The sequence below is a fragment of the Pseudaquabacterium rugosum genome (assembly GCF_038066575.1).
Classification (GTDB): Bacteria; Pseudomonadota; Gammaproteobacteria; order Burkholderiales; family Burkholderiaceae_C; genus Pseudaquabacterium; species Pseudaquabacterium rugosum.
On the sequence record NZ_JBBUTF010000008.1, the window covers coordinates 113,540 to 226,685 of the forward strand.

Sequence of the window (113,146 nt, forward strand, 5' to 3'; positions counted from 1 at the left end):
CCAGCCGCTGGGTGTCGACGCCGCGCTTGATCGAGCCGGTCTGCAGCCGCACGCGCTGGGCGCGGCGGGCCTGCTCCAGCTCGGCGCCGCTGAGCACCGCCTCGCGCAGCCGCTGCTCCATCGGGCCGGCGTTGCGCCGCGGCAGCCAGGGGCCGTCGTCGAACTGCCAGGCGATCCATTGCGGCGCTTCGGCCACCTTCACGCGCAGGCCTTCGGCGTCGAGCTCGGCGCCGTGGTCGGAGGCCAGCGTGGCCGTGCAGCGCACGCTGCCGCCGCGTTCGCTGCGGGTGACCTCCCAGCCGTCCGTCTGCAGCGTGGTCTGACCGCCGGTCAGGAGGGTCGCGGCACCGGCCATCGGGCTGCAGGCCGCGGCCACGAGCAGGGGGATCAGGCGGACGGCGGGAATCAGGGTCATGGGGACACGCACGGTGAGCCGCCGGTCGCGGAATGCGCCGGCTCCAGCGCCGCGAGCTTACGCTGGCCGGCGTCCAGTCCGCCCTCGCGGTGCCTGCGCCGGTGGTCTGCGTGCACGGCCGCACGCTGACAATCGCCCGGCTTGTGGCCTAATAGAGGGTTTGCCACCCACCACGCCGGAATTCCCGCATCAGGAGAACACGATGGCTCTGAAGATCCGTACCGAAGCCGACCGCAAGGCCACCCCGCGTCCCGCCCTGCCCAACGGCGTGCAACTGCCCGTGGCCCGCGGCCAGAAGCGCAGCCTGGAGCGCGGCGTGCACACCCGCAGCAAGAAGAACGTCGGCAAGCGCGCCCACCAGGGCTGATCGGCCCTGACGGCCGGCGTGCGGGGCCGCAAGGCCACTGCCGCCGTGCCGCCACCGCTTCCTGCAGGACCGCCGCCCGGCCCCCTCGGCCGTGCGGCGTTCGTGTTTCTGGCGCAGCCCCGGCGCCGGTGGTCGTCCACCGGCCGCACATTCCGGGCCGCCGCGCCGCCACCGTCGTGCCGCCACCGCCATGATCCGCATCACCGAAATCCGCCTGCCGCTGGACCACGCCCCCGACGCGCTGCGCGAGGCCGCACGCCAGCGGCTGGCCGTGGACGCGGCGACGCTGGGCGAGGTGCGCGTCTTCCGCCGCGGCCATGACGCCCGCAGCAAGCGCGCCGTGGTGCTGATCTACACCGTCGACTGCACGCTGGTCGCCGCCACGCCCGAGGCGGCACAGGCCGCCGAGCAGGCGCTGCTGCAGGCCCGCGCGGCCGACCCGCAGATCCGCCCGACGCCCGACACCCGCTACCGATTCATCGGCCACGCGCCGGCCGATTTCGCCGCTGGCGGCCGGCCGCGGCCCATCGTCATCGGCTTCGGCCCCTGCGGCCTGTTCGCCGCGCTGATCCTGGCCCAGATGGGCCTGCGGCCGATCGTGCTGGAGCGCGGCCGCGCGGTGCGCCAGCGCACCCAGGACACCTGGGGCCTGTGGCGCAAGAGCGTGCTCGATCCGGTCTCCAACGTGCAGTTCGGCGAAGGCGGCGCCGGCACCTTCAGCGACGGCAAGCTCTACAGCCAGATCTCCGACCCGCGCCACCTCACGCGCAAGGTGCTGACCGAGTTCGTCAAGGCCGGCGCGCCCGACGAGATCCTCTACGTCAGCAAGCCGCACATCGGCACCTTCCGCCTGGTGTCGATGATCGAGAAGATGCGCGCCGACATCGAGGCCCTCGGCGGCGAGATCCGCTTCGAGCAGCAGGTCACCGATCTGCTCGTCGAGCCGGTGCGCGATGCGGCGCCGGACGGCCCGACCCAGCGCGTGGCCGGTGTGGTGCTGGCCTCGGGCGAGCAGCTGGCTACCAGCCACGTCGTGCTGGCCCTCGGCCACAGCGCGCGCGACACCTTCGCCATGCTGCACGCGCGCGGCGTGGCGATGCAGGCCAAGCCCTTCGCCATCGGCGTGCGCATCGAGCATCCGCAGGGCCTGATCGACCGCGCCCGCCACGGCGCCTCGGCCGGCCATCCGCTGCTGGGCGCGGCCGACTACAAGCTGGTGCACCACGCCGGCAACGGCCGCGCGGTCTACAGCTTCTGCATGTGCCCGGGCGGTACCGTGGTGGCCGCCACCAGCGAGGTGGGTCGGGTCGTCACCAACGGCATGAGCCAGTACTCGCGCAACGAGCGCAATGCCAATGCCGGCCTGGTGGTCAACATCAGTCCCGAGGACTACCGCAGCGATCCGGGCGCGGCCACGCCGGTGCATCCGCTGGACGGCATCGCCTTCCAGCGCCACTGGGAATCGCGCGCCTTCGAACTCGGCGAGGGCGGCTACTTCGCGCCCGGTCAGCTGGTCGGCGACTTCCTCAAGCGCCAGCGCTCCAGCGTGCTCGGCGAGGTGCTGCCCTCGTACAAGCCCGGCGTGCGGCTGACCGACTTCGCGCAGGACGGCCGCGAGGCGCTGCCGCCCTACGTGCTGCAGGCCATGCGCGAGGCCTTGCCGGCCTTCGGCCGCCAGATCGCCGGCTTCGACCGCGCCGATGCGGTGATGACCGGCGTCGAGACGCGCACCTCCTCGCCGCTGCGCATCCCGCGCGGCGCGCGGCTGCAGAGCGTCAACACCATCGGCCTCTATCCGGCCGGCGAAGGTGCGGGTTATGCCGGCGGCATCATGTCGGCCGGCGTCGACGGCATCGAGGTGGCCGAGGCCCTGGCCGCCGACCTGCTGGGCCTGGCCGAGGTGCCGGCGCCGATGCGCGCGCGCGGCGCCTCGCTCGACAAGGTCGGCTGACGCACCGGGAGGCGGTCCGTCCGGGGTCGCCCGGCGATCCCTCCGGCCGACGTGAGTTCCTGCGCGGCCGTGGCTGGACGGGCTATCGCAAGCCCTGAGGCGATGGCTGTCAGCGCTACGCAAGAATCAGGCGCATGGACAAGATCTGGCTGCAGCACTATCCCGCCGGGGTTCCGGCCGAGGTGTCGGTCGAGGCCTGCCCCACCTTGCTCGCGCTGATGGACGACAGCTTCCAGCGCTACCACGAGCGACCGGCCTGGCGCTTCATGGGCACCGATGTGCGCTTCGGCGATGTCGATCGCCACTCGCGCACGCTGGCCGCCTGGCTGCAGTCACGCGGGCTGCAGCCCGGTGACCGGGTGGCCATCATGTTGCCCAACGTGCCGCAGTACGCGGTGGCGGTCGCCGCCATCCTGCGCATCGGCTGCATCGTGGTCAACGTCAACCCGCTCTACACGCCGCGCGAGCTCGCCCACCAACTGCAGGATTCGGGGGCCAAGGCCATCGTCATCCTGGAGAACTTCGCCGCCACGCTGGCGCAGGTGATCGCCGGCCTGCCCACGCGCACCGTGCTGCTGGCCGCGATGGGCGACATGCTGGGCCTGGTGAAGGGCACGCTGGTCAACAGCGTCGTGCGTCACGTCAAGAAGATGGTGCCGCCGTACACGTGGCCGACGGACGCCGGCGTGCAGGTCGAACGCTTCCCGGCGGCGCTGTCGGCCGGTCGCCACCTGCCCTGGCAACCCTTCGAGGCGCGGCCCGACGATGTCGCCGTGCTGCAGTACACCGGCGGCACCACCGGCGTCAGCAAGGGCGCGGTGCTGCTGCACCGCAACCTCGTGGCCAACGTGCTGCAGTGCGAGGCCTGGTACCAGCCGGCACTGCACCAGCTGGGCGCCGACACGCAGCTGGTCACCGTCTGCGCACTGCCGCTCTATCACATCTTCGCGTTCAACGTGAACATGATGCTGAGCCTGCGCGTCGGCGGCCTCAACGTGATGATCCCGAACCCGCGCGACCTGCCGGCCCTGCTGAAGGCGCTGCGCGCGCAGCCCGTGCACAGCTTTCCGGCCGTCAACACGCTGTTCAACGCGCTGGCCAACCACCCGGACATCGACACCGTCGACTGGAGCCAGCTCAAGATCTCGGTGGGCGGCGGCATGGCGGTGACGGCCGGCGCTGCACAGGCCTGGCTGGAGAAGACCGGCTGCCCGATCTGCGAGGGCTACGGTCTGTCCGAGACCAGCCCGGTGGTCAGCTGCAACCCGGTCGACAGCCGCGCCTACACCGGCAACATCGGCTATCCGCTGCCATCGACCGAGATGGCGCTGCTCGATGACGACGGCCGTACCGTGCCACCGGGCAGCCCCGGCGAGATCGCGGTGCGCGGTCCGCAGGTGATGGCCGGCTATTGGCAGCGGCCGGACGAGACGGCCCGCGTGATGACGGCCGATGGCTGGTTCCGCACCGGCGATGTCGGCGTGGTCGACGAGCGCGGCGCCTTCCGCATCATCGACCGCAAGAAGGACATGATCCTGGTCAGCGGCTTCAACGTCTATCCGAACGAGGTCGAGGACGTGCTGAGCCAGTTGCCCGGGGTGCTCGAATGCGCGGCCGTCGGCGTGTCCGACGAGCATTCGGGCGAGGCGGTCAAGCTGGTCATCGTGCGCCGCGACCCGGCGCTGACCGAGGCCCAGGTGCGCCAGTTCTGCGAGGGCCATCTGACCGGCTACAAGCGCCCGCGCGTCATCGAGTTCCGTGACGAGCTGCCGAAGACGCCAGTGGGGAAGATCCTGCGTCGCGAGCTGCGCGGGCGCGTGTCATGATGGCCGCGCACTTTCCCGCCTCACGGCCGAGGACGCCGTCACGATGGTCACCGAAGTCCGCATTGACACCGCTCTCCTGGCCCATACCGAGTGGCGTCTGACGCGCACCGATGCCGGCCGGCGCGAGATCCGCGAACGCGCCCATGCGCTGCCCCGCGCCGCCCGCAACCTGCTGCTGATCGTCGATCCGGCGCGTGACGCGACCCACTGGCTGGCGATGGTCCACGGCAGCCGTGTCGAGGACCTCGGCCAGCTGCTCGACCTCGGTCTGATCGCCACCGCGGCCGAGCCCGGCGAGAGCCAGTGGCCGCTCGACAGCCGCCTGCCCGAGATCGACAGCGGGCCCAGCACCCTGGCACCGGCCCTCGCCGGCTGGCGCGCCCAGACCCGTGCGCTGCTCGAACCGCTGGGTTACGGACCGCTCTACGAGCGCCTGCTGATCCACTCGCGCGAGCGGTTGGGCCTGATCAAGGCCTACCGGATGACGCTGGCCATCGAGCGTGCGGCCGATGCGTCGGCGCTGTCCGAGGTCGCCGTCGAACTGGTCGTGCTGGTGCGCCGCGCCGAGGGCGAGGCTGCCGCACGCGAGCTGCTGCGCCAGCTGGCGCGCCACGACGCGGCGGCCTGAGCGGCCGGCTCAGCGCTGCCGCTGCAGCGTCAGGCCCCGTGCCAGGACCGACAATCGCGGCCATGGCCACGCGTTTCCATGTCGATGTCCCTCTGTCCGCCGGCGTCCAGATCGTCCTGCCGCCGAATGCCACCCGCCATGTGCAGGTGCTGCGCCTGCAGCCCGGCGCGGCGCTGACCCTGTTCGATGGCCTGGGCGGGCAATGGCAGGCCGAGGTGCTGGCCATGGGCCGCCGCGAGGTGACGGTCCAGGTGCTCGCACACGCGCCGGTGGAATGCGAACTGCCGGTGGCCGTCACGCTGGCGCTCGGCATGCCGGCCAACGAGCGCATGGACACGGTGGTCGAGAAGGCGGCCGAGCTCGGTGCGGCCGGCCTGCAGCCGCTGGTGTGTGAGCGTTCGGTGCTGCGCGTGGCGGGCGATCGGGCGCAACGCAAGTCCGAGCACTGGCAGGCGGTGGCCGTCTCGGCCTGCGAGCAGAGCGGTCGCAACCGCGTGCCCGAGGTCGCCGCGGCGCAGCCGCTGCGGGACTGGCTGCGGGGCTGGGCGGCTGCCGTGCCTGGCGGGGTGGACGGCCCCGCCTCCCCCCAGGGCCTGCTGCTGAGCCTGGATCCGCAGGCCCCGCCGCTGTGGTCCTGGTTGGCGGGGCGCCCGCGGGCCGTCGGCGCGGACTGCGCGTGGCAGGACCGCCCGCGCATCGTGTTGCTCAGCGGCCCCGAGGGTGGTCTGTCGTCGACCGAACAGGCGGCCGCGGTCGAGGCCGGCTTCCAGCCGGTCAGCCTGGGGTCGCGCGTGCTGCGGGCCGACACCGCGCCGCTGGCGGCGCTGTCGACGATCGCCTGCTGGGCGGCGGCCCGGATCGACCCGTCGGCCTGAGCAGGGCCGGTCCGTCGCGGCGGGCGCCTTGTCGCGCGCACGCGCGCGATCGGCCGTTGGCGGCCGGACTGGAGCCGGCAGCCGGTGGATGCGGAGGCCTTGGCCGTGACGGGCTGCACACGGAAGCGCCCGGCCTTCGTCGGGCGGGTGGCCGGGCGGGGGCGCAGCCGGTCGTGGCGTCACCCGCCGGGCGCAGAATCGGCCGCCATACCCAACACACAGGAGGTCATCATGGGTCTGCTCGATTCAATGCTCGGACAAGCGGTCAACGGTGCGCTCGGCCAGGCGCTCGGTGGCCAGGCCGGCGGCGGCATGCCGCCGCTCATGCAACTGGTGATGAGCCTGATCGGCGGTCAGCAGGGCGGCGCCGGCGGCCTGGGCGCGCTGGTCTCGCAGCTGCAGCAAGGGGGCCTGGGCGAGGCCGTGCAGAGCTGGGTCTCGACCGGCGCCAATCTGCCGGTGTCCGGCGAGCAGATCGGTGCCGCGCTGGGCCAGGGCCGTCTGGGTGAGCTGGCGCAGCAGTTCGGTCTGCCGGCCGACGCCCTGGGCGGCCAGCTGGCGCAGCTGCTGCCGCAGGTCATCGACCAGATGACGCCCAACGGCCAGCTGCCGGCCGCCGGCGCCCAGCCGGACCTGGGCGGCCTGGTCGGCGGCCTGATGGGCATGCTGGGCCAGAAGGGCTGAGCGCTGCCCGCAGCGCCCGGTTGATCAGCCGGCGGCGGTCCCGGCCTCGGGCGTGTCACCTGCGCGTGGCTCGCGCGGGGTGCGGGCGCTGCCGCTGACGAGGTCGAAGCGGAACAGCCGGCACTCGATCGCGCCGTTCCACATCGGCACGCGGCGCGTCTCCTTCAGCCGCAGCGCCTGCGGCAGCTTCAGGTCCGGGCTCAGCACCCAGGCCGTCCAGCCGGTGTAGGCCCGCTTCCAGTGGGCGGCCAGTGCGGCATAGAACTCGCCGGCCGAGGCGCCGGCATCGAAGTCCTCGCGGCTGCCCTGGCCACGCGGGCCGCGCATGTCGTCATCGCGCACGCCGTGCGTGCCCTTGGCCTCGATGCGCTCGCCATACGGCGGGTTCAGCACCAGCAGGCCGCCGGCCGCCGGGGCCGGGCGCTGCAGCGCATCACCGGTCTTGAACTGGATCGCGTGGCCGACGCCCGCGCGCTGCGCGTTGCGCTGCGCGAAGTCGGTCATGCGGAAGGCGACGTCGCCGGCGTGGATGGCCACGGCCGGCGCGTGCACCCGGGCCTTGGCCTCGGTCTTGAGGCGGGCCCATTCGCCCAGCAGCGGGCGGAAGGCGCGCAACTGCTCGAAGGCGAAGCGGCGCTGCAGGCCCGGGGCGATGCCGCAGGCGATCTGCGCCGCCTCGATGGCGATGGTGCCGGCGCCGCAGCAGGGGTCGAGCAGGGCGCCGTCCTCGGCCCGGCCCTGCCAGCCGGCGGCCGCCAGCATGGCCGCGGCCAGCGTTTCCTTCAGCGGCGCCTCGCCCTTGAGGCCGCCGTCACGCTCGTCGCGCCAGCCGCGCTTGAACAGCGCCTCGCCGCTGAGGTCCACGTACAGCGTGGCCAGATCCTCGGCCAGGTGCAGCACCAGCGACAGGTCCGGGTGGCGGGTGTCGACGCTGGGGCGCTCGCCGGTGGCATCGCGCAGCACGTCGCACAGCGCGTCCTTCACCCGCAGCGTGGCGAAGTTCAGGCTCTGCAGCGGCGAGCGCTGGGCGCTGGTGTCGATGCGGAAGGTCTCGCGCGGCGTGATCCAGTCGACCCAGGGCACGCGCCGGGCCAGCGCGTAGAGGTCGTCCTCGTGGCCGTAGGGGCCGTGGGCCAGCGGCCACAGCACGCGCTGGGCGAGGCGGCATTCCAGGTTCAGCCGCATCGCGCCCACGCCGTCGGCGCGCACCCGCACGCCGCCCTTGAGCTCGATCACCGGCCGGCGCGAGGGATCGGCCGGCACCACCGAGCGGTCGACGCCCAGCAGGCGGGCGCACTCGTCGGCCAGCAGCGGCTCGACGCCGGCCGGGCAGGGCAGGAACAGCGAGACCGGCTCGCCGCTGGCCACCGGTGCCAGCGCGAGCTCCGGCCGGCGCAGCGGTGGGCCGCCCGGTCGGCCACCCGGTCGGCCGCCGGGGCCGGGGCCCGGTCGCCCGGGGCCGCCCGGACCCCGGCCTTGCGGGCCGCCGTGGGGGGCGTGGCCCGGGCCCGGGCCACGTCGGGCTCCGTGAGGGGCGGGGCCGTCATCACGGCGGTGGCGCGGCATGCCGCCGATCGGCGGCTTGGGAAATTTGGGGGTGGTCACGGCAGGAAGCCTCCAGCGCGGACGGCCTGCACAGGGCAGGCATCGCGGGGTACGGGAAGACGGAACGTCAGGCGGACGGGGCCGGCTGGGCCGGGCCCGTCCGGGGAATGCTCACAAGGCCTTGCGCAGATTGGCCGGCGCGATCTTCAGCGCCTCGCGGTACTTGGCCACGGTGCGGCGGGCGACGGTGATGCCCTGCTCGCCCAGCATGTCCGACAGCTGGCTGTCGGACAGCGGCTTGGCCTGGTCCTCGTTGGCCACCAGCTGCTTGATCAGCGCGCGCACCGCGGTGCTCGACGCGTTGCCGCCGGCCTCGGTGTTCAGGCTGGAGCCGAAGAAGTACTTCAGCTCGAAGGTGCCGTAGGGCGTGGTCATGTACTTGGCCGTGGTCACGCGCGAGATGGTGCTCTCGTGCAGGCCCAGCTCGTCGGCGATCTCGCGCAGCACCAGCGGCTTCATCGCGATCTCGCCGTGGGTGAAGAAGCCCTTCTGCCGCTCGACGATGGCCTGGCTGACGCGCAGGATGGTGTCGAAGCGCTGCAGGATGTTCTTCATGAACCAGCGCGCCTCCTGCAGGCGTGACGACAGCCCGCTGGCCGAGCCGTTGCGCTGGCCGCGGATGGCCTGCGCGTACAGGTCGTTGATGCGCAGCTTGGGCATGACGTCCGGATTGAGGGTCGCCTTCCAGCCGCGCCCCGACTTCAGCACGATGACGTCGGGCACGATGATGTTGGCCTCGGCGCGCGCGAACGGGCGGCCGGGCTTGGGCTCGCAGCTCAGGATCAGGGCCTGGGCCTCGCGCAGCAGCTGCTCGTCGGCGCCGGTGGCCTGCATCAGCTTCTTCGCGTCGCGGCGCGCCAGCAGCTCGAGGCCGGCCTCGGCGATGCGGATGGCGACCTTGCGTGCGGGACTGCGCGGCTTGTCCTTGAGCTGCAGCACCAGGCATTCGGACAGGCCCGAGGCGCCGACGCCGGTGGGCTCCATGCTCTGCAGCCATTTCAGCGCGCAACGCAGGCGGTCGGCCAGCTCCTCGCGTTCGTCGGCCTGATCGGGATCGTCCGGATCGATGCCGAGCGCGCTGCCCAGACGCTCGGCGATCTCGGCGAGCGGGTCGCCCAGATAACCGTCTTCGTCGAGAGACTCGATGAGCACCAGCACCGCGGCCTGGTCCTCCTCGGACAGCCGCATGCCCAGCAGCTGGCGCCGGAGGTGGTCCTGCAGCGTCGGTCCCTGGTCGGCCGACTCGATGGGCTCGAAGTCGTCGTCCCCGCTGCCGCTGCCGGTGTTGCCGGAGGGCAGCTCGCGGATGCCGTCGAAGTCGTCGCGCTCGGTGCCGTTTTCCCAGTCGTCGCGCTCGGTGGCGCCGAAGTCGGCGTTGTCGACCCCGGCCGGCTCGTCGCCGCCGGAGCCGTCACCGGCGGCGCCGTCCTCGCGCTCGGCCAGGCGTTCCTTCTCGCGCTGGCCGGCGGCGTCCTGGCTGGACGACAGGCGCTCCAGCCCGAACTCCATCGGCGCGTGGTCCTCCTCGACGTCGAGGAAGGGGTTCTGTTCGAGCATCTGCTCGATTTCCTGGTGCAGCTCGAGCGTCGACAGCTGCAGCAGCCGGATCGACTGCTGCAGCTGCGGCGTCAGCGCCAGGTGCTGGGACAGGCGGACCTGCAGGGACGGTTTCATGACTGCTTGCTTCCGTCCGTCACATCTTGAAGTGTTCGCCGAGGTAGACGCGCCGCACGTCGGGATTGCCGACGATCTCGGTCGGCGTGCCCTCGGCCAGCACACGGCCCTCGCTGATGATGTAGGCCCGGTCGCAGATGTCGAGCATCTCGCGCACGTTGTGGTCGGTGATCAGCACACCGATGCCCCGCGCCTTCAGGAAGCCGATGATGCGCTGGATCTCGATCACCGCGATCGGGTCGACCCCGGCGAAGGGCTCGTCGAGCAGGATGAAGCGGGGCTGCGAGGCCAGCGCGCGGGCGATCTCGACGCGCCGGCGTTCGCCGCCGGACAGGGACGGCGCGGGCGCGTCACGCAGCCGGGTGAGCGACAGGTCGTCCATCAGCTGTTCGAGCTGGCGGTCGATGGTCGCGCGGTCCAGGGCCTTGCCCTGGGCATCGTGCTGCAGTTCGAGCACGGCGCGGATGTTCTCCTCGACGCTGAGCTTGCGGAAGATCGAGGCTTCCTGCGGCAGGTAGCTCAGGCCCAGGCTGGCGCGGCGGTGGATCGGCTGGTGCTGCACCGGCTGGCCGTCGATGTGGATCTCGCCCGCATCGGCACGCACCAGGCCGACGACCATGTAGAACGTGGTGGTCTTGCCTGCGCCGTTGGGGCCGAGCAGGCCGATGACCTCGCCGGCGGCCACGCGCAGATGGACTTCCTTGACCACCTGCCGGGCACCGTAGCGCTTCTGCAGGCCGCGGACCTCGAGCCGGCTGCCGCCGTCGGCGGTGCGGGTCGCGGAGGCGGTCGTCATGGGCGGTCCGCGCCGGACGGGCCGGTCTTCAGCGGCAAGGGCACCTGGGGCGCGGCGGGCACGGTGGCCCGCGGCTGGATCACCGCGCGCACGCGGCCGCCGGGATTGCCGGCGCTGGCCGCACCGCCGCTGACGCTGATCTGCTCGGCCACGTTGTCCCAGACGATCTCGCCGCCGGTGATCTCGTCGGCCACCGTCGTGCCGCGCAGGCGCCGCACGACCGCCTGGCCGACGAAGCGCAGCGTACCGGCCTTGCCGTCGTAGTCGATGCGGGTGGCGCTGCCCTCGACGGTCTCGTCGCTGCCGTCGCGCTTCTGGCGGTACTGGGCGGGCTTGGCCGTGCTGCCGCTGGCGGTGGCCGAGGGATGGCCCTCACGGCTCTCGCGCAGCTCGATCTGTTCGGCGCGCAGCACCAGCGTGCCTTGGGTGATGACGACGTTGCCGCTGCACTGGCTGACCTGTCGGGCCAGGTTGACGGTGCAGGGCTTGTCGGATTCCAGCGTGAGCGGCTGGGTGCGGTCCGCCGAGGCGGCCATGGCCGGCAGGCTCAGCAGGCCGGAACCGGACAACAGGACGACGAGGACGGAGCGCAGGGACGACATGAGCGGCACAGAAATTGCATGCCATTCTAGTCCGATCTCGCTGCCTTGGGGCGGGCCGTGGCGCGAATTCCGTCTCGCCGCGCAGTATGCGTGGCCGGGGCGAGGCTGACCAGCGCCCGGCGGCCGGAGGATCAGGCGCGGACCTGGGCGATCAGCTGATTGGTCACGCTCAGGGCGCGATCCGGGCCGCCGCTGATCGACGGCGAGGTCATCCAACGGCCGTGCACGCCGATCGTCGGCACGCCGTCGATGCCGTAGCCCTGGGCCAGCTGGCGCGCCTTGGCCAGCTTGCCGGCGATGCCGAAGCTCTTCATCGCGTCCAGGATGCGGGTGGCGTCGGCGCCGCTGGCCGCGGCCCAGGCACGGATCTCGTCATCCTTGTCCAGGCGCTTCTTGTCGACGTGGATCCACTTGAAGACGCTGGTGTGCAGCTTGTCGATCTGGCCCAGGGCCTCGATCGCGAAATAGAGCTTCTGGTAGTTCTCGTGCCAGGCCTGGAAGGCCACCGGGATGCGGGTGAACGCGACCTTGTCGGCCGGCAGCTGGCGGACCCAGGACTCGAGCGCCGGCTCGAACGCGTTGCAGTGCGGGCACCAGTAGCCGAAGAACTCGACCACCTGCACCTTGCCCGCGGGCATGGCCAGCGGCTCGGCCACGCGGCGGAAATCGCGGCCTTCCTGCGGGGATCCTTGCGCGTGGGCGAGCAGGGCGGGGGTGCCCAGCGCTAGGCCGGTGGCCAGTTGACGGGAGACGAAGTCGCGACGGTTCATGCCTGAGGGTCCTCGGAGGGATCGATGCGTTGCGCGGTTGGAGCGGGGGCGCGGCCCGGGGTTCCCCGGTGGCGCGCACGGCGGCGGCGAAGCGCGGGGGCCACGGCCGGTGGCGGGATGTGGATCAGCGCAGCTGGGCCTCGACGCGCACGAGGGCGGTGTCGATGCCCGCCTCCTGCAGCGGCGCCTGGGCCGCCACGGCCTCGTCGCGGCTGTCGAAGGGGCCGACGCGCACGCGGTAGAACAGCCGGCCGGCCTGCTCGCGCTCCGTCACGCGGGCGGAGACGCCGAGCATGCCCAGACGGGCGCGCTGGGCCTCGGCCTCCTCGGGCCGGTTGAAGGAGCCGGCCTGGACGAAGAACACCAGCGGGCGCGGCGCGGCCGCCGAGGCCGCGGATGCGCGCGTGCTCGCGGCACTGGCGCGTGGCGTGGCGGCGCTCGCCGCCGCGGGCGGGCTGGCCGGGGGCAGACCCGTTCCGGCGGCGGCGGGCGGCATCCCTGGCGTCCCCGGCGGGGTGGTGGCCGCTCCGCCCGGCTGGGCCGCGCCCGGGCCGCCCGTGCTGGAGGCCGGGGGGGCGGCCGGGGTGGCTGCCGAGGCCGCATCGGCCGGCGGCGTGCGGCGTCCGCCCAGGCTGGCGTTCGGATCCCAGTGGCGGTTGCGCTCGGCCTCGGCGGCATCCTGCTCGGCGCTGCGCTGCGGCACCTTGTTGACGAAGGGCACCGGCGCCTTGGTCACGTACAGCGCGACGGCCAGCGCCGCGGCCAGGCCGATCAGCAGACCGATGATCAGGCCGACGACGAAGCGGCCTCGGGGCAAGCGGACGTTACGGTTCACCAGGACTCCGGTTCGCGGCGGCGGCGGACAGGGCTCGCGGAAGGCCGGGGCGCGGGGCGGCCCGGCGGGGATGGACGGCGCGGGCCGGACTCAGACGGCGGCCGCGGGTTCGCGGGCCATCTGCTGCGGCGCGCTGACGCCGATCACGTCCAGGCCGTTGGCCAGCACCTGGCGGGTGGCCGCCAGCAGCGCCATGCGGGCGGCCGCCAGCACCGGGTCGTCGACCAGGAAGCGCTCGGCCGCATACCAGCTGTGCAGGGCCGAGGCCAGGTCGCGCAGATAGAAGGCGATGTCGTGCGGCGCGACGCCCTCGGCCGCGCCCGACAGCACCGCCGGCCAGGCGGCCAGCTTGAGCATCAGCGCGAGTTCGGTCGGCGCGGTCAGCGGCGCCAGATCGGCGGCCGCATCGACCGTGCGGCCGGTCTTCTCGCCGTACTGGGCCAGCACCGAGCAGATGCGGGCGTGCGCGTACTGCACGTAGAAGACCGGGTTCTCGTCCGAGGCCTTGAGCGCCAGATCGACGTCGAAGACGAACTCGGTGTCGGCCTTGCGGCTGATCAGGAAGAAGCGCACCGCGTCGCGGCTGGTCCAGGTGATCAGGTCGCGCAGGGTCACGTAGCTGCCGGCCCGCTTGGAGATCTTGACCTCCTCGCCGCCCTTCATCACGGTGACCATCTTGTGCAGCACGTAGTCGGGCCAGCCCAGCGGCACGCCGACACCGGCGGCCTGCAGGCCGGCGCGCACGCGGGCGATGGTGCCGTGGTGGTCCGAGCCCTGCACGTTGACGACCTTGTCGAAGCCGCGCTGCCACTTGTTGATGTGGTAGGCGACGTCGGGCACGAAGTAGGTGTAGGTGCCGTCGGACTTGCGCATCACGCGGTCCTTGTCGTCACCGTAGTCGGTGGACTTCAGCCACAGCGCGCCGTCGGCCTCGTAGGTCTTGCCGGCGGCGCTGACGCGGGCCACCGCGTCCTCGACCTTGCCGTCGGTGTAGAGGCCCGACTCCAGGAAGTAGTGGTCGAAGCGCACGCCGAAGGCCTGCAGGTCCAGGTCCTGCTCGTGGCGCAGGTAGGCGACGGCGAACTGGCGGATCGAGTCCAGGTCGTCGATGTCGCCGCTGGCGGTGAAGGCGCGGTCGTCGGCATGCACCGTCTCGCGGCGCAGGAAGGCCTCGGCGATGTCGGCGATGTAGTCGCCGTTGTAGGCGCTCTCGGGCCAGCCGGCGTCGCCGGGCTTCAGGCCCTTCAGGCGGGCCTGGGTGCTGGCGGCCAGGGTGCCGATCTGCACGCCGGCGTCGTTGTAGTAGAACTCGCGGTGGACCTGCCAGCCTTGCGTGGCGTACAGGCGGCAGATGGCGTCGCCGAGCGCGCCCTGACGGCCGTGGCCGACGTGCAGCGGGCCGGTCGGGTTGGCCGAGACGAACTCCACCATCAGCTTGCGGCCGTGGGCCGGGCGGTGGCCGTAGCCCGTGCCGCCGGCCAGCACCTCGTGCACCACGGCCTGCTTGGCCGCGTCCTTCAGGCGCAGGTTGATGAAGCCGGGGCCGGCGATCTCGAGTGCGGCGACCCAGCGCTGGACGGCCGGCTGCGCGTTCAGCGCGTCGACCAGCGCGGTGGCCAGCGCCCGCGGGTTCTGCTTCGTGGCCTTGGCCAGCTGCATCGCGGCGGTCACGGCATAGTCGCCGTGGGCGGCCTGCTTGGGCGACTCGAAGGCCGGGGTGTACGCCGCGTCCGGCGCGATCTGGGCGACGGCTGCTTGCAGGGCCTGCAGCAGCTCTTCCTGGGCTTGGATCATGGGGCGGGATTCTACGGGTGGGGGTGGACGGGCGGCGCGCCGTCGCCAGCGTGCGCTGTGTCGCGGCTCCGGCGCCCGTGCGCGGGCGGTGGCCGGGCCGGGATGCGGTCGGGCATCAAGTCCGCCCGTGCGTCGGCCGATACACCGCCTGAACCCCGCTGCACCCATGTCCCTGCCCTTGACCGTTCCCCTGCCCGATCTGCTGCTGGAGTCCGTGCCCGGCCTGCCGGCCCGCATCGGTCGCTACCGTGTCGTCCAGCGCCTGGGCGAGGGGGCGACCAGCGAGGTCTTCCTGGCCCATGACGATTTCCACCAGCAAGCGGTGGCGATCAAGCGCGTGCGCGAGGCCCATTACGGCACGTCGATCGACCAGCACTACCGCAGCCACTTCTTCGCCGCCGAGGCGGCCCTGGTCGGCCGGCTGCGCCATCCGAACATCGTTCGCCTGCTGGAGGCGGTGGCCGACGGCGAGCAGCCCTATCTGGTGATGGAGTACGTGCCGGGGGTGACGCTGAAGAAGTTCTGCCGCCCCGACAGCCTGCTGCCGCTGGAGCAGGTGGTCGACATCGGCTTCAAGTGCGCGATGGCGCTGGATTACGTGGCCCGCCAGGGGCTGGTGCACCGGGACGTCAAGCCGGCCAACATCCTGGCCGTCCTCGACGGTGATCGGGTGGCCGACGTCAAGCTCAGCGACTTCGGCAGCGTCTATGACCACACGGCCGACCGCACCCAGGTCTACCGCGTCGGCTCGCTGTCCTACATGTCGCCCGAGCAGCTCGACGGCACCACCGTCGACGCACGGGCCGACCAGTACGCGCTGGCGGCGGTGCTCTACCACCTGGTGGCCGGGCGGCCGCCGTTCGACGCCCAGAGCCAGGTCGCGCTGATGCACCAGATCTGCCATGGCGAGGCGCCGCCGCTGGGCGCGCTGCGCGACGGCGTGCCGCCGCGGCTGGAGGCCCTGCTGCGGCGGGCGATGAGCAAGCGCGTCGTCGACCGACTGCCGGACTGGGAGAGCTTCGCCCGCGAGTGGTCGGCCCTGGTCACGCGCGGCGAGATCGGCGCTCCGCTGCGGGATCAGGAGGTGCTCGACACCGAGCGCTTCACGCTGCTGCGCGAGCTGGACTTCTTCCGCGAGTTCGGCGATGCCGAGCTGTGGGAGGTGGTGCGCCGCGCGCAGTGGCTGCGCCACAAGTACGCCGCGGCCATCTACCGCCAGGGCGAGGAGGGCAACACCTTCCACATCATCGCCCTCGGTCGCATCGACGTGTACCGCGAGGGCGAGCGGGTGGCGCAGCTGGGCCCCGGCACGTCGGTGGGCGAGATGGCCTATCTGGCACCCAGCCCCGACCTGCGGCTGCACGCGGCCGACGTCATCGTCGCCGAGCCGGCGACCACCATCGCCTTCACGCCGCAGAGCCTGGCGCTGCTGAGCGAGCCCACCCGCCACCGCTTCGACGCGGCCTTCATCCGCGTGCTGGTGCGCCGGCTGCATGCCGCGCACGAGGCGCTGGCCCATCCGCGCCGCATCCTCTGAGGCCGCCGCCCGGCCGCCGCCCGGCCGCCGGTGTCCACGCCGGGCCACACCGGCGCGTTGACGGATTGCCCGCCGCCTTGCGGTGGTGCTCCAATGGCCGCGGACCGACCGGTCCGCTCCGTAGATCCGTCAGAGGAAGAGGATGTCCATGTTCAAGAAGACCTTCGCCCCCGCCGTGCTCGCCCTGCTGCTCGGCGCGGTGCTCGTGCCGGCCGCTCATGCGGCCGACGCCGCCGCCTGCGAGAAGCAGGCCGTCGACAAGAACGGCAAGGCCCTGGCCGGCGCTGCCAAGAACAGCTTCATGAAGAAGTGCACCGGCGGCGCCGATGCGGCCGCCAGCTGCGAGGCCAAGGCCGTCGACAAGAACGGCAAGGCGCTGGCCGGTGCGGCCAAGAACAGCTTCATCAAGAAGTGCTCGGCCGAAGGCGCCAAGTGATGGCCTGATGGGGCCGTGCCGGGGCCGCATCGGGCCCCGGCCGGCGCCCGTGCGCCGCGGCCGTGGCCTGCGGCGTGCACGAGCGGGGACCGGGGCTGTTCCCGACGGATGCTGTCGGGGGCTCTGGACACCCGGCCCTCGGGCACCGGGGTGCGTCAAGAGCACGCCGCCGGACGACGATATCAGCGCAGCAGTGCTGCTGCGCGGCACCCGGCTCCCGGGTGCGGGCGGTCTTCCGACCGCCGCGTGGCTGCCGCCTGACCGCCGCCGCCATGAGCCCCCCCACTCCCCTGACGATCCAGCACGATCCCTGGTTGCTGCTGCTGGCCACGTGCGTGGCCTGGGTCGCGTTCGTGCTCGGGCTGGATCTGGCGCAGCGCCGCCGCGGCTTCGGCGGCCGCCTGGCGCTGGGCTGGACCGCCGGCGGCGCGCTGGCCTTGGGCACCGGCATCTGGGCCGCGCATTTCGTCGGCCTGCTGGCCTTGCAGCTGCCGCTGATCGTCACCTTCGACCGCTGGCGGACCTTCGCCGCCTGGGCCCTGGCGCTGGGGTGTGCCGGCTTGGCCCTGTCCTGGAGCGTGGCCGGGCCGGGCCGGGCCTGGCACCGGTTGCTGCGCGCCGTCGTGCTGGCCGCCGGGGTCACGGCCATGGTGCGCACCGGGCTGTCCGGGCTGTCGCTGTCGCCGGCCCCCCGCTGGAGTCCGGCGTGGCAGGCCGGGCTCGGCCTGTATGCGGTGGCGGGCTGCGCGATCGCCCTGGCCTTGTTCGAGCGCGCGCCGGATCCTCGCAGCCGCACGCGTGCGCTGGGTGGGCGGCTGCTGGGCGCGACCGTGCTGGCCGGGCTGCTGTGCGGCTTCCATCTGCTGACCGTCCTCGGGGCCGGTCTGCAGGATGAGCTGCGCACGCTGCGGCTGGACGGCCTGCCGCACGAAGGCCTGGCGGTGATGGTCGGCCTGGCCGTGCTGCTGCTGTTGACGCTGACGCTGTGCACCTCGCTGCTCGACCAGCGCATGGCCGAACGCCAGAGCGTGCTGACCGATTCGCTGCAGGCGACCAACGAGGAGCTGGCGCGGGCCATGCTCCACGATGTGCTGACCGACCTGCCCAACCGCCTGCTGCTCGAACAGCGCCTGACGGAGGGCGTGGGCCGTGCTGACGCCAGCGGCCGCCGCCTGGCGGTGCTGTTCATCGACCTCGACGGCTTCAAGCCGGTCAACGACCTCTACGGCCACGGCGCCGGCGACCAGGTGCTGCGCACCGTGGCCCGGCGCCTGAAGACCGATCTGCGCGAGGGCGACACCGTCGCCCGCGTCGGTGGCGACGAGTTCGTGCTGCTGGCCCACGATCTGGCCGATGCGGATGCCGCCCTGGCGCTCGGCCAGCGCATGCTGCGGCGCTTGCAGGAGTCGCTGCGCGTCGATGAGCGCGACGTGCGGGTCGACGCGGCCATCGGCATCGCCCTCTATCCGGACCACGGCCCGGCCGCGCGCCTGCTCGGCGCGGCCGACACCGCGATGTACGAGGCCAAGCGCGGCGGCGGCGGACGCATCGTGTTCTTCGCCCCCAGCATGGAGGTCGACGCGCGCGACCAGATGGAGCTGCTGGGTGATCTGCGGCGCGCGCTGGAAGACCCGTCCGCCAGCGGTCTGATGCTGCACTACCAGCCCAAGGTGCGGGCCATCGACGGCACGCTGATCGGCCTGGAGGCCCTGCTGCGCTGGCAGCATCCGCGGCGCGGCTGGGTCAGTCCGCTGCAGTTCGTGAACCTGGCCGAGCGCAGCGGATTGATCGACCGCCTGGGCGACTGGGTGATCCGCGAGGCCTGTGCCCAGCTGGCCACCTGGCGGGCCCTGGGCCTGGTGGTGCGGGTGGCCGTCAACCTCTCGGTGCTGCAGCTGCGCGATGTCGGTCTGCCCTCGCGCGTGCGGGCGCGGCTGGAGGAGCACCAGCTGCCGGCCGGCCAGCTGATGTTCGAGATCACCGAATCGACCGCGATGCAGGACGTCGAGGCCACGCTGCACATCCTGGATGCGCTGGCCGCCCTCGGCACCGAGCTGTCGATCGACGACTTCGGCACCGGCTACTCCAGCCTGTCCTACCTGCGGCGCCTGCCGGTGCGCGAGCTCAAGATCGACCGCAGCTTCGTGCGCGACCTCGACGAGGGCGACGAGCGCCAGCGGGCCGACGCGCGGGCCATCGTCGAGGCCGTCGTGCGGCTGGCCCACGCGCTGGGGCTGCACGTGCTGGCCGAGGGCGTCGAGACCCCGGCCCAGCGCCAGGTGCTGGTGCAGCTGGGCTGTGACGAGCTGCAGGGCTATCTGTTCGCGCGGCCGGTGGCCGGTGAGACGCTGACGCGCTGGGCGGTCGGCGAGGACTGCCCGCCCGCGCTGCGCATCGACCCGGGGGTGGCCGCCGCGACCGGCACGCCGCCCGGACAGGGGGTGCTGGCCACGGTCTGAGCCGGGCGCCTCGCACGCCCAGCCGGCCAAGGCCGCATCCGGGACCGGCCCGGGGTGGCCCTTCTAGAATCCGGACCATGAGCAAGCCCATCGTCTACACCCGCGGCCAGGCGCTGCCCGGGATCCTCGCGCGCCGCATCGCCATCATCGACGGTGCGATGGGCACCATGATCCAGCGCTACAAGCTGGGCGAGGCCGACTTCCGCGCCGGGCGCTTCGCCGACCACGCCAAGGACCTCAAGGGCAACAACGACCTGCTGGTGCTGACCCGCCCGGACGTGATCCGCGAGATCCACGAGCAGTACCTGGCCGCCGGCGCCGACCTGATCGAGACCAACACTTTCGGCGCCACCTCGGTCGCCCAGGAAGACTACGACCTGGCCGCCGTCGCGCGCGAGCTCAACGTCGCCGCCGCCCGTCTCGCGCGTGAGGCCTGCGACGCCCATGCCACGCCCGAGCGGCCGCGCTTCGTCGCCGGCGCCCTCGGCCCGACGCCGCGCACGGCCAGCATCAGCCCCGACGTCAACGATCCCGGCGCCCGCAATGTCGACTTCGACACCCTGCGCGCGGCCTACCGCGAGCAGGCCGAAGGGCTGCTGGAGGGCGGCTGCGACGTCTTCCTGGTCGAGACCATCTTCGACACCCTCAACGCCAAGGCCGCCATCTTCGCGCTCGACGAGCTGATGGAGGACACCGGCGAGCGCCTGCCCGTCATCATCAGCGGCACCGTCACCGACGCTTCGGGCCGCATCCTCAGCGGCCAGACCGTGCCGGCCTTCTGGAACAGCGTGCGCCATGCGCGGCCGCTGGCCATCGGCCTGAACTGCGCGCTCGGTGCGGCCGTCATGCGGCCCTACATCGAGGAGCTGAGCAAGGTCGCGTCCGACACCTTCATCAGCTGCTATCCGAACGCCGGCCTGCCCAACCCGATGAGCGACACCGGCTTCGACGAGACGCCCGAGGTCACCGCCGGCATGCTGGCCGAGTTCGCCCAGGCCGGCTTCGTCAACATCGTCGGCGGCTGCTGCGGCACCACGCCGGACCACATCGCCGCCATCGCGCGCAAGGTCGCGGACTACCGTCCGCGCCACAAGGCCGACCCGCTGTTCAGCGGGCTCGTCGCCGCCGCCTGAGCCTGACCTCGCCCCTGCGGCGCCCTCCCGCCGCGCACGCTGCCGCCTGCCGCGGTCGCCCTCCTGCCGGAGCGCGGCCGCCCGATCCGCTTTCGCCCGCCCGCCCGCACGCCATGACCGACTCCGCCACCTCCACGCCTGCCGCCGCCGTGCCGCCGATGCGCCTGTCGGGCCTCGAACCCGTGTCCATCGGGCAGGGCACGCTGTTCGTCAACGTCGGTGAGCGCACCAACGTCACCGGCTCCAAGGCCTTCGCGCGGATGGTCCTCGAAGGCCGCTACGAGGACGCGCTGGCCGTGGCCCGCCAGCAGGTCGAGAACGGCGCCCAGGTCATCGACGTCAACATGGACGAGGCGATGCTGGACTCGCAGGCGGCGATGGTGCGCTTCCTGAACCTGATCGCCTCCGAGCCCGAGATCGCGCGCGTGCCGATCATGGTCGACTCGTCGAAGTGGACGGTCATCGAGGCCGGGCTGAAGTGCCTGCAGGGCAAGGGCATCGTCAACTCGATCAGCCTGAAGGAAGGCGAGGCCGAGTTCAGGCGCCAGGCGACGCTGATCCGGCGTTATGGCGCGGCCACCGTGGTGATGGCCTTCGACGAGGCCGGCCAGGCCGACACCTATGCGCGCAAGACCGAGATCTGCGCGCGGGCCTACCGCATCCTGGTCGACGAGGTGGGCTTCCCGCCCGAGGACATCATCTTCGACCCCAACATCTTCGCGATCGCCACCGGCATCGAGGAGCACGCGAACTACGCGGTCGACTTCATCGAGGCCACGCGCTGGATCAAGGCGAACCTGCCGGGCGCCAAGGTCTCGGGCGGCGTGTCCAACGTCAGCTTCTCCTTCCGCGGCAACGAGCCGGTGCGCGAGGCCATCCACACCGTCTTCCTGTACCACGCGATCGCCGCCGGCATGGACATGGGCATCGTCAACGCCGGCATGGTCGGCGTCTACGACGACCTGCCCGCCGATCTGCGCGAGCGGGTCGAGGACGTGGTGCTCAACCGCCGCGAGGACGCCACCGAGCGTCTGCTGGAGGTGGCCGAGAGCGTCAAGGGCGCGGCCAAGGACGACTCGGCCAAGCTGGCCTGGCGCGGCACGGCTGAAGCGCCGGCGCCGGTCGAGGTGCGCCTGAGCCACGCGCTGGTGCACGGCATCACCGAGTTCATCGACGCCGATACCGAGGAGTGCTGGCAGGCCGTGCAGGCCAAGGGCGGCCGCCCGCTGCACGTGATCGAGGGCCCGCTGATGGCCGGCATGAACACGGTCGGTGACCTGTTCGGCGCCGGCAAGATGTTCCTGCCGCAGGTGGTCAAGAGCGCCCGCGTGATGAAGCAGGCGGTGGCCAGGCTGCTGCCCTGGATCGAGGCCGAGAAGGCCGCGATGGCCGCCTCGGGCGGTGACGTCAAGCCCAAGGGCAAGATCGTCATCGCCACCGTCAAGGGCGACGTGCACGACATCGGCAAGAACATCGTCACCGTGGTCCTGCAGTGCAACAACTTCGAGGTCGTCAACATGGGCGTGATGGTCCCGTGCCAGGACATCCTCGCCAAGGCCAAGGCAGAGGGCGCGGACATCATCGGCCTGTCGGGTCTGATCACGCCCAGCCTGGAGGAGATGCAGCACGTCGCCGCCGAGATGCAGCGCGATGCCTGGTTCCGCGAGCGGGCCACGCCGCTGCTGATCGGCGGTGCGACCTGCAGCCGTGTGCACACGGCGGTCAAGATCGCGCCGAACTACGAAGGCCCGGTGGTCTACGTGCCCGATGCCAGCCGCTCGGTCGGCGTGTGCAGCGAGCTGCTGAGCGACGAGCGCGCCGCGAAGTACATCGCCGAGCTGAAGACCGACTACGAGCGCGTGCGCGAGCAGCACGCCAACCGCAAGACCACGCCGCTGGTGACGCTGGCCCAGGCCCGCGCCAACAAGACGCCGCTGGACTGGGCCGCCTACGAGCCGCCGGCACCGAAGTTCACCGGCCGCCGCGTGCTGAAGAACTACGACCTGGCCGAGCTGGCCGCGTGCATCGACTGGGCGCCGTTCTTCCAGACCTGGGACCTGGCGGGCAAGTTTCCCGAGATCCTGAAGGACCCGGTCGTCGGCGAGGAGGCCGTGCGCGTGTTCGACGATGGCAGGAAGCTGCTGCAGCGCGCGATCGACGGCCGCTGGCTGCAGGCCAACGGCGTGTTCGGCTTCTGGCCGGCCAACACGGTCGACGATGACACGATCGCCATCTACACCGACGACAGCCGCAGCCAGGTGCTGATGCACTGGCGTCCGCTGCGCCTGCAGACCGAGCGGCCGGTGGTCGATGGCGTGATGCGGCCCAACCGCAGCCTGGCCGATTTCATCGCGCCGCGCGCCGACGCCGGCGGCAAGGACGACTGGATCGGCCTGTTCGCGGTGACGGCCGGCCTCGGTGCCGACGCGCGCACCGCGCAGTTCGAGGCGGCGCACGACGACTACTCGGCCATCATGCTCAAGGCCATCGCCGACCGCCTGGCCGAGGCCTTCGCCGAGCGCCTGCACCAGCGCGTGCGCACCGAGTTCTGGGGTTATGCACCCGATGAGCGGCTCAGCAACGAGCAGCTCATCGCCGAGGCCTATCGCGGCATCCGTCCCGCGCCGGGCTATCCCGCCTGCCCCGACCACCACGTCAAGCGCGCGATGTTCCGCACGCTGGCGGCCGAGGACATCGGCATGGGCCTGACCGAGAGCCTGGCGATGACGCCGGCGGCCTCGGTCAGCGGCTTCTACCTGGCCCATCCGCAGGCGACGTACTTCAACGTCGGCCGCATCGGCGAGGACCAGCTGGCCGACTGGGCCGCGCGCGAGGCGCTCGACGAGGCTCAGGCGCGCCGCTTGCTGGCCCCGCAATTGGGCTGATTCCGTCGCTGTCCAGGGCGGATGTCACGCCCTGGCCCGGGACTCCGTCACCTTGGGGGTGCGGTTACGCCTGGGCTCGCCTGCATGAATTCGTTACTCCTGCGGTACGGAGTCGCTGGATATGGTTCACGAACGGGCAACAAGGTGCGGCACATGCCGTGACCGCCAGCCTGTTTTGCCAACCTGCAGTCCGTGGTGCGGAAGTCTTCCCGCCCTGTCGGCCATGCTCCGTCCTGGAGTCTGGTCGGGGCTGCACCGGAGACTCCCATGCATCTTTCACCGCAGACCCCCCGGCAGCGGTTCTTCCGTCGCAGCCTGACGACGGTCTTCGCCTTCGGCGCCAGCGCCCTGGCCGTCCAGGCCCAGACCAACGCCGTGTCGCCGCCGGCGCCCCTGTCCTCGGCCAGCCGTCCCGAGCCGTCCAACCTGTCGTCCTTCGTCGCCGACAAGGCCGCGGCCATCGCGCTCGGCAAGGCCCTGTTCTGGGACCTGCGCCTGGGCAGTGACGGCAAGACGGCCTGCGCCAGCTGCCATTTCAGCGCCGGTGCCGATCCCCGCTCGAAGAACCAGCTGTCGGCCGGCACCAACGGCGCGGGCAGCGCGGCGATGGCCCAGCTCGGCGGCCCCAACTATCAATTCAAGGCGTCGGACTTCCCGCTGCACCAGCTGTCCGATCCGGGCAACCGGGACTCCGCGGTGCTGCGCAGCCTCAGCGTGGTCGCCGGCTCGCAGGGCGTGCTCAAGGAGCAGTTCCAGGGCATCCAGCCGGGCCAGGGCGCCGACCTGCGTCAGCCGGTCTATGACCCGGTGTTCCATGTCGGCGCGCTCAACACCCGCCAGGTCACCGGCCGTAACGCGCCCAGCGTGATCAATGCGGTGTTCAACCTGCGCAACTTCTGGGACGGCCGCGCGCAGACGGTCTTCAACGGCGTCAACGGCTGGGGCAAGCGCGACAGCAGCGCCCGCGTCTACAAGACGACGCCGGTCTGGACGCTGTCGGGCTGGCAGTACCGGCCGCAGGCCACCTCGGTGGTCATCAACGACGCCTCGCTGGCCTCGCAGGCCGTCGGTCCGGTGCTCAACCCGGTGGAGATGACCGCCGCCGGTCGCATCTTCCCCGACCTGGGCCGCAAGATGATGGCCCTGCGTCCGCTGGCCGGCCAGGCCGTGGCCGCCGACGACAGCGTGCTGGGCGCCCGCCGCCATGCCAGTGGCGACGGTCTGTCGGCCGAGAGCTATGCCACGCTGGTGCGCACGGCCTTCCGTCCGGAGTGGTGGAACGCGACCTCGAACCTCACGGTCGATGGCAAGAGCTACAACCAGGCCGAGGCCAACTTCAGCCTGTTCTTCGGCCTCGCGCTGCAGCTCTACCAGGCCACGCTGGTGTCGGACCAGACGCCGTATGACCGCTATCTTCAGGGGCAGTCCGCTGCGCTGACGACGCAGCAGCAGCAGGGCTTCGCGCTGTTCGTCGGCAAGGGCCAGTGCATCAACTGCCACGGCGGTGCCGCACTGACCAACGCCAGCATCCACCGCCGCCTGGTCACCGACCGCATGAGCCGCATGACGATGGGCGACGGTCGCGTGGCGGTCTACGACGAGGGCTTCTACAACATCGGCGTCACCCGGACCAGCGACGACCCGGGCGTCGGTGGCAAGGATCCGTTCGGCTATCCGCTGTCCTACAGCGGCCTGTCCAAGCGCTCGTTGCTGCTGTTCAACGCCTTCGAGCTGGCCATCGCCGACGAGATCGTGACCCCGCTGACGCGCATCGCCGTCAACGGCGCGTTCAAGACGCCGGGCCTGCGCAACGTGGCGTTGACCGCGCCCTACTTCCACAACGGTGGCATGGCCACGCTGGAGCAGGTGGTGGAGTTCTACAACCGCGGTGGCAACTTCGCGCGCGCCAACATCGCCGACCTGGACGCCGACATCAAGCCGCTGGGCATGACGGCGGCCGAGCGGGCCTCGCTGGTTGCCTTCCTCAAGGGGCTGACCGACGATCGCGTGCGCCGTCATGCGGCCCCCTTCGACCACCCCTCGCTGGTGGTCCATGGGGGTCATGTCGGGGACACCTCGGCGGTGTCGGTGGGCAGCGACGGTCGTGCGGCCGATGCCTCCTGGCTGCTGCCGGCCATCGGCCGCGGGGGCTACGACGCCGCTCGAGTTCCGGCGGGCTTCCTCGGCCTGAACTGAGGCCTCGCGGGGCCGGACGGCCGGCCCCGGCCCCGGCTCCGGCCCGGTCACTGTCCGGCCGGCCGACCGCGGCGTCGCGGCGGCCGTGCGCGCGAGCCGCGGTCAGTTCGCCGCCTGCGGCAGCGCCCTCCGGTACTGCAGCGCCTCGGCCAGGGCACCGGTGTCGACCGTGTCCTGGCCGGCCAGATCGGCGATGGTGCGCGCCACGCGCAGTGCACGGTGCAGCGCGCGCGCTGACCAGCCCAGGCGCTCGGCCGCCTGGCGCGCCAGCTGCCGCGCGGCGGCATCGAGCCGGCAGGCCTCGTCCAGGGCCTGCCCCTGCAGCACCTGGTTGCTGCCGCCCTGGCGGGCCTGCTGCCGCGCGCGGGCCTGCAGCACCCGCGCGCGGACCGCCTCGCTGGGCTCGCCCGGCGGGCCGTCCAGCAACTGGGCCGGCGGCAGCGCGGCGACCTCGACCAGCAGGTCGATGCGGTCGAGCAACGGCCCGGACAGGCGGCCCTGGTAGCGCGCGATCTGGTCCGGCGTGCAACGGCAACCCCGGGCGGCCAGCCGGGCCCCCAGCCAGCCGCAGGGGCAGGGGTTCATCGCGGCCACCAGCTGGAAGCCGGCCGGGTAGCGGGCGGAGCGGGCCGCGCGGGCGATGCGGATCTCGCCGGTCTCCATCGGCTCGCGCAGCGCCTCCAGCGCACTGCGCGGGAATTCCGGCAGCTCGTCGAGGAACAGCACGCCGCCGTGGGCCAGCGAGATCTCGCCCGGCCGCGGCGGCGCCCCACCACCGACCAGGGCCACCGCACTGGCGCTGTGGTGGGGCGCGCGCCAGGGGCGGCGGGCCCAGCCGCCGCTGTCCTGCAGCTCGCCCGGCTCCAGCCCCTGCAGGGCGGCGCTGAGCAGGGCCTCGTCCTCGTCCATCGGCGGCAGCAGGCCGACCAGGCGCTGCGCGAGCATCGATTTGCCGCTGCCCGGCGGGCCGACGAACAGCAGATGGTGTTGACCCGCCGCCGCGATCTCCAGCGCCCGGCGTGCGCTGGCCTGGCCGCGCACATCGGCCAGGTCCGGGCCGAGGGCCGGCGGCGGCCCGTCCGCTGCGCTGGCGCGCGGCAGACCGTCGGGTGGCGCACCGGGCGAGCCATCGTCGGACGGACAGTCCGGGCTCATGGCCTGCACCACCTGGGCCAGATCATCGGCTGCGCGCACCACGATGCCCTGGGCGCGGGCCGCCCGTGTGGCGCAGGCCGCCGGCAGCACGAGCTCGCGGCCGGCCGGATCCCGGGCGGCGGCCAGTGCCAGCGCCAGCGCGCCGCGCACCGGCCGCAGGGCGCCGCCCAGCGACAGCTCACCGGCGAACTCGCAGCGGTCCAGCCGTGCCCGGTCCAGCAGGCCCTCCGCGGCCAGGATGCCGAGGGCGATCGGCAGGTCGAACCGACCGCTTTCCTTCGGCAGATCGGCCGGCGCCAGGCTGACCGTCACCCGCTTGTTGTGCGGGAAGGCGTGGCCGCAGGCCGCCAACGCCGCGCGCACCCGCTCGCGCGCCTCCTTGACCTCGGTGTCGGCCAGGCCCACCAGCGTGAAGCTGGGCAGGCCGTTGGCCAGATGCACCTCGACCTGCACCGGCGGGGCCTGCAGGCCGTCGAGCGCACGGCTGTGGATCAGGGCCAGGGACATCGCGCACCTCCTGCCCGCGGCATTGTCCGGCCCGGGTCCGGCTGTCTGCACCGGGCCGGGTCCGCTGCCGTCCGCCACATCCACAGGGCGGGGGATGTGTGCACCAAGTTCATGCATGGCAATGGATTGCACGACATTGGTGCGCCATGATGCATCGGCCTGGGTCGTGTTCACCGCCATGGGGCAGGCGACGCCCGGGGGCCGCACGGTGGCACGGAAGCTGCGAAAGGAGTTCCACGAATTGTTCGTGCCGTCGATGCGGCAGCGGCACCGCGAGCCGCCACCGCATCGACACGAGGGGCGCCCTGAAGGGGGCGATTCACGGGCCGGAGCGCCGTGTGCGGGGCGCTCGACAGCCAGCCACACAGGAGTAGCACATGAAGATGGTGACTGCCATCGTCAAGCCGTTCAAGCTTGACGAGGTGCGCGAGGCCTTGAGCGCGATCGGCGTCCAGGGCATCACGGTGACCGAGGTGAAGGGCTTCGGCCGCCAGAAGGGCCACACCGAGCTGTATCGCGGCGCGGAGTACGTGGTCGACTTTCTGCCCAAGGTCAAGATCGAGGCCGCGGTGGATGACGCCATCGTCGACCGCGTGATCGAGGCCATCGAAGGCTCGGCACGCACCGGCAAGATCGGCGACGGCAAGATCTTCGTCGCCGACCTCGAACAGGTCGTGCGCATCCGTACCGGCGAGACCGGCAAGGAAGCCCTCTGACCCTCCGCCTCGCGGCGGCGTCCCGCCTGATCGGGACCGACCGCGACGCATTTCGCTGAACCTGATTCCCCCGCACGTCGGATGACGAGGGCCGGGGCGGCCACGGCCGCGCCGGGACAGAGACACGCAGGAACGACACATCATGAGAAAGCTGATCGCTACGCTCGCCCTGGGCCTCGCCGCCCTGGGCTTCGCCGGCGGCGCCTGGTCCGAGGAGGCGTCAGCGCCCGCGGCGCCGGTCGCCACCGCCACTGCCGACGCGGCATCGCAGGAGGCCGCCGCGGCCCCGGCGGCGGCCGCCAGCACCGAGGCCGCTGCGGCGCCCGAGGCGGAAGCCTCCGCCGCCCCCGCGCCGGTCGCCAACAAGGGCGACGTCGCCTGGATGCTGCTGTCCACGCTGCTGGTCATCCTGATGGTCGTGCCCGGCCTGGCCCTGTTCTACGGCGGCCTGGTGCGCAGCAAGAACATGCTGTCGGTGCTGATGCAGGTGATGGTCACCTTCTCGCTGATCGTCGTGCTGTGGGCCCTGTACGGCTACAGCCTGGCATTCACCGAGGGCAATGCCTACATCGGCGGCTTCGACCGGCTGTTCCTCAAGGGCGTGTTCGACCCGGCCACGGGGACGTTCGCGATGGCCGCCACCTTCAGCAAGGGCGTCTACATCCCCGAGCTGCTGTTCGCCGCCTTCCAGGCCACGTTCGCCGGCATCACCTGCTGCCTGATCGTCGGCGCCTTCGCCGAGCGCATCAAGTTCTCGGCCGTGCTGCTGTTCTCGGCCCTGTGGTTCACCTTCAGCTACACGCCGGTGGCCCACATGGTCTGGTTCTGGATGGGCCCGGACGCCTACGCCAGCAAGGACGTCGTCGACGCGATGAACGCCAAGGCCGGCCTGCTGTGGCAGCACGGCGCGCTGGACTTCGCCGGCGGCACCGTGGTGCACATCAACGCCGCCGTGGCGGGCCTGGTCGGCTCCTACATGATCGGCAAGCGCGTCGGCTATGGCCGCGAAGCCATGGCGCCGCACAGCCTGCCGCTGACGATGGTCGGTGCCTCGCTGCTGTGGGTGGGCTGGTTCGGCTTCAACGCCGGTTCGGCGCTCGAAGCCGGCAACTCCGCCGTCCTGGCCTTCATGAACACCTTCACCGCCACCGCGGCCGCGGTGCTGGCCTGGTCGCTGGGTGAAGCCATGCTGCGCGGCAAGGCCTCGATGCTGGGTGCGGCCTCCGGTGCCGTCGCCGGTCTGGTGGCCATCACCCCGGCCGCCGGCAACGTCGGCCTGATGGGCGCCATCATCATCGGCTTCATCGCCGGCTTCGCCTGCCTGTGGGGCGTGCACGGCCTGAAGAAGCTGCTGGGCGCGGACGACACGCTGGACGTCTTCGGCGTCCACGGCGTCGGCGGCATCGTCGGTGCGCTGCTGACCGGCGTGTTCAACACGCAGGACCTCGGCGGCCCGGGCCTCGTGACCGACTGGGTCACCGCCACCGTCGGCTCCAACGGCATCGGCGCCCAGGTCTGGATCCAGCTCAAGGGCGTGCTGATCACCATCGCCTGGTCGGCGGTGGTCTCGGTGGTCTGCTACAAGATCGTCGACCTGGTCGTCGGCCTGCGCGTGACCGAAGAGGAAGAGCGCGAGGGTCTGGACATCAGCTCGCACGGCGAGACCGCCTACAGCAAGTGAGGGTCCTCCGGTGCGCCCTCCGGGTGCGCACCGGTGCCGATCGAAGGCCGCCTGCGGGCGGCTTTCTTCATGGTGCGGCGGCCACCATCCAGGGGGGCTGGCCCGGTCCCCCCGCTTGCGGGGGGCTCGGCGCCCGACGACACTTCCGGACATGAGCGAGCCGTCGATCCACTCCCCGGCCGCGGCTGCGGCACCCGCCGCCCCGCGCACCCGGCCCCTGGCCGACTTCCCGGCCCTCGCTCAGCGGGCGGTTGACCTGCTGCTGATCCAGCGCGCGCTGGTGCGCCTGGACGAGGCCGATGCCCGCGGCATCGTGCAGTACCTGCGCGAGGTCGCCTATCCGCCCGGGGCCACCGTGCTGCGCGCCGGTGACCAGGCCAATTTCATGCTGCTGCTGCTCGAGGGCGAGGTGGCCGTGCACCCGCAGGGCGACGATGCCTCCGGCGATCCGGTGGCGGTGCTCGGCCCGGGCTCGGTGCTGGGCGAGATGTCGCTGTTCGACGGCTCGCCCCGATCGGCCACCTGTGTCGCCCTGAGCACCGTGCGCGCCGCCGGCCTGGCCCGCAAGGGGCTGGAGCGGCTGGTGGTCGAGCAACCGGCCGTCGCGGCCCGTCTGATGGCCGGTCTGGCCCAGCAGATGGCCGAGCGGCTGCGCGCGGCCGGCGACCAGGTGATGATCTACGCCCAGCTCAACGACGAGCTGCGCGAGCGCGTGCAGCGCCTGAGCCAGGAGACCGGCGCGTTCTGATCCGCCGGACCCGCCGCCGGTGCGCTGCCCGGGCGCGGTGGGGCCGTCGTGGCCGCGGCCTGCACGGACCGTCCGGTGGTGCGACACTGGCGCCGACAGCGCGCCGCCACGTGGCGCGCTCCCCGCCACGACGCCTGCCGCACGCCACCATGGTCCCCCACCTCGTCACCGCGCTGACCGGTCCGATCAACGAACTGGAAGCCCGCATCCTCGACTCGCTGCCGGCCATCGAGCGCTGGTTCCGCCTGGAGTGGATGGAGCACACGCCGCCGTTCTACTGCGCGGTCGATCTGCGCAATTCGGGCTTCAAGCTGGCGCCGGTCGACACCAGCCTCTACCCGACCGCCTTCAACCACCTGACGCCCGAGATGCTGCCGCTGGCGGTGCAGGCGGCGATGGCGGCGATCGAGAAGATCTGCCCCGAGGCCAAGAACCTGCTGCTGCTGCCCGACAGCGCGCTGGTGCAGCGCAACCCGTTCTACCTCGGCCATCTGCAGCGGCTGGTGCGCATCTTCTCGCAGGCCGGCCTGAACGTGCGCCTGGGCGCGCTCGACCTGCGCATCGACCAGCCACAGACGCTGCGTGCGCCCGACGGTGGCGAGCTGCTGCTGGAGCCGCTGCTGCGCACGCCGCGCCGGCTCGGTCTCAAGGATTTCGATCCCTGCACCATCCTCGTCAACGATGACCTGGTCGCCGGCACGCCCGCGGTGCTGGAGAACCTGCACGAGCAGTACCTGCTGCCGCCGCTGCACGCCGGCTGGGGCCTGCGCCGCAAGAGCCGCCACTTCCAGAGCTACGAGGACGTGGCCAAGAAGTTCGCCAAGCTGCTGGGCATGGACCCCTGGCTGATCAACCCGATGTACGCCACCTGCGGCGAGGTCGACTTCAGCTCGCCCGGCGGCCTGGACTGCGTGCAGGCCAACGTCGACGCGCTGCTGACCAAGATCCGCCGCAAGTACAAGGAGTACGGCATCAACGAGCGGCCCTTCGTGGTCGTGAAGTCCGATGACGGCCACCATGGCGCGGGCATCATCACCGTGCGCGACGCGCGCGAACTGCCCGACCTGCAGCAGCGCTGCGCCGACAAGGCCGCCGGCGTCACCGAGGTCATCATCCAGGAAGGCGTGGCCACCTACGAGCGCGTGCACGAGGCGATGGCCGAGCCGGTGGTCTACATGATCGACCGCTACGTGGTCGGCGGCTTCTACCGCGTGCATGCCGAGCGTGGCGTCGACGAGAGCCTGAGCGGGCCCGGGGGCCGCTTCGTGCCGCTGGCCTTCGCCGATGGCCACCAGCTGCCGCGCCCTGGCGACAAGCCCGGCGTCAGCGCCCCCAACCGCTTCTACATGTACGGCGTGATCGGCCGGCTGGCCATGCTGGCGGCCAGCTACGAGCTCGAAGCCACCGATCCGGACGCCGAGACCTACGAATGATCCGTCGCGGTCCGGGCGTGGCGTCCTCGCGTCACCCGGATTGACGTCCGCGCAGGGGCCCGGCGCACAATAGCCGTCTTTTCGGCTTTCGGCGCCGGGCGCCCGCGTCCGGCGCCTGCTGCAGTGAGCACGGCACACGCCCCCCAGGATTCTCGCGCCCTCGCGGCGCTGACGCTCGGCGCCCTCGGCGTCGTCTACGGCGACATCGGCACCAGCCCGCTGTACGCGCTCAAGGAGGTCTTCCATGCCGGCCATGTGCCGGCCACGCCCGAGAACATCCTGGGCGTGCTGTCGCTGATCTTCTGGACGATGACCGTCATCGTCTCGTTGAAGTACGTGCTGCTGATCCTGCGCGCCGACAACAACGGCGAGGGCGGCCTGATCGCGATGCTGGCGCTGGCCACCACCGCCGTGAAGGACCGTCCGGCCTTGCGCCAGACGCTGATGACGGCCGGCCTGTTCGGCACCGCCATCTTCTACGGCGATGGCGTCATCACGCCGGCGGTCTCGGTGCTGTCGGCGGTCGAGGGCCTGGAGGTGGCCGCGCCGGCGCTGCATGCCTGGGTGATCCCGCTGACGCTGGTGGTGATCACCGCGCTGTTCTCGGTGCAGCGCCTGGGCACCGGGGGCATCGGCAAGGCCTTCGGGCCGATCACGCTGGTGTGGTTCATCGTGCTGGTGGCGCTCGGCATCCCGCACATCGCGGCCAACCCCGCGGTGCTGGTGGCGCTCAATCCGCTGTATGCCGCGGGCTTCATCGGCAGCCAGCCGCTGGTGGCCTTCATCGCGCTCGGCGCGGTGGTGCTGTGCGTGACCGGCGGCGAGGCGCTCTACGCCGACATGGGCCATTTCGGCAAGAAGCCGATCCGCATCGCCTGGTACGGCTTCGTGATGCCGGCGCTGGTCGTCAACTACTTCGGCCAGGGCGCGCTGCTGCTGCGCCAGCCCGAGGCGGTGGAGAACCCGCTGTTCCTGATGGCGCCCGAGTGGTTCCGCCTGCCGCTGGTCTTCCTGGCCACGGCGGCCACGGTGATCGCCTCGCAGGCCCTGATCTCGGCCGCCTTCTCGGTGACCAAGCAGGCCATCCAGCTCGGCATCCTGCCGCGGATGCTGATCAAGCACACCTCGGTCAAGGACACGGGACAGATCTACGTGCCCTTCGTCAACTGGGGGCTGTGGGTGTTCATCGTGCTGGCCGTCGGTCTGTTCAAGAGCTCATCGAGCCTGGCCGCCGCCTACGGCATCGCGGTGACGCTGGACATGACGATCACCACCGTCATGACCTTCTACGTCATCCGTTATGGCTGGAAGTACCCGCTGCCGTTGTGCCTGGCGGCCACCGGATTCTTCTTCGTCATCGACATCACCTTCTTCGCCAGCAACATGCTCAAGCTGGTGGCCGGCGGCTGGTTCCCGCTGGTCATCGGCATCGGCATGTTCACGCTGATGACGACCTGGGTCGCGGGCCGCAAGCTGATGAGTGCGCGTCTGCGCGACGAGGCGATCGAGCTCCGGGGCTTCCTGGATGCGGTGTTCATCAGTCCGCCGACGCGGGTCGAGGGCACGGCGGTGTTCCTGTCGGCCGACACCGGCCTGACGCCGAACGCGCTGATGCACAACCTCAAGCACAACAAGGTGCTGCATGCGTACAACCTGTTCGTCACGGTGCGGCACCACGAGGTGCCGTGGATCGGCTTCGACAAGCGCATCGAGCTGGAGTCGCTGGGCCACGACTGCTGGCAGGTGGTGCTGCACTTCGGCTTCAAGAACGATCCGGACGTGCCCGAGGCGCTGAAGCTGCTCGAAGGCCGCGGCATCCCGCTCGACGAGATGGACACCAGCTACTTCCTGAGCCGCGACATCGTGATCCCGACCTTCGGTGGCGGCATGGCGATGTGGCGCGAGAAGCTGTTCGCCAGCATGCACCGCAACGCGGCGGCGGCAGCGGACTTCCTGAACCTGCCGTCCAACCGCATCGTCGAGCTGGGCGCCAAGGTCGAGATCTGAGCGCGACCCCGGCGGGGGTGAGTTCCGATGAGCCTGAGCGTCCGTCTCGTCCTGCTGTGCCTGCTGGGCCTGCCCTGGGTGACGCTGCTGGTGGCCGGTACCCGGCAGAGCCGGCGCTCGGCAGGCCTGTGGCTCGTGGCGGGCCTGGGCTCGGCGGCCGTGGCGGCGCTGCTGCTGGTGCCCTGGGTGTCCGCTCCGGGCTGGACGATGGCCGTGCTGGCCGTGCTGCTGACCGGTCTGCCGCTGGTCCGGGCCTGGGCGCTGGCTGAATCGCTGCCCAAGCGCCCGCCGCACCGTCCGATGGTGCTGTTGCTGCTGCTGGCCGCACCGCTCCAGGTGCTGGGCCGGACCTTGGCCTCGGCGGCCGGGCTGACCGGTGCGTGGGCACTGATCGGGCTGGCCGGGCCCGCCGTGGCGGCGGTCGGGGTCTGCGCCCGGATCGCGCTGTCCGGGCCGTCCGGTGGTCCGCGGCCGGCGGCGCTGCTGCTGGTGTGCGCCAGCGGCCTGGAACTGGTGGCGGTCCTGGCGGCATGTGCCGGATGGCCCGCGCCTGCGGGATCGGGTATGCCGGCCGCCCCGGTCGCGGACGCCGGTGTCCTCGCGGCGGGTCTGCTGGCGGTGGCCGTGCTGGTGCAGCTGGCCCATCTCGGCCTGCTGCTGGATCAGTGGCAGGTGGTCGAGCAGGTGGCCCGCGAGCGCTGGGCCGTCGAGGCCGAGCGGCGGGAGATGGCGGCCCGCGACACCCACGTCTGGCGCCGCAGTCTGGCCGAGCGGGAGGCCGTCCGCCAGCGCGACGCCTGGAGCCAGTTGCGCCAGCAGGTCCTCGACGGGCTGGACCAGGCCGTGCGACAGCCCTTGCGCAGCCTGTCCGAGCAGTTGTCGGGGGCGGATGGTGCGGCCGCGCCGGATCCGGCCGGCGCCGCGTCGCCACCCTGGGCCGAGTCCGCCCACGCGCTCGTCGAGGCGCTCGACGCGTGGTTCGCGCTGGCCGAGCTGCAGGAGGCCCCGGCATCGACCGTCGCCGCCGGGCCGGTGCCACAGCCCCTCGATTTCCTGCTGGGCCTGGCGCTGCAGGATCTGGCGCCGGAGGTCCGGTCGCGGGTGCGTCTGGCGCCGGTGCCCGAGGGGGTGCAGGTGGCCATCGAGCCCAATCTGTTCCGGCTGGGGCTGCGGCATCTGCTGCGCCAGGTCTGGCGCGGTTGCGGACGGATGGCCACGTTGAACCTGAGTGTCGAGCTGGACGCCACGCGCGACTGGGTCGGCCTGTGCGTGTCCTGGCCGGGCGAGTCGGTGACGGAGCCGGGTCGGGTGCAGCCGTCGGCGCAGGACCTGGATGTCGTCGCCCGCATCTGTGCGGTGCAGGGGGGCTGGCTGGCGCGCGATGACGGGCAGCCGGCCCGCTGGTGGCTGCCGGTGGCCGGCGGCGGCGGCGTGCCGGGCTGATCAGTCGGGCCGGACCTCGATCGCGATGTCGAGGGCCCAGCGGCCCGGTGGCGCCTGGCGCAGCGCGCGCAGGCCCAGGCTCTCGCGCTCGATGCGCCGCTGCAGGCGGTAGAGCGCCGCGTGGCGCTCCGGTGTCTCGATGCCGGGGTCGACCGGCTGGCCGGAGGCCGCGATCAGGGCCTGCAGCAGCGCGAGCTCCGGTGGCGCCAGCGCGATCAGCGTGCGGCGGGGGCTGACGAGGATCGCCGACGCGGTCAGCAGCAGCCAGGCGGACGTCGCGCTGCGGTCCGGGCGGCCCGGATCGCCATCCTCCCGGGCGCGACAGGCCTGTGCCAGCGCCAGCCGCACCTGTTCTGCCGTGACGGGGCGCACCAGGTGCAGGGCGGCGCCGGCCGCGACGGCCTGTCCCAGCTGCGCGGCCGGGCAGGGGCCGGAGACCACCAGCACGGGCGCGCTGGCCAACCGCCGCATGCCCTGGAGCCAGGGCCGGGCCTCGGCCGGCGAGCCCGCCAGCCACAGCAGATGGGCATGCGTGGTGATCGCCGCCGCCGGCCCGACCGGCCCGGCGGGCGACCAGGGGCGCGGGGCGGGATCCAGGGTGATGCCCAGGCGGGCCAGGGCCTGCACGAGGTCGCGGGGCGGCGCGTGCATCGCCGCGGCATGCAGGGTCATGTGCCGGGGCGGGGCGCTGGGGAGGGACGCTCCGGGGTCGCCGGTCACGGGGGGCGGGGAAGGGCTCACGGGACGGACCTGCGGGGGGCCACGGACGGGACACGATTCTGGCCCGTCCACGCCCGCTCGCCGTCGTCGCCGGTGGCCGCCCGGTCGAGGGGCGGCCACCGGCGGTGGCTCATCGGACAATCCAGTGCCGGCCGCAGGGCCGCAGAAGATCCCTTGCCCATGGATGAATTGAAGCTGCACTACGTGCTGGGTCACGACGTGCGCCAGGATCTCGGTCTGGCCCTGTCGCTGCTGGCGCCCGCCTGGTGGCTGGCCGCACGCAACTTCGCCCATGCCCGTGAGGCCATCCGCTGGCTGGCCGGATTCAACCTGTTCAGCAGTGCCGCGCTGGTGGGCGTGGGGTTTCTGCCAACGGTAGAAGTCAGGGGCTGGCACGTGGTGGTCCATCTGCTGCAGCTGGCAGCCTGGATCGCCTTGTGGCGTACCGGCGCCTGTCTGACCCGGGCCCGCGACGCGGGGTGGCTGCAGGCGCTGATGGCCGGTCTCGCGGCGGCGGTCCTGCTGTCGGCGTCGTCGAGGGGGGTCACGGTCGACATCCTGCTGGCCCTGGCCTGTGCGGCGCAGGCGCTGGTGCTGGCTTGCGGCAGCGTGCAGGTCATCCGCCAGCTGCTGCGGCTGGGGCAGCGGCGCCACGCCGTCCTGATCGGGCTGGGCGCCGGCATGATGGCCATGCTGCTGACCGTGCGCGCCTACGGCGCCTGGACCATCGGTGGCGATGTCGACCGGGTCTATCTGGTGTCGCTGTGGCTGGGCTACGCCGCCTTGCCGACCGCCCTGGCGGTCAACATGACGCTGGCCTGTCACATGTTCGGGGATCTGGTGCGTGCCATCGACCGCCTGTCCCGGCCCGTGGCGGCGCCCGAGACGCCGGTCCTCGGTCTCGTCGAGCACGTGCTGGTCAGCGAGATGGCCGCCCTGCGGGCGGGTGGACGGGCGCTGGTGGTGGCGGCGCTGGTCGCCGACGATGCCGCGGTGGGGGGCGTGCTGGGCGGGGCGCCCGGCGGGGGCCCTCCGGCCGCCGGCCAGCGTGCCCGGCAGGACGCGGAGCTGGAGCGCCTGCTGCGGCGTGAGCTCGGGGCGGCCGATCTGCTGGGGCGCACCGACGACGGGCTCTTCCTGATGGCCCTGCCACAGACCGATGCCCCGCGGGCCCGTGCGCTGCTCGACGAGCTGCGCCGCGCTGCGCTGTCGGCGGTGCAGCCCGCCCGTGGTGCGGTGTCCATCGGCGTGGGCCAGGTGGTGGTGCTGCCGGACGATGACCTGGCCACGGCGGTGCGCGTCGTGCGTGCCCGCTGCCGGGCCGACCGCATGGCCGGGCTCATGGCATGAGTGACCGGCTGCTGCGCTGGCACGACTTCGGCGGGCCGGTCTGGTTGCATCTGGGCCTGATCCTGCTGCTGCTCGGCGTCGGCTGGTGGATCGCCGCAGGCCTGTCGCGCGCCTGGCGGCGGCCCTTGCGGCTGGTGGCCGGCTTCAGCCTGCTCGAAGGTGTGGGGCTGCTGTTGGTCAGCGTCGGCGCGGCCACGGTGGCGGTGTGGCCGATGGTGCTCGGCCATGCGCTGGTGGTGCCGGCCTACGTGGTGCTGTGGCGGGCCTGCTGCGTGCTGATCGGTTCGCCGCAGAAGTCGGTCGAGCAGGCCTTGAACCTCGGGCTGGGGCTGTGCGGTGTGCTCTGGCTGGGACTGGTCGGCGACAGCATGCCGGCGGCGCGTGCCCTGTCCTGGCTGTGCAATGTCCATGTGGCGCTGCGAGGGGCCTGGCAGGTGGGGGAGCATCTGCAGCGCCACGGCCAGCAGCGGCTGGGATGGGCGTCCAAGACGGTGGGCGTGCTGACGGGGCTGCCGCTGGCCCTGGGCGGCTTCCATGATCTGGCGATGGCCCTGGCCGGCAACCCGTCGGGGCCTCCGCTGAGCCGGGAGCAGGGCAGCGCCATGATCGGCCACCTGACGACCCTGTCCGCCATGGCGATGAACATCCTCATCGTCCACCACGTCTTTGGTCGCCTGTTGAAGGCGCAGGAGCAGCTGCGTCAGGCCGATGCCGCGCCCCTGCTGCATGGCCGGGACACGGTGGTCCACCTGCTGCAGGAGGTGGTCGGCCGGCGCACGCCGCATCGCGCGGCGGTCGTGGCCTTGACCCTCCGGGAGCACGACGGTCGAGCCCCGGACTGGGGGCCGGTGGTGACGCAGGCCGTGCAGGCGGAGCTGGCCTTGCTGCTGCGCCTGCAGCTGCTGCCCGGCGAGTTGCTGGCCCACGGTGAGGCTGAGGTGCTGCTGCTCGGCCTGCCCGATGCCAGCGAGGTCCAGGCCGAGGAGCGGCTGCAGCGCCTGCGCCAGGTGGTGGCCGCCGACGTCTCGCTGGATCCCTACGGGCGTGGCCCGCTGGTCCTGGGCACCGGGCTGGCCGTTCTCGGCGCCGGCGACGCGGTGGCCGCGCGCGTGGCACAGGTGATCGCGCACTGCCGGGCGCCGCACGGAGGGATGTGACACACTGGCCCGCCCCAGACCCCGCCCGATTGCCGGAGATCCCCCCGATGAAGCTGCTGTTCGTCGCCGACCCGCTGGAGTCCTTCAAGACCTACAAGGACACCACCTACGCGATGATGCGCGAGGCCGCCCGGCGCGGTCACACGCTGATGGCCTGCCGGCCCGAGGACATCCGCTGGCAGCGCGGCGAGCGCGTGACCGCCTTCGTGCGCGACATCACGCTGACCGACGATCCGCAGGACTGGTTCGTCGCCGCCCAGCAGGCCCCTGACGAGCGACCTCAGGTGCTGGCCGAGGTCGACGCGGTGCTGATGCGCAAGGACCCGCCCTTCGACAGCGAGTACTTCTATGCCACGCATCTGCTCGGTCAGGCCGAGCGCGAGGGTGCGCGCGTGTTCAACCGGCCGGCGGCGCTGCGTGACCATCCCGAGAAGCTCGCGATCCTGGAGTTTCCGCAGTTCATCGCGCCGACGCTGGTCACCCGCGATGCCGCTGACATCCGGCGTTTCCATGCCGAGCACGGCGACATCATCCTCAAGCCGCTCGACGGCATGGGCGGCATGGGCATCTTCCGGGTCGGTGCCGATGGCCTGAACCTGGGCGCCATCATCGAGACCCTCAACCGGGAGGGGGCGCAGACGGTGATGGTGCAGAAGTACCTGCCGGCCATCGTGCACGGCGACAAGCGCGTGCTGGTCATCGGCGGCGAGCCGGTGCCCTACAGCCTGGCGCGCATCCCGCAGGGCGGTGAGGTGCGCGGCAACCTGGCTGCCGGCGGCAAGGGAGTGGCTCAGCCGCTGAGCGAGCGCGATCTCGAGATCGCCCGCGCGCTGGGCCCGGTGCTGGCCGCGCGCGGCCTGCTGCTGGTCGGCCTCGACATCATCGGCGACTGCCTGACCGAGATCAACGTCACCAGCCCGACCTGCTTCCAGGAGATCGCCCAGCAGACCGGCTGCGACGTCGCCGCGCGCTACCTGGATGCGCTGGAGCGGGCCCTGGCCGGCTGAAGTCCGCCGGGCGGCGACAATCCGCCCATGGCCATCCTGTCCCTTTCCAACGCCCACCTGGCCTTCGGCCACGTGGCCCTGCTCGACGCCGCCAGTTTCTCCCTGGAGACCGGTGAACGCCTGGGCCTGATCGGCCGCAACGGCACCGGCAAGTCCTCGCTGCTGAAGATCCTGGCCGGGCTCGAGAAGCTCGACGACGGCCTGCTGCAGCAGACCCAGGGCCTGCGCACCTGCTACGTCGCCCAGGAGCCCGAGTTCGGCGCCGGCCAGAGCGTGTTCGACGCCGTCTCCGAGGGCGTGGCCGAGGCGCGTGCCGTGCGCGATGCCTACGAGGCCCATGCCGAGGGCGCCGATCTGGATGCGCTGCAGAGCCGCATCGAGGCGCTGGACGCCTGGACCTGGGAGCAGCGCGTGACCACCACGCTGGCCCGCCTGGGCCTGGACGGTGGCCGGGCGGTCGAGCAGCTCTCGGGCGGCCTGAGGAAGCGCGTCGCGCTGGCCCGCGCGCTGGTGGCCGTGCCCGACGTGCTGCTGCTCGACGAGCCGACCAACCACCTGGATCTGGATGCCATCGCCTGGCTGGAGGAGCTGCTGCGGACCTTCAGCGGCAGCGTGGTGCTGATCACCCACGACCGCGCCTTCCTCGACAACGTCAGCACCCGCATCGTCGAGCTCGACCGCGGCCAGATCCGCAGCTATCCGGGCAACTTCAGCGCCTACGAGCGCATGAAGGAGGAGCAGCTGGCGGCCGAGGCGCTGGCCAATGCCCGCGCCGACAAGCTGCTGGCGCAGGAGGAGGTCTGGATCCGCAAGGGCGTGGAGGCCCGGCGCACGCGCAGCGTGGCCCGCATCGCCCGGCTGGAGCAGCTGCGCACGCAGCGCGTGGCGCGGCGCGACGTGGTCGGCCGCGTGCGGCTGGAGATCGACACCGGCTCGCGCAGCGGCAAGGTGGTGGCCGAGCTCGACGGCGTGTCGATGCGCTTCGCCGGGGCCGCCCATGGCGGTGGCGACAAGGTCATCGTGCGCGACTTCAACGCCACCATCCTGCGCGGCGACAAGATCGGCCTCGTCGGCCCCAACGGCGCGGGCAAGACCACGCTGCTCAAGCTCATCCTCGGCCAGCTCGAACCGACCGCCGGCACGGTCAAGCTGGGCACCCAGCTGCAGGTGGCCTACTTCGACCAGATGCGCGCCGGCCTGAACCTGGACGCCACGCTGGCCGACACCATCAGCCCGGGCAGCGAGTGGATCGAGATCAACGGCGCGCGCAAGCACGTGATGGGCTATCTGCAGGACTTCCTGTTCGCGCCCGAGCGGGCCCATTCGCCGGTGCGCACCCTGTCGGGTGGCGAGCGCAACCGCCTGCTGCTGGCGCGTCTGTTCGCGCTGCCGGCCAATGTGCTGGTGCTCGACGAGCCGACCAACGACCTCGACATCGACACGCTGGAGCTGCTGGAGGACCTGCTGGCGGCCTACACCGGCACGGTGTTCCTGGTCAGCCACGACCGGCGCTTCCTCGACAACGTGGTGACCAGCCTGATCTGCTGGGAGGGCGATCTGGGCGTCGACGGTCAGCCGCTGGACTCGGGCAGCCCGCACAGCGGCCTGTGGCGCGAGTACGAGGGCGGCATCGAGGACTGGCGCGTCCAGCGCACGCGCATGCTGGCCGCCCGCGCGGCCGGTGCCGTGGCGACGAAGCCGGCCGCCGGGGCGGCGGTGCCTGCCGCGCCCGTGGCCACGCCCGCGGCGGCACCGGCCGCCGCCAAGCGCAAGCTCAGCTACAAGGAGCAGCGCGAGCTCGACGAGCTGCCCCGGCGCATCGAGGCGCTGGAGGCCGAGCAGAAGGCGATCGACGCCCAGCTGGCCGATCCCGACATCTATGTCCGCGATCCGGCCGGCGCGGCGCAGCGCCATGCCCGCCATGCGGCGATCGATGATGCGGTGCTGGTCGCCATGGAGCGGCTGGAGGCGCTGGGCGGGCTGTGAGCCGACGGCCCGGCCGGTGTGGCCGGGCCTGTTCCTGGCCTGACCGGGCGCAGCGGTGGCGGCTGACGCGCCGTCAGGCCACGCTGTCCTCGTCGGCTTCCGGTTCGCGGTTCCAGAGGTCGCCGGCCGCCGCCGGATGCGCGCGGCTGACGATCAGGCCGGACTGCAGGTACAGCGCATTGAGCAGCCGGGTGGCCCGGTCGCGGCCGATGCCGTACCACTCGGCGATCTCGCGCAGGTTGTAGCTGCGGCGGCGCAGGCGGTCGATGCAGCGGCTCATGGCCGCGGGGATCGGCAGCCGTTGCAGGTTCAGGCCCGGCGCGACGCGATAGGCGGCCTGGCCGGCGAGTTCGGGCAGCAGCGTGCCGCGGGCGCCGTACAGCGCCACCGCCCACAGCAGCGGCGCCAGCGGCGTGTAGTAGGTCGGATTGCCGACCCGCGCCAGCTCGGGGCTGCCCGGCGTGCGCAACGCGGCCGGGGCGACCTGCAGCACGCGCAGGGTGCTCAGGTCGCCGGTCATCAGCTCGATCATGGGCAGCGGGCAGTGCACCAGCCCGTCGAGCGGGAAGATGCTGAGCGTGACCACCGTCTGCGGGCTGACCGCGACCCGGATCGCGACCGCCTGCGTGTGGCGCAGGCAGGCGGCCAGCACCTCGATCAGCTCGTGGGCGTCGCTGGCGCGCTCGAAGCGCAGCAGGTCCTTCATCAGCGAGTCGCTGAGCTCGTTGAGGTGGGTGCCGGTGTCCAGCCGCCCCTGGCCGAGCGTGGGCAGCATGCCGGTCAGGCTGGCCGGCAGCGACGGCGGGGGCTCGGACGGCGCGCCCAGGGGCTGGGTGCTGGGAAAGGCAGTGGCGGACATGTCCCCCGATCGTACGCGCGTCGTCGCCATTCGTCAGGCGCGCGCCCGGGCCAGCGCGTCACGCGTCTGCCGGAAGGCGCGCCAGAACGCCTCGTCCTGGGCGCAGGCGTGATTGATGCGCATGGCCTGGCGGCCGCCGCCGGGTCGGGTGTGGAACAGGCTGCCGGGTGCGGTCAGCCAGCCCTGCGCGGCCAGCCGGGCGGCCAGGGTGTCGGCGTCGACGCCGATGTCCAGCCAGCCGAACAGGCCTTGTGGCGGCGTCAGCGGCCGGCAGCCGGCGGCCTCGGCCAGGCGCACCGCCTGTCGCCGGGCACCGTCCAGGCGCTGCACCACGCGTTCGGCATGGCGGCGCAGCAGGCCCTGTTCCAGGCAGCCGGCGACGGCCCGCTCCAGCAGCGCGGGCGTGGTCAGGGCTGACAGCAGCTTGGTGTCGATCAGCCGCTCGGCCAGCTCCGGCGCCGCCGCCAGGTGGCCGACGCGCCAGTTCGGCGCCAGGATCTTGGAGAAGCCCGAGACGTAGACCGTGCGCCGCAGGCCGTCGAGCGCGCTCAGCCGGGGCGCATGTGGCGGTGCCAGCCAGGTGTAGGTGTCGTCCTCGACCACCAGCAGGTCATGGGCCTCGGCCAGCTGCAGGATCTGGTGCGCGGTGCCCAGCGTCAGCGTGTGGCCGGTCGGGTTGTGCAGCACGGCGGTGGTCACGTACAGCCGCGGCGCGTGCTCGGCGGCCAGGCGGGCCATCACGGCCAGATCGGGGCCGTCGACGCCGCGCGGCACCGGCAGCAGCCGCATGCCCATGCGGCTCAGGCGGGCGAACTCCACCGCCCAGCCCGGCTCGTCGATCAGCACCGCGTCGCCCGGCCGCAGCACGGTGCGGGCGACCAGATCGAGCGCATGGGTGGCGCCCAGCGTGGTCACGACCTGGGCCGGCGTGCAGGCGATGCCGAGCTCGCCGCCCAGGCGTCGCACCAGCGCGTCGCGCAGGCCGGGATCGCCGGCCGGATCCCCGTAGTGCAGCGCGTCGGCGCCCTGGGCGGCGGCGCGGCGCAGCGCGCGGTCGAGCAGGGCGCGGTCCAGCCAGGGCTCGGGCAGGGTGCCGAGGCCGGGGCCGCTGACCCGGCTGCCGTCGGCGCGGGTCTGGAACATGCCGCGGATCAGGGCCGTGGCGTCGACCGGCGCGGCCAGCGTGGCGGGGACCGCCGCCGCAGTGGCCGGCGCCTGGGCCGCGCCGGTGGCCGCGCGCACGAAGAAGCCGCGCTGGCGGCGCGCCTCGACCAGGCCCTGGGCCTGCAGCAGATCGTAGGCGGCGACCACCGTGGCCGGGCTGACCGCATGGCGGCGCGCGCTGTCGCGCACCGAGGGCAGGCGCATGCCGGGCGTCAGCGCGCCGCGCCGGATGCGCTCGGCGTACAGCGTGGCCAGCTGCGCGTGCAGCGTCGCGGCGGTGGTGCCACGGTCGAGCGTGTCGGAGGGCGGAAGCATCGGGCGGGCGGTGGACTGTGATGGTGCAGATACCGACACAGTAGCTGAATGTGTGGTGATGACTGTATTGAATCTGTATTGGTCGTCAAGCCTAGACTGAGCGTCATCCGATGCCCGCCCCAGGCGGTGACGCCGGCTCAGGAGAACCCGATGACCCCGCCCTGGACGCTGGCGCGCCGCGCCGCCCGCCTCAATCCTTCCGTGATCCGCGACCTGCTCAAGTGCAGCGAGCGCCCGGAGATCCTGTCGCTGGCCGGCGGCCTGCCGGCGCCCGAGACCTTCGCCGTCGAGCCGATGCGTGCGGCCTTCGACCACGTGCTGCGCGAGGCGCCGCTGGCGGCGCTGCAGTACGCCGCCAGCGAGGGCCACGGCCCCTTGCGCGAGCAGGTGGCCGCCGCGCTGCGTGGCCGCGGCATCGCCGAGGCCTGTGCGTCGCGGGTGCTGATCACCACCGGCTCGCAGCAGGGGCTGGATCTGGTGGCGCGGGTGCTGCTGGATCCGGGCAGCACGCTGGCCGTCGAGACGCCGACCTACCTCGGCGCGCTGCAGGCCTTCAGCCCCTGCGAGCCGCGGTTCGTCGGCCTGGCCAGCGATGGGCAGGGCGCACGGCCGCAGGCCCTCGACGCCCTGGCCGCGGCCACGCCCGATCTGCGCGCGGCCTATCTGCAGCCCAACTTCCAGAACCCGAGCGGCCGGCTGATGACGGCCGAGCGCCGTGCCGCGATCGTGGCGGTGGCGCAGGCACGCGGCGTGCCGCTGATCGAGGACGATCCCTACGGCGAGCTGTGGTTCGACGCACCGCCGCCGGCGCCGCTGGCCGCGCTGTGGCCCGCGGGCACGCTGCTGCTGGGCAGCTTCAGCAAGGTGCTGGCGCCGGGGCTGCGTCTGGGCTGGCTGCTGGCGCCGGCGCCGCTGTACCCCAAGCTGCTGCAGGCCAAGCAGGCGGCCGATCTGCACAGCCCGGGGCTGAACCAGCGGGTGGTCAGCGCGCTGCTCGACGACGGCCTGCTCGAACGCCATCTGCCGGCGGTGCGCGAGCGCTACCGCGGCCAGGCCGAGGCGATGGATGCCGCCCTGCGCCGCCACCTGCCGCCGGGCACCGACTGGCAGCGTCCGGCCGGCGGCATGTTCTTCTGGCTGCGCCTGCCCGCAGGGCTGGATGCCGCGGCCCTGCTGCCGTCGGCGCTGGCGGCCGGCGTGGCCTATGTGCCGGGCAGCGCCTTCCATGCCGACGGCAGCGGCGCGGCCACGCTGCGCCTGAGCTTCGTCACGCTCTCGCCCGAGCGCATCGCCGAGGCGGTGGCGCGCCTGGGGGCGGTGCTGATGGCCGCGATGACCGCGATGGCCGCGTCACCGACCGCGTCGCCGGCCGCCGTGTCCTGAGGCCCGCGCGCCTGAGGGCGCCGGGCCGGCCATTCACTGGCTGTACTTCTCGGCGCGGAAGTCGTCGTGGCAGGCCTTGCAGCTCTGGCCGACGGCGCCCATCGCGGCCTTCAGCGCGTCCAGGCTGCCGGTCTTGGCCGCGGCGTCGAGCTTGGCCACCGCGTCGACCATGCGGTCGTTGGCCGCCTTGAACTTCGGCGCTTCCTTCCAGATCTCGGGCTTGGCACGGTTCGGCGCGCCCTTGTCGCTGCCCTCGACGAAGGCGGTGGCCGGCAGCCGCGACAGCGTCTGCACGATGTCGGCATGCTCGGCCGCGGCCTTGGCGTCGAACGGCGCCTTGCCCTGGGCCATCGCGCCCAGACGGCCGACATGAGCGGCCATCACGGTGAAGGCGCCCTGGCGGTACTTGATCGCGTCCTCGGGCTTCTGGAACTGGGCCGAGGCGGGTGCGGACATCAGCAGCGTGGCGGACAGCGCGGCCAGCAGCGGCAGCAGGCGGGAGCAGGGCATGGGAATCCTCCGGCGGGTAGGAGCGACGGCAGTCGCGACGAGGGGGCCGGGCCGCGCCGCCGGGGCGGCGTCCGGCACAGGCGGCCCGAGTGTAGGCAGCGCCGGCCCTTCGCGGTGTGACCCGGGTCTCACTCGCCGCGGGCCTCCACCTGTGGCCTGCGCCAGGCCTCCCGCCGCGACCGGCCGCGCGCCTGATCCGCTATCGTCGAGACCGTCGCGTCGGCGCTGGCGCGAGAGGAGTCCATCCGATGTCACCGTCGTCCGCCCGTCCTGCTTCGCCCCCGGCCCCGGCCGTGGCGGTCCGCGTCTGGGATCTGCCCACCCGGCTGTTCCATCTGCTGCTGCTGTCGGGTGTCGTGGCGCTGGTGGTCAGCGGTCAGATCGGCGGCGACCTCATCGTCTGGCACATGCGGCTGGGCCTGGCCGTCGGGGCCTTGCTGCTGTTCCGCCTGGTCTGGGGTGTGGTCGGCGGGCGCTGGTCGCGCTGGTCGCGGATCGTGCGCGGTCCGCTGACGGTCTGGCGCTACCTGCGTGGCCGCACCCGGCCCGAGGACGGGCTGGAGATCGGCCACAACCCGCTGGGCGGCGGGTCGGTGCTGGCGATGATGGCCGTGCTGCTGGCCCAGGTCGGCAGCGGGCTGGTGGCCGACGACGAGATCGCCACCACCGGCCCCCTGTACCGTTTCGTCAGCGGCGACACCGCGCTGGCGGCCACCGCCTGGCACACCGGTGACGGCAAGCGCCTGCTGCTGGGCCTGATCGCGCTGCACGTGCTGGCCGTGCTCGCCCATCAGCTGCGTGGCCACGCGCTGATCGGCCCGATGCTCAGCGGCGACCGGTGGCTGCCGCCGGGCACGCCCGGCTCGGCCGACGGTGCGGCCGAGCGCCTGCGCGCGCTGGTGCTGGCGGCTGTCTGCGGCCTGGCCGCCTGGTGGGTCGGGCGGCTCGGATGAGCCGGCGGTCGGCCCGGCGGCGGCGATGCCGTCCGTGGCGGCGTGAACCCCTGCTTGCCCACGCCGCGCCGGCCCCGCTAGACTGGCCCGCCTTGCCGCGACCGCACCGAGCGCCCCTGATGACCGCCGCCTCCCGCCGATGAACGGCCCCGTCCATCGCGCCCCCGAGATCCGCCTGATCGAGCCTGCCGACGCCGCCGGCTACGACGCCGCCCGGCAGATCTTCCGCGACTACGCGCAGGCCCTCGGCATCGACCTGTGCTTCCAGAACTTCGAGGCCGAGCTGGCCGGCCTGCCGGGCGACTACGCGCCGCCGCAGGGCCTGCTGCTGTTGGCCGAGGTCGACGGCCGCATCGCCGGCTGCGGCGCCTTCCGCCCGCTGGCCGACGTCGACTACGCGAACGCCTGCGAGATGAAGCGGCTGTACGTGCGGCCGCCGTGGCGCCGCCTCGGCCTGGGGCGGCTGATCGCCCAGGCGCTGATCGACCGGGCGCTGCAGGCCGGCTACTCGGCCATGCTGCTGGACACGCTCGACGACATGGAGTCCGCGCGCGAGCTCTACAGCACGCTCGGTTTCGTCGAGGTGCCGCCCTACTACTACAACCCGATCCCGGGCGCCCACTACCTGAAGGTCGACCTCGGCTGAGCGCCGCGGTGCCGGGGCGGACGCGTCGGCCGTGAGCCGTGAGCCGTGAGCCGTGAGCCGGGCGGGGTCATCCCGCCGGTACCCCGCTGGTAACCCGCGACCGCGGGCCATCGGCTACCCTCGTGGCCCCGGTGGCGTGCCGGACGCCATCGCCGTCGCGCCGGCCGCCCGCCCGATGACTGCGCCCGCCATGACCGAGCTGAACCTCTCCGCCCTGATTCCCGAGGCCTTGCCGCTGCCGCCCGCGCTGCTGGGCGAGTCGCCCCTGTGGCATCCGGTCGAGCAGTGCCTGTACTTCGTCGACATTCCCGGCAAGGCCCTGCACCGCTGCGATGCCGACGGCGGCGACCACCGGCGCTGGTACTTCGACAGCGAGCCGGCCTGTTGCGCGCCGCGGGTCGGGGGCGGGCTGTTGCTGGCCATGCGTGACGGTCTCTGGCAGTTCGATCCGGAGAGCGGCCGCCGCAGCCGCCTGGCCGAGCCGCCCTACGACCCGGCCGGGCAGCGCTACAACGACGGCAAGGTCGATCCGCAGGGCCGCTTCTGGTGCGGCACGATCGACGACGCGCGCCGGCCGCAGGCCGCGCTGTTCCGCCATGACGCCCGCGGCACCGTGCGCATGGCCGAGGGCATCACCACGTCCAACGGCCTGGCCTTCAGCCCCGACGGCCGCACGCTCTACCGCTCGGACACCAAGGCCCACCAGGTGCTGGCCCATGATTTCGACGGTCAGGACGGCAGCCTGTCGCGCCAGCGTCTGTTCGCGCAATGGGCGCCGCGCGCCGACGGCCAGTCGCTCGACGACTACGGCGGCCGGCCCGATGGCGCGGCCGTCGATGCCCGGGGTCGCTACTGGGTGGCGATGTTCGAGGGCGGTCACATCGCCTGCCTGACGCCCGAAGGACGCGTGCTCGGCACGCTGCGGCTGCCGGTGCGTTGCCCGACGATGTGCACCTTCGGCGGACAGGACCTGCGCACGCTCTACATCACCACCGCGCGCCACGGCCGGCCGGCCGACGAGCTCGCCGCGCAGCCGCTCGCCGGCTGCCTGTTGCGCGTGCGGCTGCCCGAGCCGGGCCTGCCCGCGCACTGCGTGCTGCCGACCTGAGGCGGCGCGCCGCGCACGGCGCGCGGATCTGCCATGCGTCCGGCGGGGCTGTCAGATGTCCGTCAGTGAGTCACGGCAGCGCACGGGGCGCTGCCGTGAGGCGCACGCTCGCGTGTCGAGCGATGCGGCGTCGGCTGTCCACCCATCTCCAAGCCGGGTGTCGGAATAGCTCGACTCAAACGGGTTTTTACGTATACTCCCGCGGTTTGCCGCAACCAAGAGGATTGCACAGATGAGCGACGGACCCACACCTGCGTCGGGTTCGGGCGATGTCTGGGGTGATCCATCAGATGGGGCGGCCAGCCCGAGCTTCAAGCCGCTGAGTCGAGAAGACGCAGCACGTTTGAGGGCCCAGCATCCGCCGGTTACACCCGCGCGGATCGTCGCCTTGCAGGCGGTGGTGGGCGTGACCGTGGCCTTGATCGGCTGGTGGGTCACCGGACGGAGCGAGATCGGTGGTTCGCTGCTGTATGGAGCGGCCGCGATCGTCCTTCCCGGCGCCTTGATGGCCTGGGGCGTCGGGCGGTCTTCGCCGCAGGGCGGGGCCGGCGCTTCGGCCGTCAGCTTCCTGTCGTGGGAGACGGTCAAGATCGGTGGTTCGGTCGCGCTGCTCGCCCTGGCGCCGCAGATCGTGTCCGGTCTCTCGTGGCTGGCCCTCATCGTCGCGATGGTGGCGTGCACGAAGGTTTACTGGTTGGCGCTCGCGTGGCGTCGCCGCGCGCATTGAGTTCTAGACGTTACGGAAAACATCGACATGTCAGCAGAAGGACAGGCTGCGCACCACGGCCCCAACGCCGGTGAGTACATCCAGCATCACCTGCAGCACCTGCAGAAGAACTTCGATTTCGAGAGCGTCAAGCAGACCTCGATCATCGATTTCTCGATCTTCAACCTCGACTCGGTGGTCTTCTCCGTGGTCCTGGGCGCCCTCGGCTGCTTCCTGTTGTGGAACGCCGCACGCAAGGCCACGGCCGGCGTGCCGGGCCGCTTCCAGGCGGCCGTCGAGATCCTCTCCGAACTGGTCGAGAACCAGGCCAAGGGCGTGATCCACAACGCCAAGAGCCGCAAGCTGGTCTCTCCGCTGGCCCTCACCGTGTTCGTCTGGATCTTCCTGATGAACGCGATGGACATGCTGCCGGTTGACCTGATTCCGCAGATCTGGCATTCGGCCGGTCCGGCGCTGGGCTTCAAGGACTACATGCGTGTCGTGCCCTCGGCCGACCTGTCGACGACCCTCGGTCTGTCGACCAGCGTGCTGCTCGTCTGCGTCTTCTACAACATCAAGATCAAGGGCCTGGGCGGCTGGGGCCACGAGCTCATCTCCGCCCCGTTCGGCGCGCACCCGCTGCTGTGGCCGTTCAATTTCCTGATGCAAATGATCGAGTTCGTCGCCAAGACCGTGTCTCACGGCATGCGGCTGTTCGGCAACATGTTCGCCGGCGAACTCGTCTTCATGCTGATCGCGCTGATGGGCGGTGCGTTCACGCTGTCGGGCACCGGCATCGGGCTGGCCATCGGCCATCTCGTCGCCGGCACCGTGTGGACGCTGTTCCACATCCTGGTGATCACGCTGCAGGCCTTCATCTTCATGATGCTGACGCTGATCTATGTCGGCCAGGCGCACGACGCGCACTGACCGTCACCGGTTTCTCTCTCTCCGTTTCTTCCCTCCAACTCCACACCTCATCTCACAGGAGCAATCATGGAAAATGTTCTGGGTCTCGTCGCGCTGGCTTGCGGTCTGATCGTCGGTCTGGGTGCCATCGGCGCATCGATCGGCATTGCCCTGATGGGTGGCAAGTTCCTCGAGTCGTCGGCTCGTCAGCCTGAGCTGATGAACGAGCTGCAGACCAAGATGTTCATTCTGGCCGGTCTGATCGACGCCGCGTTCCTGATCGGCGTCGCCATCGCGCTGCTGTTCGCGTTCGCCAACCCGTTCCAGCTGGCCGCCTGATCGCGCTCACCCTTCCCCCAACGGAAAGGATCGAGCGATGAACATCAACGCAACCCTGTTCCTGCAGGCGATCGTCTTCGCGATCCTGGTCTGGTTCACGATGCGTTTCGTCTGGCCTCCGATCACGAAGGCCCTGGACGAACGCGCCGCCAAGATCTCCGAAGGCCTGGCCGCAGCCGACCGCGCCAAGAGCGAGCTGGCGCAGGCCAACCGCAAGGTGGAAGAGCAGCTGGCCTCCACGCGTGACGAGGCGACCCGCCGTCTGGCGGACGCCGAGCGTCTGGCGCAGAGCCTGGTCGAGGATGCCCGTGGCAAGGCCAGTGCCGAAGCCGCGAAGATCCTGGCCCAGGCCGAGTCCGACGCCCAGCAGGCACTGACCAAGGCCCGCGACACGCTGCGCGACCAGGTCGCTGCACTGGCCGTCAAGGGCGCCGAGCAGATCCTGCAACGCGAGGTCAACCCGGCCGTCCACGCGGACCTGCTGAACCGCCTGAAGGCCGAGCTCTGATCATGGCCGAGCTCGCAACCATCGCCCGCCCGTACGCCGAAGCGCTGTTCAAGTCCGCGCCGGCGAGCGAGGCGCAGTCGATCGCCACCCAGCTCGGCGAGCTCGCCCAGGTGGCCGCGGACCCGCAGCTGCGGGCCTTCGCGGCCGACCCGCGCACCCGCGCCGAGCAGGTCGTCGAGGTCATCGGCACCGCCGTGCGCACGGCCCTCGGCAACCGGACCCGCAATCTGCTGGGCCTGTTGCTCGAGAACGGTCGCCTCGAGGCGCTGCCCGAGATCTCCTCGCAGTTCCGTGCCCTGGTCAACGCCCAGAACGGCAGTGCCGACGCCCTGATCCAGAGCGCCTTCCCGATCGAGCCGGCCCAGCTGGACGAGATCGTGGGTGCCCTGGCGCGGCGCTTCGGTCGCCAGCTCAAGGCCACCGTGGAAATCGCCCCCGAGCTGATCGGTGGTGTCCGCGTGGTCGTCGGCGACGAGGTTCTGGACACCTCGGTCAAGGCCCGGCTGCAACAGATGAAGGTCGCCCTGACGGCCTGACGCGCCACGAGTACCGCGCCGCCCTTTCAGGCCGTTGCCTGCTGCCTGCCTCGCGCGGCAGCGGCCTGCGACCCATCAGTCGGACAGCGGGAACGCGTCATGCCCGTCATGCCCGGTCATGCCGGGGACGGACAACTTGGAGAATGCAATGCAACTGAATCCCGCTGAGATTTCCGAACTGATCAAGAGCCGCATCGAGGGTCTTGGCGCTTCGGCTGACATCAAGAACCAGGGCACCGTCGTGTCCGTCACCGACGGCATCGTGCGCGTGCACGGCCTGTCCGACGTGATGGCCGGTGAGATGCTGGAATTCCCGGCCACCGCCGCTGGCGTGGCCACCTACGGCCTGGCCCTGAACCTCGAGCGCGACTCCGTCGGCGCCGTGATTCTGGGTGAGTACGAGCACATCGCCGAAGGCGACACCGTCAAGTGCACGGGCCGCATCCTGGAAGTGCCGGTCGGCCCCGAGCTGATCGGCCGCGTCGTCAACGCGCTGGGCCAGCCGATCGACGGCAAGGGTCCGATCAACGCCAAGATGACGGACGTGATCGAGAAGGTCGCGCCGGGCGTGATCGCACGGAAGTCGGTGGACCAGCCCGTCCAGACCGGCCTGAAGTGCATCGACTCGATGGTTCCGATCGGCCGTGGCCAGCGCGAGCTGATCATCGGCGACCGCCAGACCGGCAAGACCGCGGTGGCGATCGACACGATCATCAACCAGAAGGGTCAGAACATGACCTGCGTCTACGTCGCCATCGGCCAGAAGGCGTCGTCGATCAAGAACGTGGTCCGCTCCCTGGAAGCGCACGGCGCGATGGACTACACCATCGTCGTCGCGGCCACCGCCTCCGAGTCGTCGGCCATGCAGTACGTCTCGGCGTACTCCGGCTGCACGATGGGCGAGTACTTCCGCGACCGCGGCCAGGACGCCCTGATCATCTATGACGACCTGTCCAAGCAGGCCGTCGCCTACCGCCAGGTCTCGCTGCTGCTGCGCCGCCCGCCGGGCCGCGAAGCCTTCCCTGGCGACGTGTTCTATCTCCACAGCCGTCTGCTGGAGCGTGCCGCCCGCGTCAACGCCGACTACGTCGAAGCCTTCACCAAGGGTGACGTCAAGGGCAAGACCGGCTCGCTGACCGCGCTGCCGGTCATCGAGACGCAGGCCGGTGACGTGTCGGCCTTCGTGCCGACCAACGTGATCTCGATCACCGACGGTCAGATCTTCCTGGAAACCAACCTGTTCAACAGCGGCATCCGTCCGGCGATCAACGCCGGTATCTCGGTGTCGCGTGTCGGCGGTGCGGCCCAGACCAAGCTGATCAAGTCGCTGTCGGGCGGTATCCGTACCGACCTGGCGCAGTACCGTGAACTGGCCGCCTTCGCGCAGTTCGCCTCCGATCTGGACGACAGCACCCGCCGTCAGCTGGACCGTGGCGCCCGCGTGACCGAGCTGCTCAAGCAGGCCCAGTACCAGCCGCTGCCGATCAGCCTGATGGCTGCCTCGCTGTACGCGGTGAACAAGGGCTACATGGACAGCGTCGAGGTCAAGAAGGTCCTGGCCTTCGAACACGGCCTGCACCAGCACCTGCGTTCGAGCCATGCCGCCCTGCTGGCCAAGCTCGAGAACGACAAGGCCATGGACAAGGGTGCCGAGGAAGAGCTGAACAACGCGATCACCGCGTTCAAGAAGTCCTTCGCCTGATCATGAACGCCGCCCGTGGCGCCCATGGCGCTGCCCCCCAGCGGGGACGTCTGACGCGGCCCGGCCGAGCCGGCGCCGCGCCGGGCGGCGGGTCCGATACAAGGAGCAAGTAATGGCAGTCGGAAAGGAAATCCGGGGCAAGATCAAATCCTTCGAGAACACGAAGAAGATCACCAAGGCCATGGAAATGGTCTCGGCCTCGAAGATGCGCAAGGCGCAGGACCGCATGCGTGCGGCCCGTCCTTATGCGGACAAGATCCGCAACATCACCGCCAACCTGTCCCAGGCCAATCCGGAGTACCAGTCGCCCTACATGAAGGACGACGGGGCTTCGAAGGTCACCGGGTTCATCGTCGTGACGACCGACAAGGGTCTGTGCGGCGGCCTGAACACGAACGTGCTGCGTGCGGTCACGAACCAGCTGCGTGACCTGCAGGATGCCGGTGGCAAGGCCCAGGTCGTGGCCATCGGCAACAAGGGTTTCGGCTTCCTCAACCGGGTCGGCGCCGAGGTGGTCAGTCACGTGACCCAGCTCGGCGACGCGCCGGTGCTGGAGCGTCTGATCGGCCCGGTCAAGGTCATGCTGGATGCCTTCGTCGAAGGCAAGGTCGACAAGGTCTACCTCTGCTACACCCGCTTCATCAACACGATGAAGCAGGAGCCGGTCGTCGAGCAGCTGCTGCCGCTGTCGGCCGAGCGCCTGGAGCAGACCGCCGCCGAGAAGGCCGCCTATGGCTGGGACTACATCTACGAGCCCAGCGCCGCAGCCGTCATCGACGACCTGATCACGCGCTACATCGAGGCGCTGGTCTTCCAGGCCGTGGCCGAGAACATGGCATCCGAGCAGTCGGCCCGGATGGTGGCGATGAAGGCCGCGACCGAGAACGCCGGCAACCTGATCGCCGAACTGAAGCTGGTCTACAACAAGACCCGCCAGGCGGCCATCACGACCGAGCTGTCCGAGATCGTCAGCGGCGCCGCCGCGATCAGCGGCTGATCGCAGCCGCCACGCAACGCATACTGTTTGAAGGAATCTGAAATGTCGCAAGCACAAGGCAAGATCGTCCAGTGCATCGGCGCCGTGGTGGACGTGGAGTTCCCGCGCGACCAGATGCCCAAGGTCTACGACGCCCTGAAGCTCGAAGGTTCGGCGCTGACGCTGGAAGTGCAGCAGCAGCTGGGTGACGGCGTGGTGCGTACCATCGCCCTGGGCTCGTCCGACGGCCTGCGCCGTGGTCTGGTCGTCAGCAACACCGGCAAGGCCATCACCGTGCCGGTGGGCAAGGCCACGCTGGGCCGCATCATGGACGTGCTGGGCAACCCGATCGACGAGCGCGGTCCGGTCAGCATGGAGCTGTCGGCCTCGATCCACCGCAAGGCCCCGTCGTACGACGAGCTGAGCCCGTCGCAGGACCTGCTCGAAACCGGCATCAAGGTGATCGACCTGATCTGCCCGTTCGCCAAGGGCGGCAAGGTGGGTCTGTTCGGTGGCGCCGGCGTCGGCAAGACCGTGAACATGATGGAGCTCATCAACAACATCGCCAAGGCCCACAGCGGTCTGTCGGTGTTCGCGGGTGTGGGCGAGCGGACCCGTGAGGGCAACGACTTCTATCACGAGATGGCCGATTCGGGCGTCGTGAACCTGGAGAACCTGGGCGAGTCCAAGGTCGCCATGGTCTACGGCCAGATGAACGAGCCCCCGGGCAACCGTCTGCGCGTGGCCCTGACCGGCCTGACCATCGCCGAGTCGTTCCGCGACGAAGGCAAGGACGTGCTGTTCTTCGTGGACAACATCTACCGCTACACGCTGGCCGGTACCGAAGTGTCCGCGCTGCTGGGCCGCATGCCTTCCGCCGTGGGCTACCAGCCGACGCTGGCCGAGGAAATGGGCCGTCTGCAGGAGCGGATCACGTCGACCAAGGTCGGCTCGATCACCTCGATCCAGGCCGTGTACGTGCCGGCGGATGACCTGACCGACCCGTCGCCTGCCACGACCTTCGCCCACCTGGACGCCACCGTGGTGCTGTCGCGTGACATCGCCTCGCTGGGCATCTACCCGGCCGTCGATCCGCTGGACTCGACCAGCCGCCAGGTCGATCCCAACGTCGTCGGTGAGGAGCACTACGCCACCACCCGCGCCGTCCAGGGCACGCTGCAGCGCTACAAGGAACTGCGCGACATCATCGCCATCCTGGGCATGGACGAGCTGTCGCCGGAAGACAAGCTGGCCGTGGCCCGCGCCCGGAAGATCCAGCGCTTCCTGTCGCAGCCCTTCCACGTCGCGGAAGTGTTCACCGGCTCGCCGGGCAAGTACGTGCCGCTGAAGGAAACCATCCGTGGTTTCAAGATGATCGTCGCCGGCGAGTGCGATCACCTGCCGGAGCAGGCCTTCTACATGGTCGGCACCATCGACGAGGCTTTCGAGAAGGCCAAGAAGATGCAGTGAGCGGCGCAATGAGCGGCGCATTCGGCCGCCCAGCGTCGTTGCGCTCCTCGCCGTACGGGTGTACGGCTGTGGGGCGCGCCTAGCCGGACGACCGACTGCTTGCTCCTTGCACCCCTCACAGGCTTTCTGACCCTTTTCAAGGAATCTCCATGGCAACCATTCACGTCGACGTGGTCAGCGCTGAAGAGAACATCTTCAGCGGCGAGGCCAAGTTCGTCGCGCTGCCGGGCGAGAACGGCGAGCTGGGCATCCTGCCCAAGCACACGCCGCTGATCACCCGCATCAAGCCGGGCGCGGTGCGCATCGAGCGGGCCGACAACGGTCAGGAAGAGTTCGTCTTCGTGGCCGGCGGCATCCTCGAGGTGCAGCCCAACCGCGTGACCGTGCTGGCCGATACCGCGATCCGCGGCCATGACCTCGACGAGGCCAAGGCCACCGAGGCCAAGAAGCTGGCCGAGGAAGCGATGCGCAACGCCAAGAGCGACATCGATCTGGCCAAGGCCCAGAGCGAGTTCGCGATGATGGCTGCACAGATCGCCGCGATCGCCAAGCTGCGCCGCAAGTGATCTGACGCTCCGGGTGCCGCGTGCGCCCGGGCCGGCATCCCCCGCACACCCCGCAGTCGCCCCGGCCATCGGCCGGGAACGGCTGCGGGGTGTGTCGTTTCCGGCGGTCGCCGAGCGTCCGGTCAGCGGCGGTCGACGACGTTGGCGAGTTCGTCCGGATTGGCGGCCAGGCCGTCCGGCAGCGGCCAGTGGCGCCGCAGCAGCGCATCCAGCCGCTGCACGGCTTCGTGCAGCGCCGGCTCGAGCGCTCCAGGGCGTCCGTCGGCGCCCGTCGACAGCCGTGCGGCCATGGCCTCGACGATGGCGTCCCACTCGGTCGGGGGTACCCGGCGCCGCAGGCCCCGGTCGGCGACGATCTCGATCGTGGACTCGGCCAGCAGCACGTAGACCAGCACGCCGGTGTCGTGCTCGGTGTCCCAGACCCTCAGTTTGCCGAACAGGGTCAATGCCCTGTCGCGCGCCGTCAGGCGCTGCCAGACATAGCCGGGCGGCAGCGCGGCCTCGACGCTGAGGCGGATCTCACCGAGATGGCCGCTCTCCGAGGTGCGGATCGCCGCGGCCAGGCGGGCGCAGGCGGCATCGTCGAGCCGGCGTCGCGTGTGGCGGGCGTCGCGCCACAGATGGCGCCACAGGCGCCGCCAGCGGGAGCGTCCGGCCCCGGTGGGCGTGGGCGTCGTGCCATGTGCCGTCATCACCAGCTTCCTGAGGCGCCACCGCCGCCGAAGTCCCCGCCGCCACCGGAGGAGAAGCCACCGCCGCCGCCACCACCGCCGTGGCCCGCGCCACCGCGCCAGCCGTCGCCGCCGCTCCAGCCGCCACCGGGCAGCATCACGCCGCCCGGCCCGCGGCCGGCGTGGCCCGTCTGCAGGCGCCCCAGCCAGCCCGCGGCCAGGCCGAGCGCGATCACCACCATGCCGACGGCGGCGGCCAGCAGCACCACCGCCAGCGGCGCGCCGGCCGTCAGGCCGACCAGCGTGATCAGGCCGCCACTGGCCAGCGTGCCGAGCGCGCGGCCGAAGACCGAGCTCAGCGTCAGGCCGACGATCGGCGTGGCGATCAGGTACATCACCAGCAGGTCGAAGCCCGGGCCGTCGGTGTCCAGCGGCGCGCCTGCGCCGCCCCCGACCGAGGGCGCGGGCAGGGCCTCGCCACGGATGGCGGCCATCAGCGACTGCACCCCGGCCTGCAGACCGCCCGCATGGTCGCCCTGGCGGAAGGCCGGGCGGATGCGCTCGTCGATGATCCGCTTGGCCGCCAGATCCGGGATCGCTCCTTCGAGCCGCTTGGCGACCTCGATGCGCAGCGTGCGGTCGTCCCGGGCGACCACCAGCAGCACGCCGTCACCGACGCCGCGGCGGCCGATCTTCCAGCTGTCGGCGACGCGGAAGGCATAGGCGGCGATGTCCTCGGGTGCGGTGGTGGCCACCAGCAGCACGGCGATCTGCGCGCCGGTCTCCTGCTCGAAGCCGGCCAGGGTCTGCTCCAGCCGAGCGCGGTCGGCCGGACTCAGCAGGCTGACCGTGTCGACCACCCGCTGGGTCAGCGCCGGCACCGGCTGTACGGCGTCGGCCGCGCGGGCCGCTCCGGTCAGCAGGAGCAGCAGGCCCAGCAGGCCGACCAGCATCCGGGCTGCGGTCCAGGCCCAGGCCAGGATCCGGCACCCGCCGTTGCCCGTGCCGTCGCCCGTGCCGCAGGCCCTGTCTCGCCTGCGCGGCGCCACGCCCGCCCGCTGATCGCCCATCGCCGCGCTCCGTCCGACCCGGTCCGCGCCGGCCTCAGCGGCTGGCCGGCCGGCCGCCACCGAAGTCGACCGACGGCGGCGTGCTGATGCGGGCCTCGTCACTCACGGTGAAGGCCGGCTTGGGCGCATAACCGAACATCTTGGCGGTCAGATTGGTCGGGAAACTGCGCGCCAGGACGTTGTAGGCCTGCACCGACTGGATGTAGCGGTTGCGGGCCACGGTGATGCGGTTCTCGGTGCCCTCAAGCTGCACGCGCAGGTCCTGGAAGCCCTGGTTGGCCTTCAGGTTCGGGTAGTTCTCGGTGACCACCAGCAGCCGGCTCAGCGCGCCGGACAGCTCGCCCTGCGCCGCCTGGAACTTGCGGAAGGCCTCCGGGTCGTTGATCAGCTCGGGCGTGGCCTGGATGGCCGTGGCGCGGGCGCGGGCCTCGACCACCTTCGTCAGCGTGTCCTGCTCGAAGCCGGCCTCGCCCTTGACCGTGGCCACCAGGTTGGGGATCAGGTCGGCGCGGCGCTGGTACTGGTTGAGCACCTCGGACCAGCCGGCCTGCACCGCCTCGTCCTGGCGCTGGAACTCGTTGTAGCCGCAGCCGCCGAGCGGGCCGGCCAGCGCCAGCAGCAGGGCCAGGCGCGCGGCGCGCTGCCGGTTCGAGGCGGCGGTGCCGCCGCTCAGGGGCCGGGTCGACCAGGGGGACTTCATCGGTGCGGACTCCTTCATCGTGAGCGAAGCGCGGGCACGGGCGCCTGCCCGGCGCAGCGTGGCGGCCCGTGCGGGCCCGGCGCGCAGGTGCAGGATAACTGGCCGTCGATGCGGATCCGTGACCATGCGCAAGCGGGGTCGGTCGGCCTCAGGACGCCGAGCCCCGATAATTCCGCGATGACCGCGCTGCCCACCGCCCAGCCGCCGCTGCTGGCCAACGACACCTTCCTGCGCGCCTGCCTGCGCCAGCCGACCGAACACACCCCGATGTGGCTGATGCGCCAGGCCGGGCGCTATCTGCCGGAGTACAACGCCACGCGCGCGCGGGCCGGCAGCTTCATGGGCCTGGCCACGAATCCGGCCTATGCCACCGAGGTCACGCTGCAGCCGCTGGACCGCTACGCGCTGGACGCGGCCATCCTGTTCTCCGACATCCTGACCGTGCCCGACGCGATGGGCCTGGGCCTGAGCTTCGCCGCCGGCGAGGGCCCGCGCTTCGCCCATCCGGTGCGCGACGAGGCCGCCGTGGCCGCGCTGCGCGTGCCCGACATGGAGCGTCTGCGCTATGTCTTCGACGCCGTCGCCAGCATCCGCCGCGCGCTGTGCAACACCACCTCGGCCGACGGCCAGCCGGTCGCCCGCGTGCCGCTGATCGGCTTTTCCGGCAGCCCCTGGACGCTGGCCTGCTACATGGTCGAGGGCGGTGGCTCGGACGACTACCGCGCCGTCAAGTCGATGCTCTACGCGCGGCCGGACCTGATGCACCGCATCCTGGCCGTCAACGCCGACGCCGTGGCCGCCTATCTGAACGCGCAGATCGATGCCGGCGCCCAGGCGGTGATGGTCTTCGACAGCTGGGGCGGGGTGCTGGAGCACCGGGCCTTCCACGCCTTCAGCCTGGCCTATACCCGTCGCGTCGTCGCCCAGCTCAAGCGCGAGGCCGAGGGCCGCCGCGTGCCGGTCATCGTCTTCACCAAGGGCGGCGGCCAGTGGCTGGAGGACATCGCCGCCTGCGGTGCCGATGTCGTCGGCCTGGACTGGACGACCGATCTGGGGGCCGCCCGCCGCCGCATCGACGACGCCGTCGCGCTGCAGGGCAACCTCGATCCGATGGTGCTGCATTCGACGCCCGAGGCCGTCGCGGCCGAGGCGCGGGCGGTGCTGGATGCCTTCGGCTCGCCGCAGCGGGCCGACGGCCGCTGGGGTGGCCATGTCTTCAACCTGGGCCATGGCATCAACCAGCACACGCCGCCCGAGCATGTGCAGGCCCTGGTCGAGGCGGTGCACGCCCACTCGCGCACCCTGCGCGCGCCGCGCGGCTGAGCTCCGGCCGCGCGCGCCACGGCACATTCCCGCTTGACTTATCCCCATCGGCCCGATCCACGCCGCGCGCGGCTCTGGCCCGGGCGTCGCCACTTCGGTGCGGGGCAAAATCCAACGCAAGTGATTGTGGTCAAAGGATATTCGGGTGGGATGGTCGGTGTGGATGATGCGCTGCACCACTTCGCGGCGGGACTCCTCCACGTCGGCGGGCTGAGCTTTCCCCACAAAGTTGTCCACAGGGTCGGTGCGCGTGTCCGGGGCTGAACCGGCGGCCCCGACCGAGGCCGACGGCCTGCCGCTGTGGGTGGCGGTCGAGACGCCCCAGCATTCCGGATTGACCGGTCCTCTGGCGTACCGTGCGGACCGGATCTGGCCGCCCGGCACGTTGCTGCGGGTGCCCTTGGGCCGCCGCGACGTGCTGGGTGTGGTCTGGGATCCGGAGCGGGTCGACGAGGAACCGCCCGATCCCGCGACCTGGCGCGAGGCCGGCGCCGTCTTCGACGCGCTGCCGCCGCTGCCCGCCAGCTGGTGCGCGCTGGTCGACTTCGCTGCCCGCTACTACCAGCGGGGCACCGGCGAGCTGGCCCTGGCCGTGCTGCCGCCCGAGTTGCGCAAGCTGGAGCCGGCCGGCCTGGCCCAGCGCCTGGCCCGCCTGCGCAAGCGCGAGGCCACCGCCCGCGCCCGTGCCGCGCAGGCGCTGCCGCTGGTCCAGCGGCCGGAGCCGGGCGCCGACCAGGCCGCCGCGCTGGCCGCCTTCGAGGCCGCCTGCGGTGAAGCCCGGCCGAAGCCGCAGCTGCTCTACGGCGTGACCGGCAGCGGCAAGACCGAGGTCTATCTGCGGGCCGCCGAATCGGTGCTGGCGCGCGGCCGCCAGGCGCTGGTGCTGGTGCCCGAGATCAACCTCACGCCGCAGCTCGAACAGCGCTTCGCCGAGCGCTTTCCCGGCCGCCGGGTGCTGGCCCTGCACAGCGGCCTGACGCCGGTGCAGCGTCTGCGCCACTGGCTGCTGGCCTTGCTGGGCGAGGCCGACATCGTGCTGGGCACGCGCATGGCCGTCTTCGCGCCGCTGCCGCGCCTGGGCCTGATCGTGGTCGACGAGGAGCACGACCCGTCCTACAAGCAGCAGGAGGGCGCACGCTACTCGGCCCGCGATCTGGCGGTCTGGCGCGGCCATGCCGAGGGCGTGCCGGTGATGCTGGGCTCGGCCACGCCCAGCCTGGAGTCCTGGCAGCGGGCGCTCGACGGCCGCTACCAGCGGCTGGACCTGCAGGCCCGCATCGGCGGCGGCCCGCTGCCGCGGGTGCGCCTGTTCGACATGGGCGTGCTGCCGCGTGAGCCCGGTGGCCAGGGGCCGCTGCTGGCGCCGCGGGTGCTCGACAGCCTGCGCGAGCGGCTGGAGCGCGGCGAGCAGAGCCTGATCTTCCTCAACCGCCGCGGCTATGCGCCGGTGCTGCACTGTGCCGACTGCGGCTGGAAGAGCGGCTGCCCGCACTGCAGCGCCTGGCGGGTGTTCCACAAAGGTGAGCGCACGCTTCGGTGTCACCACTGCGGTTTCACCGAGCGGGTGCCCCGCGCGTGCCCGGACTGCGGCAACCAGGACATCGCGCCGATCGGCCGCGGTACCGAGCGGCTGGAGGAGCAGTTGGCCCCGCTGCTGCCCGGCGCGCGCATCGGCCGCCTCGATGCCGACACCGCGCGCGGCAAGGGCGAGCTCGAACGCCGGCTGGCCGAGGTCCATGCCGGCGAGGTCGACGTCCTGGTCGGCACCCAGATGGTGACCAAGGGCCACGACTTCCGGCGCATCTCGCTGGTGGTGGCGCTGAACCCGGACAGCGCGCTGTTCGCCAGCGACTTCCGCGCGCCCGAGCGGCTGTTCGCGCTGCTGATGCAGGCCGGCGGCCGCGCCGGCCGGGACGCCGCCGCGGCCACGCCGCCCGAGATGTGGGTGCAGACCTGGCACCCGACCCATCCGCTGTACCAGGCCCTCAAGCGCCACGACCACGGCGCCTTCGCCGCCGATCAGCTGGACGAGCGGCGCGGCGCCGGACTGCCGCCGTTCAGCCATCTGGCGCTGCTGCGGGCCGAGGCGCGCGACGTGGACATCGCCGCGGCCTGGCTGGAGGGCGCGGCGGCCGCTGCGCGCGCCTTGCCGGTGGCCGAGGGCGTGATGCTCTATCCGCCGGTGCCGCCGCCGGTCTCGCGCGTGGCCGGCATCGAGCGCCTGCAGATGCTGGTGGAGGCGGCCTCGCGTCCGCGGCTGCAGGCCCTGCTGGCGCAATGGGTGCCGCAGCTGCAGGCGCTCAAGGCCCGCCATCGCGGCCTGACGCGCTGGGCGATCGACGTCGATCCGCTCGGCATCTGAGCGCTGCCGGTCCGCCGCCAGTCCGCTGCGCCTGGCCGCTCAGGCCTGCGCATCGGCCGGGCCCGGGACGCCGGCCCGTCAGCAAGCAAATGACGGGCCCGGACATCCTGGTGCGGCCGCGGCGCATCCCTGCCTTTCGCCGGGACGCGGCTGCACCGCAGCGCTGCCGCGGGTCGTGAGATCGCGGGTGAGCGCGCACTCAGGGCTTGACTTATCCCCATTCATGCGGATCGGCCCCCGATCCGTCGGTGCTCTCGCCATGTTGCGCCGCGGCATCGCTAAGTCATTGATTCATATGGAGGCATGGTCCTGCCTCAGGAGCGTGCAAACGACCGCCATGGCCCGTCTGACAAGCACTTAGCGTTCAGCTCAGCAGCTTGCCCACAAAGTTATCCACAGAAACCGGGGATAGTCTGAAAAGCACAGTCGGTTCAATGACTTAGGGGCGCCTGCTCATGTCCTGTGCGAAGTGCCCCCCAGAACGAGGTCCGTCGAGGTCTCTGGAGGGCGCGTGATCAAGGGCTCCGCACAGCGGATTCGGGCGCTGGTGCCGGGCGGCCGCCGCCGGCACGCGGTCCCCGCCGGGGGCGAGCGCCGCGCCCCGGGCGTGTTCAGGCGCTCATGCCGTGCGGTGCGTCAGCCACCAGGTCAGGCCGCTGAAGCTCAGCAGGGCCAGCGCGGTGCTGGCCATCACGATGCGGGCGACGCGGCCGCCGTCGGCACCATAGCGTTCGCCGAGCAGCACGGCGTTGCCGGCGCCGGGCAGGGCGGCCGTCAGCACCAGCACGCGCCAGGTGTCATCGGCCAGTGGCGCGCCGGCGCGCTGGGCCAGCCAGCCGGCCAGCGCCACCAGGGCGGGATGCAGCAGCAGCTTGGCCGCGGCGCTGGGCCAGACGCCGGCGGCCGGGGCGGCCGTCCGGCCATCGGTCGCCGGGGTGCCCTGGCCGGCCAGCCACAGCAGGCCGCCCACCGTGTAGAGCGCCACCGGCGAGGCCGAATCCCCCAGCAGCTGCAGCACGCGGTCGAGCACCGGCGGCAGGCTCCAGCCGGCGGCACCGACGGCCGCGCCGGCGGCCATCGACCACGGCAGCGGATTGCGCAGCGCGACGACCAGCGCCCGGCCGATGGCCGCGCGGCGCTCGGCGCGGTCGTGGTCCGAGGCCGGCCACTGCGCGCGCGCCAGGCACAGCGCACTGGTCAGGAAGCCGTCGACCCACAGCGTGCAGATCACCGGCCCGGCCGCCTGCGGTCCGAGCAGGGCCACCAGCATCGGCAGGCCCATGAAGCCGCTGTTCGGAAAGCTGCCGACCAGCGCGCCGAAGGCGCCATCGGCCTGACCCAGCCCCCAGTGGCGCGCGCGCGCCAGCAGCAGGCCGACCATCACCAGCGCGCAGACCGCGTACAGGCCGATGGCCACCGGATCGGCCCAGCTGGTCCACGGCGCCTTCTGGCCGAAGCGGAACAGCATCGCCGGCAGCGCCAGCGTCAGCACATAGCCGTTGAGCCCGGCGATGCCGGCACGGGTGATGCGCCCGGCGCGGCCGGCCAGCCAGCCCAGCAGCACCAGGGCGAAGAAGGGAATCGTGACCGACAGGATCAGCGCCATGACGGGCGGCAGTATCCGGCCGGTGTCCGGGCCGCGGCCGTCCGTGCGCGCCGCCGCGGACTGCAGCCCTGCATGGGCGCGCGTCCGCCGCCTGTCAGGCTGCGGCGACAGGGCGTTGTCGCCGCCTCAGCCGTTTCAGCGGGCGACGACGCCCAGGCCGGCCACCGCGGTCTCGGCCGCGGCCAGCTGCACGTCGGCCAGCGGGGCCACCGCCAGCCAGCGGGTGGCGGCCGGCGGCTGGACGAGGAAGGTGTTGCCGTCGATGTGGGCCGCACGGGCGGCGCGGGCCTGCAGCACGGCCGGATGCTCGCCGTTGGCATGCTGCACCGGGGCGGCGGTCCAGCGCGGGCTGGCCGGATGGCCGACGATGAAGGTGTTCGGATCCAGGCCGGCGGCCTGGCCCAGCAGCGGGGTGGCGACGAGGGCCAGCAGGCTGGCGGTGCGGATCAGGGTGCGGCTCATGGCGGCTCCTTGTGGGGTGATGGGGGGCCGGGATGTCCGGCCGTGCAGACATCATGCGGGTGAATCAGGGTTTCCACCAGTCCCGAACCTGGTGGAAACCCGGGTTTTTCTTCAGACCTGCTGAACAAGTCCTTCAGGCCGCGTCGGGCGCGCGTCCGGGCCCGCCGGCCGGCCGGCGCTAAGATCCGCCGCCCGCCGCGCTCGGTCGCGGCGCCGCCGTACCGCGGCCGGCCTGCGCCGTGCCCGCCCGCCCGTCGCTTCCGCGTCCCCGCGTCCCCGCGTCCCCGCTTCCCGATCGACCGCCGATCGCTCCGCCCATGGCCACCTCTCCGCCCACGCTCAATCCCGCGCAGCTGCAGGCCGTGCACCATCTGCACGGGCCCTGCCTGGTGCTGGCCGGCGCCGGCTCGGGCAAGACGCGCGTCATCACGCACAAGATCGCGCGCCTGCTGGAGGCCGGCCTGGCCCCGAAGGAGATCGCCGCCATCACCTTCACCAACAAGGCGGCGCAGGAGATGCGCGAGCGGGCGCGCGAGCTGGTCGGCGCCCGGGCGGCCAAGGATCTGGTGATCAGCACCTTCCACTCGCTGGGCGTGCGCATCCTGCGCGAGGACGGCACGCGCGTCGGCCTGAAGGAGCAGTTCAGCATCCTGGACTCCGACGACGTGCTGGGCGTGCTGCGCGATGCCGGCGGGGCCACCGACAACAAGCTGGCCCGCCAGTGGCAGTGGACGATCAGCCTGTGGAAGAACCTGGGCCTGAACAGCGCCGCCGCCGCCGCCGCCGCCAAGGACGACGACGAGCGGGTGGCCGCCCGCGTGATGGCGCTCTACGAGGAGCGGCTGGCCGCCTACCAGGCAGTCGACTTCGATGACCTGATCGGCCTGCCGCTCAAGCTGCTGACCACCGACGATGCCGCGCGCCTGAAGTGGCAGACCGGCTTCCGCCACGTGCTGGTCGACGAGTACCAGGACACCAACGCCGTGCAGTACGAGCTGCTCAAGGCCCTGGTCAGCCATCCGGACGAGCGCCGCGCCGGCCGCTTCACCGCCGTGGGCGACGACGACCAGTCGATCTACGGCTGGCGCGGCGCCACGATCGAGAACCTCAAGCGCCTGCCGCAGGAGTGGCCGGACCTCACCGTCATCCCGCTGGAGCAGAACTACCGCTCGACCAGCGCCATCCTGCGCGCGGCCAACAACGTCATCGCCTCGAACCCCAAGCTGTTCGAGAAGAAGCTGTGGAGCGATCTGGGCGAGGGCGAGCCGGTGCGTCTGGTCGAGTGCGACGGCGAGGATCACGAGGCCGAACGCGCGGTGGCCTTCATCCAGGCCATCCGGGCACGCGGCGTCGAGAGCGCCGGCGCCCAGGCCGCCCAGGGCGCCGAGGTGGTGAAGTTCAGCGACTTCGCCATCCTCTACCGGGCCAACCACCAGGCCCGCATCTTCGAGCAGAAGCTGCGGGCCGCGCAGATTCCGTACAAGGTCAGCGGCGGCCAGAGCTTCTTCGACAAGGCCGAGATCAAGGACCTCTGCGCCTGGCTGCGCCTGCTGGTCAACAACGACGACGACCCGGCCTTCCTGCGCGCTGTGACGACGCCCAAGCGCGGCATCGGCCACACCACGCTGGGCAAGCTCGGCGAGTTCTCGGGCAAGTGGAAGGTCAGCCTGTTCGAGGCGCTGTTCACCGAGAGCCTGGCCGCGCAGATGAGCGCCAAGGCGCTCGGCTCGCTCCATGAGTTCGGCCGTTACGTCAACGAGCTGCAGCACCGGGCCACGCACACCCGCGGCGGCGAGGCGGCCCGGGCGCTGATGCTGGAGTGGCTCAAGGACATCGGCTACGAGCAGCACCTCTACGACACCGAGGACAACGAGAAGGCCGCGCAGAGCCGCTGGACCAACGTGCTGGACTTCATCGAGTGGGTGGCCAAGCGCTGCGGCGGCGGGCTGGCCAACGACGGCAGCAACCAGATCCGTGAGGAGCAGACGGTGCTGGAGGTGGCGCAGACCATCAGCGTCATCATCAGCCTGGCCGAGCGCAACGAGGAGCAGGACCAGGTCACGTTGACCACGCTGCACGCCAGCAAGGGCCTGGAATGGCCGCACGTGGTGCTGGCCGGCGTCAACGAGGGCCTGCTGCCGTTCAAGGCCGACGACGAGGAGATGACCGCCCATCGCCTGGAGGAGGAGCGGCGCCTGATGTACGTGGGCATCACCCGCGCGCGCCGCACGCTGGCCGTCAGCACGCTGCGCCGGCGCAAGAAGGGCCGCGAGACCATCCAGGGCGTGCCCAGCCGCTTCATCGGCGAGATGAAGCTGCACGAGGTGCAGGTGCGCGAGGACCCGCGCGAGCGGCTGAAGAAGCTGCGCGCCGCGCTGCAGGCCAAGGTCGACACCACGCCACCGCCGGAGCGTTGAGGCCGGCCCGGACGTGAGACGGGGCGCCGAAGGGCGCCCCGTGTTCGTCCGCGTGTCCGCGTGTCGGCGTCAGGCCCGGCGGGCGGGCCCGTGCACCCGCATCACTGCTTGACGGCTTCAGCCTGGATGACGATCTTGACGGCGTCGCTGAAGCCCCACTTCAGGCCGTAGTCCATGCCGTACTGGCTGCGCACGACGGTGGCCTCGAAGTCACCGCCGCAGACCTCGCGCTTGAGCATCGGGTTCTCGTAGCAGTTGAAGTTGGTGGCCTTCAGCGTGATCGGCTGGGTCTTGCCCAGCAGCGTCAGCGTGCCCTTGATCTCGCTGACCTTGTCGCCGTTGAAGACGAAGGTGTCACCGACGAACTTGGCGGTCGGGAATTTCTCGGCGTTGAAGAAGTCGCTGCCGCTCAGGTGCTTGTCGAAGGCGGCGGTGCCGGTGCTGATCGAGCCGGTCTGCAGCGTGATCTCGACCTTGCCGGTCTTGGCGGCCTTGTCGAAGGTGACGGTGCCTTCCTTCTTGTCGAAGCGGCCCCGGTTGGTCGAGGTGCCGAAGTGGCTGATCTCGAAGGTGGCGAAGGTGTGCGACGGGTCGATCGCGTAGGTGGCCGGGGCCGCCTGGGCGGCGCTGGTGCCGAGGGCCAGCAGGGCGAGGGTCAGGGCGGTACGGGTCATCGTCGGAACTCCGGAAGGGAAGGAAAGCGGGCCGGGTCGGCCCGCCGGGGGAATCGTCGGCGCGTCGGATACCGGCCCGGGGCCGGGGTTCCGCTGCCGCGCACATCGGACGTCAGGCGGCAACGCCTGCCGTCCGTCGGGATCACAGCGGGGCCAGGCCGGTCAGCGCGAGCTTGAACTTCACCTGCACGTCGTTGGCCACCATCGAGGTGTCGGCCCATTCGCCTTCACCGATCTTGAAGTCCAGGCGCTTGATGGTGAAGGCGCCGGTGGCGGTGCTGGCCGCGCCCGACTGGGTCACGGCCACCGGCACCACCGCGTCCTGGGCCACGCCCTTGACGGTGAGCTTGCCGCGCACCTCGAACCTGCCGCCGCCCAGCGCCTTGATCGCGCTACTGGTGAAGGAAGCCTGCGGGAACTTCGCGGCGTTGAACCACGGCGCCTTGCCGACCTCGGCATCGGTCTCGGGCACGCCGAAGCTGGCCGAGCCGGTGTCGATGGTGAAGGCCACCTTGCCGGCCTCGGGCTTCTTCGGATCGAGCGTGATCTGGGCGGACCACTTCTTGAACTTGCCCTCGACGGCCACGCCCATCTGCTTGCTGACGAAGGCGATCTCGCTGCTGGCGGGCACGACCTGCTGGGCACGGACGGCCGGCGCAGCGGCCAGGACGCCGAGGCCGAGGGTCAGGGTGGCGCCGAGGCGCAGGGCGGTGGAAACGGTGGACATGAGCGGATGAGGGGGTCGGATGTCATGGGCCGGGTGCGCGCCGGTGGCGGCGCCCGGGAGGTCGGAGGCGCTCGGGCGGCGGGCTCAGCCGCGGCCGGGCAGCATGCGGCCGATCAGGCCGTCCTTGTCGATCAGCTGGTGCTTGAGGGCACCGGCCACGTGCATCGCCACCAGCAGGGCCATGGCCCAGGCGAGGCTGCCGTGCCAGGGCTTGATCGCGTCGGCCAGGGCGGGGTCGACCGGCACGAAGTCCGGCAGCGGCAGCACGCCGAACAGCACGATCGGGCGGCCGGCGGCCGAGCTGTAGGCCCAGCCCAGCAGCGGCACGGCGAAGAACAGCAGGTACAGCAGGTGATGGGTGCCGTGGGCGACGACGGCCTGCCAGCGCGGCATCGGCAGATCGGCCGGCGGCCGGTGGCTCAGGCGCCAGACCAGGCGCAGCACCGACAGCGCCAGGATCGTGACCCCGGCCCACTTGTGCCAGTTGAAGAGCTTGAACTTCAGCGGCGACATCGGCAGGGCATCCAGCCACAGGCCCATGCCGAAGGTGCCGGCGATGCCGAGCGCCAGCAGCCAGTGCAGCGCGATGGCCGTGCCGCTGTAGCGGCCGGTGGAAGAGGTGGGAGATGCGTGAGCCATGTCCGGCAGTGTGCGGGGCCGGCCGGCCTCGGCGGTTCAGACCGCTTGAGCCGGCACTTCAACTTGATTGAACGCAACAACGGGTCCTTGCGCAGGATCGTTGAATGCGCCAGAAAGTTCCGCGGGCCGGGAGCGGCTTCAACCCGCCGGAGGCGCGTGCGCTGGGCGGTGCCCGGCCCGCGCGTCGGGTGCGGCCCGGGCCGTCCGCACCGCTGGCCGCCCTGCAGGCCGCTCCGCCGCCGGCGTCAGCGCGCGGCGTCCGCGGCCTGATCGGCCGGGTCCGTGGGCAGCCACAGCCGCGCGGCGGCGGCTTCCAGCGGCCCCCGTGTGGCGGTGTCCAGCAGGTCGTGGCGCAGCAGGAAGTCGAGCGTGGCCAGCGTCGCGTCGACGGTCAGCTCGCCGGCGGCGCAGCGTTCGACGACCTCGGCGATCGGCATGCGGGTGATGGCCTGCACCTCGCCGTCCTGGTTGACCGGCTGCAGATCCGGCGGCAGGCACAGGTCGTAGACGCTGACCCACTCCCGCTGGAAGCCCTCGGGCAGGTCGCGCGCGACGTGGATGCGGCGGCCGCTGCGCAGGCCGGCCATCTGCGGCGGCCGCAGGCCGGCCTCTTCCCAACCCTCGCGCAGCACGGCCTCGCGCGGGGACTGGCCGGCGCTCACGCCGCCGCCGATCAGGTTGTCGAGCCGGCCGGGGTCGGTCGGCTTGTCGTCGGCGCGGCGGGCGATCCACAGCGCGGCCGGCCGGCCATCGGCGCCGGCCACCCAGCCGTTGCAATGGGCGCCGAAGGTCAGCGAGCCCCAGAAGCGCGCGCTGGCGCGCTCGATGCGCGCCAGCACCGGGCCCGGACTGTCCTGCGCGTCGAGCAGGGCCGGCACCGGGAACAGCTCGTCGCGCCAGGCGCGGATCAGGCCCTGGGCGCGCAGCGCCTGCGCGATCGTGGCCAGCACCGCCTCGCGCGCCTCGGGGGCGACCTGCAGCGTGATGCCGTCCTTGTCGCCGTCGCCGTCGCCGTCGATCGTCAGCCACTGCGGCCAGGCGCGCAGGGCCGGCAGATCGGCCCGCGCGACCGAGCCGGCCCGCCAGCGGCCGGACGGGGCTTCCGGCGCGGCCACCCACCATGGGCAGCGCGGGAGGGTGGCGTGCCGCGCGGTGGTGATCGCGGGCCAGAGGGCGGTGGCCGGGGTGGGGGCGGCGGCAGGCGCGATGTCGGCGACGGCGCCGGGGACGGCAGGAGAAGCGGGGGCGACCATGGCATCGAGCTTATGCGAGCGGCGGAACCGTGCCGCCGTGTCGGCTGTTCCGAGTCGCCGTCACGCCGTCACGCCGTCACGCCCTTGCGCTCTTGCCCTACTGCGTCCCCGCACCCGGCCACGCCGCCCGGCCGCCGCACCGCGCACGGCCCGGCGTTGCGCCGCCCGCTCAATCGCGCCGCAGCGCGGCCGCGCGCAGGTGCTGCCAGCGGTCCATCGCCTGCTGCCACTGCGGCTGCACCTCGGCCTCGCGGGCCTCGCGCACCGGGCCGTAGCCGCGGATGCGCTGCGACAGGCGCAACAGGTCCAGCGCCGCAGCGCTCAGCGGCTGCACGGTGGCCGCTGGCGGCCCGCCCGGCGTGGTCGACAGCGCCTGCAGCGTGCCGCTGATCTCGTCGATCAGCGTCTCCAGCCGGTCGCGCAGCAGGCGCTCGTGGCGGCGCTCGTCGGTGTGGCCGAAGGGGTCGCACCAGCGGCCGCGCAGGCCGCGGGCGTGCGCCAGCAGCTGCAGCAGCGGCCGCACCCAGGGGCCGAAGCGGCGCTTGCGCGGCCGGCCCTGGGCGTCGCGACCGGGCAGCAGCGGTGGCGCCAGGTGATGCACCAGGCGCACCGGGCCGTCGAAGTCGGCCGTCAGGCGGGCGATGAATTCCGGGTCGGTTTGCAGCCGGGCCACCTCGTACTCGTCCTTGATCGCCATGCGCTGGTGCAGTGCGTCGACGGCCGCTTCGGTCAGTGGCGTGCGGCCGCCGCAGGCCGCGGCCTCGGCCGTGCGCAGGCGGCCGATGCGATCGGCATAACGCCGGGCATAGGCGTTGTCCTGGTAGGCGCAGAGGTCCTCGGTGCGGCGGGCGATGCGGGCGTCCAGCGTGGGCCGGCGCACCAGGCGCATCACCTGCTCCAGGCCGGCGGCGGCCTGTACCGCGCCGAGGTCGAGCGCGGCGCGGCGGCCCCAGGTGAAGGCCGCCAGATTGCGCGCCACCTGCGTGCCGTTGAGCTCGATCGCGCGCTGCAGCGCCTGCAGGCTGACCGGCACCAGGCCGCGCTGCCAGGCCAGGCCCAGCAGCAGCAGATTGGCGTGCACCGCGTCGCCCAGCAGGCGGCCGGCCAGGTGCTGGGCATCGATCGCGCTCAGCCGCTCGCGGCCCACGGCCTCGGTCAGCGCCTGCTGGCAGGCGCCGTGGGCGCGTCCGGTCGGGGCCGGCGCGGCCATGGTCGCCGTGGCCGTGCCGCGGTGCGGGCCCGGAGGCAGTCCGCCGAGGCCGCCGGGGCCGGCGGTCAGCGCGTCGGCGTCGCGCTGCAGCACGCCGCGCGCGGTCGGCGTGTCGTGCAGGTCCAGCACCACGTGGCTGCGGCCGGGCTGCAGCAGCGCCAGCGTGGCGCGGCTGGCGGCCACCACGCCGTCGCAGGCCAGCAGCAGGTCGGTGCGGGCGGTGTCGACCTTGGTCGTCAGGATGGCCTCGGGCCGGGCGGCGATCTGCACATGGCTCCAGGTGGCGCCGCCCTTCTGCGCCAGGCCGGCCGCGTCCTGCGTGACCACGCCGCGGCCGTCGAGGTGGGCGGCCATGCCCAGCAGCTGGCCGATGGTGATGACGCCGGTGCCGCCGACGCCGGCCACCACGATGCCCCAGGGCCGCGGCCGGCCGTCGGCCTCGTGCAGCGCGGGCAGGGCCGGCTCGGGCAGGTGCTCGTCGGGCGGCAGGCCGGTGTCCGGCGTGCGCGGCGTCGGCGCGCGCAGGCGGCCGCCCTCGACGGTGACGAAGCTCGGGCAGAAGCCCTGCACGCAGCTCAGGTCCTTGTTGCAGCTGCTCGGGTTGATGCGGCGCTTGCGGCCGAACTCGGTGTCCACCGGCTCCACCGACAGGCAGTTGCTCTGCGTCGCGCAGTCGCCGCAGCCCTCGCAGACGCGCTCGTTGATGCGCACCTGCACCGCCGGATCCGCGGCCAGACCGCGCTTGCGGCGGCGCCGCAGCTCGGTCGCGCAGGTCTGTTCGTAGATCAGCGCGCTGCAGCCGGCGATCTCGCGCAGTTCGCGCTGCACGGCGTCCAGGTCCTCGCGCGGGTGCACGGTGACGCCGGGCGCCAGGCCGGTGCGCGCGGTGTGGCGGCTGACGTCGTCGGTGACGATGGCGATGCGGCGCACGCCCTCGGCCTGCAGCTCGCGCGTCATCGCCGGCACGCCCATCGCGCCCTCGACCGGCTGGCCGCCGGTCATCGCCACCGCATCGTTGACCAGGATCTTGTAGGTGATGTTGACGCCGGCGGCGATGGCCTGCCGGATCGCCAGCAGGCCCGAGTGCATGTAGGTGCCGTCGCCCAGGTTGGCGAACAGGTGCGGCCGGGTGCTGAACGGCGCCTGGCCGACCCAGGGCACGCCCTCGCCGCCCATCTGGGTGAAGGCCACCGTGCGGCGGTCCATCCAGATCGCCATGTAGTGGCAGCCGATGCCGCCCATCGCCCGCGAGCCCTCGGGCACGCGCGTGCTGGTGTTGTGCGGGCAGCCGCTGCAGAACCAGGGCTGGCGCTCGCCGGTGGCCGCGGCGTCGTGGGCGGCCAGCGCGCGTTCGCGGGCGCTGATCTCGTCGAGCCGGCGGTCCATGCGCGCGGCGGTGTCGGCATCGACGCCCAGATGCTTCAGGCGCCGTGCGATGGCGCGCGCGATCAGCGAGGGGCTCAGGTCGGCGTTGGCCCGCAGCAGCGTGCCGGCGGCCGGGTCGGGCCGGCTCCATTCGCCGCCGCTGTGGTCGCCCTCGGCCTCGTCGAACTTGCCGAGCACGTTGGGGCGCACGTCGGGGCGCCAGTTGTAGAGCTCCTCCTTGATCTGGTATTCGATGACCTGGCGCTTTTCCTCGATGACCAGGATCTCCTGCAGGCCGGTGGCGAAGTCGCGTGTGGTCGAGGCCTCCAGCGGCCAGACCACCGCCACCTTGTGCAGGCGGATGCCCAGGCGCAGGCAGTCGGCATCGTCGAGCCCCAGGTCGCGCAGCGCCTGGCGGGTGTCGTTCCAGGCCTTGCCGCTGGCGATCAGGCCGATGCGGTCGTGCGGGCCCTGCAGCACGGTGTGGTTCAGCCGGTTGGCCCGCACATAGGCCAGCGCCGCGTACCACTTGTGGTCCATCAGCCGCGCCTCCTGGGCCAGCGGCGTGTCGGGCCAGCGGATGTGCAGGCCGTCGGGCGGCATCACCACGTCGTCGGGCAGCAGGATGCGCACGCGCTGGGCGTCGGCCTCGACCACCGAGGCGCTCTCGACCACCTCCTGGATGGTCTTCATCGCCGTCCACAGCCCGGCATAGCGGCTGAGCGCCAGCGCGTGCAGACCGAGATCCAGGATCTCCTGCACGCTGCTGGGGAAGAACACCGGCAGGCCGCAGGCCTTGAAGACGTGGTCGCTCTGGTGGGCGGCGGTCGAGCTCTTGGCCACGTGGTCGTCGCCGGCCACCGCCAGCACGCCGCCCAGCGGCGCGGTGCCGGCGAGGTTGGCATGCTTGAAGACATCGACGCAGCGGTCGACGCCCGGGCCCTTGCCGTACCAGATGCCGAACACGCCCTGGTGCTTCTGGTGCGCCGGATCGAAGCCCAGCTGCTGCGTGCCCCAGACGGCGGTGGCCGCCAGCTCCTCGTTGAGGCCGGGCTGGAAGACGATGCGGTGGGCGGCCAGGTGCTCGCGCGCGGCCCACAGCGCCTGGTCGTAGGTGCCCAGCGGGCTGCCGCGGTAGCCGCTGACGAAGCCGGCGGTGTCGAGCCCGGCGGTCGCGTCGCGCTGGCGCTGCAGCATCGGCAGGCGCACCAGCGCCTGCACGCCGCTCATGAAGACCCGACCGTGTTCGCGGGTGTAGCGGTCATCCAGCGCGGCACGGGCCAGCGCCTGTCGTACGGCTTCGGGCAACGGTGCGTTCATGGCGCAGTCCCCAGCGGGTGGTGGTGCGGCCAGTCTAGGCAGGCGCGGGTGTGAACGGATTTCTTTCGCACCCGTGCGGTCGACAATCCCGGCAAGATCTTTGCGCAAAGGTCGCAGATGACGAAACAGTCTGATCGTGAGGCCCTGGTTTCAGGGAATACCCTTGCCGACGACGGGCCGCCCCCCGGCAGCGGCCCCGACCGCTGGGACGTCGCCATCCTGGCCGCGCTGCAGCAGGATGCCCGGCTGTCGAGCGCCGAGCTGGCCGCGCGCATCGGCCTGTCGACGGCGCCGACCTGGCGGCGCGTCAAGCGCCTGGAGCGCGAGGGCTACATCGCCGGCTACCGCGCGGTGATCGACCGCCGGCGCATCGGCCTGGACGTGCTGGCCTTCGTGCGCGTCGATGCCGAGCGCAACAACGCCTCGGATACGCGGGCGCTGGAGGACGCGATCCGCGCGCTGCCCGAGGTCGTCGCCTGCCACTACATCAGCGGCGCCGGCACCTTCGAGCTGCAGGTTCTGGCCACGGATCTGGCGGCTTATTCCCGCTGGGCGCACGAGGTGCTGTTCCGCCTGCCCAACGTCAAGGACATCCACACCAGCTTCTCGCTGGGCGAGGTCAAGGCCGATGGCGCCCTGCCGCTGGCCCATCTGGATCGGGCCTGGCCGGCCGCGCGCACGGGCCGGCGCTGAGCGCTGAAGGGCGGCGTCCCGGGCCCGACGGTCGCCGTCTCCGGCCCCTGTGTCGGGATGTATGGGGCGGTGCGCGCGTGATGTCTGCCACGGCTTGTCCGGCCTGACAGGTCTCCATCGGGGAACAAAGCCGTCGATGATGCTCGCCGGTCGCGCCAGGGGGGCGCGGCCGAGCGGGCGCCGGTGCCGAATCCCGGCACGGGAGACCACATCCATGGGCCGAGCCCTGACCTTCGTCGATCTGCCGCCGGCTGTCGCGGCCGCCGAGCCGCTGGCCCAGCACCTGCTGCTGGTCGTCGGCACGCCCGGTTCGGGCAAGAGCACGGTGGCGCGGCTGCTCGGTGAACGGCTGGGCGGCATCGTGCTGCGCCTGGGCGCGGCCGCGGCCGTGACGCCACCGTCGCCCGCGGCGCGGCGCGGCCGGTGCGCCGTGCCGGTGGCGGGCGAGCGGGTGTTGCCGCGCGTCGCGCTGGCCCTGCAGTGCGGGATGAGCGTGGTGCTCGACGTCGGCCGCCCTCTGCGGGCCGATGAACTCACGCGGCTGCAGCGGCTGGCTGCCCAGCACCGCACGCCGGCCGTGATGCTGGGCTGCCGGGCCGCGGCGCCGTGCGATGTCGGGGTCGAAGACGCTGACGGAGACCGAGAAGGAGCCGATGCCGCCGGTGTGGTCGCCATCGCGCGGCCGGTCGCCGCCGATGCCCGTGCGCCGGAGACCGCCGACGGCCCGTCGGTGCCGTCTCTGCTGGCCGCGGACTGGCCCTGCGATCTGTGGATCGACACCGCCGTGGCGCCCGGCGATCTGCTGACCCGCTGCGAGCGTCTGCCGTTGCGCGCGCGCTGACCGGCGTCAGCCGCCCGGCTCGGCCCTCAGTCCGCCTCCCGCGGCCACAGCAGCCAGACCCGCAGCGGCTGCTTCATGCGCCCGGCCAGCGCCTCGGCCGGGGCGCCGAGGCCGAAGAACAGGTCGATGCGCACCGCGCCGGTGATCGCCGTGCCGGTGTCCTGGGCCATCACCAGGCGCTGCAACGGCGTGCTCGACAGCGGCTCGGTCGTGTCCAGCCACAGCACCGATCCATAACTGAGCGCCTGCGGATCCACCGCCACCGAGCGGCCCGCCGTCAGCGGCACGCCCTGGGCCCCGCGCGGGCCGGTGCGCGGATCGGCCAGCGGCTCCTCGCGGAAGAAGATCACCCGCGGATTGGCCTGCAGCATCTGCTGCAGGCGCTGCGGCCCGGCCCGTTCGCCCCAGGCGCGGATGGCCGGCCAGCTGGCCCCTTCCAGCGTCAGCTCGCCCTGGTCGACCAGCCAGCGGCCGACCGACCGGTAGGGGTGGCCGTTGTGCGCGGCATAGGCCACGCGCACCGTCTGCTGGCGGCCGTCGGGCTCGGTCAGCCGCAGCCGACCGCTGCCTTGCACCTGCAGCAGCAGCGCATCCAGCGGATGGGCCAGCCAGGCGATCTCCAGCCCGCGCAGGCGCGCCGGCTCGCGGTCGAGCTCGGCGCGGCTCCACCAGGGCTGGCGCTGGGCCAGGTCGGGCGGCGCCCGGTGCACCGGCACCTCGAAGCCGGGCTGGCGCTGGCGCCGGGCCTCCAGCACCGGCTCGAAGTAGCCGGTGGCCAGGCCGTCGCCGCGGCCGTCGATCGCCTCCACGCGCCAGGGCGCGAGCTCGCGTTCGATGAAGTCGCGTGCATAACCGTCATCCGGTGGGGTGAAGGCCCGCGCCCGCGCGCAGACCCCGGCCCAGCCGGCCGGCGGCCGCTGGCAGCCGGCGCGCAGGGCCGGCCACAGTTCGGCGGCACGGTCCTGCTGCCAGCCCGGCAGTTGCGGCCAGTCGACAGCGGTGTAGCGGGCGCGGGGGCGGGCGGGCGGCGGGCGACGGGCCGACGGGTCGGCGGCGGTGGCCGCGCCCTCGGCGCCCGGGGCGCTCTGGGCTGCGGCGACCTCCGCGGGACGGTGGGGCGGTGGCTCGGCCGTGTCGCCGGTCCGCGCGGTGTGTGCGGTGGGGGCTTGTGCGGTGTCGGGCCCGGCCGGGGTGGTCCGCCCCGCGGCCGTGCCCGGGCCGGCGGCCGGCGCGGGCTCGACCGCTGCCGGACGGGCGTCGCGCACCGCGGGGCGGTGCACGGGCGTCGGTGCGCAGGCGGCCAGGCTCAGCGCGAGCGCCAGTGACCACCGCCGCGCCAGGGCCGGCGGGCCGTCGGACGCAGGCCGTGGCAGAAGCGGGGACAGACAGGCGGCGGCACGGGGCCGCAGGGCGTGCGTCGGGGCTGTGGCCGGCCGCACGCATCGGGATAATCGACGCATGCTGCTGATTCTGCTGGAAGCCTTCGGGGCGCTGCTGCTGCTGCTGGTGATCGTCTGGTGGACGATGTTCTCGGGCCGCCGGCGCGGTGAACGGCCGGACGAGACGGCGGACGCGCCGCGGCGCGAGGACTAGACGGGCCGGTGGGGGGGGCGCGCAGCCGGTGGGGCGCCGCGTGCAGCCGGGCGGCGCGGCGTGGGGCGGCGGTATGGGCCTGCGGCAGCCGTCGGCGGAGGCCCGCCGCGCCGCTCAATGCCTGGGTTCAGTGCCGATCAGCGCCGATCAATGCAGATGGGCGCTGTCGGCCAGCGCGAACTCCGCCACCGGCGTCTCGAACCAGTGCGCGTCGTGCGTGATGCAGAAGAAGCGGCCCTGCATCGAGCCCTGCGGCGTGCCGATCTGGGCCCAGCTGCTGTAGTCGAACGATTCGCCCGGCTGCAGCATCGGCTGGTGGCCGACCACGCCGAGCCCCCGCACGTGCTGGCGCTGGCCGTGGTGGTCGGTGATCTCCCACTCGCGCGCGATCAGCTGGGCCGGCACGCGCCCGGTGTTGCGGATCGTGATCGTGTAGGCATAACCGTAGAGATGCTGGGCTGGATCGGTCTGCTCGGGCAGCGACCGGACCAGGACGTGGACAGTGAATTCGGCTTCGGCCATGGGGGGCGATTCTAGGAAGGGCGGCGACGGCAGGGGTGGGAGCCGGGGATCGGGGTCAGGTCTTGCCTTCGCGGCGGGATCGGGGGATCGGGGTCAGGTCTTGCCTTTTGCCTGCGTCCGGCCTTCGGCGCGGGATCGGTCCGTGGCGACGCAGGCAAAAGGCAAGACCTGACCCCGATCCTGACCCCGGCGACAATCAGCGCCCTGCGCGCGCGGCCACTCCGGCCGTCGCGGGCTGCTTCCGTTCCCTCTTCTTCTGCCTGCGCCGCCCGCCATGGACTTCCGCATCGCCCCCAGCATCCTGTCCGCCGATTTCGCCCGCCTGGGTGACGAGGTGCGTTCCGTCATCGCCGCTGGCGCCGACTGGATCCACTTCGACGTGATGGACAACCATTACGTGCCGAACCTGACCTTCGGCCCGATGATCTGCCAGGCACTGCGGCCGCACGCGGTCAAGCCCGACGGCACGCCGGTGCCGATCGACGTGCACCTGATGGTGCAGCCGGTCGATGCGCTGGCCCAGGCCTTCGCCCAGGCCGGTGCCGACCTGATCAGCTTCCATCCGGATGCCAGCACGCACGTCGACCGCACGCTGCAGCTGATCCAGGGTGCCGGCTGCAAGGCCGGTCTGGTCTTCAACCCGGCCGAGCCGATCGACGTGCTGGAGTGGGTGATCGACAAGGTCGATCTGGTGCTGGTGATGAGCGTGAACCCGGGCTTCGGCGGCCAGAGCTTCATCCCCGCCGCGCTGCGCAAGATCGAGCGCCTGCGCCGCCTGATCGACGACCACGCGGCCCAGACCGGCCGCCAGATCGTGCTGGAGGTCGACGGCGGCATCAAGGTCGACAACATCCGCGAGGTGGCGGCCGCCGGCGCCGACACCTTCGTCGCCGGCAGCGCGATCTTCGGCCAGAAGGACTATCGCGCGGTGATCGACGCGATGCGCGAGCAGCTGGCGCAGGCCGGCCGGTGAGCGCCGGCGGGCCGCCGATCCGCGGCGCGGCGGCCGCGGGTGCTCCGTCGGGCGCTCATGCGGGCGAGACGGCGGGCGAGATGGCAGGCGAGACGGCGCAGCCGGCCGCGCCGGCCCAGGCCCGCTCGCCGCGCGCATCCGCGGACCCGGTGCCCGCTGCCGCTGTTGAGGTCGAGCCCGCAGCAGAGGCCATGCCCGCCGTCGAGGTCGCGCCCGTGCCTGAGCCCGTGCCCGTGGCCAGCCCTGTGACCGTGGCCGTGCCACGCCCGTCCGCGTCGCTGATCCTGCTGCGCCCCGATCCCTCGGGCGCGCCCGGTCTGCAGGTGCTGCTGCTGACGCGCGCCGAGCGCGCCGGCGATCCGAACGGCGGCATGGCGGTGTTTCCCGGCGGCGTCATCGATGCCGTCGATGCGCTGGAGCTGGATCCGGCCGCTCCGGCGCTGCAGGCGTCGTGGGCGTCTTGGGTGACGGATGGGGCTGACGCGGCCGCTGCGCACGTGCCGGCTGCGGATGTGACCGTGGCCGTGGCCGCGATCGCCGCCGCGGATGAGGTGGCGGATCAGGCGGCGGATGATGTGGCGGATCAGGCCGCGGCCGTCCGCCCCGCATCCGCCCACCCCGGCGGGCCGGTGGTGCCGGCCCTGCGCGCGGCGGCCCGGGCCGCGCTGCGCGAATGCGCGGAGGAGTGCGGCCTGTGGCTCGGGCTGCCGTCGCGTCCCGCGCCGGCCTTGTCGCCCGCGCCGGCCATGGTCGATGCGCCCACCACACCCTCCGCCCCCACCACACCCAAGACGCTGGCCCCCGTCGATCCCGCCCGGGCCGAGCCCCTGCGCCGCGCGCTGCTGGCCGGCGCCATCGACGCGCCGTCGGCCTGGCGCACGCTGGGCCTGCGCCCGGCCGTCGAGGCCCTGCACCACGTCGCCCACTGGATCACGCCGGCCGGCGTGTCGCGGCGCTTCGACACCCGCTTCTTCCTTGCCGATGGCCGCACGCTCGGCACGCCGGTGGTCGACGGGCGCGAGATCGTGGGCGCCGCCTGGTGGCGGCCGGCCGATGCGCTGGCGCCCGGCAGCGGGCTGTCGCTGCTGCACGTCACGCGCGTGCTGCTGGGCCAGCTGGCCGATTGCGCCGACGTGGCGGCCGCCTTCGCCTGGGCCGCGTCGCTGCAGCCGGTGCCCTGCACCGAGCCGCGCCGCGCACGCGACGGCGCCGACCGCCCGACCGTCATCAGCCCCGGTCATCCGGCCTGGGCCGAGGTCGGCCGCATCGATCCGGCCGGTCAGTTGCGGGCCCGCGTGGTGCTGCGCGCCGGCGAGCCGGTCTGGCTGTCGCCGCGCGTGCTGCGGGTGACGGCGCCGAACCCGGGGCCGATGACCGGGCCCGGCACCAACAGCTATTTCGTCGGCAGCCCGGACGGCCAGGACTGGGCGCTGATCGATCCCGGCCCGGACGATGCCGCGCACGTGCGCGTCCTGCAGGCGGCCGCTCCCGGCCCGCTGCGCTGGATCCTGGCCACCCACAGCCATGCCGACCACAGCCCCGCCGCCCGGGCGCTGCAGGCCGCCTGCGGTGCGCCGACGGCCGGCCGCCTGGCGCTGCACGCCCAGGGGCAGGACCCGCACTGGCGGCCCGACCGCGTGCTGGCCGACGGCGAGCGCCTGGCGCTGGGCCCGCAGGCCACGCTGCGGGTGCTGCACACGCCGGGCCATGCCAGCAACCACCTGTGCTTCGTGCTGGAGGAGGAGCGGCTGCTGTTCAGCGGCGATCACCTGATGCAGGGCTCGACCGTGGTGATCGCGCCGCCCGACGGCGACATGGCGCAGTACCTGGCCTCGCTGCGGCGTCTGCTCGACGAGCCGCTGGACTGGCTGGCGCCGGCCCACGGCTTCCTGGTCGCCACGCCGCATGCGCTGGCGCGGCGGGTGATCGACCACCGGCTGGCGCGCGAGGCCAAGGTGCTGGCGGCCGTGCGGGCGCTGGCCGCTGCGGCCGCTGCAGTCCCAGCCGCTCCAGCCGCCGAGTCCGGCGGCCGAGATGCCGCCGCCGACGGTCCGTTGCCGGCGCCCGGTGTGGCGACCGAGGACGCGCTGCTGGCGCAGGTCTATGCCGACACGCCGGCCGCCCTGCATCCGGTGGCCCGCCGCTCGCTGCAGGCCCACCTGCTGAAGCTGCAGGCCGAGGGCCGGCTGCGGTCGGCCGGTCCCGCGCGGTGGCAGCCGCTGCCGTGACCGCCGGCGCCTGACTCCGCGACGGACGGAGCCGGCGGCGGGCCCCCGGTGGCGGCGCCCGCGTCCGGTGGCGCCACGGCCCTTGCCCGTCCCCGGTCACCCCGGCGTGGCCGGGGCCGAGGCCGGCCTGGATCAGGCCCCGGTCTGCTGCAGCAGGCGCTGGATCTCGTCGCGTTGCGGCGCCGGCAGACGCTCGCCGAGCTGCTGCAGCGTGCGCAGCTCGCTGCGGGCCTCGGTCTTGGCGCCGGCCTCGACCAGCATGCGGGCCAGTGACAGGCGCAGCATGGCCACCTCGGGCGCGGTCTTCACCGCCAGGCGCTGGCTGTCGAGCGCCTTGTCGCGCAGGCCGGCGGCGGCCTGGCACATCGCCAGCGTGTCGAGCAGCGGGCCGTTGCCCGGCGAGGCACTGACCGCCTTCTCGGCCAGCGCCAGGCCGCTCTTGTCGCCGCGCTTGCACTGCAGGTAGGCCAGGTTGTTCAGCGCCAGCGCGTGCTGGGCCTGGCGCTGCAGCACCGCGCGGTACTGGCGCTCGGCCTCCTCGGGCTTGCCGCCGGCCAGCGCGGCGTCCCCCAGGTGCAGCGTGAAGTTCAGGTCGTCGGCATGGCGGGACTGCCAGTCGGCGGCGAAGCGGTCGGCCTCGGCCGTCTTGCCGGACTTCAGCAGCGCGACGTGGGTGCGGGCGGCCACCATGCCGGCCGCGGCGCCCTGGTTTCCTTGCGTCAGCTGGTTCAGCGCGCGCTGGAAGGCGGCGGCGGCGGCGTCCCAGCGGCCGGCCGCGGCCTGGGCCTCGCCTTCGAGACGCCAGCCCTGGGCGGCGGTCGTGGCCTTCGCCTGCAGCTTGCGTGCGGCCGCCAGCGCGGCCTCGGTCTGGCCCTCGCGCAGCGCCTGGCCGGCCTGGGCCTGCAGCACATCGGGCTGGTCGCGGCCGATCTCGACGGCCTTGGCCAGCGAGGCCTTGGCACCGGTGTCGTTGCCGGCGGCGCGCTGGGCGTCGGCCTGCAGCAGCAGCGGCCGCACGGCGGTCGGCTGCTGGGCGACCAGCTTGCCGAAGGTGGCCGCGGCGGCCTGCGCCTGGTTGGCGGCCAGTTCGGTGCGGCCCAGGCGTTCGAGCAGGCCCGGATTGCCCGGCAGCGCGATCACCGCCGCGCGGGCCGCGGCCAGGGCGGCCGTGGTGTCGCCCAGGCCCAGCAGCATGTCGATCTGCATCTGGCGCGGCAGCACGCTGGCGGGCTCGGCCTTGACCGCCTTGTCCAGCCAGCCGCTGGCCTCGCCCGGCTGGCCGGCGCCCACGGCCACGTCGGCCAGTGCCAGCATCACGGCGGCGTTCTTGGGCTGGCGCTGCTGCAGCAGGTTCAGGCGCTCGCGGGCCTGGCTGGCCTGGCCATCGGCCAGATCCAGCGCGGCCAGACCGGCTACCGACGGCAGGAAGTCGGGGTTGACCTTGAGCGCCGCCGCGTAATGGGTGCGGGCCGCCGCGGCGTTCTTGCGCACGGCCTCGATGCGGCCGCGCACGTGCTCGGGCAGCGGGCTGTCCTTGAGCTTCTCGGCCATGCGGTCGACCTGGCGCAGCGCGCCGGCGGCGTCGCCCGCGCGCAGGCGGGCCTGCACGACGGTGAGATCGATCTCCACGCCCTTGTCGCCCTGGGCGATCTGGCCCAGCTCGTCGAGCGCGCCGGTCGTCTGGTCGCCCCCCAGGCGGCCGAGCGCGCGCGCCAGGCGCAGGCGCGGATCGTCCGGCCGCAGCTGCGCGAGGCGGGCGAAGGCTGCTTCGGCGGCCTTGACGTTGCCGGCCTGCTGCAGCGCACGGCCCTGCAGCAGCAGGGCCTCGGTGTTGGGCGGATCGGCGCTGGTCAGCGGCTCCAGCGTGGCCGCGGCCCGCGCCCCCTGGTTGGCCTGCAGCTGGGCCTGCGCCAGCATCAGGCGGGCGGCGGCCAGCTTGGGCGCGACCTGCACCGCCTTGGCGAAGTGGGCCTCGGCCTGCGCGCTCTCGCGCAGCGCCAGCTGGGCCTGACCGGCCAGCAGCAGGATGCGGGGATTCTCCGGCGCGAGGCGCAGCAGGCTCTGGGTGAGTTCGCGGGCCTTGGCATGGTCGCCGCGGGACTCGGCCAGCACGGCCTGGAAGAAGGCGGTCTCCGGGTGCTTGGGCAGGGCCTTGACCATCGCCGCGACGGCCTTGTCGGCCTCGTCCAGGCGCTGGGTGCCGCTCAGGGTGGTGATGATCGCGCCGTGCACGGCGATCAGGTCGGGCTGCTCGGCCAGGGCGGCGCGCCACTGTGCGAGGGCGGCCTCGTCCTGTCCCTTGGCCGCCAGCAGGTCGCCCTCCAGCGCCAGGGCCTGGGCGAACTTGGGCTGCTGGGCGACCAGGGCCTTGAGGTCCGCCAGCGCGCCGTCGATGTCGCCGCCGTTGGCCTTGAAGCGGGCGGCCAGCAGGCGCGCCGGCCCGTGGTCGGCGCGGGCGGCCAGTGCTTCCTGCACGGCCTGGCGTGCGGCCTCCAGATTGCCGTCCTGGGCGAAGGCGTTGGCCACGCTGGTGCGCAGATCGGCCTGCGCGGCGGGCTCGGCCAGCTGGGTTTCGAGGAACTGGCGGATCACCTCGGCCGGCCGGCCCTGGGCCAGCAGCGACTGCGCCAGCACCGGTGCGGCGGCCTCGGGCGTGGCGCCGTACTCCTGGGCGCGGCGGATTTCGGTCTCGGCGCCCTTGGCATCGCCCAGGCCCAGCAGTGCGCGGGCGAGCACCAGCCGGGCCTCGGCCAGCTGGGGCTTGCCCTGCAGGACGGACTTGGCCTGCTGCTGGGCCTGTTCCCACTGGCGCTGGTCGAGCGCCCCGCGGGCCTTGGTGAGCTGCTGCTCGGCCGATTCACCGCAGCCGGCCAGCAGCAGCAGGGCCGCGCTCAGGCCGATGGCGGCGGTTCGTGGACGCAGGGAAAGGCGAGGGTGGCGCATGGACATGGCGGGCAGCGGAGGCGGCGGGGCCCGCGCCGGGGGGCGCGGGCGGCGGTCACTGGTGGACTTTCTGCAACAGGCGGGAGACTTCGTCCTGGCGGGCGAAGCGCGAGCCCAGGCGGGCCAGTTGCTGCAGCTCCTGGGCGGCAGCGGTCTTGTCGCCGGCCTGCAGCTGCCAGCGGGCCAGCTGCAGGCGCAGGCCCGGATCCTCGGGCGCCAGACGCACGGCCTTCGACTGGGTGTCCGCGGCCTCGCTCCAGCGGCTCTCGGCGGCCAGGCATTCGGCCAGGGTGTCGAGCAGGGCGGGCTGCTCGGGGGCCAGGCTGACGGCGCGGCGGGCCAGCGCGGTGGCGCCCGGCTTCTTCTGCTGCGCCAGCGCCTGGGCCAGGTTGTTGAGCACCAGCGGGCTGTCGGGGGCCAGGCTCTGGGCCTGGCGGTAGAGGGCCTCGGCGGCGGCCGGATCCTGGCGCGCCATCGCCATGTCGCCGAGGTGGACGCGGAAGCCCGGGTCCTTCGGCTGCTGGCGCAGCCAGTCGTCGGCCAGGGCCTTGGCTTCGGCTTCGCGGCCGGCCAGGCTCAGCGCGCGGTGCAGGCGGGCGGCGATCGTGTTGTTCAGGCCGCTGCGTTCGGCCGCCAGGCGCAGGGCCTTGGCGCTGGCGTCCCACTGGTTGGCGGCGGCGGTGATGTCGGCTTCGAGCAGGGCGCCCAGCGGTGAGCGTGGCAGGGCGCCCTGCAGCCGGCGCGCCTGGGCCAGGGCCTCGTCACGCCGGCCCTGTTCGAGGGCGAGCCGCGTGGCGGCCTCGCCGATGGTCGCGTCCTGCGGGAACTGGCCGACCAGGCGCTGCAGCGTGGCCCGTGCAGCCTCGCCGCGGCCGGCGCCGCGCTGGGCCTCGGCCAGCATCAGCTGGGCCTGCGGGCTGGCGTTGCTGCCCAGGCGGCCGAGCGTGGCCAGCGCGGCGCGCGGCTGGCCGAGCGCGAGCTGGGCCCGGCCCTGACGTTCGAGCAGGCCGGGATGGTCGCGCAGCACGACCAGACCGGCCTGCACCGCGTTGAGCGCCGGCTCCGGGCGGCCCAGCGCCAGCAGCAGATCGGCCTGGGCCAGCCGTGCGTCGGCCGAGCGCGGCTCCGCCTTGATCGCCGTCTCCAGCAGCGGCAGCGCGGCCTCGCCCTGCTTCAGCCGGGTCAGCGTGTCGGCCAGCAGCAGCGTGGCCTGCAGATCGCCGGGCTTGCGGCTGAGCAGGGCCTCGAAGCGTTCGCGGGCGAGCTGGCCCTGGCCCGCGGCCAGCTCCAGTTCGCCCAGACGCACGATGGCGGGCATGAAGTCGACATCGTGGGTGAGGGCCTGGCGGTACAGGGCCATCGCGGCCTCGCGCCGGCCTTCGCGCTCGGTCAGGCGGCCGTCGATGTAGGTCGCCAGCGGGCTGTCGGGCTTCTTGGCCTGGATGCGGGCCAGGGTCTGGCGTGCGCCGGCCACGTCCTTGCGCTGCAACTGCGTGGCCAGCAGGGCCAGATCCAGCCGCAGGCCCTCGTCGCGGCCGGCGGCGGCGGCCAGCGCCTGTTCGGCCCCGCTGTCCGGCCCCTGTTCGAGCCGCATCAGCTGGCGGCTGGCCTGGATCAGCCCGTTGTCGGGTGCGATCTGGCTGGCGCGGGCGATCAGGGCGTCGGCCTCGCGCCGCTGACCGAGGGCGCGCCGGGCCTGGGCGGCCAGGGTGAGGGCGGCCGCGTCGCGGCTGTCGGCGCCGATCAGCGGTGCCAGCGTCTCCAGTGCCTCGGCCGGGCGCTGTGTGCGCAGCAGGGCCTGGGCGAGCAAGGCACGGGCGGCGCCGAGCTGCGGTGCGCTCTGCACCGCCTTGGCCAGCAGGGCCTGGGCCTGGGCCGGGGCGCCCAGCTGCAGCTCGGCCTGGCCGGCCAGCATCAGCAGCCGGGCGTTCGGCGGGCTGCCGCGCAGCAGCTGCTGGGTCAGTTCGCGGGTGCGCGGCCACTGGTCGTCCAGGGCGGCGAACGTCGCCTCGAAGAACAGGGTCTGGGGCCGGCCGGGCAGGCGCTGGCGCATCTGCTCGTACTGGGCCCGGGCCGGGCCGCGTTCGCCGCGTGCCAGCAGCGCGGTGATCAATGCGCCATGGGCGGCGGCGGCGTCGGGCTGGCGCTGCAGCGCCTGGCGCCAGCTGGCGATGGCCGGCTCCATGGCGCCGGTCTCGGACTGCAGATCGCCCAGCAGCAACCAGGCCGTGGCCGGGGCGTCGCTGGCCTCGGTCAGCTGGCGGGCCAGCTGCAGGGCCTCGGCATCGCGCCGCTGGGCGCGCAGCACGCGTGCCTGGAGCAGCCGCGCACCGGGTTCGGCGTCCGGGCCCTGGGCCAGCGGGGCCAGCAGGCGCTCGGCATCGCTGACGCGGCCGGTCACCAGCAGCGCTTCGGCGCGCAGCAGCTGCACCCGGCGCAGGGCGGCCGGATCCTCGACCCGGTGGCGGTCGAGCTCGCGCAGCAGGTCCGCGGCCTTGTCCTGCTGCAGCATCAGGCGGCCCAGCAGCGGCAGCGCCTCGGCCGCTGGCCAGCCTTGTTCCAGGGCGCGCCGCAGCTCGACCTCGGCCGCCGCGGTGTCGCCGCTGTCGAGCAGCACGCGGGCCATCCACCAGCGGGCCTCGGCCAGCGTCGGCTGCTGTTGCAGCAGGTCCTTGAGCAGGATGCGCGCGCCGTCGCGGTCCTGGCGCTCGATGCGGCCGCGCACCTCCTGCAGCACGTCGCCGGTGCTCGGGGCGCAGCCTGCGAGCAGCAGGGCCGTGCCCAGCACCGGCCCCCACAGGTGGCGTGTCAGAGGAGAGGCACGCCGCGACGGGCGGCACGTGGCGGGAGTGGGGGGCGGACGGAGGCGGCGCATCGGATCCGTCAGTATCCCGCAGCCCCGAAGGCCCCGCCGTGACGGGTGCCGGGATGCGGGGGGCTGTGCTTCAGGGGGGAGCGGCCGGTGTGCAACCGTGCACGTTGTGCGGTGCGGCGTGGCCGGTCGGTGCGTCCGCGGCCGGGCCGCGCGGCAGGTCCAGCTGCACCCGCAGCCCGCGCGGCGGGTGCGGCAGCAGCTGCAGCCGGGCGCCCAGGCGCCGTGCGAGCTGGTCGGCGATGGCCAGGCCCAGGCCGCTGCCGCCGCGGGCCGCGCCGTCGCCCAGCTGCTGCCAGGGGCGCAACAGCCGTGCGACGTCGTCGGGCGCGATGCCCGGGCCGTCGTCGTCGATCGTCACGCACCATCGGTCGGCGGCGGCCGTCAGGGTGACGTCGGCGCGGCCGCCGTGCCGCAGCGCGTTGCCGACCAGGTTGTCGAGCAGGCGTCGCAGGCTCAGCGGCGGCGCCAGGATCTCGGCGGCAGGCGGGGCCTGCAGCGAGCTCAGGCCGCCGTGCTCGGTCTGGTCGTCGAGCACGGCCTGCAGCAGATCACCGAGGTCGAGCCGGCGGGCGGGCTCGTCCAGTGGGGCGTCGCGCAGCAGCTCCAGCACCTGGCCGATCAGCGCGTCCATGGCCTGCAGATCGGCGATGCAGGCGTCGGTGTCGGGGCGCTCGCGCGGGCTCTCCAGCCGCAGGCGCAGGCGGGTCAGCGGGGTGCGCAGGTCGTGCGAGATCGCGGCCATGGTCAGCGCCCGCGCGCGCAACTGGCGCGAGAGCTGGCGCGCCATCGCGTTGAAGGCGGCCGCGGCGTGGCGCAGCTCGCGGGCGCCCTGGCGGCTGTCCAGGCGCGGCGCGGGATCGGCATCGGGCCGTGCGGCCAGCCGTCGGGCACCGGCCGCCAGCGCGCGCGCCGGCCGCGTCAGCCAGCGGGCACCGCCCCAGGCGAAGCCGGCCAGCAGCAGCGCGCGGATCAGGTAGTCGGCCAGCAGATGCGGCCAGGGCATGGCCGGTGGCGCGGCCGTGGCCGCATCGGCGCTGCGGCCCGACAGGCGCAGCGCCAGCGACTCGATGGCGGGCGTCGGCGGCAGCGAGGGCAGGGCCGGGATGTGCGAGAGCAGGCCGGCGTCGGGCTGGCCCGGGCGGGGGGCGGCGTGCGGGGCGGGTGCCGCCGGCGGGCCGGGCTGAGCCGGCGGCACCACCGGAGCGGGCGGAACAGGCGGCACAGCCCGCCGGGCGTCGGGTGCCGCGCCGGTGGCCGCGTGCGGCGGGGGGGCGGCCGGTCGCGCATGGGGCGAGCCCCAGATCGCATGGGTGATGACCAGCGCGCAGACGTGGCTGAGCACCAGCGCCAGCCACATCCAGAGGAACAGGCGCAGCGCCAGCGTGTCGGCGTGGCGGCGCCAGCGTGCGCGCAGGCGCAGGGCCCGGCGGGCGCTCACGGCCGGCGCTCCGGGGAGGGCCTCAGGCGGCGCCGACGTCGGCGTCGAGCAGATAGCCCTGGCCGCGCAGCGTCTGGATGGCCAGCGGCGGGGCGCCGCCGCAGCGTTCGAGCTTGGCGCGCAGGCGCGAGACGGCCAGATCGATGCTGCGCGAGGAGCTGCCGGCCGCCGGGGCCTCGCCGGCCGACGATTCCGCCAGCAGCCAGTCGCGGCCCAGCACCTGGCGCGGGTGGCGCGCCAGCAGGTCCAGCAGCCGGCACTCGGCGGCCGACAGCGCCAGCAGCGGGCCGTCGGGCCAGGACAGGCTGCGCTGCAGCCGGTCATAGAGCCAGCCGCCGATGCGCAGCCGGGTCGCGTCGCGGCCCGCGCCCGCGCTGCCGTCGGCCACGGCCAGCGGATGACCGGCCGCGCGGCGCAGCAGCGCCTGCAGCCGGGCCACCAGCTCGCGCGGCTCGAAGGGCTTGGCCAGGTAGTCGTCGGCACCCAGCTCCAGGCCGGTGACGCGGCTGGCCGGATCGCCCTGGGCGGTCAGCATCAGCACCGGCAGCGCGTGCCAGTCGGGCTGCTGGCGCAGCCAGCGGCACAGGCTCAGCCCGTCCTCGCCCGGCAGCATCAGGTCCAGCAGCAGGGCGTGCACCGGGCCCTCGGCCAGCGCCTCGCGCAGGCCGCGGCCGTCGGCCACGCTGCGCAGGCGCAGGCCGAAGCGCGGCAGGTAGTCGGCCAGCAGCTCGCGGATCTGCGGGTCGTCGTCGACCAGCAGACAGCAGCGTTCGTGGCCGGCGGCCGGTGCGGGCATCGCGCTGGCGCTCATGGGGGCGGGGGTGCGCGGCGGGTCAGGCCTCGACCGTGGTCAGCAGGTCGAAGTGCTCGACCAGCGGCGGCTGGGCGAAGAAGGGGCCGACGATGGCGCGCCACTCGGCGAAGGCCGGGCTCTGGCGGAAGCCGACGTTGTGGGCCTCGATCGAGCTCCAGCGGATCTGCAGCACATAGCGCTCGGGCGACTCGACGCCCTTGTGGACGGTGGCGCCGAGGAAGCCGTCGGCCTGGCGGATCACGGTGCGCAGGCCGCGGTCGATGGCCTCGTCGAATTCGGCCTGGCGGCCGGGCTGGATGCGGATGTCGGCGATCTCGAGGGTCGTCATGGTGTGGTCACTCCTGGGCGCACGGGCCGGAACCCCCCGGCCGCCGCGGCGCCGGCAGTGTAGGCAGCCGATGTTGCTGGCGCGCTGCGCGGATGCAGGAGCGGCCTGCACCACCTCCGCGCGGGGCGGTCGCCCACGGTGCGTGCATGCCCCGTCCCGGTGCGGATTGCGTACGAAGTGCCGGGTAGATTGCGTACAAAGTCTGGCCCGGCGCTTGCTGATGGTCCGGCTCATGAGCCTCGCCGTCGCTGCCGCCTCCTCCGCCGCCGCCGCTGTCGCGGTCGCCCGTGATCCCGATGCCGCCACGCCGGCCGTCCGGGCGGCCGGGGTCGAACTGGTCGCGCTGAGCAAGCGCTACTCGGCCACCGGCACGCCGGCGGTCGACGGCATCGACCTGCGCATCGCCGAGGGCGGCTACTGCTGCCTGCTCGGCCCCTCGGGCTGCGGCAAGAGCACCACGCTGCGCATGATCGCCGGCCACGAATCGGTCAGCGAGGGCGACATCCTGCTCGGCGGGCGCAACATCACCGACCTGCCGGCCGCCGGCCGGGGCACGGCGATGATGTTCCAGAGCTTCGCCCTGTTCCCGCACCTGAATGCGCTCGACAACGTCGCCTTCAGCCTGAAGATGAAGGGCGTGGCCAAGGCCGAACGCCAGACCCGCGCGCAGGCGCTGCTGGAGCGCGTGGCCCTCGGCCACCTCGCGCAGCGCAAGCCGGCCGAGCTCTCGGGCGGCCAGCAGCAGCGGGTGGCGCTGGCGCGGGCGCTGATCACGCGGCCGCAGGTGCTGCTGCTCGACGAGCCGCTGTCGGCGCTCGATCCCTTCCTGCGCGTGCAGATGCGCGCCGAGCTGCGCCGCTGGCAGCAGACGCTGGGCCTGACCTTCATCCACGTCACCCACTCGCAGGAGGAGGCGATGGCGCTGGCCGACACCATGGTGGTGATGAACCACGGCCGCATCGCGCAGGTGGGCGCGCCGCGCGAGGTCTTCGATCGCCCGGTCAGCGAGTTCGTCGCCCGCTTCATGGGCGGCCACAACGTGCTGGAGGTCGATGGCGCGCGCATCGGCGTGCGCACCGACCGCATGCAGGTGCTGGCCGCCGATGCCCCGGCGGCCGAGGGCTGCGTCGAGCGGCCGGCCACGGTCAGCGACATCGAGTACCAGGGCCCGCACGTGCTGCTGGGCCTGCGCTGCGCGGCGGCCGTGCCCGCGCCCGGCGCCACCACCGCCGACGGCGCCGCCCCGCTGGCCGACGTGCAGGTGATGGTGCCCGAGCCGGTGTGGCTGCAGGCCCCGCTGCAGCCCGGTCAGGCCGTGCGCCTGGCCTGGCGGCCCGAGCACGCGCGCCCGCTGGCCGCCTGAGGACCGTCTCCGCATTCCCCCGGTTTCTTCCGTCCAGCACCGACGAAGGTGCGTGATCCATCCCACAGGAGTTCCTGCGCATGTCCGACGATCTGCAATCCGCCCGCCCGTCGACCCCGGCCGCCACCGCGACCGAGGCCGACACCGCCGCGCTGTCGCGCCGCGGCCTGATCAAGGGCACGGCCGGCATCCTGGCCAGCGGCATCTTCCCGGCGGTCCACGCGGCCGATCCGATCGTGCTGCGCTACCTCGGCACCGCGGTCAACCAGGACAAGAAGATCGCCGAGAAGTTCAAGGCCGACACCGGCATCACCATCCAGTACGTGGCGGTGACCACCGACGACGTCACCAAGCGCGCGGTGACCGCGCCCAACAGCTTCGACCTGATCGACACCGAGTACTTCTCGCTGAAGAAGATCGTGCCGACCGGCAACCTCAGGGGCATCGACAGCAAGCGCATCAAGCACGCGGACAAGATCACCCCGCTGTTCACCAAGGGCGAGATCGGCGGCAGGAAGGTCGGTGACCAGGGCACGGCGCCGAAGAAGGTGATGTACCTGGAAGGCGAGAAGAGCAAGGTCTTCGCCACATCGCCGACCCCGTTCATGAGCCTGATTCCGACGGTCTACAACGCCGACACCCTCGGCATCCGTCCGGACCTGATCAAGCGCCCGATCAGCAGCTGGGCCGAGCTGCTGAACCCCGAGTTCAAGGGCAAGGCCGCGATCCTCAACATCCCGTCGATCGGCATCATGGATGCGGCGATGGTGGTCGAGGCCATGGGCCTGTACAAGTACCCCGACAAGGGGAACATGACCAAGAAGGAGATCGACCTCACCATCAAGACGTTGATCGAGGCCAAGAAGGCCGGCCAGTTCCGCGCGCTGTGGAAGGACTTCAACGAGTCGGTCAACCTGATGGCCTCGGGTGAGGTGGTGATCCAGTCGATGTGGAGCCCGGCCGTGACCGCCGTGCGCACCAAGGGCATCGCCTGCAACTTCCAGCCGCTGAAGGAAGGCTACCGCGCCTGGGCCGCCGGCTTCGGCCTGCCGGCCACGCTGAGCGGCCGCAAGCTCGACGGCGCCTACGAGTTCATCAACTGGTTCCTCGACGGCTGGGCCGGCGCCTACCTGAACCGCCAGGGCTACTACAGCGCCGTGCTGGAGACCGCCAAGTCCAAGATGGAGGCCTACGAGTGGGCCTACTGGATGGAAGGCAAGGCCGCTTCGCAGGACATCAAGAGCCCGAATGGCGACGTGCTGGCCAAGGCCGGCGCGGTGCGCGACGGCGGCAGCTACGAGCAGCGCATGGGCGGCATCGCCTGCTGGAACGCGCTGATGGACGAGAACACCTACATGGTCCAGAAGTGGAACGAGTTCGTCGCGGCGTGAGCTAGCCCACCCCCGCAGCGGGCAAGCCCGCTCCCCCTCAAGGGGGCGCCGCTGGCGGCCCGGCAAAGCCGGTTCCGCGGCGGCTGCCGGGTCGGGTTTCCGCGTGCGCAAAGTCGCTCGTCCATTCATTGATCACCATGCAACGCACAGCCTCCGCCTGGCTGCAGGCCACGCCGATGTCGGTGGTGTTCCTGCTGTTCTTCCTCGTGCCCCTCGGTCTCGTGCTGATGGTCAGCTTCTGGGACTTCAACGAGTACGAGCTGCTGCCGGACTTCAGCGGCAAGCAGTACCTGGCCGTGTTCGAGGGCTGCGGCCCGGCGGCCACGGCCGAGCGCGGCGGCGAGCTGTGCACCACGCTGAAGACCTATCTGTCGACGCTGCAGTTCTGCGTGCTGGTGTGGGCCTGCACGCTGGTGATCGGCTTCGCGGTCGCCTATTTCCTGGCCTTCCACGTGCGGAGCCCCGGCCTGCAGACGGCGCTGTTCGTGCTGTGCACGATCCCGTTCTGGACCAGCAACGTCATCCGCATGATCTCGTGGGTGCCGCTGCTGGGCCGCCACGGCCTGGTCAACCAGTCGCTGCTGGCCACCGGTCTGGTGCAGGAGCCGGTCGAGTGGCTGCTGTTCTCCGACTTCTCGGTCGTCATGGCCTTCGTGCACCTGTACACGATGTTCATGATCGTGCCGATCTTCAACTCGATGATGCGCATCGACCGCAGCCTGCTGGAGGCCGCCAGCGACTGCGGCGCCAGCGCCTGGCAGACGCTGTGGCAGGTGGTGGTGCCGCTGTCGCGCACCGGCATCGTCATCGGCTCGATCTTCGTCATCACCATCGTGATGGGCGACTTCGTCACCATCGGCGTGATGGGCGGCCAGCAGATCGCCTCGGTCGGCAAGATGATCCAGGTGCAGACCAGCTACCTGCAGTTCCCGCTGGCCGCGGCCAATGCCGTGATCCTGCTGGCGGTGGTGATGATGATCATCTGGGCGCTGACCCGCCTGGTCGACCTGCGCAAGGAGCTGTGATGGGCACCGCACCGTCTTCCGTGCCGGCTGCCGCCGCGCCCGCCCGGGCGCGCCGCTGGCGCGAGCCGCGCAAGCCCGGCTTCTGGCCGCTGGCGCTGTTCTTCACCTTGTTCGTCGTGTTTCTCTACGGCCCGATGGCGGTCATCGTCACGCTCAGCTTCCAGGGGCCCGAGGGCGGGCTGACCTTCCCGATGCGCGGCGTCTCGCTGCACTGGTTCGGCCAGCTGGCCGAGGGACTGGGCGTGGTCGACATCGGCGCGGCGCTGTGGCGCTCGCTGGGCCTGGGGGCCGCGGTGATGGCGCTGACCGTGCTGTGCGCGGTGCCCGCCGGCCTGGCGCTGCGCAAGCCGATGCGCGGCGCGGGCGCGCTGTTCTACACCGCGGTGGCCAGCCTGATCATGCCGTCGATCATCGTCTCGCTGGGCATCGGGCTGGAGTTCCGCCTGCTCGACGGGCTGATCAAGGCCGTGCTGGAGCGCCTGGGCATGACGGCCGAACTGGAGAGCTACGGCACCGCGCTCGGCCTCTACACCTCGGCCCTCGGCGCCCACCTGAGCTGGACCCTGCCCTTCGGCCTGCTGATCATGCTGGCCGTCTTCAACCGCTTCGACCGGGCCTGGGAAGAGGCCGCACGCGACCTCGGCGCCAGCCCCTGGCAGGGCTTCTGGCACGTCGTGCTGCCCATCATCGGGCCGTCGGTGGTCGGCATCGCCATGTTCGGCTTCACGCTGAGCTGGGACGAGATCGCCCGCACCTCGCAGGCCATCGGCGACGTCAACACGCTGCCGCTGGAACTGCAGGGCCTGACCACCACCGTCACCACGCCGGCCATCTACGCGCTGGGCACGGTGACGATGGCGGTGTCGTTCAGCGTGATGGGCCTGACGCTGGCGGCCGGGCGCTGGATGGCGCGCCGGCGCCGCGGCGGCTGAGGCTGCGCTGGGGCTGCGCGGGGGCGACCCCGCGCCCGTGGCGCCTGGCCCGTGGCCGCGCCGGTGCGTCCCCCTGCGGCATCATGCCCGTCCGATCCGCCTTCCTCCGCCCGTCCACCGCGTCCATCCGACCGCCATGCCCGCTGCGTCCACCGATCCTGCCGCCGAGCCGTCCGCGTCCGCCCCGAGCGCCGCGCCGCTGACCGAGCAGGCCATGTACGAGCGCATCGTCGCCGCCGTCCTCGACCGCCGCCTGCCGCCGGGCACCAAGCTGGTCGAGGACAAGCTGGCCCAGGCCTTCGGCGTCTCGCGCACGCGGGTGCGGCCGGTGCTGGTGCGGCTGGCCAACGAGCGCATCGTCACCCTGTCGCCCAACCGCGGCGCCACCGTCGCCCAGCCGACGGCGCAGGAGGCGCTGGAGGTGTTCGAGGTGCGCCAGCTGATCGAGCCCACGCTGGTCGACTACTGCATCGCCCGCGCCGACGCGCTGGCCATCGACGCGCTGGAGCGCAACATCGATGATGAGGAGCAGGCGCGCGGCGCCGGCGACCTGCGCCGGGCGATCCGCCTGTCGGGCGAGTTCCACCACCTGATTGCCCAGGCCGCCGGCCACCAGACGCTGGGCCGCATCCTGCACGAGCTGGTCTCGCGCACGTCGCTGGTGCTGATGAGCTACGGTCGCGGCCCGGCCGAGGGCGATGCCGCGGCCTGCGGCTGCGGCGAGCACCGCGCGCTGCTGCAGGCCATCCGCAAGCGCCAGAGCGCCCGCGCGCAGAAGCTGATGCGCGAGCACCTGGCCCATCTGCAGGAGCAACTGCAGCTGCCCGGCGGCGGCGAGGGCGACGCGCCCGACCTGTCGGCGCTGCTGGCCGCGCCGTAGCGGGTGGGGTGCGGCCTGCGCCTTGACCCGAACGGCCCCCGCACGGCCCCCGCACGCCACCCGCCCGGGCGCTGACCGCCGCGTCGGCCTGCACGCCGGCATCCCCGTCCGCCCGATTCTTCCGCTTCCAACCCCCGCCATGACCGCCGCGCGCGACCTGCTGATCCTCAATCCGAACACCAGCACCGGCGTCAGCCACCTGCTGGCCGGCGCCGCGCAGGACGCGGCCGCCCGGGCCGGCCTGGGCCCCGTGCGCGTCGAGGTGCTGACCGCCCGCTTCGGCGCCCCTTACATCGCCTGCGAGGCCAGCTACGCGGTGGCCGGCCACGCGGTGCTGGACCTGTGGGCCGCGCACCGCGCGTCGCCGGAACACTGCGCCACGCCCGCCGACCCTGCGGATCCCGCCGACCGCACGCATCCCGCGGATGCCGCCACCTCGTGGCAGCCGCCCGCACCCGATGCCATCCTGATCGGCTGCTTCGGCGACCCCGGCCTGCACGCGCTGCGCGAGGTGGCCGGCGTGCCGGTCACCGGCCTGGCCGAGGCCGCCTTCACCGAGGCCGCTCGCCTGGGCCGCTATGCGGTGGTGACCGGCGGCACGCGCTGGGCGCCGATGCTGCAGCGCCTGGCCGCCGGCCTGGGCCTGGCCGACGGCCTGCGCGGCATCCACACCGTGGCCCCCAGCGGCGCCCAGCTGGCGGCCGACCGTACCGCGGCCATCGCGCTGCTGACGGAGGCCTGCCGCGCCGCGGTGGCGCAGGCCCGCGCCCGCGACGGCACCGACGCGCTGCAGGCGCTGATCCTGGGCGGCGCCGGCCTGGCCGGCCTGGCCGCCGAGATCCAGCCGGCGCTGGATCTGCCGCTGATCTGCAGCGTGGAGGCGGGGGTGAGGCAGGCGGTGGGGCGGGCGGATGCGGTGCGTGGCGCAGCGAAAACGTCCGCGGAGCCGGGGCTGTGGTGTGCGCTGGCTGGCGTCTCGACCGAACTGACGGCCTGGGCGCGGCCCACGGCATGAGCCGGCGCCTGTCGGCACGGTCGTCGAACAGGCGGGGTGAGCGCTGAAAAGCGGCGACCTCCGCGGTACTGAACTGCCCCCCGGAAGTTGGACAAACTTCAAGGGCTCAACCACTCGTGCTCGAAGACCCTGGCCCAGTCGTCAGGGCGCGTGTCGGGGAGGCGTTCGCTGTGCGCGATGAACACGCGACGCCAATGGCCGCGGACGTGGGCCAGTGTCCTGTCGACCACCGCCATCGCCTGAGCCTCTTCCAGGCCGGCCAGCTGCTGGCCTGCCGCCAGCAGATTGACGCGTGTCGCGGCCCGTGACGGCCTGTGCCGGGTGATGTCCATCTTGAACGCCGGGACCCCCGCTCGTTCAAAGAACGGCAGTACGTCGTACAGAGGGGACAGTGCCCACTCCCCGAGTCCGACCTGAAGCAGGCTGGTGTTCCACGGGTGGTCATCGGTGTTGCCGACCACCGCGTTCAGCACGACGCGGGCATAGAGCTCCTGGGCGTCACCCGGGCGCTTGAGCTTGGAGCGAAGCTTCACGTAGCTGCGCCTGGCGTCCTCGACGTCGGAGCCGGGCATCAAGTCCAGCGCGGTGGCGGCGCTGACGCAGTGGTGGACGATGCCCTGCGAACCGACGCCCCGGTCGAATCGGTCGATGCTCAGTGCGGGCGCGTCGTTGATGCACTCGACCCGGTGGGCGGGGACCCGCAAGCCGAGTTCCGCCGCCAAGGTCAGTGCGGTGGCTTCGGCCACCACGGTGTCGGCGCGCTCCGAAGGCTGCGCGAACTTCAGCAGCACGGCCCTGGGCGCCGCGCCGTGGCCCGGGTCCACGTAGAGCGACACCTTGGGGCGCTCGCCGCCCATCGCGCCGGATGACGAGTCCCTTGAAGCGTGCGCCAGCGAGGCCTTCGTGACCGATTTCAGCGCGTCGGTGAGGGCGTCGAACGCATCCGGCTTGTCGTCGAGATGGCCGACGAACAAGGCGCCGAATCCGTCTGCAGGCGCGTAGAGCAGCCGCTCCCACCAACCCCAGGGCTCATCGCTCCGTGCCGCATCCGACCCGAGCAATGTGCCCGCCCGCTTCCTCAGCGCGTCCAGCGACCAGCCTGACAACGCGACGTCGCAGAAGACCGGGAACGGCACGGAGCCCACCCGGGTGAACGCCGCGCGCTGCTTGTTGCGGATGACCGAGGGGTCCAGTTCCCACGCGGCCGGCCCCCGGGCGAGATAGTCCGCGTCGTAGAGGAACTCCCAGCGCGTGTCTTCCTGGGTCAGTTCGCCCACGCGCACGGGCTGGCGTTGCTGCGTCCGCGGATCCACGATCCATCGGTAGACCGGTGCGCGACGCGTCACGGCGCGGTCTTCCTGCGGCGCGAGCCGATGCGAGAGAGCTTGTTCCGCGCGGCCTCCTGGTACGCGAGGTCCTGCGCGGCCGAGGCCAGCGCGGACTGCAGGCTCGTGTCATCGAGCGCCCAGAGACATCGGGCCAGGTCCACCAGCCGCGACGAGAGGGCCCCGGCTTCGATGGCCATCACCGTTTGCCGGCTCATCTCCGCACGCTCGGCCAGTTCGGCCTGCGTCAGGCCCCGCGCCAGGCGCATCACGCGCACACGCAAGCCCACCTCAGCCACGAACTGGGTGACTTCGTACGGCTCGGCGGCAGGATCTCGGCTTTTCATGAAGTCGCCAATCATAGACTTCACGCCGCTTCATGTCGCCTCATGCCGACATGAAGCCAGAATTCGCCTGGCGCGGCGCGCGGCTTGAACCGGGCGCGCCGGTTGCCTCACTCATGCCTCAACGCATCAATCGGATCCAACCTCGCCGCCCGCCTCGCCGGGAAGTAGCCGAAGACGATGCCGATGCCGGCCGAGAACAGGAAGGCCAGGATGTTGATGCCGGGGTCGAACAGGTAGGGCAGGCCCATCAGCTGGCCCAGCAGCATGCCGGCGCCGGCGGCCAGGGCCAGGCCGATCAGCCCGCCGAGGGCGGCCAGCACCACGGCCTCGACCAGGAACTGCAGCAGCACCTCGCGTTCGAGGGCGCCGATGGCCAGGCGGATGCCGATCTCGCGCGTGCGCTCGGTGACGCTGACCAGCATGATGTTCATGATGCCGATGCCGCCGACCAGCAGGCTGACCGCGGCCACCGCGCCCAGCAGCGCGGTCAGGATCTCGGTCGTGCCCGACAGGGTCTGCGCCAGCTGCTGGGTGTCGAGCACGTTGAAGTTGTCGTCGTCGGCCGGGCCGAGCTTGCGGCGCTCGCGCAGCAGGTCGCTGACGGCCTGCTTGACGCGGGCGGTGTCGCTGCCCTCGCGCATGCTGACCAGGATGGTGCCCACGCGGGTGGTGCCGGTGACGCGGCGCTGCAGCGTGTGCAGCGGCAGCAGCGCCATGTCGTCCTGGTCGTTGCCCATCGCGCCCTGGCCCTTGCCGGCCAGCAGGCCGATGACCTCGCAGCTGAAGCTCTTGATGCGCAGGCGCTGGCCGAGCGGGCTCTCGCTCGTGCCGTAGAGCTCGCGCCGCAGCGTGCTGCCGATGATGCAGACGGCCGCGCCGGCCTGCAGTTCGGCCTCGCTGAAGGTGCGGCCCTCTGCCAGCGTCCAGCTGCCGGCCTGCAGCCAATCGTTGGTGCTGCCGGTGACGGTGGTGCTCCAGTTGCGGCCGTTGGCCACCACGGTGACCGAGCTGCGCGCCTCGGGCGCAGCCACGCTGACGCCGCCGATCTGGGTGGCGATGGCCTCGACGTCGGCCTCCTTGAAGGACGGCGCACCGGCGCCGCCGAGCGCGGGCGGGCCCATGCGCTGGCCCGGGCGCACCTGCAGCAGGTTGGTGCCCAGGCTGGCGATCTGCTGTTGCACGGCCTGGGTGGCGCCGCGGCCCAGCGTCACCATGGTGATGACGGCGGCCACGCCGATGACGATGCCGAGCATCGTGAGAAAGCTGCGCAGCAGGTTGCGACGGACCTCGCGCAGTGCCAGCAGCAGGGTGTTGAGCAGCATCGCGGTCGTCAGGCGGTGGGGCCCGGGGCGGCGGTGGTGGCCGGGGGCGGGCAAAGGGATGCGGCGGCCTCGACCGTCGGGACGGACGGCGGGGCACCCGCGGCGATCTCCGCCGCACCGGCTGCCACGGCACCGGGGGTGTCCGCGGCCTCGGCCGGTGGCGGCTCGGTGATCGGCGTCTGCTGGCGGTCGCTGGCGATGCGGCCGTCGACGAAGCGCAGCACGCGGTGGGCCCAGGCGGCCATGTCGGGTTCGTGGGTGACCATCAGCACGGTGATGCCGCGCTCGCGGTTCAGGCGCGAGAGCAGCTGCATGATCTCGACCGAGCGGGCCGAGTCGAGGTTGCCGGTGGGCTCGTCGGCCAGCAGCACGGCCGGCTGGGTGACGATGGCGCGCGCGATGGCCACGCGCTGCTGCTGGCCGCCGGAGAGCTCGCCGGGCGTGTGGTGCTCCCAGCCGGCCAGGCCGACCTCGGCCAGCGCGGCGCGGGCGGCGGCGCGGCGGCTGGCCGCGCTTTCTCCGCGGTAGAGCAGCGGCAGCTCGACGTTCTCCTGCGCGCTGGTGCGTGCCAGCAGGTTGAAGCCCTGGAAGACGAAGCCCAGCCAGCGCCGGCGCAGCAGCGCGCGCTGGTCGCGGTTCATCGCCTGCACCGGCGCGCCCTTGAAGCGGTAGTCGCCGGCGCTGGCGGTGTCCAGGCAGCCCAGGATGTTCATCGCGGTGGACTTGCCCGAACCGCTGGGGCCCATGACGGCGACGAACTCGCCGTCGTGCACGTCCAGCGAGATGCCGCGCAGGGCCAGGAACTGCGTCGCGCCCTCGCCGTAGCGGCGGGTGATGTCGCGCAGCTGGATCAGGGGCTGGCCGGCCGCGGCGGGCGTGGGCGTCGCGGCGGACCGGGGCGGGGTGCCGGTGTCCGTCACGGCGCGCTGCCGGTGCGCTGGTCGGTGATCACCGCCTGGCCCTCGGCCAGTCCGGGGCCGCTGACCTCGACCCACTTGCCGTCGTTCAGGCCGACCGTCACCGGCACCGCCTGCGGCCGGCCGTCCTTCAGCAGCCAGACGGTGCGCGCGCTGCCGGCGGCACCGGCGGCGGCCGAGCCGTCGCCGCGGCGCGAGGTGCTGGAGGCGCCGGGCGGGCGCGGCATCAGGCGCGACAGCACGCTGCTGCCGCCGGCGTTGCCGCCGCTGCCACTGCCGCTGTTGCCGCCACTGTTGCCGCCGCTGCCGGCCCCGCCCGCGGCGGCACCACCCGATCCCGCGCCGCCCGGCGCGTCCGCGCCCGGCCCGCTGCCGCCGGCCGTGCCGCCGCCGCCCGCCGCCGTGCCACCGCCACCGGCCGCCGTCGCGGCCGCGCCGCTGGGCTGATAGCGCAGCGCCGACAGCGGCACGCGCAGCACGCCGTCGTGGGCGGTGGCGGTGATGGTGGCGGTGGCCGTCATGCCCGGGCGCAGCGCCAGATCGGGGTTGGCCACGGCCATCTGCGTGGTGTAGGTGACCACGTTGTCGGTGATCGTGCTGCCGTAGGCCACGCGGGTGATGCGGGCGTCGAAGCTGCGGCCGGCATGGGCCGAGACGGTGAAGCGCGCCGGCTGGCCGATGGCCACCGCGCCGACGTCGGCCTCGTCGACGTTGACGTTGAGCAGCAGCTGGCGCAGATCGGGCGCCAGCGTGAACAGCGTGACCGCCTGCAGCGAGGCGGCCACCGCGTTGCCGGGCTCGACCGCGCGCGTCAGCACCACGCCGTCGATCGGCGAGCGGATCGAGGCCTTGCCGAGGTTGGTCTCGTCGGTCGACAGCGCGGCGCGCGCATCGGCCACCGCGGCCTGGGCCGCCTGCACGTCGGCCCGCGCCTGGGCCTGCGTGGCCTGGGCGGCCGTCAGGTCGGCCTGGGCCGGCACGCGGCCGTCGGACAGGCGGCGCACCGCGTCCAGCCGGGCCAGCGCGGCCTGGGCCTCCTGCTGCGCGGCCTGGGCCGACAGCAGCTTGGCCTGGCTGGAGGCCAGCGTGGCGCGCGAGCGGGTGATCTGGTCGCGCAGCTTGGCGGTGTCGAGCTCGACCAGGATCTGGCCCTTCTTCACCGGGTCGTTGACGTCGACCATCACGCGCGCCACGGTGCCCGAGAGCTCGCTGCCGATGCTCACCGAGCGGGTGGGCGCCAGCGTGCCGTTGGCGCTGACCGTCAGCTGGACGTTGCCGCGGCTGACGGGCGTGGTCACGTACTGCACCGCCTTGCGGGCCTCGGCGGCGCTGCCGCCCCACAGCCACCAGGCCGCGCCGGCCCCGGCCACCAGCAGCGCACCGGCGCCGATCAGCAGGGCCTGGCGGCGCCACCAGGGGTGATGGGCCTCGGCGCCCAGCAGGTTCTGCAGGGCGGTGGTGTCGTTCGGGGTCGGAGCGGTCATCGCGTGACGGTGCCGGCGGCCGGGGCCGCGGCGGCGGGAAGAGGGGTGGCGCCGGCCGTGAGGGCGGTGGCGGGCAGGGCGGACGGGGTACGCGACGCCGACACGGTCGGCGTGTCGGTGGTGGCGCGGGCCGCGGCGGCGGCCTGGGCCGTGGGGCCGGCCGGTGTGGCGAGCGCGGCCGTCGGCGCCTCGGGCTGCCAGCCGCCGCCCAACGCCTTGAACAGGCGGATGTGGTCGCTGACCACGTCGGCGCGGGCGCTGGCCAGGCTGTCCTCGGCGCTCAGCCGGGTGCGCTGGGTGTCGAGCACGGTCTGGAAGTCGATCAGGCCGCCTTCGTGACGCCAACGCGCGAGTTGCGCGGCATCGCGGGCCGCGCGTTCGGCCTCGGCCAGCGCCGTCACCCGTTCGCGGTCACGGGCCAGCGCCTGCAGCGCGTCCTCGACGTCCTTCAGCGCGGTCAGCGCGGTGCTGCGCCAGGCGGCGCGGGCCTGTTCCAGCACGGCCTGCTGCTGGGCGATGCGGGCGCGCGCCGCGCCGCCGTCGATCAGCGGCAGGCTCAGCGCCGCGCCCAGGCTGGCGGCCAGGGCGCCGCCGTCCAGTCCGCCCAGGCTCAAGGCCGTCAGGCCCAGCGCGCCGCTGAGCGACAGGCTCGGCAGGCGCGCCGCGTCGGCGGCGTCGATGCGGGCGGCGGCGGCGCGCAGCGCGCTCTCGGCCGCCCGCAGGTCGGCGCGCTGGCGCAGCGTGTCGGCCGGGAAGGCCAGCGCCAGCGTCGCCGGTGGCTGCGGCAGGCGGGTGCGCGGGGCGGTGCCCGGCGTGGTGGCGGCGGCCGGGGTGCCGGGCGCGGCCAGCAGCGCGTCCAGCGCGGCCGGGGCGCGGCCGGTCAGCAGGGCCAGCGCGTGGCGGTAGCTGGCGGCCGACAGCGCCAGCGCCGGGCGCTGGGCCTCCAGCTGGGCGACGCTGGTGCGGGCCTGGGCCAGATCGACGGCGCTGGCCAGGCCGGCGCGTACGCGCCAGTCGGTGAGCTGCAGCGTCTCGCGCTGGCTGGCCAGGTTGGCCTCGGCGATCTCCAGCCGCTGCTGGGCCAGGCGCAGCGCGACATAGTCCAGCGCCACCTCGGCGGCGACGCTGACGCGGGCGTCGGCCAGTTCGGCGATGCGGGTGTGGACATCGGCCTGCGCGGCCTGCACGGTCGAGGCGGTGGCGCCGAACAGATCGGGCTCCCAGGCCGCGTCGACGCCGACATGGAAGCTGTTGCCGGTGACACCGCTGGTGCCGCTGCGCGCGCGCTGGGCCGAGCCGCCCAGGCTCAGCGTCGGCCGGCCGTCGGCCTCGGCCAGGGCGAGCGCGGCGCGTGCGGCCTGCAGCGTGGCGCGCGCGCTGTCGACCGAGGCGGCGGCCTGCGTCGCCTCGTCGATCAGGCGCAGCAGCAGCGGGTCGTCGAAGGCGGCCCACCAGGTGGCCGGGGTGCCGGGCGCACCGGAGGGCGCCGTCGCCTCCAGCGACCAGCGTGCGGGCAGATCGAGGGCTGGCGCGCTGGCGTCGGCGCGGGCGGCCGGCGGGCCCAGCGGGCTGGCCGCGCAGCCGCTCAACAACAGGGCGGCCAGCAACAGGGTCTGCGATCGGGGGAACCGGCCGTGGCTGGCGGCAGGGCGGTCCGCGTGGCCTGCGTGGCCCGAGTGGCTCACGGAGCCCGGACCCCGGCCGGAGCCGTGGCGGAAAGAGGCAGGGCCGCGAGGCTGCGGCGCGGACACCGGAACGACAGGAGAGGTCACGGAAACATTGTTGCTGGGGGTCTGCGCAGCGGGGATGACGCCGGCGTGAAGCTTTGTGAAGCGTCAAGTCCGGGTGCCGCCCGGCGCCGCCGACGGCCCGGCGCCCTGCACAGCCGCTGTGCGCCGATGCGCGCGCCGATGCGGGCCGATCCCCGGTCATGCGCCGCAGGTCGCGTGTCAGCATGGCCGCGCCCCGTCGGGCCTGGGTCCGGGGCCCGGGCCGGCGGTCGGCGCCCGTCCCGCCATCGCCTCACCGGAGCCCGTCGTCCCCCATGACCGCCCCTGCCGCATCCGCCGTCACCGTCCACCGGATCCCCCATGACCGCCTGTGCGCGGCGATGCGCGTCGTCGTGCGCGGCTTCGGCAGCACGCCGGACGAGGTCGACGCGGTGGTCGACAACCTGGTCGAGGCCAATCTGCGCGGCCACGACAGCCACGGCATCGGCATGCTGCCGCGCTATGCCGAGGCCTTCCTGGAGGGCAGCCTGCAGGTCAACGCGCACGCCCGCGTCGATCTGGACAGCGGCACGCTGTTGCGCGTCGACGGCGGTTGCGGCTTCGGCCAGGTGATCGGGCGCGAGGCGATCGATCTGGCCGTCGAGCGCGCGCGCCGCCACGGCAGCTGCCTGCTGGCCATCGGCCACAGCCACCACCTCGGGCGCATCGGCGCCTGGGCCGAGCAGGCGGCGGCCGCCGGCCTGGTCTCGGTGCATTTCGTCAACGTGATGGCGCGGCCCATCGTCGCGCCGCACGGCGGCGCCCAGGCGCGCTACGGCACCAATCCCTTCTGCGTCGGCGTGCCGCGGCCCGATGCGCCGCCGCTGGTGCTGGACTTCGCCACCAGCGTGATCGCCCAGGGCAAGACGCGGGTCGCGCACAACCAGGGCGTGGCCATCGAGCCCGGCTGCGTGATCGACCCGCAGGGCCACGACAGCACCGATCCGCGCTGGACGGTGGTGCCGCCCTTCGGCGCGCTGCTGCCCTTCGGCGGTGAGCTGGGCGCGCACAAGGGCTACGGCCTGGCGCTGATGTGCGAGCTGCTGGGCGGCGCGCTGGCCTCGGGCATGACGCTGCGCGACCAGCCCGAGAACCTGGACAAGCGCCGCGTGCTCAACGGCATGTTCAGCGTGCTGGTCGATCCGCAGGCGCTCGGCGGCGGCAGCGCCTTCGATGCCGAGGTCGGCGCCTTCGTCGACTGGGTCAAGTCGGCCCCGGCGCGCCCGGGCTTCGAGCCGGTGCAGGTGGCCGGCGAGCCCGAGCTGGCGCGCCGCGCCCAGCGTCTGGCCGAGGGGCTGGCGGTCGACGCCACCACCTGGGGCGAGATCGAGCAGGCCGCCGCCCGCCTGGGCGTGGACGTGGCGGCGGTGCGGCGCGAGGCTGGCCTGGCCGGCTGAGGCCGCGGGCGCGGCATCAGCCGACGGCCGCCCGCGGCGCGCTCCGCGCCATCGACGGCGGCTGGGTGCTTGGGTGCCTGGGTGCTGCGCCGCCCGCCGGTCGCATCGGGCGCGCCTGCAGCCGCGCTGTGCAGGCGCGGCCGCGGGCCGGCGCGGTGGCGGGGCGGTGCTGCGCGTATGCTGGCGCCCCCTGGGGGAAACCCGCTCGCCACCGCGCGTGTGCGCCGTGAGGCCGCCGGCCCCCGACCCGATCCACACCCTCCGGAAGACAACGATGAACGTCCTCGTGCTCAACGGCATCAACCTCAACATGTTCGGCCAGCGCGATCCGAAGCAGTACGGCACGACCACGCTGGCCGAGATCGACGCGCAGGTGGTGGCCCTCGGCCGCGAGCTGGGTGCCGAGGTCGAGTGCTTCCAGAGCAACTTCGAGGGCGCCTTCGTCGAGCGCATCCACGCCGCCCACCGCGAGGGCACCGACGCCGTGCTGATCAACGCCGGCGCCTGGACCCATTACAGCTACGGCATCCGCGATGCGCTGGCCATCCTCAAGTGCCCGATCATCGAGGTGCACATGTCCAACATCCATGCGCGCGAGGCCTTCCGCCACCACTCGGTGATCGCCGAGATCGCCCGCGGCCAGATCGCCGGCTTCGGCGTCGACAGCTATCTGCTGGGCCTGCGCGCGGCCGTCGCGGCCGTGCAGGCCGCGGCCTGATCCCGGCCGCCACCGCCTGAGGCCGCGCCGATGCTGCAGATCCTGCTGATCAGCGCGCCGGTCTACCTGATCATCGCCGCCGGCTTCAGCGCCGTGCGCTTCGGCCTGTTCCAGGCCGCCGACACGCGGGTGCTGGGGCGCTTCGTGGTGCAGATCGGTCTGCCGGCGCTGCTGTTCCACGCGCTGACGCGCCGGCCGCTGGCCGAGGTCTTCGACGCCCGCTTCCTGCTGGTCTACGGCCCGGCCTCGCTGGCCGTCGGCGCGCTCGGCCTGTGGTGGCAGCGGCTGCGCGGGCGCAGCCTGCAGCACGCGGCGCTGACCGGGCTCGGCATGTCCTCGTCCAACAGCGGCTTCCTGGCCTACCCGATCGTGGTCCAGGTGCTGGGGCCGACGGCGGCCGTGGGCCTCGCGCTGGCGATGCTGGTGGAGAACCTGCTGATGGTGCCGCTGGCGCTCGCGCTGGCCGAGCGCGGCGACGCCGGCACGCGCTCGTTCACCGGCTTCCTGCGCGTGCTCAGCGGCCTGCCGCGCAGCCCGATCATCCAGGCCATGGCTGCCGGGCTGCTGGTCTCGGCGCTCGAGATCCCGCTGCCCGAGGTGCTGACGCGCACGATCGGCCTGCTGGCCACCGCCTCCAGCCCGCTGGCGCTGTTCGTCATCGGCGGCTCGCTGGTCGGGCTCAAGCCGGCGGCCATGCGCGCCGACCTGGCGCTGATCGCCGGCGGCAAGCTGCTGCTGCATCCGCTGGCCGTGCTCGGCGGCATGGCGCTGCTGCCGGGCATGGACCCGGGGCTGCGGGTGGCGGCCGTGCTCTATGCCAGCGCGCCCATGCTCAGCATCTATCCGGTGCTGGCGATGCGCTTCGACCTCGACCGGCTGTGCGCGGCCGCGCTGCTGACCGCCACCACGCTGTCCTTCATCACCATCACCGCCTGGTTGTGGCTGCTGCGTGCCGGCCTGCACTGGCTGCCGGTCGGGGGCTGAACGGACGGCTGAACGGCTCTTCTGCCGTGGACGGCCGCCATCCGGCGGCCATCGTCCGGAACTTCGCGGACGAAAGCCGCTCACATCGGGCCGGACATTCGTCGCCCGGCAGGTCACAATCACGGCCCGCCTCACCGTTGCGGTGCATCGGCGACCTGTCCATCCGGGGTGGCTGCCGTGCCTTTTCCGGCATCACCCCGTCCTGAACCTCATGGAGATCCTGCCTGTGTTGAATCTGAAGTCCTGCTCGGTCCTGGCCGTGGCCGCCCTGCTCGCCGCCTGCAGCACCCCGCCCGCTCCCACCCCGGCCGCCAGCGCCTCGTCGCTGAACCCGGCTGCCGGCGCCAAGGGTGCCTCCTCGCTGAGCGCTCCGGCCGCCGCCGCGGGCGCTGGCGCCGGTGCCGGCTCGGCCAGCGATCTGTCGGCCAGCCGCGCCGCCGCGGCGCAAGCCGTCGCCAAGCCGACCGCCAACGCCGTCCACTTCGACTTCGACCAGTTCGTCGTCAAGTCCGAATTCGTCCAGGTGCTGGACGGCTACGGCGCGTGGATGCTGAAGAACGCCGACGCCAAGCTGCGCGTCGAAGGCAATGCCGACGAGCGCGGCGGCCGTGAGTACAACCTGGCCCTGGGCCAGAAGCGCGCTGACGCCGTCGTGCGCGCGCTGACCAGCCAGGGCGTGGCCGCCGGCCGCCTGGAAGCCGTCAGCTGGGGCAAGGACAAGCCGCGCGCCACCGGCCACGACGAGGCCGCCTGGGCCGAGAACCGTCGCGCCGACCTGGTCTCCTCCGCCAAGTAAGGCCTGATCGCGCACCGGCCCCTCGACGGGCCGGTGCGCGGCCGGTCCGCATCGACGGCCCCTTCGGGGGCCGTCGGCGTTTTCAGGGCACCGCCTGCGGCTGCGGGCGGGCCGCGACGTCGGTCTCGACCGTGTCGGGCGCGTCGCCCGCCAGCTGGCGGGCCCGCTGGGCGTCCAGGCTGCGCATCTGGGCCAGCCGCCGCCGGGTGCCGGGGTGGGTCGCGCCATCGGTCTGCACGCCCTGGCGCGTCAGCAGGCCGAAGGCGGTGTCCAGGCCGTAGCCCAGGCGCATCGCGATCTGGTAGCCGTAGGCATCGGCCTCGAACTCGTGGCGGTGCGACAGCGCATGGGCGTCGCGGCCGAGCGTGCCGGCCACCGCGTCGGTGCGCGCCGGCTCGACGGTGCCCGGGATGTGGTGTTCGTAGAGGCTGCGCAGCGCCGTCCAGTGGTCGAGCCGCAGATGGCCGAGCTCGTGGCCGAGCAGCAGCAGGCGCTCGCCCTCGGGCAGATCGCCGACCGCGGTGCTGACCGCCATCGCGCAGTCGCCCAGCATCGCCTCGGCGAACAGACGGCCGCCGACCAGGCGCAGCGTCGGCTGGCACTGGCCGGGGCGCGGCGGCGTGACGCGGATCAGGCGCTCGAAGCTGGCCATCACGCGGGCGGCGGCCGGGCTGTTCGCGTCGGCCGGTGGCAGCGCGTCCAGGCGCTGGTGCTGCGAGCGGCGCAGCACGTCGGCGATGGTTTCGACGGGAGCGGGCGTGGTGGGTTCGGCGGTGGTGGCGGTGGTGGCCGGCGATGCCGATCCGGTCGCCAGCGCTGGCGCCACGATCAGCGCCACCGCGCACAGCAGCACCGCCGGGCTGGCGCTGGCCGGCCGGGCCCGGGATGGGCGCCGGGCCGCGGGCAGGACCGTGGGACGCGCAGGATCGGAGCAGGTTCGGGACATCGCCGCGGGCAGGAGGAAGGTCACGCGGCGAACAGGACCGTCGCGCCAGGCCGCATGGCCGCGAGGGCTGGCCCGCTGCCGGGCCGGAGGGGGTGACCGTCGCCCGGGGCGCGGTACCGGTTTGCAGGCCTCCAGCATGCTGCCGGATGATCCGCGTCAATCCTGTCACATGCGGCCGCGATCCGGCGCAATCGGGGCTTTTGCCGCCCCCCTCGTTCGAGGAGGGGGTGCGCGGCCCCGGGCCATGCGGACGGCTGCGGCAGAATATGTATCCCGATTACATCGTGGGCGGTCGGTGCTGTAACCGATCCGCCCGGCCGGCCGGCGGCGTCCCGGCTGCCGGCCGATGGATCCACGCACGCCAGACCCCCAGATGACGACCTATCCCCGCCTGCTGGCCGACATCGGCGGCACCAATGCCCGCTTCGCGCTCCAGGAGGCACCGGGCGCCGCGCCGGCCCACATCCTGAAGCTGGCCGCGGCCGACCATGCCGGCCCGGGCGAGGCCGCCCAGGCCTATCTGCGCCAGGTCGCCGAGGCCACCGGTGCGCCGCTGGCCACCCCGCGCTGGGCGGCGCTGGCGGTGGCCACCGCCGTCGGCGAGGACCGCGTGGCCTTCACCAACAGCGCCTGGGCCTTCTCGCGCCGTGGCCTGCAGCAGCAGCTGGGGCTCGACGGCCTGCTGGTGCTCAACGACTTCGAGGCGCTGGCGCTGTCGCTGCCGGTGCTGCGCGGCGAGCAGCTGCGCTGCGAGGCCGGACCGCCCCCCGCGCCGCAGGGCACGCTGGCCGTCGTCGGCCCGGGCACCGGCCTGGGCGTGGGCGCGGTGGTGGCCACCCGCGCCGGCTGGGTCGCGCTGCCGGGCGAGGGCGGTCACGTCACGCTGGCGGCGGCCGACGATCTGGAGGCCGCGCTGCTGAAGGTCGTGCGGCGCGAGCATCCGCACGTCTCGGCCGAGCGCCTGCTGTCGGGCATCGGCCTGCCGCTGCTCTACCGCGGCCTGGGCGAGGTGCTGGGCCAGACGGTCGATGCCGGGCTCGACACCGCGGCCATCGTCACCCGCGGCCTGGACGGCAGCGATGCGCTGTGCGGCCGCACGATCGACCAGTTCTGCGCGCTGCTGGGTGGCGTGGCCGGCAACGCGGCGCTGACGCTGGGCGCACGCGGCGGCGTCTACATCGGCGGCGGCATCGTGCCGCGCTTCGCCGAGCGCTTCTTCGCCTCGGCCTTCCGCCAGCGCTTCGAGGCCAAGGGCCGTTTCGAGGCCTATCTGCAGGCCATCCCGACGCCGCTGATCGTCGACACGCTGGCCGCGCTGTCGGGCGCGGCGCTGGCCATCGAGCAGGCGGCCGGCAGCGCCTGAGGCGGCGCGCCCGCTCACCGGCGCGCGCCGCCCGCACGTCGGCCCCACGACACCGCCGCAGCGGCCGCCACGGGAAACCGCGTGCGGCCGCTGTCGTCTTTGTCGCCATCCGCACAGCGCCGGGTGGGCGTTGATCTGGCGCAAAGTCCTTGATATTCAACAGCTTGCACGGCTGAACGCCGCTGGCATGGGTCTCGCAATGAAGGGGTCACACACGCCCACTCCTTCCACCCGCGACACGAGGTCCTCCCATGTCCAGTACCACGGCGTTCGTATCCATCGGTGACCTGCGCAAGGGTCACCAGGCACTCAGCGAAGTCATCGAGACCCCCGAGACCGGCGGCGGCTGCGGCACCACCGGTGGCGAGGGCAAGGCCAGTTGCGGCTCGTCCGGCGGTGCCGACGACATGCCGCCCGAGATCTGGGAGAAGGTCAAGAACCATCCCTGCTACTCGGAGGAGGCCCACCACCACTATGCGCGGATGCACGTGGCCGTGGCCCCGGCCTGCAACATCCAGTGCAACTACTGCAATCGCAAGTACGACTGCAGCAACGAGAGCCGCCCCGGCGTGGTCAGCCAGAAGCTGACGCCCGATCAGGCCGTCAAGAAGGTGCTGGCGGTGGCCAGCGAGATCCCGCAGATGACGGTGCTGGGCATCGCCGGCCCCGGCGATTCGCTGGCCAATCCGAAGAAGACCTTCGACACCATGCGCATGCTCCACGAGCAGGCGCCCGACATCAAGCTGTGCCTGTCGACCAACGGCCTGGCGCTGCCGGCCCAGGTCGACGAGATCTGCAAGTACAACATCGACCACGTCACGATCACCATCAACATGGTCGATCCGGAGATCGGCGCCAGGATCTACCCGTGGATCTTCTGGAACCACCGGCGCGTGACCGGCGTCGAGGCCGCCCGCATCCTGCACGAGCAGCAGATGAAGGGCCTGGAGATGCTGACCGCACGCGGCGTGCTCACCAAGATCAACTCGGTGCTGATCCCCGGCATCAACGACGAGCACCTGATCGAGGTGAACCGCGAGGTCAAGAAGCGCGGCGCCTTCCTGCACAACATCATGCCGCTCATCTCCGAGCCCGAGCATGGCACCTGGTTCGGCCTCAACGGCCAGCGCGGCCCGAGCGCGCAGGAGCTCAAGGCCGTGCAGGACGCCTGTGCCGGTGGCGCGAACCTGATGCGGCATTGCCGGCAATGCCGCGCCGATGCGGTGGGCCTGCTGGGCGAGGACCGCTCCGAGGAGTTCACCCTCGACAAGATCGAGGAGATGGCGGTCGTCTACGACCTGGACCGCCGCAAGGCCTACCAGGACAAGGTCGAGGTCGAGCGCCAGGCCCAGGTCGATGCCAAACGTTCGGCCTTGGCGGCCAACGAGGCCGACGACGGCGTCGATCCGGACATGAAGGTGCTGGTCGCCGTGGCCACCGAAGGCCATGGCAAGGTCAACCAGCACTTCGGCCACGCCACCGAGTTCCAGATCTTCGAGGTCGGGTACGTGGAGCCCCCAGGCGCCGTGCGCCTGCCCCCCGAGGGGGCCGCGGGCCGCCTTGGGAGCGGCCCGGCGCCGGCCCGCGTGCTCAGCGCCACGTTCGTCGGCCACCGCCGCGTCGACCTCTACTGCCAGGGCGGCTACGGCGAGGACGAGCAGCTGCCGTCCATCGTCAGCGCCATCAACGACTGCCATGCGGTGCTGGTGGCCAAGATCGGCGCCTGCCCGAAGGACGAGCTCAAGGCCGCGGGCATCGAGCCGGTCGACCAGTACGCCCACGAGTACATCGAGAAGGCCGCGCTGAGCTGGTTCGCCGACTACCGCAAGCGCATCGCCGATGGCGTGCTCGTGCACCAGCCGCGCGGTGACGCGCGCATCCGCCAGGGCGCCTACACCGGTGCGGCCGAGGCGGCGGCCTGACGTTCGTCCATCCGCACGCCCGCACGCCCGCACGCCCACCTTGCCTGACGCCTGTCATCAGGGGTCTTGGCGGGCCGCGGCTGTCGCGGGTTGGACGCGTGCGTCGCGCGGCAGGCGCGCACGAAGCTTGCAGAGTGATCGGTGACGGCCCGCCCGTTGTCGCGAACGTCGGCAAACCGACGCTGAACTCCCCGAAGCCATCTGCCCCAGGAGAACCCCATGGCCCTCAAGATCATCGCCTCCATGTGCACCGGCTGCTCCGCCTGCGAGCCCGAGTGCCCGAACGTCGCCATCAGCGAGAAGGGCGGCACCTTCAAGATCGATCCGTCCAAGTGCACCGAGTGCGAAGGTCAGTTCGATTCGCCGCAGTGCGTGGCCGTCTGCCCGGTCGACGGCTGCATCAAGCCGGCGTGAGCGAGCCCACCCCCGAAGCGGCCGAGGCCGCTCCCCCTCAAGGGGGCGACGCCAGCGGCCCGGCAAAGCCGGTTCCGCGGCGTCCGCGGGGTCAAGCCTGCTGAGCGCCGCCCTCATATCCCGTCAGAGACAACACCATGCTGCAACCCCAGATCACCGTCACCCCCGCCGCCGAGAAGTTCATCCGTCGCATGGTGCGCTTCTCCGAACATCCCGAAGGCGGCTTCCGGCTGACGGTCAGCGCCGGGGGCTGCTCGGGCTACAACAGCGAGTTCACGGTCGAGGCCGCACCGCAGGCCAACGACGCCGAGATCGCCGTCAACGGCGTGCGCGTGTTCCTGCCGGCCGAAAGCCGCCTGATGCTCGAAGGCGTGACCATCGACTTCGCCGACACGCCGACCAAGAGCGGTCTGACCTTCTTCAATCCGGCCGCCGCGCCGTGCGGCTGCTCCAGCTCCGGTGATGCGGTGACGCCGCCGCCGGCCGAGGCCAGCGTCACGCTGGACTCGATCCGCCGCGTGGTCAAGGCCTGACTTCCGCCGATCGCAGCCCAGTTCAGCCCGGGAGCCGAGATGAGCCGTACCGCCCGCCCCGATCCGCGTCACACCGTGGGGGTGACCCTGTCGGTGGCCGGGGAGGGCGCCACGGCCGGTGCGCTGGCGGGTGCCGTCGCGCTCGCGTCGGCCGGCCACGCCGCCGTGTCGAGCGTGGAACGGGTCGACCGATCCGCGCGGCCCGAGCCGCCCGAGCCGCCCAACGGAGCCGACATCCCGCAGCAGGACTGGCAGGGCCGGCCGCTGGACTGCGGCGGCTGCGCCCATCTGGCGCTGCGCGCGCAGGACGGCGGCTGCGAGCCCGGCCATGCCTGCGTGCGCGACGCCTACGCGCGGCGCATCGACCGCTTCTTCCGCCGCCACCCCGAGCTGGCCGCCGGCCATCTGCAGGACCCTTATTTCGAGGTGCGGGCGATCGCCGCGCGCCACACGGACCTGTTCCGCCTGCCGGCGCTGATCGACGACGAGGACGAGACGGTGCGGCTGCAGGTCGCGCTGCGCCTGCCGCAGCGCCTGCTGGGCCGCCTGCGCGACGATCCGCACCGCGAGGTGCGCATCCGCGTCGCCCAGCGGCTGGACCTGGGCGAGCTGCCGACGATGCTGCATGACGCCGATCACGAGGTGCGCCAGGCCGTCGCGCGCCGCCTGCCCGAGGCGCTGCTGCCGCTGCTGATGCACGACGTCGACGCGCAGGTGCGCAAGGTCGTCGCCGGCCGCCTCCCGATGCCCGCGCTCTGGCGCATGGCCGATGACGGCCGGCCTGAGGTGCGCCGCATCGTCGCCGAGCGCCTGCCCGCGCCGCTGCTCGACGCGCTGGCCGGCGACCCGGACCTGGTGGTGCGCCACACCGCTGCCTGCCGTGCGATCGGTCCGGTGCTGCAGCGCCTGCGCGAGGACCCCGAGGCCGTGGTGCGCGAGGCCGCCGACGCGCGCCACGCGACGCTGGCCGAGCGCGGCACCGTCCTGCACATCCCCACCGACACCCACCGTTGAAGTTGAACGTCCAGGAGTCCCGCGATGACCGACATCAACCGTGACGACGACGCGCTCGAGATCGCCTTTCCGCCCCGCTTCTCGATGGGCGAGCGCGTGATCTGCCGCAGCGTGGTGCGCAACGACGGCACCTACAACGGCAAGGACATCGGCGAGGTGCTGGTCCACAAGGGCGACATCGGCTACGTGCGCTCGATCGGCACCTTCCTGCAGC

At 72.8% G+C, this 113,146-nt stretch carries 96 protein-coding genes (2 of these 96 cut by a window edge); 59 read left to right on the forward strand and 37 right to left on the reverse strand.

The annotated features are described in order from the left end of the window. Positions 1-415, reverse strand: the 5' portion of a protein-coding gene (locus tag AACH11_RS10565) for a hypothetical protein (protein WP_341374183.1). 320 nt of this gene lie to the left of the window's left edge; the window shows 415 of its 735 coding nt (coding positions 1-415); it begins with the start codon at positions 413-415; its stop codon lies off the left edge, out of view. A 202-nt stretch (positions 416-617) separates the two neighbouring features. On the opposite strand from AACH11_RS10565, the gene AACH11_RS10570 reads away from it, so the two are divergent. The 6 genes from AACH11_RS10570 (at position 618) to AACH11_RS10595 (ending at position 6,746) form a co-directional block, all read left to right on the forward strand. After that, positions 618-782 carry a hypothetical protein gene (locus AACH11_RS10570; RefSeq protein WP_341374184.1) on the forward strand — a complete coding sequence of 55 codons (165 nt, stop codon included), beginning with the start codon at positions 618-620 and terminating at the stop codon, positions 780-782. Between the two features lie 190 nt (positions 783-972). Beyond that, the gene (locus AACH11_RS10575) at positions 973-2,733 is read left to right on the forward strand and encodes an NAD(P)/FAD-dependent oxidoreductase (RefSeq protein ID WP_341374185.1); all 1,761 of its coding nucleotides are present in this window, start codon (positions 973-975) and stop codon (positions 2,731-2,733) included. 134 nt (positions 2,734-2,867) lie between these two features. After that, positions 2,868-4,559 (forward strand): long-chain-fatty-acid--CoA ligase, encoded by a 1,692-nt coding sequence (locus tag AACH11_RS10580; protein ID WP_341374186.1) that lies wholly within the window; start codon positions 2,868-2,870, stop codon positions 4,557-4,559. Between the two features lie 43 nt (positions 4,560-4,602). Continuing rightward, a complete protein-coding gene (locus tag AACH11_RS10585) occupies positions 4,603-5,187 on the forward strand; it encodes a hypothetical protein (RefSeq protein WP_341374187.1) in 585 nt (194 codons plus the stop codon). Positions 5,188-5,249: 62 nt separating this feature from the next. Beyond that, positions 5,250-6,062 carry a 16S rRNA (uracil(1498)-N(3))-methyltransferase gene (locus tag AACH11_RS10590; RefSeq protein WP_341374188.1) on the forward strand — a complete coding sequence of 271 codons (813 nt, stop codon included), beginning with the start codon at positions 5,250-5,252 and terminating at the stop codon, positions 6,060-6,062. Positions 6,063-6,293: 231 nt separating this feature from the next. Beyond that, positions 6,294-6,746: a YidB family protein gene (locus AACH11_RS10595; protein WP_341374189.1), complete on the forward strand. Its 453-nt coding sequence runs from the start codon at positions 6,294-6,296 to the stop codon at positions 6,744-6,746. 24 nt (positions 6,747-6,770) lie between these two features. On the opposite strand, the gene AACH11_RS10600 is transcribed toward AACH11_RS10595, so the two are convergent. From AACH11_RS10600 to argS, 7 genes are all read right to left on the reverse strand, one after another. Next, on the reverse strand, positions 6,771-8,114 hold the full coding sequence (locus AACH11_RS10600) for a THUMP domain-containing class I SAM-dependent RNA methyltransferase (RefSeq protein ID WP_341374190.1): 1,344 nt from the start codon (positions 8,112-8,114) through the stop codon (positions 6,771-6,773). 348 nt (positions 8,115-8,462) lie between these two features. Beyond that, positions 8,463-10,025, reverse strand: coding sequence for an RNA polymerase factor sigma-54 (locus AACH11_RS10605; RefSeq protein ID WP_341374191.1), 1,563 nt, complete (start codon positions 10,023-10,025; stop codon positions 8,463-8,465). 19 nt (positions 10,026-10,044) lie between these two features. Next, positions 10,045-10,821, reverse strand: a complete 777-nt coding sequence (gene lptB / locus AACH11_RS10610) for an LPS export ABC transporter ATP-binding protein (protein WP_341374192.1) — start codon at positions 10,819-10,821, stop codon at positions 10,045-10,047. Next, complete coding sequence (lptA, locus tag AACH11_RS10615; RefSeq protein WP_341374193.1) at positions 10,818-11,423, reverse strand: lipopolysaccharide transport periplasmic protein LptA; 606 nt, start codon at positions 11,421-11,423, stop codon at positions 10,818-10,820. The genes lptB and lptA overlap by 4 nt, the downstream gene beginning before the upstream one ends. A 131-nt stretch (positions 11,424-11,554) precedes the next feature. Beyond that, entirely contained in the window at positions 11,555-12,193 is a 639-nt protein-coding gene (locus tag AACH11_RS10620) for a thiol:disulfide interchange protein DsbA/DsbL (RefSeq protein ID WP_341374194.1), read from the reverse strand. A gap of 124 nt (positions 12,194-12,317) precedes the next feature. Beyond that, positions 12,318-13,028 (reverse strand): SPOR domain-containing protein, encoded by a 711-nt coding sequence (locus AACH11_RS10625; RefSeq protein ID WP_341374195.1) that lies wholly within the window; start codon positions 13,026-13,028, stop codon positions 12,318-12,320. Positions 13,029-13,118: 90 nt separating this feature from the next. Beyond that, positions 13,119-14,822 carry an arginine--tRNA ligase gene (gene argS / locus AACH11_RS10630; RefSeq protein ID WP_341374196.1) on the reverse strand — a complete coding sequence of 568 codons (1,704 nt, stop codon included), beginning with the start codon at positions 14,820-14,822 and terminating at the stop codon, positions 13,119-13,121. A 166-nt stretch (positions 14,823-14,988) separates the two neighbouring features. Between argS and AACH11_RS10635 the strand changes: the two genes are divergently transcribed. The 6 genes from AACH11_RS10635 to AACH11_RS10660 all read left to right on the forward strand — a co-directional run bounded on the left by AACH11_RS10635 (position 14,989) and on the right by AACH11_RS10660 (position 25,468). Then, positions 14,989-16,359, forward strand: a complete 1,371-nt coding sequence (locus AACH11_RS10635; protein WP_341374197.1) for a serine/threonine-protein kinase — start codon at positions 14,989-14,991, stop codon at positions 16,357-16,359. Positions 16,360-16,507: 148 nt separating this feature from the next. After that, complete coding sequence (locus tag AACH11_RS10640) at positions 16,508-16,795, forward strand: hypothetical protein (RefSeq protein WP_341374198.1); 288 nt, start codon at positions 16,508-16,510, stop codon at positions 16,793-16,795. A gap of 272 nt (positions 16,796-17,067) precedes the next feature. Continuing rightward, on the forward strand, positions 17,068-19,254 hold the full coding sequence (locus tag AACH11_RS10645) for a putative bifunctional diguanylate cyclase/phosphodiesterase (protein ID WP_341374199.1): 2,187 nt from the start codon (positions 17,068-17,070) through the stop codon (positions 19,252-19,254). Between the two features lie 77 nt (positions 19,255-19,331). Continuing rightward, on the forward strand, positions 19,332-20,387 hold the full coding sequence (locus AACH11_RS10650; protein WP_341374200.1) for a homocysteine S-methyltransferase family protein: 1,056 nt from the start codon (positions 19,332-19,334) through the stop codon (positions 20,385-20,387). A gap of 113 nt (positions 20,388-20,500) precedes the next feature. Further along, positions 20,501-23,272: a methionine synthase gene (metH, locus tag AACH11_RS10655; protein ID WP_341374201.1), complete on the forward strand. Its 2,772-nt coding sequence runs from the start codon at positions 20,501-20,503 to the stop codon at positions 23,270-23,272. Between the two features lie 267 nt (positions 23,273-23,539). Beyond that, positions 23,540-25,468: a cytochrome-c peroxidase gene (locus tag AACH11_RS10660; protein ID WP_341374202.1), complete on the forward strand. Its 1,929-nt coding sequence runs from the start codon at positions 23,540-23,542 to the stop codon at positions 25,466-25,468. Positions 25,469-25,570: 102 nt separating this feature from the next. Here AACH11_RS10660 and AACH11_RS10665 read toward each other — a convergent pair whose 3' ends face one another. After that, positions 25,571-27,130 carry a YifB family Mg chelatase-like AAA ATPase gene (locus AACH11_RS10665; RefSeq protein WP_341374203.1) on the reverse strand — a complete coding sequence of 520 codons (1,560 nt, stop codon included), beginning with the start codon at positions 27,128-27,130 and terminating at the stop codon, positions 25,571-25,573. Between the two features lie 377 nt (positions 27,131-27,507). Here AACH11_RS10665 and glnK point away from each other — a divergent pair, with 377 nt between their 5' ends. The 6 genes from glnK to AACH11_RS10695 all read left to right on the forward strand — a co-directional run bounded on the left by glnK (position 27,508) and on the right by AACH11_RS10695 (position 35,158). Next, positions 27,508-27,846 carry a P-II family nitrogen regulator gene (gene glnK / locus AACH11_RS10670; protein ID WP_341374204.1) on the forward strand — a complete coding sequence of 113 codons (339 nt, stop codon included), beginning with the start codon at positions 27,508-27,510 and terminating at the stop codon, positions 27,844-27,846. 142 nt (positions 27,847-27,988) lie between these two features. Beyond that, complete coding sequence (locus tag AACH11_RS10675; RefSeq protein ID WP_341374205.1) at positions 27,989-29,527, forward strand: ammonium transporter; 1,539 nt, start codon at positions 27,989-27,991, stop codon at positions 29,525-29,527. Between the two features lie 151 nt (positions 29,528-29,678). After that, complete coding sequence (locus AACH11_RS10680) at positions 29,679-30,275, forward strand: cyclic nucleotide-binding domain-containing protein (RefSeq protein ID WP_341374206.1); 597 nt, start codon at positions 29,679-29,681, stop codon at positions 30,273-30,275. A gap of 149 nt (positions 30,276-30,424) precedes the next feature. After that, the gene (gene gshA, locus AACH11_RS10685) at positions 30,425-31,708 is read left to right on the forward strand and encodes a glutamate--cysteine ligase (RefSeq protein WP_341374207.1); all 1,284 of its coding nucleotides are present in this window, start codon (positions 30,425-30,427) and stop codon (positions 31,706-31,708) included. A 123-nt stretch (positions 31,709-31,831) separates the two neighbouring features. Next, a complete protein-coding gene (locus tag AACH11_RS10690) occupies positions 31,832-33,715 on the forward strand; it encodes a potassium transporter Kup (RefSeq protein WP_341374208.1) in 1,884 nt (627 codons plus the stop codon). 27 nt (positions 33,716-33,742) lie between these two features. Then, a complete protein-coding gene (locus AACH11_RS10695) occupies positions 33,743-35,158 on the forward strand; it encodes a hypothetical protein (RefSeq protein ID WP_341374209.1) in 1,416 nt (471 codons plus the stop codon). Here AACH11_RS10695 and AACH11_RS10700 read toward each other — a convergent pair whose 3' ends face one another. After that, positions 35,159-35,830: a hypothetical protein gene (locus AACH11_RS10700; protein ID WP_341374210.1), complete on the reverse strand. Its 672-nt coding sequence runs from the start codon at positions 35,828-35,830 to the stop codon at positions 35,159-35,161. It lies immediately after the preceding gene. A 228-nt stretch (positions 35,831-36,058) separates the two neighbouring features. Between AACH11_RS10700 and AACH11_RS10705 the strand changes: the two genes are divergently transcribed. The 4 genes from AACH11_RS10705 to AACH11_RS10720 are packed head-to-tail and all read left to right on the forward strand — an operon-like array spanning position 36,059 to position 41,378. Next, positions 36,059-37,228 carry a hypothetical protein gene (locus tag AACH11_RS10705; RefSeq protein WP_341374211.1) on the forward strand — a complete coding sequence of 390 codons (1,170 nt, stop codon included), beginning with the start codon at positions 36,059-36,061 and terminating at the stop codon, positions 37,226-37,228. Next, a complete protein-coding gene (locus AACH11_RS10710) occupies positions 37,225-38,385 on the forward strand; it encodes a hypothetical protein (protein ID WP_341374212.1) in 1,161 nt (386 codons plus the stop codon). The genes AACH11_RS10705 and AACH11_RS10710 overlap by 4 nt, the downstream gene beginning before the upstream one ends. Positions 38,386-38,432: 47 nt before the next feature. Next, positions 38,433-39,392, forward strand: a complete 960-nt coding sequence (gene gshB, locus AACH11_RS10715; protein WP_341374213.1) for a glutathione synthase — start codon at positions 38,433-38,435, stop codon at positions 39,390-39,392. 27 nt (positions 39,393-39,419) lie between these two features. Further along, positions 39,420-41,378, forward strand: a complete 1,959-nt coding sequence (locus AACH11_RS10720; protein WP_341374214.1) for an ATP-binding cassette domain-containing protein — start codon at positions 39,420-39,422, stop codon at positions 41,376-41,378. Between the two features lie 73 nt (positions 41,379-41,451). Here the strand turns inward: AACH11_RS10720 and AACH11_RS10725 are convergent, their stop codons facing one another. Continuing rightward, the gene (locus tag AACH11_RS10725) at positions 41,452-42,237 is read right to left on the reverse strand and encodes a hypothetical protein (protein ID WP_341374215.1); all 786 of its coding nucleotides are present in this window, start codon (positions 42,235-42,237) and stop codon (positions 41,452-41,454) included. 33 nt (positions 42,238-42,270) lie between these two features. Further along, a complete protein-coding gene (locus AACH11_RS10730; RefSeq protein WP_341374216.1) occupies positions 42,271-43,716 on the reverse strand; it encodes an aminotransferase-like domain-containing protein in 1,446 nt (481 codons plus the stop codon). Positions 43,717-43,866: 150 nt separating this feature from the next. On the opposite strand from AACH11_RS10730, the gene AACH11_RS10735 reads away from it, so the two are divergent. Then, positions 43,867-45,099: an aminotransferase-like domain-containing protein gene (locus AACH11_RS10735; protein WP_341374217.1), complete on the forward strand. Its 1,233-nt coding sequence runs from the start codon at positions 43,867-43,869 to the stop codon at positions 45,097-45,099. A gap of 33 nt (positions 45,100-45,132) precedes the next feature. Here AACH11_RS10735 and AACH11_RS10740 read toward each other — a convergent pair whose 3' ends face one another. Next, on the reverse strand, positions 45,133-45,609 hold the full coding sequence (locus AACH11_RS10740; protein ID WP_341374218.1) for a c-type cytochrome: 477 nt from the start codon (positions 45,607-45,609) through the stop codon (positions 45,133-45,135). 248 nt (positions 45,610-45,857) lie between these two features. Here AACH11_RS10740 and AACH11_RS10745 point away from each other — a divergent pair, with 248 nt between their 5' ends. From AACH11_RS10745 to AACH11_RS10800, 12 genes are all read left to right on the forward strand, one after another. Further along, complete coding sequence (locus AACH11_RS10745; protein WP_341374219.1) at positions 45,858-46,562, forward strand: cytochrome b/b6 domain-containing protein; 705 nt, start codon at positions 45,858-45,860, stop codon at positions 46,560-46,562. Between the two features lie 139 nt (positions 46,563-46,701). Further along, positions 46,702-47,208: a GNAT family N-acetyltransferase gene (locus AACH11_RS10750; RefSeq protein WP_341374220.1), complete on the forward strand. Its 507-nt coding sequence runs from the start codon at positions 46,702-46,704 to the stop codon at positions 47,206-47,208. Between the two features lie 190 nt (positions 47,209-47,398). Next, positions 47,399-48,316, forward strand: a complete 918-nt coding sequence (locus AACH11_RS10755) for an SMP-30/gluconolactonase/LRE family protein (protein WP_341374221.1) — start codon at positions 47,399-47,401, stop codon at positions 48,314-48,316. Positions 48,317-48,548: 232 nt separating this feature from the next. Continuing rightward, positions 48,549-49,043: an ATP synthase subunit I gene (locus tag AACH11_RS10760; RefSeq protein ID WP_341374222.1), complete on the forward strand. Its 495-nt coding sequence runs from the start codon at positions 48,549-48,551 to the stop codon at positions 49,041-49,043. Between the two features lie 27 nt (positions 49,044-49,070). Beyond that, complete coding sequence (gene atpB, locus AACH11_RS10765; protein WP_341374223.1) at positions 49,071-49,952, forward strand: F0F1 ATP synthase subunit A; 882 nt, start codon at positions 49,071-49,073, stop codon at positions 49,950-49,952. Between the two features lie 66 nt (positions 49,953-50,018). Beyond that, positions 50,019-50,270 carry a F0F1 ATP synthase subunit C gene (gene atpE / locus AACH11_RS10770; protein WP_341374224.1) on the forward strand — a complete coding sequence of 84 codons (252 nt, stop codon included), beginning with the start codon at positions 50,019-50,021 and terminating at the stop codon, positions 50,268-50,270. A 37-nt stretch (positions 50,271-50,307) separates the two neighbouring features. Continuing rightward, positions 50,308-50,778, forward strand: a complete 471-nt coding sequence (locus AACH11_RS10775; RefSeq protein ID WP_341374225.1) for a F0F1 ATP synthase subunit B — start codon at positions 50,308-50,310, stop codon at positions 50,776-50,778. Positions 50,779-50,780: 2 nt separating this feature from the next. Next, the gene (locus AACH11_RS10780) at positions 50,781-51,314 is read left to right on the forward strand and encodes a F0F1 ATP synthase subunit delta (RefSeq protein WP_341374226.1); all 534 of its coding nucleotides are present in this window, start codon (positions 50,781-50,783) and stop codon (positions 51,312-51,314) included. 148 nt (positions 51,315-51,462) lie between these two features. Beyond that, positions 51,463-53,016 carry a F0F1 ATP synthase subunit alpha gene (gene atpA / locus AACH11_RS10785; protein ID WP_341374227.1) on the forward strand — a complete coding sequence of 518 codons (1,554 nt, stop codon included), beginning with the start codon at positions 51,463-51,465 and terminating at the stop codon, positions 53,014-53,016. 112 nt (positions 53,017-53,128) lie between these two features. Next, positions 53,129-54,013 (forward strand): F0F1 ATP synthase subunit gamma, encoded by an 885-nt coding sequence (gene atpG, locus AACH11_RS10790; RefSeq protein ID WP_341374228.1) that lies wholly within the window; start codon positions 53,129-53,131, stop codon positions 54,011-54,013. Between the two features lie 42 nt (positions 54,014-54,055). Next, positions 54,056-55,462, forward strand: coding sequence for a F0F1 ATP synthase subunit beta (gene atpD, locus AACH11_RS10795; protein ID WP_341374229.1), 1,407 nt, complete (start codon positions 54,056-54,058; stop codon positions 55,460-55,462). Positions 55,463-55,611: 149 nt separating this feature from the next. Beyond that, positions 55,612-56,028: a F0F1 ATP synthase subunit epsilon gene (locus AACH11_RS10800; protein ID WP_341374230.1), complete on the forward strand. Its 417-nt coding sequence runs from the start codon at positions 55,612-55,614 to the stop codon at positions 56,026-56,028. 122 nt (positions 56,029-56,150) lie between these two features. On the opposite strand, the gene AACH11_RS10805 is transcribed toward AACH11_RS10800, so the two are convergent. The 3 genes from AACH11_RS10805 to AACH11_RS10815 all read right to left on the reverse strand — a co-directional run bounded on the left by AACH11_RS10805 (position 56,151) and on the right by AACH11_RS10815 (position 58,469). Continuing rightward, entirely contained in the window at positions 56,151-56,720 is a 570-nt protein-coding gene (locus AACH11_RS10805) for a TPM domain-containing protein (protein WP_341374231.1), read from the reverse strand. After that, complete coding sequence (locus AACH11_RS10810; protein ID WP_341374232.1) at positions 56,720-57,652, reverse strand: TPM domain-containing protein; 933 nt, start codon at positions 57,650-57,652, stop codon at positions 56,720-56,722. Before AACH11_RS10810 ends, AACH11_RS10805 begins: the two co-directional genes overlap by 1 nt. Positions 57,653-57,803: 151 nt before the next feature. Then, positions 57,804-58,469, reverse strand: a complete 666-nt coding sequence (locus tag AACH11_RS10815; protein WP_341374233.1) for a LemA family protein — start codon at positions 58,467-58,469, stop codon at positions 57,804-57,806. A gap of 177 nt (positions 58,470-58,646) precedes the next feature. Here AACH11_RS10815 and hemE point away from each other — a divergent pair, with 177 nt between their 5' ends. Together hemE and AACH11_RS10825 are read left to right on the forward strand one after the other, a co-directional pair. Further along, a complete protein-coding gene (gene hemE / locus AACH11_RS10820; protein ID WP_341374234.1) occupies positions 58,647-59,792 on the forward strand; it encodes a uroporphyrinogen decarboxylase in 1,146 nt (381 codons plus the stop codon). Between the two features lie 250 nt (positions 59,793-60,042). After that, positions 60,043-62,154, forward strand: a complete 2,112-nt coding sequence (locus tag AACH11_RS10825) for a primosomal protein N' (RefSeq protein ID WP_341374235.1) — start codon at positions 60,043-60,045, stop codon at positions 62,152-62,154. A gap of 619 nt (positions 62,155-62,773) precedes the next feature. Here the strand turns inward: AACH11_RS10825 and AACH11_RS10830 are convergent. Both AACH11_RS10830 and AACH11_RS10835 read right to left on the reverse strand, forming a co-directional pair. Further along, entirely contained in the window at positions 62,774-63,760 is a 987-nt protein-coding gene (locus AACH11_RS10830; protein ID WP_341374236.1) for an AEC family transporter, read from the reverse strand. A gap of 135 nt (positions 63,761-63,895) precedes the next feature. Next, positions 63,896-64,222, reverse strand: a complete 327-nt coding sequence (locus tag AACH11_RS10835) for a hypothetical protein (RefSeq protein ID WP_341374237.1) — start codon at positions 64,220-64,222, stop codon at positions 63,896-63,898. A 317-nt stretch (positions 64,223-64,539) separates the two neighbouring features. Here AACH11_RS10835 and AACH11_RS10840 point away from each other — a divergent pair, with 317 nt between their 5' ends. Next, positions 64,540-66,639: an ATP-dependent helicase gene (locus AACH11_RS10840; RefSeq protein WP_341374238.1), complete on the forward strand. Its 2,100-nt coding sequence runs from the start codon at positions 64,540-64,542 to the stop codon at positions 66,637-66,639. A 101-nt stretch (positions 66,640-66,740) separates the two neighbouring features. On the opposite strand, the gene AACH11_RS10845 is transcribed toward AACH11_RS10840, so the two are convergent. The 5 genes from AACH11_RS10845 to AACH11_RS10865 all read right to left on the reverse strand — a co-directional run bounded on the left by AACH11_RS10845 (position 66,741) and on the right by AACH11_RS10865 (position 73,827). Further along, positions 66,741-67,313 carry a YceI family protein gene (locus tag AACH11_RS10845; protein WP_341374239.1) on the reverse strand — a complete coding sequence of 191 codons (573 nt, stop codon included), beginning with the start codon at positions 67,311-67,313 and terminating at the stop codon, positions 66,741-66,743. 142 nt (positions 67,314-67,455) lie between these two features. Further along, a complete protein-coding gene (locus tag AACH11_RS10850) occupies positions 67,456-68,040 on the reverse strand; it encodes a YceI family protein (protein WP_341374240.1) in 585 nt (194 codons plus the stop codon). An 84-nt stretch (positions 68,041-68,124) separates the two neighbouring features. Further along, positions 68,125-68,679, reverse strand: coding sequence for a cytochrome b (locus AACH11_RS10855; protein ID WP_341374241.1), 555 nt, complete (start codon positions 68,677-68,679; stop codon positions 68,125-68,127). 245 nt (positions 68,680-68,924) lie between these two features. After that, on the reverse strand, positions 68,925-69,932 hold the full coding sequence (locus tag AACH11_RS10860) for an NUDIX hydrolase (protein WP_341374242.1): 1,008 nt from the start codon (positions 69,930-69,932) through the stop codon (positions 68,925-68,927). Positions 69,933-70,101: 169 nt separating this feature from the next. Further along, positions 70,102-73,827, reverse strand: coding sequence for an indolepyruvate ferredoxin oxidoreductase family protein (locus AACH11_RS10865; protein WP_341374243.1), 3,726 nt, complete (start codon positions 73,825-73,827; stop codon positions 70,102-70,104). A gap of 117 nt (positions 73,828-73,944) precedes the next feature. Here AACH11_RS10865 and AACH11_RS10870 point away from each other — a divergent pair, with 117 nt between their 5' ends. After that, positions 73,945-74,520, forward strand: a complete 576-nt coding sequence (locus AACH11_RS10870; RefSeq protein WP_341374244.1) for an Lrp/AsnC family transcriptional regulator — start codon at positions 73,945-73,947, stop codon at positions 74,518-74,520. A 214-nt stretch (positions 74,521-74,734) separates the two neighbouring features. Next, positions 74,735-75,361 carry a P-loop nucleotide/nucleoside kinase family protein gene (locus tag AACH11_RS10875; RefSeq protein WP_341374245.1) on the forward strand — a complete coding sequence of 209 codons (627 nt, stop codon included), beginning with the start codon at positions 74,735-74,737 and terminating at the stop codon, positions 75,359-75,361. 26 nt (positions 75,362-75,387) lie between these two features. On the opposite strand, the gene mltA is transcribed toward AACH11_RS10875, so the two are convergent. Further along, positions 75,388-76,641 (reverse strand): murein transglycosylase A, encoded by a 1,254-nt coding sequence (mltA, locus tag AACH11_RS10880; protein ID WP_341374246.1) that lies wholly within the window; start codon positions 76,639-76,641, stop codon positions 75,388-75,390. 178 nt (positions 76,642-76,819) lie between these two features. Here mltA and AACH11_RS10885 point away from each other — a divergent pair, with 178 nt between their 5' ends. Beyond that, complete coding sequence (locus tag AACH11_RS10885) at positions 76,820-76,954, forward strand: hypothetical protein (RefSeq protein WP_341374247.1); 135 nt, start codon at positions 76,820-76,822, stop codon at positions 76,952-76,954. Positions 76,955-77,101: 147 nt separating this feature from the next. Here the strand turns inward: AACH11_RS10885 and apaG are convergent, their stop codons facing one another. After that, positions 77,102-77,476 (reverse strand): Co2+/Mg2+ efflux protein ApaG, encoded by a 375-nt coding sequence (apaG, locus tag AACH11_RS10890; RefSeq protein WP_341374248.1) that lies wholly within the window; start codon positions 77,474-77,476, stop codon positions 77,102-77,104. A gap of 274 nt (positions 77,477-77,750) precedes the next feature. On the opposite strand from apaG, the gene rpe reads away from it, so the two are divergent. Both rpe and AACH11_RS10900 read left to right on the forward strand, forming a co-directional pair. Next, entirely contained in the window at positions 77,751-78,449 is a 699-nt protein-coding gene (gene rpe / locus AACH11_RS10895) for a ribulose-phosphate 3-epimerase (RefSeq protein ID WP_341374249.1), read from the forward strand. Between the two features lie 233 nt (positions 78,450-78,682). Beyond that, positions 78,683-80,677, forward strand: coding sequence for an MBL fold metallo-hydrolase (locus tag AACH11_RS10900; RefSeq protein ID WP_341374250.1), 1,995 nt, complete (start codon positions 78,683-78,685; stop codon positions 80,675-80,677). A gap of 132 nt (positions 80,678-80,809) precedes the next feature. Here the strand turns inward: AACH11_RS10900 and prsT (AACH11_RS10905) are convergent, their stop codons facing one another. The 5 genes from prsT (AACH11_RS10905) to AACH11_RS10925 form a co-directional block, all read right to left on the reverse strand. Continuing rightward, positions 80,810-83,626, reverse strand: coding sequence for an XrtA/PEP-CTERM system TPR-repeat protein PrsT (gene prsT, locus AACH11_RS10905; protein ID WP_341374251.1), 2,817 nt, complete (start codon positions 83,624-83,626; stop codon positions 80,810-80,812). 49 nt (positions 83,627-83,675) lie between these two features. Next, entirely contained in the window at positions 83,676-86,408 is a 2,733-nt protein-coding gene (gene prsT, locus AACH11_RS10910) for an XrtA/PEP-CTERM system TPR-repeat protein PrsT (protein ID WP_341374252.1), read from the reverse strand. A 157-nt stretch (positions 86,409-86,565) separates the two neighbouring features. Then, positions 86,566-87,933: a sensor histidine kinase gene (locus tag AACH11_RS10915; protein ID WP_341374253.1), complete on the reverse strand. Its 1,368-nt coding sequence runs from the start codon at positions 87,931-87,933 to the stop codon at positions 86,566-86,568. A gap of 22 nt (positions 87,934-87,955) precedes the next feature. Then, complete coding sequence (locus AACH11_RS10920) at positions 87,956-88,744, reverse strand: response regulator transcription factor (protein WP_341374254.1); 789 nt, start codon at positions 88,742-88,744, stop codon at positions 87,956-87,958. A 22-nt stretch (positions 88,745-88,766) separates the two neighbouring features. Beyond that, the gene (locus tag AACH11_RS10925) at positions 88,767-89,075 is read right to left on the reverse strand and encodes an antibiotic biosynthesis monooxygenase family protein (RefSeq protein ID WP_341374255.1); all 309 of its coding nucleotides are present in this window, start codon (positions 89,073-89,075) and stop codon (positions 88,767-88,769) included. Positions 89,076-89,307: 232 nt separating this feature from the next. Here AACH11_RS10925 and AACH11_RS10930 point away from each other — a divergent pair, with 232 nt between their 5' ends. From AACH11_RS10930 to AACH11_RS10955, 6 genes are all read left to right on the forward strand, one after another. After that, on the forward strand, positions 89,308-90,438 hold the full coding sequence (locus AACH11_RS10930) for an ABC transporter ATP-binding protein (protein ID WP_341374256.1): 1,131 nt from the start codon (positions 89,308-89,310) through the stop codon (positions 90,436-90,438). 80 nt (positions 90,439-90,518) lie between these two features. After that, entirely contained in the window at positions 90,519-91,829 is a 1,311-nt protein-coding gene (locus tag AACH11_RS10935; protein WP_341374257.1) for an ABC transporter substrate-binding protein, read from the forward strand. A gap of 137 nt (positions 91,830-91,966) precedes the next feature. After that, the gene (locus AACH11_RS10940; RefSeq protein WP_341374258.1) at positions 91,967-92,854 is read left to right on the forward strand and encodes an ABC transporter permease; all 888 of its coding nucleotides are present in this window, start codon (positions 91,967-91,969) and stop codon (positions 92,852-92,854) included. Beyond that, the gene (locus tag AACH11_RS10945) at positions 92,854-93,786 is read left to right on the forward strand and encodes an ABC transporter permease (protein WP_341374259.1); all 933 of its coding nucleotides are present in this window, start codon (positions 92,854-92,856) and stop codon (positions 93,784-93,786) included. The genes AACH11_RS10940 and AACH11_RS10945 overlap by 1 nt, the downstream gene beginning before the upstream one ends. 136 nt (positions 93,787-93,922) lie before the next feature. After that, entirely contained in the window at positions 93,923-94,666 is a 744-nt protein-coding gene (locus tag AACH11_RS10950) for a GntR family transcriptional regulator (RefSeq protein WP_341374260.1), read from the forward strand. 139 nt (positions 94,667-94,805) lie between these two features. Next, the gene (locus AACH11_RS10955) at positions 94,806-95,681 is read left to right on the forward strand and encodes an aspartate/glutamate racemase family protein (RefSeq protein ID WP_341374261.1); all 876 of its coding nucleotides are present in this window, start codon (positions 94,806-94,808) and stop codon (positions 95,679-95,681) included. 98 nt (positions 95,682-95,779) lie between these two features. Here AACH11_RS10955 and AACH11_RS10960 read toward each other — a convergent pair whose 3' ends face one another. From AACH11_RS10960 to AACH11_RS10985, 6 genes are all read right to left on the reverse strand, one after another. Beyond that, complete coding sequence (locus tag AACH11_RS10960) at positions 95,780-97,027, reverse strand: type II toxin-antitoxin system HipA family toxin (RefSeq protein ID WP_341374262.1); 1,248 nt, start codon at positions 97,025-97,027, stop codon at positions 95,780-95,782. Then, positions 97,024-97,353: a helix-turn-helix transcriptional regulator gene (locus tag AACH11_RS10965; RefSeq protein WP_341374263.1), complete on the reverse strand. Its 330-nt coding sequence runs from the start codon at positions 97,351-97,353 to the stop codon at positions 97,024-97,026. The genes AACH11_RS10960 and AACH11_RS10965 overlap by 4 nt, the downstream gene beginning before the upstream one ends. 107 nt (positions 97,354-97,460) lie before the next feature. Beyond that, positions 97,461-98,675, reverse strand: coding sequence for an ABC transporter permease (locus tag AACH11_RS10970; RefSeq protein WP_341374264.1), 1,215 nt, complete (start codon positions 98,673-98,675; stop codon positions 97,461-97,463). A gap of 8 nt (positions 98,676-98,683) precedes the next feature. Continuing rightward, positions 98,684-99,595, reverse strand: coding sequence for an ABC transporter ATP-binding protein (locus tag AACH11_RS10975; RefSeq protein WP_341374265.1), 912 nt, complete (start codon positions 99,593-99,595; stop codon positions 98,684-98,686). Further along, positions 99,592-101,076, reverse strand: coding sequence for an efflux RND transporter periplasmic adaptor subunit (locus tag AACH11_RS10980; RefSeq protein ID WP_341374266.1), 1,485 nt, complete (start codon positions 101,074-101,076; stop codon positions 99,592-99,594). The genes AACH11_RS10975 and AACH11_RS10980 overlap by 4 nt, the downstream gene beginning before the upstream one ends. Continuing rightward, entirely contained in the window at positions 101,073-102,683 is a 1,611-nt protein-coding gene (locus tag AACH11_RS10985) for an efflux transporter outer membrane subunit (protein WP_341374267.1), read from the reverse strand. The genes AACH11_RS10980 and AACH11_RS10985 overlap by 4 nt, the downstream gene beginning before the upstream one ends. A gap of 437 nt (positions 102,684-103,120) precedes the next feature. Here AACH11_RS10985 and AACH11_RS10990 point away from each other — a divergent pair, with 437 nt between their 5' ends. From AACH11_RS10990 to pal, 4 genes are all read left to right on the forward strand, one after another. Beyond that, a complete protein-coding gene (locus AACH11_RS10990) occupies positions 103,121-104,242 on the forward strand; it encodes a malate/lactate/ureidoglycolate dehydrogenase (protein ID WP_341374268.1) in 1,122 nt (373 codons plus the stop codon). A 274-nt stretch (positions 104,243-104,516) separates the two neighbouring features. Next, complete coding sequence (gene aroQ, locus AACH11_RS10995; protein ID WP_341374269.1) at positions 104,517-104,960, forward strand: type II 3-dehydroquinate dehydratase; 444 nt, start codon at positions 104,517-104,519, stop codon at positions 104,958-104,960. A gap of 30 nt (positions 104,961-104,990) precedes the next feature. Next, positions 104,991-105,944 (forward strand): AEC family transporter, encoded by a 954-nt coding sequence (locus AACH11_RS11000; RefSeq protein ID WP_341374270.1) that lies wholly within the window; start codon positions 104,991-104,993, stop codon positions 105,942-105,944. Between the two features lie 211 nt (positions 105,945-106,155). Continuing rightward, positions 106,156-106,740 (forward strand): peptidoglycan-associated lipoprotein Pal, encoded by a 585-nt coding sequence (gene pal / locus AACH11_RS11005; RefSeq protein WP_341374271.1) that lies wholly within the window; start codon positions 106,156-106,158, stop codon positions 106,738-106,740. 82 nt (positions 106,741-106,822) lie between these two features. Here pal and AACH11_RS11010 read toward each other — a convergent pair whose 3' ends face one another. Further along, positions 106,823-107,686, reverse strand: coding sequence for a M48 family metalloprotease (locus tag AACH11_RS11010; RefSeq protein WP_341374272.1), 864 nt, complete (start codon positions 107,684-107,686; stop codon positions 106,823-106,825). Positions 107,687-108,059: 373 nt separating this feature from the next. On the opposite strand from AACH11_RS11010, the gene glk reads away from it, so the two are divergent. The 6 genes from glk to AACH11_RS11040 all read left to right on the forward strand — a co-directional run. Beyond that, positions 108,060-109,049: a glucokinase gene (gene glk / locus AACH11_RS11015; protein WP_341374273.1), complete on the forward strand. Its 990-nt coding sequence runs from the start codon at positions 108,060-108,062 to the stop codon at positions 109,047-109,049. Between the two features lie 251 nt (positions 109,050-109,300). Beyond that, a complete protein-coding gene (gene nifB / locus AACH11_RS11020) occupies positions 109,301-110,971 on the forward strand; it encodes a nitrogenase cofactor biosynthesis protein NifB (RefSeq protein WP_341374274.1) in 1,671 nt (556 codons plus the stop codon). Between the two features lie 219 nt (positions 110,972-111,190). After that, positions 111,191-111,385, forward strand: coding sequence for a 4Fe-4S binding protein (locus AACH11_RS11025; RefSeq protein WP_341374275.1), 195 nt, complete (start codon positions 111,191-111,193; stop codon positions 111,383-111,385). 137 nt (positions 111,386-111,522) lie between these two features. After that, positions 111,523-111,918 carry a HesB/IscA family protein gene (locus AACH11_RS11030; RefSeq protein WP_341374276.1) on the forward strand — a complete coding sequence of 132 codons (396 nt, stop codon included), beginning with the start codon at positions 111,523-111,525 and terminating at the stop codon, positions 111,916-111,918. 39 nt (positions 111,919-111,957) lie between these two features. Next, on the forward strand, positions 111,958-112,932 hold the full coding sequence (locus tag AACH11_RS11035; protein ID WP_341374277.1) for a 4Fe4S-binding leucine-rich repeat protein: 975 nt from the start codon (positions 111,958-111,960) through the stop codon (positions 112,930-112,932). Positions 112,933-112,956: 24 nt separating this feature from the next. Then, on the forward strand, positions 112,957-113,146 hold the 5' portion of the coding sequence (locus AACH11_RS11040; protein WP_341374278.1) for a nitrogen fixation protein NifZ. 158 nt of this gene lie beyond the right edge of the window; the window shows 190 of its 348 coding nt (coding positions 1-190); the start codon lies at positions 112,957-112,959; its stop codon lies beyond the right edge, outside the window.

Bases quoted from the DNA above. Each gene is read 5' to 3' on its own strand.
- AACH11_RS10710 (WP_341374212.1), top strand. From the start codon at position 37,225: ATGAGTGACCGGCTGCTGCGCTGGCACGACTTCGGCGGGCCGGTCTGG.
- AACH11_RS10950 (WP_341374260.1), top strand. From the start codon at position 93,923: ATGCCCGCTGCGTCCACCGATCCTGCCGCCGAGCCGTCCGCGTCCGCC.
- gshB (WP_341374213.1), top strand. From the start codon at position 38,433: ATGAAGCTGCTGTTCGTCGCCGACCCGCTGGAGTCCTTCAAGACCTAC.
- atpB (WP_341374223.1), top strand. From the start codon at position 49,071: ATGTCAGCAGAAGGACAGGCTGCGCACCACGGCCCCAACGCCGGTGAG.
- AACH11_RS10605 (WP_341374191.1), bottom strand. From the start codon at position 10,025: ATGAAACCGTCCCTGCAGGTCCGCCTGTCCCAGCACCTGGCGCTGACG.
- AACH11_RS10585 (WP_341374187.1), top strand. From the start codon at position 4,603: ATGGTCACCGAAGTCCGCATTGACACCGCTCTCCTGGCCCATACCGAG.
- aroQ (WP_341374269.1), top strand. From the start codon at position 104,517: ATGAACGTCCTCGTGCTCAACGGCATCAACCTCAACATGTTCGGCCAG.
- AACH11_RS10835 (WP_341374237.1), bottom strand. From the start codon at position 64,222: ATGAGCCGCACCCTGATCCGCACCGCCAGCCTGCTGGCCCTCGTCGCC.
- glnK (WP_341374204.1), top strand. From the start codon at position 27,508: ATGAAGATGGTGACTGCCATCGTCAAGCCGTTCAAGCTTGACGAGGTG.
- AACH11_RS10730 (WP_341374216.1), bottom strand. From the start codon at position 43,716: ATGCTTCCGCCCTCCGACACGCTCGACCGTGGCACCACCGCCGCGACG.
- AACH11_RS10920 (WP_341374254.1), bottom strand. From the start codon at position 88,744: ATGAGCGCCAGCGCGATGCCCGCACCGGCCGCCGGCCACGAACGCTGC.
- AACH11_RS10970 (WP_341374264.1), bottom strand. From the start codon at position 98,675: ATGCTGCTCAACACCCTGCTGCTGGCACTGCGCGAGGTCCGTCGCAAC.
- gshA (WP_341374207.1), top strand. From the start codon at position 30,425: ATGGTCCCCCACCTCGTCACCGCGCTGACCGGTCCGATCAACGAACTG.
- AACH11_RS11030 (WP_341374276.1), top strand. From the start codon at position 111,523: ATGCTGCAACCCCAGATCACCGTCACCCCCGCCGCCGAGAAGTTCATC.
- AACH11_RS10660 (WP_341374202.1), top strand. From the start codon at position 23,540: ATGCATCTTTCACCGCAGACCCCCCGGCAGCGGTTCTTCCGTCGCAGC.
- AACH11_RS11000 (WP_341374270.1), top strand. From the start codon at position 104,991: ATGCTGCAGATCCTGCTGATCAGCGCGCCGGTCTACCTGATCATCGCC.
- AACH11_RS10665 (WP_341374203.1), bottom strand. From the start codon at position 27,130: ATGTCCCTGGCCCTGATCCACAGCCGTGCGCTCGACGGCCTGCAGGCC.
- AACH11_RS11035 (WP_341374277.1), top strand. From the start codon at position 111,958: ATGAGCCGTACCGCCCGCCCCGATCCGCGTCACACCGTGGGGGTGACC.
- prsT (WP_341374251.1), bottom strand. From the start codon at position 83,626: ATGTCCATGCGCCACCCTCGCCTTTCCCTGCGTCCACGAACCGCCGCC.
- AACH11_RS10805 (WP_341374231.1), bottom strand. From the start codon at position 56,720: ATGACGGCACATGGCACGACGCCCACGCCCACCGGGGCCGGACGCTCC.
- AACH11_RS10595 (WP_341374189.1), top strand. From the start codon at position 6,294: ATGGGTCTGCTCGATTCAATGCTCGGACAAGCGGTCAACGGTGCGCTC.
- AACH11_RS10775 (WP_341374225.1), top strand. From the start codon at position 50,308: ATGAACATCAACGCAACCCTGTTCCTGCAGGCGATCGTCTTCGCGATC.
- AACH11_RS10845 (WP_341374239.1), bottom strand. From the start codon at position 67,313: ATGACCCGTACCGCCCTGACCCTCGCCCTGCTGGCCCTCGGCACCAGC.
- AACH11_RS10580 (WP_341374186.1), top strand. From the start codon at position 2,868: ATGGACAAGATCTGGCTGCAGCACTATCCCGCCGGGGTTCCGGCCGAG.
- lptA (WP_341374193.1), bottom strand. From the start codon at position 11,423: ATGTCGTCCCTGCGCTCCGTCCTCGTCGTCCTGTTGTCCGGTTCCGGC.
- lptB (WP_341374192.1), bottom strand. From the start codon at position 10,821: ATGACGACCGCCTCCGCGACCCGCACCGCCGACGGCGGCAGCCGGCTC.
- AACH11_RS10840 (WP_341374238.1), top strand. From the start codon at position 64,540: ATGGCCACCTCTCCGCCCACGCTCAATCCCGCGCAGCTGCAGGCCGTG.
- AACH11_RS10855 (WP_341374241.1), bottom strand. From the start codon at position 68,679: ATGGCTCACGCATCTCCCACCTCTTCCACCGGCCGCTACAGCGGCACG.
- AACH11_RS10590 (WP_341374188.1), top strand. From the start codon at position 5,250: ATGGCCACGCGTTTCCATGTCGATGTCCCTCTGTCCGCCGGCGTCCAG.
- atpD (WP_341374229.1), top strand. From the start codon at position 54,056: ATGTCGCAAGCACAAGGCAAGATCGTCCAGTGCATCGGCGCCGTGGTG.
- nifB (WP_341374274.1), top strand. From the start codon at position 109,301: ATGTCCAGTACCACGGCGTTCGTATCCATCGGTGACCTGCGCAAGGGT.
- AACH11_RS10705 (WP_341374211.1), top strand. From the start codon at position 36,059: ATGGATGAATTGAAGCTGCACTACGTGCTGGGTCACGACGTGCGCCAG.
- AACH11_RS10830 (WP_341374236.1), bottom strand. From the start codon at position 63,760: ATGGCGCTGATCCTGTCGGTCACGATTCCCTTCTTCGCCCTGGTGCTG.
- AACH11_RS10745 (WP_341374219.1), top strand. From the start codon at position 45,858: ATGTCACCGTCGTCCGCCCGTCCTGCTTCGCCCCCGGCCCCGGCCGTG.
- atpG (WP_341374228.1), top strand. From the start codon at position 53,129: ATGGCAGTCGGAAAGGAAATCCGGGGCAAGATCAAATCCTTCGAGAAC.
- pal (WP_341374271.1), top strand. From the start codon at position 106,156: ATGGAGATCCTGCCTGTGTTGAATCTGAAGTCCTGCTCGGTCCTGGCC.
- AACH11_RS10635 (WP_341374197.1), top strand. From the start codon at position 14,989: ATGTCCCTGCCCTTGACCGTTCCCCTGCCCGATCTGCTGCTGGAGTCC.
- AACH11_RS10925 (WP_341374255.1), bottom strand. From the start codon at position 89,075: ATGACGACCCTCGAGATCGCCGACATCCGCATCCAGCCCGGCCGCCAG.
- atpA (WP_341374227.1), top strand. From the start codon at position 51,463: ATGCAACTGAATCCCGCTGAGATTTCCGAACTGATCAAGAGCCGCATC.
- AACH11_RS10965 (WP_341374263.1), bottom strand. From the start codon at position 97,353: ATGAAAAGCCGAGATCCTGCCGCCGAGCCGTACGAAGTCACCCAGTTC.
- atpE (WP_341374224.1), top strand. From the start codon at position 50,019: ATGGAAAATGTTCTGGGTCTCGTCGCGCTGGCTTGCGGTCTGATCGTC.
- argS (WP_341374196.1), bottom strand. From the start codon at position 14,822: ATGATCCAAGCCCAGGAAGAGCTGCTGCAGGCCCTGCAAGCAGCCGTC.
- AACH11_RS10870 (WP_341374244.1), top strand. From the start codon at position 73,945: ATGACGAAACAGTCTGATCGTGAGGCCCTGGTTTCAGGGAATACCCTT.
- AACH11_RS10740 (WP_341374218.1), bottom strand. From the start codon at position 45,609: ATGCCCTGCTCCCGCCTGCTGCCGCTGCTGGCCGCGCTGTCCGCCACG.
- rpe (WP_341374249.1), top strand. From the start codon at position 77,751: ATGGACTTCCGCATCGCCCCCAGCATCCTGTCCGCCGATTTCGCCCGC.
- AACH11_RS10725 (WP_341374215.1), bottom strand. From the start codon at position 42,237: ATGTCCGCCACTGCCTTTCCCAGCACCCAGCCCCTGGGCGCGCCGTCC.
- AACH11_RS10935 (WP_341374257.1), top strand. From the start codon at position 90,519: ATGTCCGACGATCTGCAATCCGCCCGCCCGTCGACCCCGGCCGCCACC.
- AACH11_RS10650 (WP_341374200.1), top strand. From the start codon at position 19,332: ATGAGCAAGCCCATCGTCTACACCCGCGGCCAGGCGCTGCCCGGGATC.
- glk (WP_341374273.1), top strand. From the start codon at position 108,060: ATGACGACCTATCCCCGCCTGCTGGCCGACATCGGCGGCACCAATGCC.
- AACH11_RS10955 (WP_341374261.1), top strand. From the start codon at position 94,806: ATGACCGCCGCGCGCGACCTGCTGATCCTCAATCCGAACACCAGCACC.
- AACH11_RS10735 (WP_341374217.1), top strand. From the start codon at position 43,867: ATGACCCCGCCCTGGACGCTGGCGCGCCGCGCCGCCCGCCTCAATCCT.
- AACH11_RS10750 (WP_341374220.1), top strand. From the start codon at position 46,702: ATGAACGGCCCCGTCCATCGCGCCCCCGAGATCCGCCTGATCGAGCCT.
- AACH11_RS10810 (WP_341374232.1), bottom strand. From the start codon at position 57,652: ATGCTGGTCGGCCTGCTGGGCCTGCTGCTCCTGCTGACCGGAGCGGCC.
- AACH11_RS10570 (WP_341374184.1), top strand. From the start codon at position 618: ATGGCTCTGAAGATCCGTACCGAAGCCGACCGCAAGGCCACCCCGCGT.
- hemE (WP_341374234.1), top strand. From the start codon at position 58,647: ATGACCGCGCTGCCCACCGCCCAGCCGCCGCTGCTGGCCAACGACACC.
- apaG (WP_341374248.1), bottom strand. From the start codon at position 77,476: ATGGCCGAAGCCGAATTCACTGTCCACGTCCTGGTCCGGTCGCTGCCC.
- metH (WP_341374201.1), top strand. From the start codon at position 20,501: ATGACCGACTCCGCCACCTCCACGCCTGCCGCCGCCGTGCCGCCGATG.
- AACH11_RS10720 (WP_341374214.1), top strand. From the start codon at position 39,420: ATGGCCATCCTGTCCCTTTCCAACGCCCACCTGGCCTTCGGCCACGTG.
- AACH11_RS10930 (WP_341374256.1), top strand. From the start codon at position 89,308: ATGAGCCTCGCCGTCGCTGCCGCCTCCTCCGCCGCCGCCGCTGTCGCG.
- AACH11_RS10885 (WP_341374247.1), top strand. From the start codon at position 76,820: ATGCTGCTGATTCTGCTGGAAGCCTTCGGGGCGCTGCTGCTGCTGCTG.
- AACH11_RS10755 (WP_341374221.1), top strand. From the start codon at position 47,399: ATGACCGAGCTGAACCTCTCCGCCCTGATTCCCGAGGCCTTGCCGCTG.
- AACH11_RS11010 (WP_341374272.1), bottom strand. From the start codon at position 107,686: ATGTCCCGAACCTGCTCCGATCCTGCGCGTCCCACGGTCCTGCCCGCG.
- AACH11_RS10850 (WP_341374240.1), bottom strand. From the start codon at position 68,040: ATGTCCACCGTTTCCACCGCCCTGCGCCTCGGCGCCACCCTGACCCTC.
- AACH11_RS10940 (WP_341374258.1), top strand. From the start codon at position 91,967: ATGCAACGCACAGCCTCCGCCTGGCTGCAGGCCACGCCGATGTCGGTG.
- AACH11_RS10645 (WP_341374199.1), top strand. From the start codon at position 17,068: ATGAGCCCCCCCACTCCCCTGACGATCCAGCACGATCCCTGGTTGCTG.
- AACH11_RS10700 (WP_341374210.1), bottom strand. From the start codon at position 35,830: ATGACCCTGCATGCCGCGGCGATGCACGCGCCGCCCCGCGACCTCGTG.
- AACH11_RS11025 (WP_341374275.1), top strand. From the start codon at position 111,191: ATGGCCCTCAAGATCATCGCCTCCATGTGCACCGGCTGCTCCGCCTGC.
- AACH11_RS10760 (WP_341374222.1), top strand. From the start codon at position 48,549: ATGAGCGACGGACCCACACCTGCGTCGGGTTCGGGCGATGTCTGGGGT.
- AACH11_RS10575 (WP_341374185.1), top strand. From the start codon at position 973: ATGATCCGCATCACCGAAATCCGCCTGCCGCTGGACCACGCCCCCGAC.
- AACH11_RS10860 (WP_341374242.1), bottom strand. From the start codon at position 69,932: ATGGTCGCCCCCGCTTCTCCTGCCGTCCCCGGCGCCGTCGCCGACATC.
- AACH11_RS10815 (WP_341374233.1), bottom strand. From the start codon at position 58,469: ATGAAGTCCCCCTGGTCGACCCGGCCCCTGAGCGGCGGCACCGCCGCC.
- AACH11_RS10680 (WP_341374206.1), top strand. From the start codon at position 29,679: ATGAGCGAGCCGTCGATCCACTCCCCGGCCGCGGCTGCGGCACCCGCC.
- AACH11_RS10620 (WP_341374194.1), bottom strand. From the start codon at position 12,193: ATGAACCGTCGCGACTTCGTCTCCCGTCAACTGGCCACCGGCCTAGCG.
- AACH11_RS10980 (WP_341374266.1), bottom strand. From the start codon at position 101,076: ATGACCGCTCCGACCCCGAACGACACCACCGCCCTGCAGAACCTGCTG.
- AACH11_RS10780 (WP_341374226.1), top strand. From the start codon at position 50,781: ATGGCCGAGCTCGCAACCATCGCCCGCCCGTACGCCGAAGCGCTGTTC.
- AACH11_RS10640 (WP_341374198.1), top strand. From the start codon at position 16,508: ATGTTCAAGAAGACCTTCGCCCCCGCCGTGCTCGCCCTGCTGCTCGGC.
- AACH11_RS10675 (WP_341374205.1), top strand. From the start codon at position 27,989: ATGAGAAAGCTGATCGCTACGCTCGCCCTGGGCCTCGCCGCCCTGGGC.
- AACH11_RS10990 (WP_341374268.1), top strand. From the start codon at position 103,121: ATGACCGCCCCTGCCGCATCCGCCGTCACCGTCCACCGGATCCCCCAT.
- AACH11_RS10800 (WP_341374230.1), top strand. From the start codon at position 55,612: ATGGCAACCATTCACGTCGACGTGGTCAGCGCTGAAGAGAACATCTTC.
- AACH11_RS10875 (WP_341374245.1), top strand. From the start codon at position 74,735: ATGGGCCGAGCCCTGACCTTCGTCGATCTGCCGCCGGCTGTCGCGGCC.
- AACH11_RS10865 (WP_341374243.1), bottom strand. From the start codon at position 73,827: ATGAACGCACCGTTGCCCGAAGCCGTACGACAGGCGCTGGCCCGTGCC.
- AACH11_RS10695 (WP_341374209.1), top strand. From the start codon at position 33,743: ATGAGCCTGAGCGTCCGTCTCGTCCTGCTGTGCCTGCTGGGCCTGCCC.
- AACH11_RS10945 (WP_341374259.1), top strand. From the start codon at position 92,854: ATGGGCACCGCACCGTCTTCCGTGCCGGCTGCCGCCGCGCCCGCCCGG.